At 74.2% G+C, this 115343-nt stretch carries 95 protein-coding genes, 11 pseudogenes and 1 riboswitch (2 of these 107 cut by a window edge); of the genes and pseudogenes, 55 read left to right on the top strand and 51 right to left on the bottom strand.

All coding sequences use genetic code 11. The annotated features are described in order from the left end of the window. On the bottom strand, positions 1-645 hold the 5' portion of the coding sequence (locus MRQ36_RS34030) for a zinc-binding dehydrogenase (protein WP_242798334.1). Its footprint begins 279 nt before the window's first position; the window shows 645 of its 924 coding nt (coding positions 1-645); the start codon lies at positions 643-645; its stop codon lies beyond the left edge, outside the window. Positions 646-894: 249 nt separating this feature from the next. Between MRQ36_RS34030 and MRQ36_RS22330 the strand changes: the two genes are divergently transcribed. The 7 genes from MRQ36_RS22330 to MRQ36_RS22360 all read left to right on the top strand — a co-directional run bounded on the left by MRQ36_RS22330 (position 895) and on the right by MRQ36_RS22360 (position 8828). After that, positions 895-1896, top strand: coding sequence for a dihydroxyacetone kinase subunit DhaK (locus tag MRQ36_RS22330; RefSeq protein WP_242798336.1), 1002 nt, complete (start codon positions 895-897; stop codon positions 1894-1896). Between the two features lie 10 nt (positions 1897-1906). Beyond that, positions 1907-2521, top strand: coding sequence for a dihydroxyacetone kinase subunit DhaL (gene dhaL, locus MRQ36_RS22335; RefSeq protein ID WP_242798338.1), 615 nt, complete (start codon positions 1907-1909; stop codon positions 2519-2521). Between the two features lie 143 nt (positions 2522-2664). Beyond that, the gene (gene mtnA / locus MRQ36_RS22340; RefSeq protein WP_242798340.1) at positions 2665-3675 is read left to right on the top strand and encodes an S-methyl-5-thioribose-1-phosphate isomerase; all 1011 of its coding nucleotides are present in this window, start codon (positions 2665-2667) and stop codon (positions 3673-3675) included. Between the two features lie 32 nt (positions 3676-3707). Continuing rightward, complete coding sequence (locus MRQ36_RS22345) at positions 3708-5666, top strand: bifunctional aldolase/short-chain dehydrogenase (RefSeq protein ID WP_242798342.1); 1959 nt, start codon at positions 3708-3710, stop codon at positions 5664-5666. A 204-nt stretch (positions 5667-5870) separates the two neighbouring features. Further along, positions 5871-7343, top strand: coding sequence for a glycoside hydrolase family 10 protein (locus MRQ36_RS22350; RefSeq protein ID WP_374250578.1), 1473 nt, complete (start codon positions 5871-5873; stop codon positions 7341-7343). Beyond that, the gene (locus MRQ36_RS22355; protein ID WP_242798344.1) at positions 7340-7882 is read left to right on the top strand and encodes an adenylate kinase; all 543 of its coding nucleotides are present in this window, start codon (positions 7340-7342) and stop codon (positions 7880-7882) included. Before MRQ36_RS22350 ends, MRQ36_RS22355 begins: the two co-directional genes overlap by 4 nt. Before the next feature lie 265 nt (positions 7883-8147). Then, positions 8148-8828: a hypothetical protein gene (locus MRQ36_RS22360; RefSeq protein WP_242798346.1), complete on the top strand. Its 681-nt coding sequence runs from the start codon at positions 8148-8150 to the stop codon at positions 8826-8828. A gap of 85 nt (positions 8829-8913) precedes the next feature. On the opposite strand, the gene MRQ36_RS22365 is transcribed toward MRQ36_RS22360, so the two are convergent. The 4 genes from MRQ36_RS22365 to MRQ36_RS22380 form a co-directional block, all read right to left on the bottom strand. Then, positions 8914-10356, bottom strand: a complete 1443-nt coding sequence (locus MRQ36_RS22365; RefSeq protein WP_242798348.1) for a hypothetical protein — start codon at positions 10354-10356, stop codon at positions 8914-8916. A gap of 158 nt (positions 10357-10514) precedes the next feature. Beyond that, positions 10515-11480 (bottom strand): anti-sigma factor RsbA family regulatory protein, encoded by a 966-nt coding sequence (locus tag MRQ36_RS22370; RefSeq protein WP_242798351.1) that lies wholly within the window; start codon positions 11478-11480, stop codon positions 10515-10517. Next, positions 11477-12304, bottom strand: coding sequence for an MEDS domain-containing protein (locus MRQ36_RS22375; RefSeq protein WP_242798353.1), 828 nt, complete (start codon positions 12302-12304; stop codon positions 11477-11479). The genes MRQ36_RS22370 and MRQ36_RS22375 overlap by 4 nt, the downstream gene beginning before the upstream one ends. Before the next feature lie 123 nt (positions 12305-12427). Then, positions 12428-13531 carry a hypothetical protein gene (locus tag MRQ36_RS22380; protein WP_242798355.1) on the bottom strand — a complete coding sequence of 368 codons (1104 nt, stop codon included), beginning with the start codon at positions 13529-13531 and terminating at the stop codon, positions 12428-12430. A 230-nt stretch (positions 13532-13761) separates the two neighbouring features. Here MRQ36_RS22380 and MRQ36_RS22385 point away from each other — a divergent pair, with 230 nt between their 5' ends. Next, positions 13762-15573, top strand: a complete 1812-nt coding sequence (locus MRQ36_RS22385; protein ID WP_242798357.1) for a SpoIIE family protein phosphatase — start codon at positions 13762-13764, stop codon at positions 15571-15573. An 18-nt stretch (positions 15574-15591) separates the two neighbouring features. Here the strand turns inward: MRQ36_RS22385 and MRQ36_RS22390 are convergent, their stop codons facing one another. Then, positions 15592-16107 (bottom strand): 2'-5' RNA ligase family protein, encoded by a 516-nt coding sequence (locus MRQ36_RS22390; RefSeq protein ID WP_242798359.1) that lies wholly within the window; start codon positions 16105-16107, stop codon positions 15592-15594. Between the two features lie 84 nt (positions 16108-16191). On the opposite strand from MRQ36_RS22390, the gene MRQ36_RS22395 reads away from it, so the two are divergent. Next, positions 16192-16701, top strand: a complete 510-nt coding sequence (locus MRQ36_RS22395; protein WP_242798361.1) for a DinB family protein — start codon at positions 16192-16194, stop codon at positions 16699-16701. Between the two features lie 22 nt (positions 16702-16723). Here the strand turns inward: MRQ36_RS22395 and MRQ36_RS22400 are convergent, their stop codons facing one another. Beyond that, a complete protein-coding gene (locus tag MRQ36_RS22400) occupies positions 16724-16897 on the bottom strand; it encodes a hypothetical protein (protein ID WP_242798362.1) in 174 nt (57 codons plus the stop codon). 283 nt (positions 16898-17180) lie between these two features. Between MRQ36_RS22400 and MRQ36_RS34035 the strand changes: the two are divergent. From MRQ36_RS34035 to MRQ36_RS22415, 4 genes and pseudogenes are all read left to right on the top strand, one after another. Further along, positions 17181-17546 (top strand): annotated as a pseudogene (locus tag MRQ36_RS34035) (DUF6671 family protein); the annotation flags it as partial. A gap of 95 nt (positions 17547-17641) precedes the next feature. Next, a complete protein-coding gene (locus MRQ36_RS34040) occupies positions 17642-17800 on the top strand; it encodes a hypothetical protein (protein WP_308194897.1) in 159 nt (52 codons plus the stop codon). Between the two features lie 90 nt (positions 17801-17890). Further along, complete coding sequence (locus MRQ36_RS22410; RefSeq protein WP_242798366.1) at positions 17891-18268, top strand: SCP2 sterol-binding domain-containing protein; 378 nt, start codon at positions 17891-17893, stop codon at positions 18266-18268. Beyond that, positions 18265-20310: a glycogen debranching N-terminal domain-containing protein gene (locus tag MRQ36_RS22415; protein WP_242798368.1), complete on the top strand. Its 2046-nt coding sequence runs from the start codon at positions 18265-18267 to the stop codon at positions 20308-20310. Before MRQ36_RS22410 ends, MRQ36_RS22415 begins: the two co-directional genes overlap by 4 nt. A 20-nt stretch (positions 20311-20330) precedes the next feature. Here the strand turns inward: MRQ36_RS22415 and MRQ36_RS22420 are convergent, their stop codons facing one another. Continuing rightward, positions 20331-20873, bottom strand: a complete 543-nt coding sequence (locus MRQ36_RS22420; RefSeq protein ID WP_242798370.1) for a carbonic anhydrase — start codon at positions 20871-20873, stop codon at positions 20331-20333. 463 nt (positions 20874-21336) lie between these two features. On the opposite strand from MRQ36_RS22420, the pseudogene MRQ36_RS22425 reads away from it, so the two are divergent. From MRQ36_RS22425 to MRQ36_RS22435, 4 genes and pseudogenes are all read left to right on the top strand, one after another. Continuing rightward, positions 21337-21948, top strand: a pseudogene (locus MRQ36_RS22425) (proton-conducting transporter membrane subunit); the annotation flags it as partial. A gap of 598 nt (positions 21949-22546) precedes the next feature. Then, a pseudogene (locus MRQ36_RS33420) lies at positions 22547-23389 on the top strand (putative inorganic carbon transporter subunit DabA); the annotation flags it as partial. Between the two features lie 280 nt (positions 23390-23669). After that, a complete protein-coding gene (locus MRQ36_RS33425; RefSeq protein ID WP_278188623.1) occupies positions 23670-25211 on the top strand; it encodes a putative inorganic carbon transporter subunit DabA in 1542 nt (513 codons plus the stop codon). A gap of 59 nt (positions 25212-25270) precedes the next feature. Then, positions 25271-25600 (top strand): P-II family nitrogen regulator, encoded by a 330-nt coding sequence (locus MRQ36_RS22435; RefSeq protein ID WP_242798372.1) that lies wholly within the window; start codon positions 25271-25273, stop codon positions 25598-25600. Here MRQ36_RS22435 and MRQ36_RS22440 read toward each other — a convergent pair. Both MRQ36_RS22440 and MRQ36_RS22445 read right to left on the bottom strand, forming a co-directional pair. Beyond that, on the bottom strand, positions 25569-26399 hold the full coding sequence (locus MRQ36_RS22440; protein ID WP_242798374.1) for a Pr6Pr family membrane protein: 831 nt from the start codon (positions 26397-26399) through the stop codon (positions 25569-25571). The two genes, MRQ36_RS22435 and MRQ36_RS22440, sit on opposite strands and share 32 nt — an antisense overlap. A 47-nt stretch (positions 26400-26446) precedes the next feature. Beyond that, positions 26447-26908 (bottom strand): DUF427 domain-containing protein, encoded by a 462-nt coding sequence (locus tag MRQ36_RS22445; protein ID WP_242798376.1) that lies wholly within the window; start codon positions 26906-26908, stop codon positions 26447-26449. Positions 26909-27014: 106 nt separating this feature from the next. Here MRQ36_RS22445 and MRQ36_RS22450 point away from each other — a divergent pair, with 106 nt between their 5' ends. From MRQ36_RS22450 to MRQ36_RS22460, 3 genes are read left to right on the top strand one after another with little or no spacing between them, the layout of a single operon-like run. Beyond that, entirely contained in the window at positions 27015-27698 is a 684-nt protein-coding gene (locus MRQ36_RS22450) for a hypothetical protein (protein ID WP_242798378.1), read from the top strand. Continuing rightward, positions 27632-28213 carry a TetR/AcrR family transcriptional regulator gene (locus tag MRQ36_RS22455; RefSeq protein WP_242798380.1) on the top strand — a complete coding sequence of 194 codons (582 nt, stop codon included), beginning with the start codon at positions 27632-27634 and terminating at the stop codon, positions 28211-28213. The genes MRQ36_RS22450 and MRQ36_RS22455 overlap by 67 nt, the downstream gene beginning before the upstream one ends. Beyond that, a complete protein-coding gene (locus MRQ36_RS22460; RefSeq protein WP_242798383.1) occupies positions 28210-28911 on the top strand; it encodes a molybdopterin-dependent oxidoreductase in 702 nt (233 codons plus the stop codon). The genes MRQ36_RS22455 and MRQ36_RS22460 overlap by 4 nt, the downstream gene beginning before the upstream one ends. A 24-nt stretch (positions 28912-28935) precedes the next feature. Here the strand turns inward: MRQ36_RS22460 and MRQ36_RS22465 are convergent, their stop codons facing one another. After that, a complete protein-coding gene (locus tag MRQ36_RS22465) occupies positions 28936-29766 on the bottom strand; it encodes a hypothetical protein (protein ID WP_242798385.1) in 831 nt (276 codons plus the stop codon). Between the two features lie 114 nt (positions 29767-29880). Continuing rightward, positions 29881-30387, bottom strand: coding sequence for a DinB family protein (locus tag MRQ36_RS22470; protein WP_242798387.1), 507 nt, complete (start codon positions 30385-30387; stop codon positions 29881-29883). A 126-nt stretch (positions 30388-30513) separates the two neighbouring features. Between MRQ36_RS22470 and MRQ36_RS22475 the strand changes: the two genes are divergently transcribed. Together MRQ36_RS22475 and MRQ36_RS22480 are read left to right on the top strand one after the other, a co-directional pair. Then, positions 30514-31416 carry a DUF72 domain-containing protein gene (locus tag MRQ36_RS22475; RefSeq protein WP_242798389.1) on the top strand — a complete coding sequence of 301 codons (903 nt, stop codon included), beginning with the start codon at positions 30514-30516 and terminating at the stop codon, positions 31414-31416. A gap of 44 nt (positions 31417-31460) precedes the next feature. Continuing rightward, positions 31461-31667, top strand: a complete 207-nt coding sequence (locus tag MRQ36_RS22480) for a GTPase activator (RefSeq protein WP_242798391.1) — start codon at positions 31461-31463, stop codon at positions 31665-31667. A 59-nt stretch (positions 31668-31726) separates the two neighbouring features. Here the strand turns inward: MRQ36_RS22480 and MRQ36_RS22485 are convergent, their stop codons facing one another. Then, on the bottom strand, positions 31727-33343 hold the full coding sequence (locus tag MRQ36_RS22485) for an alpha/beta fold hydrolase (RefSeq protein WP_242798393.1): 1617 nt from the start codon (positions 33341-33343) through the stop codon (positions 31727-31729). A gap of 211 nt (positions 33344-33554) precedes the next feature. Between MRQ36_RS22485 and MRQ36_RS22490 the strand changes: the two genes are divergently transcribed. Next, positions 33555-34157 carry an N-acetyltransferase gene (locus MRQ36_RS22490; RefSeq protein ID WP_242798395.1) on the top strand — a complete coding sequence of 201 codons (603 nt, stop codon included), beginning with the start codon at positions 33555-33557 and terminating at the stop codon, positions 34155-34157. Between the two features lie 40 nt (positions 34158-34197). On the opposite strand, the gene MRQ36_RS22495 is transcribed toward MRQ36_RS22490, so the two are convergent. Beyond that, positions 34198-34851: a GPP34 family phosphoprotein gene (locus tag MRQ36_RS22495; protein WP_242798397.1), complete on the bottom strand. Its 654-nt coding sequence runs from the start codon at positions 34849-34851 to the stop codon at positions 34198-34200. 200 nt (positions 34852-35051) lie between these two features. On the opposite strand from MRQ36_RS22495, the gene MRQ36_RS22500 reads away from it, so the two are divergent. Continuing rightward, entirely contained in the window at positions 35052-36569 is a 1518-nt protein-coding gene (locus MRQ36_RS22500; protein WP_242798399.1) for an APC family permease, read from the top strand. Between the two features lie 60 nt (positions 36570-36629). On the opposite strand, the gene MRQ36_RS22505 is transcribed toward MRQ36_RS22500, so the two are convergent. The 13 genes and pseudogenes from MRQ36_RS22505 to MRQ36_RS22565 form a co-directional block, all read right to left on the bottom strand. Then, a complete protein-coding gene (locus tag MRQ36_RS22505) occupies positions 36630-37424 on the bottom strand; it encodes an SGNH/GDSL hydrolase family protein (RefSeq protein ID WP_242798401.1) in 795 nt (264 codons plus the stop codon). 220 nt (positions 37425-37644) lie between these two features. Then, entirely contained in the window at positions 37645-38040 is a 396-nt protein-coding gene (locus MRQ36_RS22510) for a hypothetical protein (RefSeq protein WP_242798403.1), read from the bottom strand. Between the two features lie 174 nt (positions 38041-38214). Continuing rightward, complete coding sequence (locus MRQ36_RS22515; RefSeq protein ID WP_242798405.1) at positions 38215-38844, bottom strand: hypothetical protein; 630 nt, start codon at positions 38842-38844, stop codon at positions 38215-38217. A 320-nt stretch (positions 38845-39164) separates the two neighbouring features. Further along, a pseudogene (locus MRQ36_RS22520) lies at positions 39165-40027 on the bottom strand (alpha/beta fold hydrolase). Positions 40028-40111: 84 nt separating this feature from the next. Beyond that, positions 40112-41078: pseudogene (locus MRQ36_RS22525) on the bottom strand (glycosyltransferase family 9 protein). Further along, positions 41075-41762: pseudogene (locus tag MRQ36_RS22530) on the bottom strand (SDR family oxidoreductase). Before MRQ36_RS22530 ends, MRQ36_RS22525 begins: the two co-directional pseudogenes overlap by 4 nt. 65 nt (positions 41763-41827) lie before the next feature. Further along, a pseudogene (gene rfaE2 / locus MRQ36_RS34530) lies at positions 41828-43216 on the bottom strand (D-glycero-beta-D-manno-heptose 1-phosphate adenylyltransferase). Between the two features lie 179 nt (positions 43217-43395). Continuing rightward, on the bottom strand, positions 43396-44133 hold the full coding sequence (locus MRQ36_RS22540) for an SIS domain-containing protein (RefSeq protein WP_308194898.1): 738 nt from the start codon (positions 44131-44133) through the stop codon (positions 43396-43398). After that, positions 44133-45350, bottom strand: a complete 1218-nt coding sequence (locus MRQ36_RS22545; RefSeq protein ID WP_242798409.1) for a glycosyltransferase — start codon at positions 45348-45350, stop codon at positions 44133-44135. The genes MRQ36_RS22540 and MRQ36_RS22545 overlap by 1 nt, the downstream gene beginning before the upstream one ends. After that, positions 45335-46321: a glycosyltransferase gene (locus MRQ36_RS22550; RefSeq protein ID WP_242798411.1), complete on the bottom strand. Its 987-nt coding sequence runs from the start codon at positions 46319-46321 to the stop codon at positions 45335-45337. The genes MRQ36_RS22545 and MRQ36_RS22550 overlap by 16 nt, the downstream gene beginning before the upstream one ends. Positions 46322-46365: 44 nt before the next feature. Then, a pseudogene (locus tag MRQ36_RS22555) lies at positions 46366-47971 on the bottom strand (HAD-IIIA family hydrolase). 100 nt (positions 47972-48071) lie between these two features. Continuing rightward, complete coding sequence (locus MRQ36_RS22560; protein WP_242798413.1) at positions 48072-49004, bottom strand: glycosyltransferase family 2 protein; 933 nt, start codon at positions 49002-49004, stop codon at positions 48072-48074. Then, positions 49001-50653: a carbamoyltransferase C-terminal domain-containing protein gene (locus MRQ36_RS22565; RefSeq protein WP_242798415.1), complete on the bottom strand. Its 1653-nt coding sequence runs from the start codon at positions 50651-50653 to the stop codon at positions 49001-49003. The genes MRQ36_RS22560 and MRQ36_RS22565 overlap by 4 nt, the downstream gene beginning before the upstream one ends. 233 nt (positions 50654-50886) lie before the next feature. On the opposite strand from MRQ36_RS22565, the gene MRQ36_RS22570 reads away from it, so the two are divergent. Continuing rightward, on the top strand, positions 50887-51216 hold the full coding sequence (locus tag MRQ36_RS22570; protein ID WP_242798417.1) for a cupin domain-containing protein: 330 nt from the start codon (positions 50887-50889) through the stop codon (positions 51214-51216). A gap of 68 nt (positions 51217-51284) precedes the next feature. Here MRQ36_RS22570 and MRQ36_RS22575 read toward each other — a convergent pair whose 3' ends face one another. Beyond that, a complete protein-coding gene (locus tag MRQ36_RS22575; RefSeq protein ID WP_242798419.1) occupies positions 51285-52505 on the bottom strand; it encodes a globin domain-containing protein in 1221 nt (406 codons plus the stop codon). A 160-nt stretch (positions 52506-52665) separates the two neighbouring features. On the opposite strand from MRQ36_RS22575, the gene MRQ36_RS22580 reads away from it, so the two are divergent. Further along, the gene (locus MRQ36_RS22580) at positions 52666-53103 is read left to right on the top strand and encodes an Rrf2 family transcriptional regulator (RefSeq protein ID WP_242798421.1); all 438 of its coding nucleotides are present in this window, start codon (positions 52666-52668) and stop codon (positions 53101-53103) included. 45 nt (positions 53104-53148) lie between these two features. Here the strand turns inward: MRQ36_RS22580 and MRQ36_RS22585 are convergent, their stop codons facing one another. After that, positions 53149-54405 (bottom strand): hypothetical protein, encoded by a 1257-nt coding sequence (locus MRQ36_RS22585; RefSeq protein WP_242798423.1) that lies wholly within the window; start codon positions 54403-54405, stop codon positions 53149-53151. 101 nt (positions 54406-54506) lie between these two features. On the opposite strand from MRQ36_RS22585, the gene MRQ36_RS22590 reads away from it, so the two are divergent. The 3 genes from MRQ36_RS22590 (at position 54507) to MRQ36_RS22600 (ending at position 60061) form a co-directional block, all read left to right on the top strand. After that, on the top strand, positions 54507-55226 hold the full coding sequence (locus MRQ36_RS22590) for a uridine kinase (protein ID WP_242798425.1): 720 nt from the start codon (positions 54507-54509) through the stop codon (positions 55224-55226). A gap of 196 nt (positions 55227-55422) precedes the next feature. Then, a complete protein-coding gene (locus tag MRQ36_RS22595) occupies positions 55423-57540 on the top strand; it encodes a type IIA DNA topoisomerase subunit B (RefSeq protein ID WP_242798427.1) in 2118 nt (705 codons plus the stop codon). A gap of 31 nt (positions 57541-57571) precedes the next feature. Beyond that, entirely contained in the window at positions 57572-60061 is a 2490-nt protein-coding gene (locus tag MRQ36_RS22600; protein ID WP_242798429.1) for a DNA topoisomerase (ATP-hydrolyzing) subunit A, read from the top strand. Positions 60062-60110: 49 nt separating this feature from the next. Here the strand turns inward: MRQ36_RS22600 and MRQ36_RS22605 are convergent, their stop codons facing one another. Together MRQ36_RS22605 and MRQ36_RS22610 are read right to left on the bottom strand one after the other, a co-directional pair. Further along, positions 60111-61457, bottom strand: a complete 1347-nt coding sequence (locus MRQ36_RS22605) for a uracil-xanthine permease family protein (protein WP_242798431.1) — start codon at positions 61455-61457, stop codon at positions 60111-60113. Positions 61458-61561: 104 nt separating this feature from the next. After that, a complete protein-coding gene (locus MRQ36_RS22610) occupies positions 61562-62197 on the bottom strand; it encodes an alpha-ketoglutarate-dependent dioxygenase AlkB (protein ID WP_242798433.1) in 636 nt (211 codons plus the stop codon). A gap of 98 nt (positions 62198-62295) precedes the next feature. On the opposite strand from MRQ36_RS22610, the gene MRQ36_RS22615 reads away from it, so the two are divergent. Continuing rightward, complete coding sequence (locus MRQ36_RS22615; RefSeq protein WP_242798435.1) at positions 62296-63543, top strand: acyltransferase; 1248 nt, start codon at positions 62296-62298, stop codon at positions 63541-63543. 174 nt (positions 63544-63717) lie between these two features. Then, complete coding sequence (locus tag MRQ36_RS22620) at positions 63718-63891, top strand: hypothetical protein (RefSeq protein WP_242798437.1); 174 nt, start codon at positions 63718-63720, stop codon at positions 63889-63891. A gap of 519 nt (positions 63892-64410) precedes the next feature. Here MRQ36_RS22620 and MRQ36_RS22625 read toward each other — a convergent pair. After that, positions 64411-64614 (bottom strand): hypothetical protein, encoded by a 204-nt coding sequence (locus MRQ36_RS22625; RefSeq protein WP_242798439.1) that lies wholly within the window; start codon positions 64612-64614, stop codon positions 64411-64413. A gap of 31 nt (positions 64615-64645) precedes the next feature. Between MRQ36_RS22625 and MRQ36_RS22630 the strand changes: the two genes are divergently transcribed. The 3 genes from MRQ36_RS22630 (at position 64646) to MRQ36_RS22640 (ending at position 67621) form a co-directional block, all read left to right on the top strand. Further along, a complete protein-coding gene (locus MRQ36_RS22630) occupies positions 64646-65218 on the top strand; it encodes a hypothetical protein (RefSeq protein WP_242798441.1) in 573 nt (190 codons plus the stop codon). Between the two features lie 291 nt (positions 65219-65509). Continuing rightward, positions 65510-65652, top strand: a riboswitch (cyclic di-AMP (ydaO/yuaA leader). Between the two features lie 231 nt (positions 65653-65883). After that, entirely contained in the window at positions 65884-66738 is an 855-nt protein-coding gene (locus MRQ36_RS22635) for a C39 family peptidase (RefSeq protein ID WP_242798443.1), read from the top strand. A 199-nt stretch (positions 66739-66937) separates the two neighbouring features. Continuing rightward, complete coding sequence (locus MRQ36_RS22640) at positions 66938-67621, top strand: alpha/beta fold hydrolase (protein ID WP_242798445.1); 684 nt, start codon at positions 66938-66940, stop codon at positions 67619-67621. 3 nt (positions 67622-67624) lie between these two features. Here MRQ36_RS22640 and MRQ36_RS22645 read toward each other — a convergent pair whose 3' ends face one another. The 4 genes from MRQ36_RS22645 to MRQ36_RS22660 form a co-directional block, all read right to left on the bottom strand. Next, complete coding sequence (locus tag MRQ36_RS22645) at positions 67625-69331, bottom strand: CDP-glycerol glycerophosphotransferase family protein (protein ID WP_242798447.1); 1707 nt, start codon at positions 69329-69331, stop codon at positions 67625-67627. Between the two features lie 30 nt (positions 69332-69361). Then, complete coding sequence (locus tag MRQ36_RS22650; RefSeq protein WP_242798449.1) at positions 69362-70894, bottom strand: bifunctional cytidylyltransferase/SDR family oxidoreductase; 1533 nt, start codon at positions 70892-70894, stop codon at positions 69362-69364. 140 nt (positions 70895-71034) lie between these two features. Next, positions 71035-71835, bottom strand: coding sequence for an ABC transporter ATP-binding protein (locus MRQ36_RS22655; protein WP_242798451.1), 801 nt, complete (start codon positions 71833-71835; stop codon positions 71035-71037). Beyond that, on the bottom strand, positions 71828-72730 hold the full coding sequence (locus MRQ36_RS22660; protein WP_242798453.1) for an ABC transporter permease: 903 nt from the start codon (positions 72728-72730) through the stop codon (positions 71828-71830). Before MRQ36_RS22660 ends, MRQ36_RS22655 begins: the two co-directional genes overlap by 8 nt. A gap of 167 nt (positions 72731-72897) precedes the next feature. Between MRQ36_RS22660 and MRQ36_RS22665 the strand changes: the two genes are divergently transcribed. The 5 genes from MRQ36_RS22665 to MRQ36_RS22685 all read left to right on the top strand — a co-directional run bounded on the left by MRQ36_RS22665 (position 72898) and on the right by MRQ36_RS22685 (position 79211). Beyond that, the gene (locus MRQ36_RS22665; protein WP_242798455.1) at positions 72898-73530 is read left to right on the top strand and encodes a TetR/AcrR family transcriptional regulator; all 633 of its coding nucleotides are present in this window, start codon (positions 72898-72900) and stop codon (positions 73528-73530) included. Positions 73531-73693: 163 nt separating this feature from the next. Further along, the gene (locus tag MRQ36_RS22670; RefSeq protein WP_242798457.1) at positions 73694-74803 is read left to right on the top strand and encodes a DegT/DnrJ/EryC1/StrS aminotransferase family protein; all 1110 of its coding nucleotides are present in this window, start codon (positions 73694-73696) and stop codon (positions 74801-74803) included. Continuing rightward, positions 74800-75825, top strand: a complete 1026-nt coding sequence (locus MRQ36_RS22675; RefSeq protein WP_242798459.1) for a Gfo/Idh/MocA family protein — start codon at positions 74800-74802, stop codon at positions 75823-75825. Before MRQ36_RS22670 ends, MRQ36_RS22675 begins: the two co-directional genes overlap by 4 nt. 32 nt (positions 75826-75857) lie before the next feature. Further along, positions 75858-77519: a glycosyl transferase family 1 gene (locus MRQ36_RS22680; protein ID WP_242798461.1), complete on the top strand. Its 1662-nt coding sequence runs from the start codon at positions 75858-75860 to the stop codon at positions 77517-77519. Between the two features lie 57 nt (positions 77520-77576). Next, positions 77577-79211 carry a glycosyltransferase family 4 protein gene (locus tag MRQ36_RS22685; protein ID WP_242798463.1) on the top strand — a complete coding sequence of 545 codons (1635 nt, stop codon included), beginning with the start codon at positions 77577-77579 and terminating at the stop codon, positions 79209-79211. Between the two features lie 67 nt (positions 79212-79278). Here MRQ36_RS22685 and MRQ36_RS22690 read toward each other — a convergent pair whose 3' ends face one another. The 4 genes from MRQ36_RS22690 to MRQ36_RS22705 all read right to left on the bottom strand — a co-directional run bounded on the left by MRQ36_RS22690 (position 79279) and on the right by MRQ36_RS22705 (position 85409). Beyond that, entirely contained in the window at positions 79279-81402 is a 2124-nt protein-coding gene (locus tag MRQ36_RS22690; RefSeq protein WP_242798466.1) for a glycosyltransferase, read from the bottom strand. Next, positions 81399-82811, bottom strand: coding sequence for a glycosyl transferase (locus MRQ36_RS22695; protein WP_242798468.1), 1413 nt, complete (start codon positions 82809-82811; stop codon positions 81399-81401). The genes MRQ36_RS22690 and MRQ36_RS22695 overlap by 4 nt, the downstream gene beginning before the upstream one ends. A 34-nt stretch (positions 82812-82845) precedes the next feature. Continuing rightward, entirely contained in the window at positions 82846-83931 is a 1086-nt protein-coding gene (gene wecB / locus MRQ36_RS22700; protein WP_242798470.1) for a non-hydrolyzing UDP-N-acetylglucosamine 2-epimerase, read from the bottom strand. Positions 83932-84236: 305 nt separating this feature from the next. Continuing rightward, the gene (locus MRQ36_RS22705) at positions 84237-85409 is read right to left on the bottom strand and encodes a hypothetical protein (RefSeq protein ID WP_242798472.1); all 1173 of its coding nucleotides are present in this window, start codon (positions 85407-85409) and stop codon (positions 84237-84239) included. Positions 85410-85712: 303 nt separating this feature from the next. On the opposite strand from MRQ36_RS22705, the gene MRQ36_RS22710 reads away from it, so the two are divergent. The 4 genes from MRQ36_RS22710 to MRQ36_RS22725 all read left to right on the top strand — a co-directional run bounded on the left by MRQ36_RS22710 (position 85713) and on the right by MRQ36_RS22725 (position 92057). Further along, positions 85713-87281 (top strand): glycosyltransferase family 4 protein, encoded by a 1569-nt coding sequence (locus tag MRQ36_RS22710; RefSeq protein WP_242798474.1) that lies wholly within the window; start codon positions 85713-85715, stop codon positions 87279-87281. Further along, on the top strand, positions 87278-88843 hold the full coding sequence (locus tag MRQ36_RS22715; RefSeq protein WP_242798476.1) for a glycosyltransferase: 1566 nt from the start codon (positions 87278-87280) through the stop codon (positions 88841-88843). Before MRQ36_RS22710 ends, MRQ36_RS22715 begins: the two co-directional genes overlap by 4 nt. 4 nt (positions 88844-88847) lie before the next feature. Beyond that, positions 88848-90131 (top strand): nucleotide sugar dehydrogenase, encoded by a 1284-nt coding sequence (locus MRQ36_RS22720; protein WP_242798478.1) that lies wholly within the window; start codon positions 88848-88850, stop codon positions 90129-90131. Positions 90132-90308: 177 nt separating this feature from the next. Beyond that, the gene (locus tag MRQ36_RS22725) at positions 90309-92057 is read left to right on the top strand and encodes a CDP-glycerol glycerophosphotransferase family protein (RefSeq protein WP_242798480.1); all 1749 of its coding nucleotides are present in this window, start codon (positions 90309-90311) and stop codon (positions 92055-92057) included. Positions 92058-92112: 55 nt separating this feature from the next. Here the strand turns inward: MRQ36_RS22725 and MRQ36_RS22730 are convergent, their stop codons facing one another. Further along, positions 92113-92655: an acyltransferase gene (locus MRQ36_RS22730; RefSeq protein WP_242798482.1), complete on the bottom strand. Its 543-nt coding sequence runs from the start codon at positions 92653-92655 to the stop codon at positions 92113-92115. A gap of 159 nt (positions 92656-92814) precedes the next feature. Continuing rightward, the gene (locus tag MRQ36_RS22735; protein WP_242798484.1) at positions 92815-93153 is read right to left on the bottom strand and encodes a DUF952 domain-containing protein; all 339 of its coding nucleotides are present in this window, start codon (positions 93151-93153) and stop codon (positions 92815-92817) included. A gap of 80 nt (positions 93154-93233) precedes the next feature. Here MRQ36_RS22735 and MRQ36_RS22740 point away from each other — a divergent pair, with 80 nt between their 5' ends. The 3 genes from MRQ36_RS22740 to MRQ36_RS22750 all read left to right on the top strand — a co-directional run bounded on the left by MRQ36_RS22740 (position 93234) and on the right by MRQ36_RS22750 (position 95749). Then, positions 93234-93542, top strand: coding sequence for a hypothetical protein (locus MRQ36_RS22740; protein ID WP_242798486.1), 309 nt, complete (start codon positions 93234-93236; stop codon positions 93540-93542). 98 nt (positions 93543-93640) lie between these two features. After that, positions 93641-94297, top strand: coding sequence for a response regulator transcription factor (locus MRQ36_RS22745; protein WP_242798488.1), 657 nt, complete (start codon positions 93641-93643; stop codon positions 94295-94297). 9 nt (positions 94298-94306) lie between these two features. Next, positions 94307-95749: a HAMP domain-containing sensor histidine kinase gene (locus MRQ36_RS22750; protein WP_242798489.1), complete on the top strand. Its 1443-nt coding sequence runs from the start codon at positions 94307-94309 to the stop codon at positions 95747-95749. Between the two features lie 3 nt (positions 95750-95752). Here MRQ36_RS22750 and MRQ36_RS22755 read toward each other — a convergent pair whose 3' ends face one another. From MRQ36_RS22755 to MRQ36_RS22770, 4 genes and pseudogenes are all read right to left on the bottom strand, one after another. Further along, complete coding sequence (locus tag MRQ36_RS22755; protein ID WP_374251174.1) at positions 95753-96724, bottom strand: TAXI family TRAP transporter solute-binding subunit; 972 nt, start codon at positions 96722-96724, stop codon at positions 95753-95755. Positions 96725-96874: 150 nt separating this feature from the next. Next, positions 96875-97527, bottom strand: a pseudogene (locus tag MRQ36_RS22760) (hypothetical protein); the annotation flags it as partial. A 95-nt stretch (positions 97528-97622) separates the two neighbouring features. Further along, positions 97623-98422, bottom strand: a pseudogene (gene yaaA, locus MRQ36_RS22765) (peroxide stress protein YaaA). 22 nt (positions 98423-98444) lie between these two features. Beyond that, positions 98445-100090, bottom strand: a pseudogene (locus MRQ36_RS22770) (ArnT family glycosyltransferase). 180 nt (positions 100091-100270) lie between these two features. Here MRQ36_RS22770 and MRQ36_RS22775 point away from each other — a divergent pair. Beyond that, positions 100271-101311 carry an App1 family protein gene (locus MRQ36_RS22775; RefSeq protein WP_242798496.1) on the top strand — a complete coding sequence of 347 codons (1041 nt, stop codon included), beginning with the start codon at positions 100271-100273 and terminating at the stop codon, positions 101309-101311. Positions 101312-101491: 180 nt separating this feature from the next. Here the strand turns inward: MRQ36_RS22775 and glgB are convergent, their stop codons facing one another. From glgB to MRQ36_RS22790, 3 genes are all read right to left on the bottom strand, one after another. Next, positions 101492-103594, bottom strand: coding sequence for a 1,4-alpha-glucan branching protein GlgB (gene glgB / locus MRQ36_RS22780; RefSeq protein ID WP_242798498.1), 2103 nt, complete (start codon positions 103592-103594; stop codon positions 101492-101494). Beyond that, positions 103582-105672, bottom strand: a complete 2091-nt coding sequence (locus MRQ36_RS22785; RefSeq protein ID WP_242798500.1) for an alpha-1,4-glucan--maltose-1-phosphate maltosyltransferase — start codon at positions 105670-105672, stop codon at positions 103582-103584. The genes glgB and MRQ36_RS22785 overlap by 13 nt, the downstream gene beginning before the upstream one ends. Before the next feature lie 219 nt (positions 105673-105891). After that, entirely contained in the window at positions 105892-106863 is a 972-nt protein-coding gene (locus tag MRQ36_RS22790) for a helix-turn-helix transcriptional regulator (protein ID WP_242798502.1), read from the bottom strand. A gap of 291 nt (positions 106864-107154) precedes the next feature. Between MRQ36_RS22790 and MRQ36_RS22795 the strand changes: the two genes are divergently transcribed. From MRQ36_RS22795 to MRQ36_RS22810, 4 genes are all read left to right on the top strand, one after another. Continuing rightward, on the top strand, positions 107155-107298 hold the full coding sequence (locus MRQ36_RS22795) for a hypothetical protein (RefSeq protein ID WP_242798504.1): 144 nt from the start codon (positions 107155-107157) through the stop codon (positions 107296-107298). Further along, entirely contained in the window at positions 107298-107558 is a 261-nt protein-coding gene (locus tag MRQ36_RS22800) for a hypothetical protein (RefSeq protein WP_242801307.1), read from the top strand. Before MRQ36_RS22795 ends, MRQ36_RS22800 begins: the two co-directional genes overlap by 1 nt. A gap of 51 nt (positions 107559-107609) precedes the next feature. Then, entirely contained in the window at positions 107610-109037 is a 1428-nt protein-coding gene (locus MRQ36_RS22805) for a CHAP domain-containing protein (RefSeq protein WP_242798506.1), read from the top strand. A gap of 191 nt (positions 109038-109228) precedes the next feature. After that, the gene (locus MRQ36_RS22810; RefSeq protein ID WP_242798508.1) at positions 109229-109666 is read left to right on the top strand and encodes a hypothetical protein; all 438 of its coding nucleotides are present in this window, start codon (positions 109229-109231) and stop codon (positions 109664-109666) included. 117 nt (positions 109667-109783) lie between these two features. Here MRQ36_RS22810 and MRQ36_RS22815 read toward each other — a convergent pair whose 3' ends face one another. Next, positions 109784-110011, bottom strand: a complete 228-nt coding sequence (locus MRQ36_RS22815) for a winged helix-turn-helix domain-containing protein (protein WP_242798510.1) — start codon at positions 110009-110011, stop codon at positions 109784-109786. 171 nt (positions 110012-110182) lie between these two features. On the opposite strand from MRQ36_RS22815, the gene MRQ36_RS22820 reads away from it, so the two are divergent. Then, positions 110183-110401, top strand: a complete 219-nt coding sequence (locus MRQ36_RS22820; protein ID WP_242798534.1) for a hypothetical protein — start codon at positions 110183-110185, stop codon at positions 110399-110401. Then, entirely contained in the window at positions 110398-111534 is a 1137-nt protein-coding gene (locus MRQ36_RS22825; protein ID WP_242798536.1) for a helix-turn-helix domain-containing protein, read from the top strand. Before MRQ36_RS22820 ends, MRQ36_RS22825 begins: the two co-directional genes overlap by 4 nt. A gap of 116 nt (positions 111535-111650) precedes the next feature. On the opposite strand, the gene glgA is transcribed toward MRQ36_RS22825, so the two are convergent. Continuing rightward, entirely contained in the window at positions 111651-112853 is a 1203-nt protein-coding gene (gene glgA, locus MRQ36_RS22830; protein WP_242798538.1) for a glycogen synthase, read from the bottom strand. Between the two features lie 71 nt (positions 112854-112924). Between glgA and glgC the strand changes: the two genes are divergently transcribed. After that, positions 112925-114157, top strand: a complete 1233-nt coding sequence (gene glgC, locus MRQ36_RS22835; protein WP_242798540.1) for a glucose-1-phosphate adenylyltransferase — start codon at positions 112925-112927, stop codon at positions 114155-114157. A 43-nt stretch (positions 114158-114200) separates the two neighbouring features. Next, on the top strand, positions 114201-115343 hold the 5' portion of the coding sequence (pgm, locus tag MRQ36_RS22840) for a phosphoglucomutase (alpha-D-glucose-1,6-bisphosphate-dependent) (RefSeq protein WP_242798543.1). The gene runs 501 nt beyond the window's last position; only the first 1143 of its 1644 coding nucleotides appear in the window; the start codon lies at positions 114201-114203; the stop codon falls past the right edge of the window.

Genomic DNA, 115343 nt, shown 5'->3' on the forward strand with positions numbered 1-115343 from the left:
CGCGAGCGCCGCCACCCCGCGCCGCACCAGCTCGCCGCCGACCCCGTCGAGCAGCACGTCAACCGGCTCGCCCCAGGACGGCTCGGCGTACGTCACCACCTCGTCGGCACCGCACCGACGGACGAAGTCGGACTTGTCCGCCGCGCCGACGGCCGCGACCACCCGGGCCGCGCCGAGCGCCCGCGCCAGCTGCACGGCCAGGTGACCGGTGCCGCTGGCCGCTGCGGTCACGAGCACCGACTCACCCGGTGCGAAATGGCCCGCCCGCAGGGTGCTCAGGGCGATCAGACCGCCCCGGACCAGCGCCAGTGCCGTCGCCGCGTCCACCTCGGCAGGGACGCGGCCGACCAGCCGGGGATCGGCGACCACCAGATCGGCGAAGGCGTCGGCGAACACGACGCCACCGACCCGGTCGCCGACCTCGAACCCGGACACGTCGGCACCCCGCCCCACGACCGTGCCGACGACCTCGCCGCCCGGCCGGACCGGCTCGCCGCGTGCGCCGGCCGCCGCCAGCAGCCGGACCAGGGCGACACCGACGCCGGCGGCCTCGACGCGGAGCAGCAGCTGCCCCGGTCCCGGCAGCGGGGGCGGCTCCTCGACGACCTCGGCCGGGCGGCCGGCCGCGAAACAGATCCTGCGCACCACGGAGTCCTTCCGCCGAACATCCCGTCCTCGGCCGGCCCTGCGGCCCGCCACCCGTGAACGCCGTCGACGCTCCACGCAATGGGAGTCTCCGGGCCCGGCGCGGAGTGCGGCAAACGGTTTCTGACCGGTGCGCCTTTAGCACGCCCCCGCAAGCGGCGGGCCGGTCGCGGTGGACAGGCGACCGGGATGCGCCTAGCGTCCGACATCGTCGATCACCCCGGCGAGGCTGACGAGGACGGGACGCGCATGAGCCGACGACAGTTCGTCAACGACCCCGAGCACGTCGTACCGGAGGCGTTGGAGGGTTACGTCCTGGCCCACCCGGGACTGCTGCACCTGCACCCCGACCCGGCGTACGTCACCCGGGCCAAGCCGGCCGGCGACAAGGTGGCGCTGGTGTCCGGCGGCGGCTCCGGGCACGAACCGCTGCACGTCGGGTTCGTCGGCACGGGCATGCTCGACGCCGCCGTCCCCGGTGCGGTCTTCGCCAGCCCCACCGCCCTGCAGGTGGCCGCCGCCACGACCGCGGTGGACACCGGTCGCGGGGTGCTGCACATCGTCAAGAACTACACCGGTGACGTGCTGAACTTCCGGATCGCCGCCGAGATCGCCGCCGACGACGGGATCGAGGTCGAGCAGGTGCTGGTCGACGACGACCTGGCCTCCGAGCGGGCGGACGGCGAGGGCCCCGGCCGGCGCGGCACCGCCGCCGTCGTGGTGGTCGAGAAGCTCTGCGGTGCCCTCGCCGAGCGGGGCGCGACCCTCGCCGACGTCGCGACGTTCGGCCGGACGCTGGTCGGGCAGGCGCGCAGCATGGGTGTCGCGCTGGCCGCCGGCGCGCACCCCGGTGACAGCGAGCCGGCCTGGCTGCTGGCCGCCGACGAGGTCGAGCTGGGCGTCGGCATCCACGGCGAACGCGGGGTCGGCCGCCGCCCCTTCGCCGGCGCCGACGAACTCGCCGCCGACCTGCTCGACCGGCTGGTCGGGGCACTCGGCCTGGCCCGCGGGGACGACGTCCTGGTGGTGGTGAACGGGCTCGGGGCGACCCACGGACTGGAACTCGCGCTCGTGCACCGCGCCGTGCACCACCAGCTCGCCGGCCGGGGCGTCCGGGTGGCCCGCAGCCTGGTCGGGCCGTACGTCACGTCGCTCGACATGGCGGGCCTGTCGATCACCCTCGTCCGCGCGGACGACGAGCGCGTCGCCCTCTGGGACGCGCCGGTCCGCACCCCGGCCCTGACCTGGTGAGAGGACCATCATGACCAGCGACACCATGGACGCCGCCGACGCCCGCGCCTGGATGCAGCGGTTCTTCGCGGCGTTCGACCGGGAACAGCAGGCGCTCACCGACCTCGACCGGCGCTCCGGCGACGGCGACTTCGGCGCGAACCTGCGCTCCGCGCTCGGCCGGGCCCGTACGGCGCTGGAGGACGCGCAGACCGCCACGCCCGGCGACGTGCTGGACGTCGTCTCCACCGCGTTCCTGCACACCGGCGGCACGTCGGGACCCCTGTTCGGCATGTGGTTCCGGCAGCTGGCGAAGGCCACCCGTACGGACGCCGTCGGGGTGGCCGAGCTGGCCCGGGGCTTCGCCGACGGGACCGCCACCGTGCGCCGGCTCGGCGGCGCGAAGCCCGGGGACAAGACGATGGTGGACGCGATGGTGCCGGCCACCGAGGCGCTGTCGGCCGCCACCGGTGGACTCGCGGACGCCCTGGCCGCCGCGGCCGTCGCGGCCCGCGCGGGAGCCGGGTCGACGGCCGACATGCTGGCCAACCGGGGCCGGGCGAGCTATGTCGGTGAGGTCGCCCGCGGGGTCCTCGACCCGGGTGCCGTCGCGGTCGCCCTGCTCGTGGAGAGCCTCCGCGGCTAGCCCGGTACTGGGCAATGTTCTAGTCATCGCTCCGGCCCGACCGGCCCGGCGCGGCCGAGGTTGACAGCCATCGACCCGTGATGGACCCTCCAGCTGCGCCGGCCGGCACCGTGGCCGGCGGACCCGGGCAGTGAGGGATGTGGATGCGCACCATCGACTGGCGGGACGGTCGGATCATCGCGATCGACCAGACCCGGCTACCGCACGAGGTCGAGTTCCTGGAGATCGACACCGTCGAGGACCTGATCGCCGCGATCCGGTCGCTGGCGATCCGGGGCGCGCCCGCGATCGGCGTCGCCGGTGGCCTCGGGGTGGCCCTCGCCGCCCGGCTGCACGCCGATCCCCGCGAGCTGAGCGCGGCCGTCGACGCGATCCGGGCCGCCCGCCCCACCGCCGTCAACCTCGCCTGGGGCGTCGACCGGGTCCGCGCCCGGCTCGACGCCGACGGCCCGGACGCGGCCCGTACCGAGGCGCTGGCGATGCTGGCGGAGGACGCCCGCTGCTGCCGGGAACTCAGCGAGCGGGGCGCCCGCTGGCTGGTCGAGACGGTGGGACCCGAGGTGGCGGTGCAGACCCACTGCAACGCCGGCGCCCTGGCCACCGTCGAGTGGGGCACCGCGCTCGGCGTGGTCCGGTCCCTCCAGGAGCACGGCGCGCTCACCCACGTGTACGCCTCGGAGACCCGCCCGCTGCTGCAGGGCGCCCGGCTGACCGTGTGGGAGCTGGCCCAGATCGGCGTGCCGCACACCCTGGTCGTGGACTCGGCCGCCGCGTCCGTCCTCGCCCAGGGCCTGGTCGACGCGGTCGTGGTGGGCGCGGACCGGATCACCGCCAACGGCGATGTGATCAACAAGGTGGGCACGTACCCGCTGGCGCTGGCGGCGGCCCGGGCCGGGGTGCCGATGGTGGTCGCCGCCCCGGAGTCCACCGTCGACCTGGCCACCCCGTCCGGCCGGGACGTGCACATCGAGGTACGCGACCCCGAGGAGATCACCGCGCTGGGGGCGGTGGCGCTGGCCCCGAAGGGCACCGGCACCCTGAACTACGCGTTCGACGTGACCCCGGCGGACCTGGTCACCGCCATCGTCACCGAACGTCGGGTCATCCTGCCGGCCGCCGGTGGCCGCCCCGACGACCCCACCGACCGGGCCTGACCCGGCCCGACCCTCCCGCGAGGAGCACCCCGATGCGCAACCGCTGGTCCACCGCCGACGCCCCGGACGGCTCCGCCCCGCTGGCCCGACTCGTGTACGCGTCCCGGCTGCTCGGCGCCGACACCGACCTGGTGCTGCACGGCGGGGGGAACACCTCGGTCAAGACGACCGTCACCGATCTCACCGGGGAACCGGTGCCGGTGCTGCACGTCAAGGGCAGCGGCTCCGACCTGGCGACGATGGACGCGTCCGGCTTCACCGCGCTGCGGCTGGACCGGCTGCGGGCGCTGCTGCGGCTGGAGCGGCTCGGCGACAGCGACATGATGAACGAGTTGCGCTGCGCCCGCCTCGACGCGACCGCACCCGACCCGAGCGTGGAGACGCTGCTGCACGCGCTGCTGCCGCACCCGGCGGTGCTGCACAGCCACGCCGACGCGCTGCTCGCCCTCACCAACCAGCCGGACGGCGCCCGGCTCGCCGAGGAGCTGTACGGCGACAGCGTGGTCGTGGTGCCGTACATCATGCCGGGTTTCGACCTGGCCCGGCGCTGCGCGGACCTGTACCCGGCGCGTGCCCACGCCGGGACGGTCGGCATGGTCCTGCTCAACCACGGGCTGTTCACCTTCGGCGCGGACGCCGAGGAGGCCTACCACCGGCACATCGAACTGGTCAGCCGGGCCGAGGAGCGGATGGGGCTGCCCCGGCCCCGGGTCGCGCCCGCCGCGCCCCGGCCGGTGGACCGGACGCGGCTGGCCCGGCTGCGCGGCGAGGTCTCCGCCACGGCGGGTGCCCCGATGCTGCTGCGTCGGCACGAGGACCCGGCGGTGCGGGCGTTCCTGGACCGACCCGACCTCGCGGCGGTCGCCACCCGGGGCCCGGTCACCCCCGACCACGTGCTGCGCACCAAGCGGATCCCGCTGGTCGGCACCGACGTGGCCGGCTACGCCGACGCCTACCGCCGGCACGTCGACCGGCACCGGTCCCGGGCCCGCACCACGCTGACCATGCTCGACCCCGCGCCCCGGGTGATCCTCGACCCGGAGCTGGGGATGCTCACCGCAGGCCGGTCGGCGGCCGAGACCGGGATGGCCCGGGACATCTACCGGCACACCGTCGACGTGATCGAGGCGGCCGAGGCGGTCGGCGGCTACCAGGCGCTGCCCGAGCAGGACATCTTCGACCTGGAGTACTGGGAGCTGGAGCAGGCGAAGCTGCGCCGGGGCGGCCCGGTCAAGGAATTCGCCGGCGAGGTGGCCGTGGTGACCGGGGCCGCCTCGGGCATCGGGCGGGCCTGCGCCGAGGCGCTCCTGGCCCGCGGGGCCTGCGTGGTGGCCCTGGACCGGGACCCGTCGGTCGCCGCGTCCGACGGGCCGGCCCGGCTCGGCCTGACCGTCGACGTCACCGACGGCAAGGCCGTCGACGCCGCCCTGGACGCCGCCGTGGACCGGTTCGGCGGGGTCGACATGGTGGTGGCGGCGGCCGGGATCTTCCCGGCCAGCCGGGCGATCGCCGAGCTGGACCCGGACGAGTGGCGGCGCAGCATGGCGGTGAACGCGGAATCCGTGGCGTACCTCTTCGCCCGGACCCACCCGCTGCTGGCGCTCGCGCCCCGGGGCGGCCGGGTCGTCGTGGTCGCCTCGCGCAACGCCCTGGCCCCCGGGCCCGGCGCGGTCGCCTACTCCGCCTCGAAGGCGGCGGTGACCCAGGTGGCGCGGGTGGCGGCGCTGGAATGGGCGGGCGACGGCATCCGGGTGAACGTGCTGCACCCCGACGCGGTCTTCGACACCGGGCTGTGGAGCGCCGAGGTGCTCGAGGCCCGGGCCCGGCACTACGGGCTGACCGTGGCGGAGTACAAGCGGCGGAACCTGCTCGGTGCCGAGATCACCAGCGCCCGGGTCGGCGAGCTGGCCGCCACCCTCTGCGGGGAGACCTTCGCCGCCACCACCGGCGCGCAGCTCACCGTGGACGGCGGGAACGAGCGGGTGATCTGAGACCTGGTGTGCGTACGGCGGGCGGCACTGGGCAGACTGGGGTGATGCCCCCCGCCGCGCACGCCGCCCGTCGCCGTCGTACCCGTGTCGTCGTCGCAGCGGTCGCGGCCCTCGCCGTGGTGGTCGCGGGCGCGCCTGGGCGCTGCGCGACCGGGGGGACGGCGAGCGCCGCCCACCGGCGCGCACCGCCGTCGACGCGGCCGGGTGCGGGGACGCACGGCCACGGCGGTACGCGAGCTGCGCGGCATGTGGATCACCACGGTGAACAACATCGACTGGCCGAGCCGGCGCGGGTTGCCGGCCGAGGCGGCGCGGGCCGAGTTCCGCGGCTGGCTGGACCTGGCCGTGCGGCGCCACCACAACGCCGTCTTCGTGCACGTGCGGCCCAGTGGGGACGCGCTCTGGCCGTCGGCGTACGCGCCGTGGTCGGAGTGGCTGACCGGCCGGCGCGACGGCCGCGACCCGGGCTGGGACCCGATGGCGTTCATGGTCGCCGAGGCGCACGCCCGCAACCTGGAGTTCCACGCCTGGTTCAACCCGTACCGGGGCGGGCAGCCGGCCACCGTGGGTGGGCCCGGCCCCCGGCTCGACCAGCTCGCGCCGAACCACCCGCTGCGGCAGCACCCCGACTGGGTGGTCACCTATCCCAGCGCCGACAAGCCCGGCAGCCGGCTCTACTTCAACCCCGGCATCCCCGCGGCGCGCACCTTCGTCGAGGACTCGATGCTGGAGGCCGTCACCCGGTACGACGTCGACGGGGTGCACTTCGACGACTTCTTCTACCCGTACCCGGAGGCCGGGCAGGACTTCCCGGACGGCGCGGCGTTCGCCCGGTACGGCCGGCGGTTCGCCGACCGGCACGCCTGGCGACGGGAGAACGTGAACACCCTGGTCCGCGAGATGAGCGAGCGGATCAAGGCGGTCAAGCCGTGGGTGAAGTTCGGCATCAGCCCGTTCGGCATCTGGCGCAACCAGCGCACCGACCGGACCGGTTCGCCGACCGCCGGGCTGCAGAGCTACGACGACATCCATGCCGACACCCGGCTCTGGGTACGCCGGCAGTGGCTCGACTACGTCGTGCCGCAGCTCTACTGGCACATCGGCTTCGGCAAGGCCGACTACGCCAAGCTGCTGCCCTGGTGGGCGGCCACGGTGAAGGGCACCCGGGTGCAGCTCTACATCGGCCAGGCCGACTACCGGGTGGGGGAGCGGGGTGCTTGGCGTGACCCGGCCGAACTGGACCGGCAGCTCACCCTCAACCGCCGGTACGGCGTATCCGGCAGCGTCCACTTCAGCGCCACCCAGGTACGCGCCGACAAGCTCGGTGCGGTCACCCGGTACAGCGGGCACCACTACGCCGGCCCGGCGCTGGTGCCCACGATGGCGCAGCTGCCCGCGGCACCGCCGGCCGCGCCCGCCGTCACCGCCGTACGCGGGGAGCAGGCCGGCACGGTGGCGTTGACCTGGCGCGGGGATGGCGCCACCAGCTTCGCCGTCTACCGGGTGGACGGCGACACGCTCGCCCTCGTCGGCACCGCGCGGGGCACCGGCTGGGTCGACCCCGCCGCCCCGGCCGACCGCCCGCTGACCTACTGCGTGTCCGGCCTGGACCGCAGCGGCAACGAGGGCCGGCTCAGCGCACCCGCGTCCGTCGCCGCACCGCCGCTGTCGCGGTGAGCGGCCCCACGCGCATCCTCGTCTACGGGGTGTACGGCGCCGGCAAGTCGACCCTCGCGGCGCGGCTGGCCGAGCGCCTCGGACTGCCGTGGTATCCGGTCGACGACCTGCTCTGGGAGCCCGGCTGGGTCGAGGTGCCGGTGGACCGGCAGCGCAGCCGGATCGAGGAGATCTGCCGGCGCGACCGCTGGATCATCGACGGGGCGTACCACGGGTGGCGGGACGTGCCGCTGGCCCGCGCCGACCTGGTGGTCGGCCTCGACTTCTCGCGGTGGCGCTCCTTCGGGCGGCTGCTGCGCCGCACCGTCGGACGGCTGGTGACGGGGGAGGAGATCTGCAACGGCAACCGTGAGTCGCTGCGCAGCGTGCTGTCCCGGGACTCGATCCTGCTCTGGCACGTCACCGCGTTCGGCCGGGCCCGGCGACGGATGCGCGCCTGGCAGTGCGACCCGTCCGGGCCGCCGGTGCTGCTGTTCCGGTCCCCGGCGGCCCTGGACCGCTGGCTGGCCGACCTGCCCGGCGGTGCGGATCAGGGCTGACCGGCCCGGCGGCGGACCGTCTCGAGCAGCCGCCGCACGGCGATCCGGTGCCCGCCGGTGCCGATCACGGCCGCCCGGTAGAGCCCGCCGGTCAGGCCGGGGAAGGCGGCAGCCGGGGAAGGTGGAACCCTCGGCCAGCGGCCGGGGCCCGGACGCCGAGGGCACTGCGGAGCCGACCAGGCGGTTGCAGCCGGGCATCCCGGGCTCCAGTATCGCTCCCGACGCGGGGCAGCGCGGTACGGCTGGGCTGGTCCATGATGGCCGGATGACCCGCGCGTACGACCCCGAACGGCGGACGCTGCGCTCGGCCGCGCTCGGCGGCCTGGGCTTCAGCGTGCTCTTCCTCGCCCACCACCTGTTGCAGGGCACCGGGCCGCCAAGCTCGTCGGCGGCCGACGTCGCCGCGTACGACGTCGCCCATTCCGGTGCCCTGCTGGGCAGCGAGGTGGCGCTGGCGTTCGGCCTGCTCGCGTTCATCGGCTTCCTCGCCCCGCTGACGGTGGCGGTCCGGCGGGCCGGGGAGGAGACGCTGGCGGTCGCGCTGCTCGTCGCCGGGGTCCTCTTCCTCGCCCTGGGTTTCGTCTCCACCGCCGCCGAGACCGCGCTGGTCCGAGTGGCCGACAGCGGCCAGCCGGGCGCGGTCGACGCGTTGCAGCAGCTCCAGGGGCGTACGCCGGTCGTCTGGGCCGTCGCGGCCCTGGCGGCCGCGCTCTCGCTCGCGGTCCGGCGCACCGGCCTGCTGTGGCGCGGGCTCGGCACCGCCGGTCTGGTCCTCGCGGTGGTCTTCCTGCTGGCGGGGGTCTCCAGCCTCCTCGGCCGGGAGGTCGAGGGCGGCTATTCCCTCGTCGGCGTGGGCCTGTTCATCGTCTGGATGCTGCTGGTCAGCGCCGGCCTGTGGCGGCGCTCCCCGGCCGCACCGGTCCGGCCCGGCGGCGCTCCCGACTGAGCGCTCAGCGCGACAGTCCGGTGACGACCGCGGCGGGCAGTCCGTCGTGCGGGACCGGGGCGCTCGCCGGGCCGTGCGTCGTCGGTCAGGCGGAGGCGGGGACCTCCACCGTGGACGACTCCACGCCCTCCGGCGCGGTCCGGCGGACGAACGGCCGGTCCAGCGCGGGCCGCTCGTAGCGCTCCACGGCGGGCGGTGCGCTCGCGGGGGCGAGCGCGGCGGCGACCGGCTCGGTGCCCGCCGGCTCGTCCCCGGTCCGCTCGGCGGCCGGCCGGTCCGGCCCGGTCGGGCCGGCGGGCACCCGGTCCCCGGCCGGCCGGCTGCCGACCTGCGGGTACTCGGCGGTCTCCCCGCCACCGGCGGCTGCGGCCATGACGGCCGCGGCGGCCAGGTCGGCCACCCGCTTCGCCTCCCGCTGCACCCGCGCCCGGACCTCCTTGGCGTGCTGCTCGGCGGAGTCACCGGCGCGGCGGGCCTCCTCCAACCGGTTCGTCTCGGCGGCCAGGTCCCGGCGCACCCGCAGCAGCCGCTGCTCCAGCTCGGTGCCCTCCTGCTCGACGGCGGCGGCGTCCTGCTGGAGCCGGGCGAGCTGCTGACCGGCGGTCTCCAGTTGGGTGCGCAGCTCGGTCAGGGCCTCCTGGCGCTGCCGGATCTCCTGCTGCACCGAGGCGAGCTGTTCGGTGTGGGCGGCGGTCTGCTCGTCGGCCCGCTCGCGCACCTCGGTGGCGTATTGCTGGGCCTCGGCCACCAGCGCGGCGATGTCGCGTTCCGCGCCCGCCGCCCGCTCGGCCAGCTCCTGCTCGGCGGCGGACCGCCGTTCCTCCAGCTCGTGCGCCATCGCCGCCTGCCACTGGGCCAGCTCCTGCTGGGCCTTCGCGCGGGTGGCCTGGACCTCCTGCTGGATCTGCGTACGCGCGGCCTTCACCAGCGCCTCCGACGCGGACCGGGCCTGCTCGACCTGCTGGGTGCTCTGCTCGGCGACCCGCTTCGCCTCCTGCTGGGCGCGCTCGTGCGCGGCCTGGCCGTCGGCCCGCAGCTTCTCCGCCAGCTCCCGGATGCCGGTCAGCTCGGCCTGCGCGGCGGCGCGCTGCTCCTCGTGCGTCCGGTCGTGCTCGGTACGCCGGGCGGTCAGCTCCTCGTCCAGCTCCCGCAGCGTCCGGGTGACCTGCTCCTGCGCCGCGACGAGCGTCTTCTCCGCCTGCTCCTGGAGCTCGTCGGCCCGCTGGGTGGCCGCCTCGGTGATCGCCGCCGCCTGCTTCTCGGCCAGGGCGAGGATCTGGTCGACCATCGGACCCAGGTCCCGGAAGGACGCCCGGTCCACCTGTGCCGGACGGTCCCGCAGCTCGGTCACCTCGGCCTGCAGTCCCTGCAGCTGCGCGGTCAGCTCCCGTACCTGCCCGTACGTCCGGTCCCGGTCGAGCGTCACCCGCGCCAGCTCGGCGTCCAGGTGCTCGACGTGGCGGTCCACCTGCCGCTTGTCGTAGCCACGCAGGGCGAACTCGAATCGCGGGTCCTCGCCAGTGGACATGCGCCATCCTCCGTCGGTTCGCCAGCGCCAGGCCGGCGGATGACCGCCCCGCAGGGCATGATGAGGCGCAACGGTACCGCCATCGATGCACGGCTCCGCCGACCACCCCGGCCCTCGACCGTAGGGTGGCCGACGTGCCCGGTCCAGGGGCCGACCGGTCAGACCGGGAAGTACGGGTTGCCGGCGGTGAGCCGCAGGGTGAAGCCGTCCGGGTCACGCTGCAGGGCGACGTGGTTGCAGGACTGGTAGCTGATCCACAACCCCAACCCGCCGGCCGTCTCGGTGGCCGAGGGGAGCAGCCCGGCGAACGGGTCGGTGGGCCCGGGGCCGGCGTCGCGGACGCTCACCACGATCCGGTCCTCGGCGGCCCACAGCGTCATCCGCACCTGCGGCTTGCCGTGCCGCAGCGCGTTCGTCACCGTCTCGCTGACCGCGACGACCAGATCGTCGATGTCCTCGGCCGGCAACTGTCCCCGGTCGGCCGCGTGGACGGCGGCCCGGGCCTGTGCCGGGGTGGGATCGGTCAGCTCCACCATCGGCGCGGTGCGCTGCACCGGGTCCGGCAGCATCGGCCGGGGCTCGGTCAGGTAGCGGCGCGGGTCGGTGTAGACCCCGGTCGGCACGTGGGTGCCGTCCGGGCAGGCCACCCGGGGGTGGGTGCGGGCCACGTCGTCGAGCACCCGGGCCGGGGCGATCCGGGTGTCGTACGCGCACATGCTCCAGAGCGGGAAGTCGTCGTAGGCGTGGTTGATGGCCGCCTCGTAGCGGGCCCACCAGTCCCAGGTGGAGCCGAGGTCGGCGGCCGGCAGCTCACCGACTATCCGGATCTGCTGCGCCCCCTCCGCGACGTACGACGAGAGCAGTTGCCGGTAGGAGCGGATCGCGCCGGTCGGTCGGGCGTACACGTCGCCGCCGGGCAGGAACGTCACCGGCGAGCCGGCGGGCAGGGCCCGGCGGACCAGGTCGCTGTTGCGCTCGCCGAAGCCCACCAGCGCTGGTTCGCCGGCCGCGACGCCGTCGAGCAGGAACGGCACCACGACCGCGAGCAGGTGCTCGTCGGAGTCGAAGAAGATCGCCTCGTGGAAGTAGCCGACGTGTCCGGCGGCTGCGCCTGTCCGCGTCACGCGGCCTCCACCCGCACCTCGGTCAGGCCGAGCAGCTCGACCAGGCGGGCGGCGGCCGACCGGGACGTGCGCAGCACGGCGGTGGCGCCCTGCCGGCGGGCGTGGTCGCGCAGGTGGATCAGGCTGCGGTGGTCGATGTAGTGCAGGTGGCGGGCGTCGACCGTCAGCCGGCCGTCGACCGGGTCGGGGTGGGCCAGGTCGAGCACCTCGGCGAAGAGCGCGTGGTTGGACGGGTCCAGCTCGCCGGCGAGGGCGAAGCCGCCGTCGTCCGGGCCGCCGGCGTGCAGCTGGAACAGCCCGTCGGTGTTCTCCTCGGCGTGCAGGCAGGCCAGTTCGGCGACGGCCTGCTCGCCCAGTTCGCGCCGGTCGTAGGCGCAGATCGCCGACATCGGGCGGCGGTGCATGTAGCGGTCGATCAGGTGCTCGTAACGGAGGAAGGCCCGGCGCTGCGGCAGGGTCCGGACCAGTGAGGTCGCCTCGGCCACCACCCGAAGCCCGGTGTGGCCGGCGGCCAGCGCCTCGTCGGTGGCGGCGGAGTAGGCGCGGACCTGGGCCTCCGGGTCGACCACGTGGCCGTCCGGGTAGGCGGTCCGGATCGGGACGATGCTGACCGAGCCGTCGCGCAGCGCCCCGGTGAGGTCGGGCAACCGCTCCAGCCGTCGGGTCAGGGTCTCCGCGGTGCCGTCCGCGACCAGCCAGACGCGTTCCCCGGCAGCGAGCCCGGCAGCGAGGAACGCGACCGCTCGCCGGTCGAGTTCGGTCGGGTCGTCGTACGTCCAGCAGATGTGCCCGGACCCGCCTGACAGCGTGACGTCGCTGGTCACGCGGGACACCTCATGGCGTCAGTCTATGCCGGTGCGAGGAATCGGCCACCCCGCGCTCCGGCGGGTACCCGTTGCCGGCGGACCGGGCTCCGGCCCGCCGGCAACGGGCCGGAGCCCGGCGGATCAGCCGAGCTGGAGGTTGCGCCAGGCGGTCGACTCCAACGGCGGGTCGCCCAGCTCGAACTCGGCCCAGTTGTTCCAGTAGGCGACCGCGTCCACGTCCGCCTGCTGGCGCAGCCAGGTGACGTGGTCCTTCAACGTCTGCGCCCGGCCCGCCCCGGTGGTGTCCGCGGTGGTCCGCGTCAGGCCGTACTCGGGGACCAGCAGCCGGACCCCCGGGTACGCGGAACGGATCTTGCCGAACGCCGCCCCGAACATCCGCGCCGCCGGCCAGTACGTCGCGGTGTCCCGGGAGTAGCAGTCGACCCCGTAGTGGGTCATCCCCGGATATCCCCAGTCGGTGGGGTTGCCGCCGCCCTCGTCCAGCCAGTAGCGGGTGACGATCGGCCCGTGCCCGAGGACGTACCGCTTCCTCGGGTGGGCGGCGACGATCTGCGACACCCGCGTCGCCGTGGCCCGGTAGGTCGCCGGCGGGACGTCCCCCATCGGCTCGTGGTACCAGGTCAGGTAGACCGGCCGGCTCAGCCCGTCCAGCCATGAGGTGAGCTGCTCGACGTCGTCCTTCCAGGACACGTGCATCACCGCCGAGGGGGCGTCGACGAACTTCCCGGCGTTCACCGGCGGCAACTCCGGCAGGACGTCCGCGTCGCCGCCGTCCGTACCGAAGTCGCGCATGTAGCGCAGGTCGGGGTATTCGGTCACGATCTGCCGGGTCCGGGCGCCCTTCTCGGCGCTCATCCCCACCAGCAGCGGCACGGTCACCGTCGTGGTGGCCGTGGTGGTGTGACCGGCCGCGTCCCGCACCACGGCGGTCAGCGGCACCGTGCCCCGGCCGGCGAGCACGGTGACCGTGAAGCGGGCCGGGTCGGTGCCGGCCGGGGTGATGGTGACGCCGGCCGCGGCGGTGGTGAGCTGCCAGGTCAGCGGCACCGCCAGGTCCACCCGGACCGCGGTGTCCCAGGCGGCTCCGGTGGGGTCGCTCACCCGTCCCGGGAAGGTGAGCAGGCGCGAGTCGGGATGATAGGCGTCGATGACGACGGTGGTGGACCCGCCGGGCAGCAGCACGGACGGTGTCGCGCTGACCGAACGGATGACGGGAGCGGCCATGGTATGCCTCCGATAGGTGGTCCAGGGCCGCCGGACCGGTCCTCGTGGGCCAGCTCCGAGTGCCCTGAGCTGCATGTCCATCAGCCTTCTCGCGCACCGTCACGCTGCCATCACCGGCGCGGACGGCGCGAAAGCGGGCCCACCACCGGACGTGGTGGCGGTCACCGCGGCGGCGTGTGCTGTGCTGTCGGGTGACCATGGACGGGTACGGCGGCGGAGGGGGTGACCGGGTGCACGGACGTCACGTGGAGCGGTCGGCGCCGCCGCCCGTGTCGGCCCCGGCCCGGGAACTCACCGCCCGGCTGACCGGGTCGCTCACCGACCGCTGGTTCACGGCGCTCTACGAGACACCGCTGCTCTTCTCCGGGATCCTCGACGGGACGGGCCGGCTCCTCGACGCCAACCGCGCCTCGGTGGAGGGGTGCGGGCTGGACCGGGCCGGGACGCTCGGTCGGAAGTTCTGGGAGTGCGGCTGGTGGGCGCCCGACCCGGAGCTCGCCGAGCGGCTGCGGGGCTGGTGCGAAAAGGCGGTGCGGACCGGTGAGCCGTTCCGCACGGTGAGCCACTTCTTCCTCGGCGACCGCAGCCGGCGGATGGTGGACCTGGTGCTCAGCCCGGTCCGGGACGACGGCGACCAGCCGTACCTGGTGGCGACCGGGCTGGACGTGACCGACGCGCTGACCGCCCAGCGGGCGCGCGAGGAGCAGGCCGAGGTCGAGGCCGACGCGCTGCGCCGGGTCGCGGCGGCCCGCCACCGGGAGGTCGGCGTCGTGCAGCGCGCCGAGCAGCGCGCCGACGAGCGGCTGCACCGGATGGTGCTGGTGGCGCTGGACCTGCTCAGCGCGGAGACCCTGGAGGACCTGGTCGCCATCATGGTGGACCGGGCCGTGCCGGTGCTCGGCGCCGACGGGGGCGCGGTGGTGGTCCGGGAGGGGAGCGACCGGCTGCGGGTCGTGGTCGGGGAGCGGCTCGGCCCCGAGGTCGAGGCCGCCTACCGCGACCTGCCGTACGACAGTCCGCTGCCGGGCTGCTGGGTGGCCCGGACCGGGGAGGTCGTGCTGCTGCCGCGCCGGGCGACCGGCGTCGCGTTCGCCGCCGAGATGATCGACGTGTACGAGAGCACCGGGCGGGACGCCTGGGCCTTTCTGCCGCTGCGGGTCGGCACCCGGCTGCTCGGCTCGCTCGCCGTGTCCTGGGTCGAGGAGCGCCGGTTCCGCCCCGACGAGATCACCATGCTGGAGGCGTTCGCCGCGCAGTGCGCGCAGGCACTCGACCGGATCCAGCACCTCACCGCCCAGCGGGCCAGCGCGCTCGCCGCGCAGCGGCTCTCCGAGGCGTTGCAGCGCAGCCTGCTCACCTCACCGCCCACCGCCGGCGCCCTGGACATCGCGGTCCGCTACCAGCCGGCGGCGGACGGCGCGCACGTCGGCGGCGACTGGTACGACGCGTTCGGCACCGCCGACGGAGGGACCGTGGTCGTCGTCGGCGACGTCACCGGGCACGACCGGGACGCGGTGGCGGCGATGGGGCAGCTGCGCAACGTGCTGCGTGGCCTGGCGTACGACAGCGCGGACGGGCCGGCGGCGCTGCTCGGCCGGCTGGACCGTGCGCTGCGCGGGCTGGAGGTCCGGGCCCTGGCCACGGCGGTGCTGGCCCGGATCGAGCCGACCCCGCGGGGCTGGTGGTTGCGCTGGTCCAACGCCGGGCATCCGCCGGCCCTGCTGCGCGGCCCGCGGGGCGGGGTGCGGCAGCTCGCCGACCACGACCTGATGCTCGGCGTGCACCCGGGCGGCCCGCGCCGCGAGCAGGGCCTGGAGCTGCTCCCCGGCAGCACCCTGGTGCTCTACACCGACGGTCTGGTGGAGCGCCGGGACGACGTGCTCGACCAGGGCATCGCCGACCTCACCCTGCGGCTGGAACAGATCGGCGACCAGGAGCCGCAGCAGGTCTGTGACCTGCTGCTGGAGGTGGCGCCGCCCGGTCACGAGGACGACATCGCCCTGCTGGTGATGCGTTGCTGCGGCCCGCCGGACGGTCCCTGAACCCGCCGGGGCGCCGGCTCAGGGCAGCGGGTGGCAGATGTCCCGGGCGTGGTCGGTGATGGCCGCGCCGACCACCGTCGCGGTCAACGGCAGCACCTCCAGGCAGCGGCGTACGGCCGCCGCCATCAGCGCGTTCGGCACCCGCATCGACAGCGTGCAGTGCGGCACCCAGCGACCCGGCTGATAGTGCTCGACCAGGGTGATGCCGGCCCGGGCCAGCCGCTGGTGCACCTGCGCGTGGTGGGCCAGCAGCTCGGCGGTGGGGGTGGGGCCGAGCCAGAGCACCCGGCCGACGAACTGCCCGGCGTGCTGGAACTCCAGTCGCAGCGGGGCGGCCACCACCGTGCCGGCGAGGGCCTCGGCCACCCGCTCCGGGTCGAAGCGGTCGGCGACGGCGAGCGAGACGTGCGGGCGGTGCCGCTGGGCCAGCAGCGAGCGCATGCTCTGCACGCCCTCGGACTCCAGGGCGTCCCAGAGCACCCTGATCCGCCGGCTCGCCCGGGTGTCGAGATACAGCTCCAGCGCCGCCACCACATGATCACGTTAGCGGTCCAGGTTTGCCGGGCGGCGGGTGCGGTACAGCCCACCCGGCGGCGACGGTGGAGGAGGGCGGTTCGGATGGACGCGAAGGACCTGTTGACCGAGGCGTACGACCGGTTGCCCGGGTTGGTGGAGGCGGCGGTGCGGGGGCTGACCCCGCAGCAGCTGCGGCAGGTCCCGGCGCCGGGGGCGAACCCGGTGGGCTGGCTGGTCTGGCACCTGACCCGGATCCAGGACCACCACGTCGCCGACCTGCTCGGCGCGGAGCAGGTCTGGGTCTCCGGCGACCGGGCGGGCCGGTTCGGGCTGGCCCCGGACCCGGACGACACCGGGTTCGGGCACGGCCCCGAGCAGATCGTCGCGGTACGGCCGGAGAGCGCCCAGGCGCTGGTCGACTACCACCGCGCGGTGGCCGAGCGGACCGGGGCGTACCTGCGCGGGCTGCGCCCGGTCGACCTGGACCGGGTGGTGGACGAGAACTGGGACCCCCCGGTGACCCTCGGCGTACGGCTGGTCAGCGTGCTGGAGGACGACCTCCAGCACGCCGGGCAGGCCGCCTACGTGCGCGGACTCGTCGAACGGGGCTGACCCGTCGGACCGCCCCGACCCGTCACGCGGACCAGGGCGGCGTGGGCGAGCAGGGCGAACAGCGGCACCACCAGATAGGCCGTGTGGCCCAGGTCGACAGCGCGTGTCCGGTCAACCCCTGCTCCCAGGACTGCCGCTGCATCGCCAGCAGCGCGCGCAGCACCCGCCCGGTGGTGTCGCCCTCCTCGCCGAACATCCCCCCCCGCTCTACCTCGTTCCGGCCGGCTCCACCCAGACACACGAACTACTATTCGTACGTGTACCGGGACGTGGTCGGGGCGCTGGCGACCCGGCACGGCAAGCGGGCCGCCCTCGCGGCCCCGTTGCGCCGTGCGGTCGGCCTGCGGCTGCGGGTGCCCGACGTCGACACCGACGCGCTCGGCACCTTCACCGGGGAGGTGCCCCGGACCGCGCCCGCCGACCAGCTCGTGGTCGCCAAGGCCCGGCTCGGCGCCGCCGCGGCCGGCTGCCCGGTCGGGGTGGCCAGCGAGGGCAGCTTCGGCCCGCACCCGGCCGCCCCGTGGTGCCCCCTCGACGTCGAACACGTCGCCCTGGTCGACGACCGGATCGGGCTGGTGCTGGTGGAGCGGGCGGCCAGCACCGACACCAACCACGCCGAGCTGCTCACCGACGGCGACGACCGGGCCGGGCTGCTCGCCTTCGCCCGGCGCGTCGGGCTGCCCGGGCACGCGCTCACCGTGCTGCCGGCGGTGCCGCCGGCCGGGGCGTACCCGATGGTGAAGGGGATCGTCCGGCTGCCGGTGCTGCTCGCGGCGGTGGCCGACGCGGCGGCGGCGAGCCGCGACGGCCGGGCCCGGGTGGCGGCCGACCTGCGCGCCCACCACAACCCGCGCCGGATGCGGGTGATCGCCGAGGCCGGCCGGCGGCTGGCCCGCCGGCTCGCCACCCCTGCCCGGCCTGTGCCGGCCCCGGCTTCGGGGTGGTCGACACCCGTCCCGGCCTGCCCTGCCGGGCCTGTGGCACGGCCACCGGGCGGGCCGGCGAGCTGGTCCACGGCTGCCCGCGCTGCGACCACCGCGTGGTGGCACCCGCGACTGGCGTCGCCGAGCCGGCCGAGTGCCCCCGCTGCAACCCCTGAGCGGGCCTTCTCACCCGGACCGGGTGAGTTGGGACCACCCCGTGGGCGGGAATCCGGGCCGGGCGGCAGCCACGCGCGGAGGGACGAGGGATGGCCACATCAGCGGGGCACTACCTGGAGCGATCGGTGTCCGGTCGGCACCCGGACCTGCCGGAGACCACCTGCGGCACGGTGCGGTTGGACATCATCGAGGACGGGCAGACCGAGCACTGGTATCTCACCCTCGACCGGCAGCACGTCGAGGTGGACCGGTCCGCCGAGCACGCCGATCTGGTGGTCCGCGCCGACCGGGCGGTCTTCGACCGGCTGGCCACCGGGGAGGACCACATCGGCTCGGCGCTGCTGCGCAACGACGTGACCGTGCAGGGCGACATCCGGCTGCTGATGAGCCTGCGCCGGATCTTCCCCGGCCGGGCCGGGGCACGGCACCCCCGGGACCTCGCCGGCCGCCCGGACGGGCGATCATGAGGCAGGAACGGGTCCACCTCATGGCGGGCAACGCGTTCGTGATGAGCGACGCGACCGGCGACATGCGTCCGGACCCGGCCCTGCCGGTGGGGCTCTTCTCCTTCGACACCCGGTTCCTGGCGCACTGGGTGCTGACCGTCGACGGGCAGCCGCTCAGCGCGCTGTCCCGGGACGACATGACCTATTTCGAGACCCTCTTCTTCCTGGTGCCGGGCACCGCCAGCCACTACATCGACGCCGACGTGTCGGTGCTGCGACACCGGTCGATCGACGACAGCTTCAACGAGCGGATCACCGTGCTCAACCATTCGGCGGAGGCCGCCGAGTTCACCGTCCGGATGGAGATCGGCAGCGACTTCGCGGACACCTCCGAGATCAAGAACCCACGGCCGCGCCGGATCGCCGCGCTGGTCGAGGGGGACCGGCTGCGGCTCTGTTACGAGCGGGGGCGGTTCACCCGGGAGACGACGGTGTTCAGCACCGCCCCGGCGCAGGTCGACCAGGGCGGCATGACGTTCCGGATCACCGTGCCGCCGCGCGGCAGCTGGACGACCGACCTGCACGTGGCGATGAACATCCGTGGCGAGGGCGGGCGGGACCTGCGGGCCAGCCTGGAGACGCACCAGCAGCAGGTCCGCGACGACATGCGCGAGGACCTGCGGCAGTGGCTGGAGCGGGCGCCGACGCTGGTCACCGAGCGGGACTCGCTGGCCGAGGCGTACCGCACCGCGCTGACCGACCTGGCCGCGCTGCGGTACGCGCCGCTGGCGTACACCGACCGGGTGCCGGTGGCCGGCATGCCGTGGGCGATGACCCTCTACGGCCGGGACAGCCTGGTCACCAGCCTGGAGACGCTGGCGTTCACCCCCGAACTCGCCGCGCCCACCCTGCGGCTGCTCGCCAACGGCCAGGGCGGCCGGCTGGACGACGACCACGACGAGGAGCCCGGCAAGATCCTCGCCGAGACGCGGTACGGCGAGGCGGCGGCCTTCGGCGAGGAGCCCACCTCGCTGTACTACGGTGCGGCCGACACCACGCCGCTCTTCGTCGTCCTGCTCGACGAGTACGAGCGGTGGTCCGGCGACACGGCCCTGGTGCGGGAGCTGCGGCACCCGGCCCGGATGGCGCTGGACTGGCTCGACGAGTACGGCGACATCCTCGGCGACGGTTACCTGCGCTACCGGCGCCGCTGTTCGCGCGGGCTGCTCAACCAGGGCTGGAAGAACTCGCCGGACGCGGTCGTGGACCAGTACGGCCGGCAGCCCGGCTTCCCCCGGGCCACCTGTGAGTTGCAGGGCTACGCCTACGACGCGAAGGTCCGGGGCGCCCGGCTGGCCCGCGAGGTCTGGGACGACCCGACGTACGCCGACCGCCTGGAACGGGAGGCGGCGGCGTTGAAGGAGCGGTTCAACCGGGACTTCTGGCTGCCGCACCGCGGCTACTACGCGTTCGCGTTGGAGCCGGACGGTCGACCGGTCGACGCGCTCACCTCCAACATCGGCCACCTGCTGTGGAGCGGGATCGTCCCACCGGAGCGGTCGGCGGAGGTCGCCGGGCACCTGCTGGGGCCGCGGATGTTCTCCGGCTGGGGGGTCCGCACCTTCGCCGACGGGCAGTTGCCGTACAACCCGGTCAGCGCGCACCTGGGCGGCGTCTGGCCGTCGGACAACGCGCTGATCGCGGCGGGGCTGCGCCACTACGGGCACGACGACGAGGCGACCCGGATCGTGGCCGGCATCTTCGCCGCGGCCGAGACGCTGGGCGGCTCGGTGCCCGAGGTGATCGCCGGATATCCGCAGCAGCTCACCCGGTACCCGGTGCAGTTGCCGGCGGCGGGGCGCCCGCAGTCCTGGGCCGCGGGCGCCCTGCTGATGCTGCTCGGCACCACCTTCGGGTTGCGTCCGGTGGGGGAGAACCTGCTGGTGCGCCCCGCCCTGCCGGACGGCTACGGGCGGATCGAGCTGCTCGACATCCCGGGCCGGTGGGGACGTACCGACAGCTATGCCCGCGAGCGCCGGGTCAGCGGCGCGCGGATGCGCTGAGCGGCCCGGTCCGGGCCGGGTCAGCGGGGTGCCCCGGCCGGCCGGGCGGCGGGCGGGCGGGCCCGGGAGGGCAGCCGCGTCGCCGGGGCGGGGACCACCCGGGGGACCGGCCGGACCTGGCCCGGCCCGGGCCGCCAGGACATGCCGACCACCGCGCACCGGTTTTCGTGGACGGCCCGTGCCAGCAGCGCGGAGCGGTCCAGCAGCAGGGCGGCGGTCCGCCGTACCTGACTGTCCCCCGTGCCGCTCGCCGGTCCGCACCCGTCGTGCCCGAGCACCACCACCAGGGGTACGCCGAGCTGGTCGACGGCGTACTCCAGGCTGCCCAGCACGCTGGGGCCGACGGCCAGCCCGGCGGTCCGGACCACGTAGAGCTCCACCCCGGGGAAGAGCGTCTCGGCGGCCGGCTGCGGGTCGGCGCAGCCGAACACGGCGACGGTGGGGGCCGGTGTCCCGGCGGGCGAGGCGGGCGCCGTGCCGGTGAGGTAGCGGCGGTGCCCGGCCCGGAGCGCGGCCAGGGCCGCGAGCGGTGAGTGGAGCGGTGCGTCGGTGGGCTTCGGCATGTCGTCTCCTCGACTGTTGTGCGAGCCACAATACACGAAATGAAAAACGTGTTCTATGGTTCGTGTGACTGAGGAGGTGGTCATGGTCCTGTCCGTTCCGCTCGTCCCGCTGGTCCTCGCCCTGCCGGCGGTGGCCGCGCTCGTCCCCCTGACCGGCATCGACCAGCGGCGCTCCGGCCGCATCGTGGTACGACTGCTCGCAGCCACCGCTGCCGCGGCCCTGGCGCTCTTCGTCCTGGTCGCCGCGGACGGTGCCGTCGCACAGACGTACGCCCGGCTGGCCCCGGGCGGAGTGCCGGTCACCCTCGGCGCCGACGTGGACCGGTTCGGGGCGCTGTTCGTGCTGCTGGTCTGCGGCATCGCGGCGGTCGTCGCCGGCTACGCCCACCGTTACCTCGACGGCGAGCCGGCCGCCGCCGCCTTCCAGGCCCGGGTCGCCGCCGCCACCGCCGCCACCCTGGTCATGGCCACCGCACCCGGGCTGGTGCAGCTCTGGATCGGGTGGACCCTGGCCGGCTGGTGCCTGGTCGGCCTGCTCGGTCACCACCGCGACCAGCCCCGGGTGCGGGCCGCCGTCCGCCGCGTACGCCGGCTCTTCGGCCTCGCCGACCTCGCCCTCCTCGCGGCGGTGGCGCTGCTGGCGGTCGCGCTGCGCGACACCGACCTGGCCGCCGTCCGGGCCGGCGCGGCCGATCTGCCGACCCCCCTGCTCGCCACCGTCGGGCTGCTCCTCTTGGTCGCCTGCGTGGTCCGCTCCGCGCAACTGCCCGCCCACCGCTGGCTGCCCACCACCCTGTACGCCCCCACCCCGGTCAGCGCCTTCCTGCACGCCGGCATGGTCAACGTGGCCGGGTTCCTGCTGATCCGGTTCGCCCCGGTGGTGGTCGCGGTGCCCGCGGTGACCGCCGCCGTCCTGCTGGTCGGTCTCGGCACCGCCGCCGCCGGCACCCTGTTCACCGCGGTCCGCACCGACGTCAAGGGCGGCCTGGCCCGCTCCACCATGGCCCAGATGGGCTTCATGCTGGCCCAGATCGGGCTCGGCGCCTTCGGTCTCGCCGCCGTGCACCTGGTCGGACACGGCGTCTACAAGGCGTACGCCTTCCTCTCCGCCGGGGGCGCGGTGCAGGCCCGGGTGGCGGCCGGCCAGGCCCCGCCGCCGGTCGGACCCCGGCCGGTCCACCGACTGCTCCCCGCGGTGGCCGTCCTGGCCGCGACCGTGCTCGTGGTCGAGTTCGCGGTCGGCGGCGGACTGCTGACGGCGGCGCTCGCCGCGCTCGCCGGGGTGGCCGCGCTCGGCGCTGCGCTGCGCGACCGGGCGCTGCCCCGCCGCGCCGCGCTGGCGCTGACCGGCACGGTCGCCGGGCTGGTCGGCGGCTACCTGCTGCTCGGCCGGCTGGCCGACCGGTGGCTCGGGCTGGACGTCGCGGTGCACCCGGCGGGCGTCGCGGTCGCCGCCGCCCTGCTGGCGGGCGTGGCGGTGCTGGTCCGGCTGGCGCCCCGGCACCGGCTCGACCGGCTCTGGTGGTGGGCCTGGCGGGACGGCGTCGCCCGGCCACTGCCCGGCCACCGGCGTCCCGTCCCCGCACCCCGGGTGCCCGCCGTCGACCGGGCCGACGGGGTCCGCCGCCGCCGCGGTCGCCGCCGCCGCCGACCTGGTCGGGCCGGCCTGGCCGGTGGACACGTTCGTCGCGGTCAACCCCCTGGCCGGCCTGGAGCGGGAACCCTTCCCGGCCGCCACGGCCCGGCTGCGCGCCCTGTCCGGGGCCATCACCCACCTGCCGGCGGGCCACTACCGCGACCGGTACGCGGCCGGCGAGATCACCGACGCCGACCTGACCGCCGCGCTGGCCGACGCCGCGCTGCCCGGCGGACCGGCGGTCGGGCTGGGACAGCGCCGACTGGAGGTGACCGAGCTGCACCGGCTCGTGCTCCGGCACGGCCCGCACGACGGGCCCGTCCCCGGCCCGGCCCTGCTGGCCGCCGCCACCCGCGCGCTGACCACCACCGCTCCTGTGCCGGGGGCGGCGACCCCCGGGTCCCCGGCGGACCCGGCGACGGACGGCTCGGCGGCCGGGACGGCCCCGACGATCGCCGTGACCGGCCCGGACGCGGCCGACGGTCGCACGCTCGCCGAGCTGCTGGACGACGCGCTCGGCACCCGGGTCGCCCGGACCGTCGACGACCTGCTCGCCGACTGGCTCGCCGCGCACTGCGGCCGTCCGCAGGCCCGCTGGCCCGTCCCCGGTGACCCGGCGGCCGGCTGCTGGACACGGTGGCGGGACGTGGCCGGCGCCGACCAGAGCCTCACCCGGCACGGCGTGGTGGGCTTCGCCGGCCTGGTCGGCGCGCTGCCGTCCGCGCCGGAACGCGCGGTCGCCACCCTGCTGCGCGCCCTCGACGTGCCGGAATCCGGGTGGGCGGCCTACCTGGGCCGGTCGTTCACCCGGCTGCCCGGCTGGGCCGGGTACGCCCGCTGGCGCGCCACCCACCCCGGCGACCGGCCCCCGCTGAGCCCGGTGGAGCTGCTGGCCGTCCGGCTCGCGTACGAGCTGGCGCTCGGCGGGGCCGCCGCCGCCCGGGGGCTGGACGTGCCGGGCACGGTGCCCGCCGTCCGGGCGGCGACCGCCGCACGGGTCGACCCGCGCCGGTCCGTCCGGTCGACCCGCGCCGCTGGCCCGGCTGGCCCAGCTGCTCGATCTCGACGCGGACCGGCTCGACGCGCTGCCGCCGGAGTCGGTCACCGCGCTGCGGACCGTCCTCGACACGCTGTCACCGCACCGCCAGTCCGAGATCTGGCTGGCCGCCGCGGAGCACGCCTACCGCCGCCGGCTGCGCGACCTGATCGACCGGCCCTCGACCCCGGTCACGGCCGCGCCGCTGGCCCAGGCGGTCTTCTGCATCGACGTGCGCTCCGAAGGGCTGCGCCGGCACCTGGAGGCCGTCGCGCCGGTGCAAACCCTCGGCTTCGCCGGCTTCTTCGGGCTGCCGGTCCGCACCGAGACCGAGGGCGCGGACCAGGGCCGGGACCGCTGCCCGGTGCTGATGCGCCCGGTCGCCACCGTCACCGAGCCGGCCGGCGGTGACCGGACCGCCCGGCGTCGCGTCCGGGAGGGCTGGCGTCGGGCGTACGCCGGGGCGAAGGGCGACCCGGTGGGCGCGTTCGCCTTCGTCGAGGTCGCCGGGGTGCTGGCGGCAGCCGGGCTGCTGCTGCGCTCCGCCGCGCCGAGGTGGCTGGCCGGCCGCCCGGACGCCCCGGCGGTCGGCGGCCCCGACCTGGCGCGGGCGCTGGACCTCGACGAGCGGGTCTACTACGCCGAGGCGACCCTGCGCACCATGGGCCTCACCGCCGGCTTCGCCCCGCTGGTGCTGCTCTGCGGGCACGGCGCGACCAGCGCCAACAACCCGTACGCCGCCGCGCTCGACTGCGGGGCGTGCGGCGGCAACCGGGGCGGGGTGAGTGCCCGGCTGGCCGCCGCCCTGCTGAACGACCCGGCGGTCCGGGCGGCGCTGGCCGGGCGGGGCATCGACGTGCCGGCCACCACCCGCTTCGTCGCCGCCGAGCACGACACGGTCACCGACGAGGTACGGATCCTCGACCCGGCGCCGGCCGGGCACGCCGACCGGCTCGACCGGCTCGTCGGGTACCTGGCCGAGGCGGGGCGGCGGTTGCGCGCCGAGCGGGCCGGTCGGCTGCCGGACCGGCCCGACGCCGGCCGGCTCCCCGGGCGGTCGGTGGACTGGGCGCAGGTCCGTCCGGAGTGGGCGCTGGCGGGCAACGCCGCGTTCGTCGCCGCGCCCCGGGACCTCACCGCCGGCCGGGACCTGGGCTGCCGGACCTTCCTGCACTCGTACGACTGGTCGACCGACCCGGACGGCGTCGCGCTCGAGACGATCATGACCGGGCCGTTGGTGGTGGCCGAGTGGATCAACCTCCAGTACTACTTCTCCAGCGTGGACCCGGAGCGGTTCGGTGCCGGCACCAAGACCGTGCACACCGTGCTCGGCGACGGCATCGGGGTCCTCTCCGGCGCCGGCGGCGACCTGCGGACCGGCCTGCCCCGGCAGTCCGTCAGCGACGGGCGGCAGCTGGTGCACGAGCCACTGCGCCTGCTCGCCCTGGTCCGGGCGCCCCGCCCGCTCGTCGACGCCGTCCTGGCGCGCAACCCGGCCCTGCGGGACCTGGTCGGTGGCGGCTGGCTCCACCTGGTCGTCGTCGAGCCGACCGACGGCGGCTGGTGGCAGCCCACCGAGGGCGGGTGGCGGGAACTCCCGCCGGCCCCGGCCGCGACCGGCCCCGCCGTGGACGCGCCCCGCCCGACCCTCGTCCCGTCGAGCTGAACCCGCCCGTCGTCGAACCGAACCGAACCGTCCTGTCGAACCGAAGCTGGGAGCGTGTCATGAACGAACTGGGTCTGACCCGGATGACCAAGGTGGAGATCGTGGTCCGTGGCGACGACGTCGAGGCGGTGCGGGACCTGCTGCACGCCGCCGGGGTCAGCGGCTGGACCAGCCTCTCCGGGGTGTCCGGCTTCGGCCACCACGGCAACCACGAGGGGCGGCTGCTGTTCAACGAGCGGGCCGGGCTGGTGCTGCTCATCACCGTCCTGCCGCCGGACCGGGCGGCGCCGGTGGTGACCGGGCTGCGCACCCTGCTCGACCAGCGGCCCGGGGTGATGTTCGTCGGCGAGACCTGGGTCAGCCGGCCGGACTACTTCCGGGCCGACTGAGCGGGGCCGACCGGGCCGGGCGCGCGATCCGGCCCGGTCGCGTCGGAGGGCCCGCCCGGCGGGCCACCCCGCCGGGCGCGGCCGGCTGGCCGGTCCGGGTCCCGCCGTCCGGGGCGGCCCGCCCGCCGGTCCGGGTCCCGCCGTTCGGGGCGGCCCGCCCGGCGGTCCGCCGGAGGCCGCGGGACAGGCCCCGGTCGACGCCGACGAAGAGGAGACCGAGCAGCCAGAAGGCGAACGCGAAGAAAAGCGCGCTGACCCCGACGCCGTCGTAGCCGAGCTGTCCGGCGTCGATGAACGGGTACGGGTAGCGGTGCACGATCAGCCCGCGGACCAGCGCGAACCCCAGGTACGCCAGCGGGAACGCCAGCCACCAGGCCGCGTACCGGTGGTGCAGCCGGCCGCGCTGGTCGAACAGCACCCAGTCGGCGACCGCCAGCAGCGGCACGATCGTGTGCAGGAACTGGTTGCCCAGGGCCTCGCCGAAGGCGCGGTCCGGCTGGACCATCGCGAACGGGCTGGCCGGGTTGGCCAGCACCAGGTGGTAGACCACGCCGGTGATGGTGATGTAGAGGGTCACCGCGCCCTTGAGCGCCGACCGCGGCTCGGGGCGGTCCTGCCAGGCCCGCCAGCCCGCGTAGCCGGCGAAGACGCCCACCGCGACGTTGCTCTGGATGGTGAAGTAGGGCAGCAGGCCGGTCACCGTGGCCGGGCCGAGGGCGGTGAGCACGATGCCGGCCAGCACACTGAACACGATCGCCAGGCGGAAGGCGATCGCCACACGTCGACGCCGCGGGGTCATCGGGGCAAGCTACCAGCCCGACCGGGGCCGGTCACCGGCCGGCGACCTCACCAGCCCAGGGTGCCGGGTGCGCCCTTGAACGGGCCGGTGACGTCGCTGGTGATCCACCCACCGTAGAAGTCCCCGGGTTGCACCTCGACGCGCTCCCCGTCGACCCGGCACTCGTCCACCCGGCCGGGATAGAAGGCGACCGCCCCGGCCAGGTCGGCGTACGCCGGGGTGGGGTCCTCGTACGACCAGGCGGCCTCGCGGACCCGGACCTCGCCCACCACCAGGTCCCAGTAGCTGGCCTCGCCCTTCCACTCGCACCAGGTGCGCCGCGGATCCGGCTCCAGCCGCGCCCCGGTCACCTCCGACCGGGGGACGTAGTAGACCGGCGGGTGGGAGGTCTCCAGCACCCGCCAGCAGCGGTCGCTGTCGACCACCGTCACCCCGGCGTGTCGCACGGTGATCCGGCGGCCGGTGCGCTCGAGGCGGGGCGGACGCGGATAGTCCCAGACCGATTCCATGCCACCACGCTACCCAGCTCCGGACCCTTGCTGCGAAGGCCTGGCAACCGTACGGTGCCGTATGTTAACGTCCATCCATACGTAACCGTATGGAAGGCGGTCCGCTATGGACCCGCTACACACCGGCACCCCGCCCCTCGACCGGCGGCTGAGCCGCGCCGTCGGATGCAGCTCCTGGTGCCTTGTCACGGTCGGAGCGGCCCACCTCGGCGTCACTCTGCTCGCCCGGCTCACCCCGCCGTCACCCGCCGAACGCGCCGCCCTGGACGCGATGCGGGCCACCCCGGTCCGGCTGCTCGGCACTGGGCACGACCTCGCCGCCCTGCACCAGGGCTTCAGCCTCACCATGGCGCTGCTCGCGGTCGGCTACGGGCTGCTCACCCTCGCCGTCCGCGGGGCGGCGCCGCAGGCGTACCGGGATCCGCGGGTGACCCGGCTCAATGCGGCGGTGACCGGGGCGGCGTCCCTGATCGCGGTCCGGGCCTTCCCGCTGCCGCCCGTGCTGCTGCTGGGCGCCGCCTTCGCCGCCCAGGTCCGCGCGCTGGTCCTGGTCGAAGGCGGCCGGATGACGACGGTACGCGGGCCGCGCGGCGGCTCCGGCCGGCCAGGAGACCCGCGGCGTGGGGCGGGCACGGGGCTCCACCCGCGTCGCCGTCCGCCCCGGGGCGACCCCGGCGGCCGGGCCTGCCTCGTCGCGACGGGCTCGGACGGTACCGTACGGCGATGGGCCAGGAGGCGCGGCGCGGCCGACTCGGCGCCGAGGACTGGGCGCGGGCGGCCCTCGACGTGATCGGTGAGCAGGGCGTCGCGGCGGTGGCCGTCGAGCCCATCGCGGTCCGCCTCGGTGCCACCAAGGGCAGCTTCTACTGGCACTTCCCCAACCGGGACGCACTCGTCACCGCGGCGCTCGCCCGCTGGGAACAGGAGCACACCCAGGCGGTGATCGACGGGCTGGACGAGGCCGCGACGCCCACCGAACGGGTGCGTTCGATCCTGGCCAGCACCGTCAGCGCCGACCCGCTGCGCGCCCGGGTGGAGGTCAACCTGCTGGCCGCGGCCGACCACCCGCTGGTCGCGCCCACGATGGACCGTGTGGTCCGGCGCCGGCTGGCGACCCTGCGGGCGCTCTTCGCCGGTGCCGGCTTCGCGGCCGACGAGGCGGACCGGCGGGCCGTGCTCGCCTACACCACCTATGTCGGGCACCTGCAACTGATGGTGCGGATGCCGGGACTGATGCCGCAGAGCCGTGCCGCCCGGTCGGCCTACCTGGAGACGGCCCTCGGTGTGATCACCGAGGGGACGTGACCGTGCCGTCCGGCCACGTCGGCGCCGCGGCGCTGCCGCCGGGCCAGCGTCCGGCCCCGCTGGCCCGCTTCGGGCTGCCCCGGTTCGCCGGGGTGGTCCCGGTGCCGCCGCCGCATCCGGTGCTCACCGTCGGCGGCGTCGTACGCCACCCCACCCAGCTGGCCGTCGCCGAGCTGACCGGCCTGCCGTCCCGGCGTGAGGTCCACGCCGCCCTGCACTGCGTGACCACCTGGTCCGCGACGGGGCTGCGCTGGGGCGGCGTCCCGTTCGCCGCCGTGCACGAACTGGTCACCGGGCTCGTCCGGCCGCATCCGCGCGCCACCTGGGTGACCGTCACCGGCCTCGACGGCTACCGCGCCTGCCTGCGGCTCGATGACGCCCTCGCCGACGACGTCCTGCTCGCCGACAGCCTCGACGGCGAGCCGCTGACCGGGCCGCACGGGGCGCCGCTGCGGCTCGTCGTACCCCGGTCGTACGGGTACAAGAGCGTCCGGCACGTCTGCGCCCTCGACTACCGGCTGGCCTACGACGCGGGCTCGGCGGGCTGGCTCGCCCACCCGCGCGGGCGGGTCGACCGGGAGGAACGCAGCCGGCTGCTGCCCGGCCCGGTGTGGCGGGCGGTCTGGCGTAACACCCAGCCCTCGGTGCGCCGCGCCTACCGGTCCGGACCGGCTCCCCAGCGGTCCGATCCGGAGTGACCCGCCCTGCGCCGGAGCCGTCGGTCAGTGGGTGTCGGGATGGACGGTCGCCTGCACCTGGCCCGCCGGCCCGATCGGGCGGTGGGCGGTGGTGGCCGGCGTGCCGGGGATGACCGCCGTGGCCGGGTTCGACGGCGTGGCCGGAACGGCCGGGATGGTCGGGATCCGCTCCGGCCGGCTGGGCACCCGGCTGTTCGGCGCCCCGCCCGACCGGCCCGGCGGGGTCGCCTCCGCGGGAGCGCCCGACTGGGCCCGGTCGTCGAGCAGCCGGTCACAGTAGCCGTCCACCCCGTCCCGGTCCCCGGCGGCGGTGACCAGCTCCGCGAAGCGCGGGGCCGCCAGCACGCGAGGGCGTTCCCCGCCCGGCTGCGTCCGGTATTCGGTGCAGAGCTGACGGAGGACCGGCGCGGCACCGGGCAGGCCGGGCGTGCCGCTCGGCGGCGCGGCGGACAGGTCGGGCCCGCCGGTCGGCGACGGTCGGGCGTCGGTGGAGGCGCTGGGCGGCGGAGCCGGCACCGTCCGGCCGCCGAGCGGGCCGGGCAGCGTGCCGGTGACGGCGGCGAGTGCCACCCCGCCGGTGCCGGCGACCAGGAGACCGGCGAGGGCGACCTTCGCGCTGAGCACGCCGGCCAGCAACCGCCGTCGGGGTGGCGCCGCCGGCACGGTGGGCGAGCCGCTGCGCGCCATCCGGAACGCGTGCAGCGCGGCCCTCTCACCGACCAGCTCGGTCGGGCGGGGAGCGGCGCGGACGGCGGTGAGGAGCCGGACGAGCGCTTCCGGACCGTGCTGCGGGTCGGCGTCGCGACCGACGAGCAGCCGCTCGACGGTCTCGGAGTCCATGCGATGTGCGTTCATCTCGTGTCCCTCAGCGCCGTCACCCGCCGCGACGTCACATCGGAACCCGCGCGTCAGCGGCGATCGGGCCGGTGAGATCGACCACCACCGCTGCCGACCGGGCGGGGCCGCAGGTCAGCCCATCGTCTTCGCCCCGTCGATCGACTCGCGGAGAATGTCGGCGTGCCCCGCGTGCTGTGCGGTCTCGGCGATGAGGTGCAGCAGCACCCGGCGCACCGACCAGCTCGCCCCGGGCTCGAACCACGGCGCCTCCGGCAGCGGGTGCGCGACGTCGAGGTCGAGGGTCCCGACCAGCTCGTCGGTCTCGGCGGCCACCCGGTCGAACTCGTCGAGGAGGCCGGCGAGGGTCTCGCCGTCGGCCATCCGGAACTGCCCGACCCAGTCGACCGGCTCGCTCCGCATCGCCTCCGCTCCGCCGACCATGAAGCGCGTCCAGCTGCGCTCGACCGTCGCCACGTGCTTGATCAGGCCGCCGAGGCAGAGCTCGCTGACCGTGCTGCGGCGCGCGGCCTGCTCGTCGTCGAGCCCCGCCACCGTGTGTCTCAGGAAGCCCCGGTGCCGTTGCAGGGTGCTGAGCAGGTCGGCCAGTTCGCTGCTGCGGTGCTGGTCGCTGGAGGTCATGCGGTCCGCCCTTCGGGTCACGACAGGAGGCTCAGGATAGGAACGGCCACCGACAGTTCCCGGTCTTCCACACCGGACCGCCGCCCCCGGTTGCCGATCCGGACGAACGGGGGTGAACTGAACTACATGGGTGTCATCAAGGTGGGCACGTCCTCGTGGGCGGATCAGCTGCTGGTCCGCTCCGGCTGGTACCCGCGCGCGGCCAACACCCCGGCCGGTCGGCTCGGCTACTACGCCGAGCGGTTCGGACTGGTCGAGGTGGACACGTCGTACTACGCCGTCCCGCTGCCGGAGACGGCCGACGGGTGGGTGGCGGCCAGCCCACCGGGCTTCACCTTCGACGTCAAGGCGTTCAGCCTCTTCACCGGCCACCACACCCCGGTCAGCATGCTGCCCCGGGACCTGCGACCGGCCGGCGGGCCGACCCGGATCCGCTGGCGCGACCTGCCCGCCGGGGCGTACGACGAGCTGTGGGGCCGGTTCCACGCGGTGCTGGCGCCGATCGCGGCGGCCGACCGGCTCGGCGCGGTGCTGTTGCAGTTCCCGCCGTGGTTCGCCCGCAGCGCCGCGGCCAAGCGGCGGATCACCGAACTGGCGGCGCGGTGCCGGCCGTGGCGGGTCAGCGTGGAGCTGCGGCACGCCTCCTGGTTCACCGAGGACGCGGTGGTGGACACGGTCACCTTCCTCGGCGAGCACGACCTGACGTACGTCTGCGTGGACATGCCGCAGGGCCACGCCTCCTCGGTGCCGCCGATCCTCACCGCCACCGCCGACCTCGCCGTGGTCCGGTTCCACGGCCACAGCACCGCCTGGGAGAGCGGCGACAAGCAGGAGAAGTTCCGGTACGCGTACGGCGAGCAGGAACTGGGCCGCTGGGCGGAGCTGCTGACCGAGCTGGCCGACCAGTGCGCCGAACTGCACGTGTTGATGAACAACTGCTGCGGCGACCAGGCGCAGCGGGACGCCGCGCGGCTCGCCGGGCTGCTCGGCGTCGAGGCCCCCGGCCCCCGGCCCGCGCCCGTCGGCTGAGCCGCACCCGGGCAGGTTTTCCCCGGTCGACGCCGGGTACGGCGGTGCCCAGGAGATCGGACGAGGGGGAGCGGATGAGCGAGCGGGAGAAGCGGGACGACGCGACGGCCGACCACCGGGACCCGGCGGAGACCCGGGACGCCGAGGAGGCGCACGGCGGCAGCATGGCCCCCGGCCTGGTGGACGACACCGGTCACCCGGTGGAGCCGTCCGCGCTGGGCGCACCGGGGGAGGACGGCACCGGCTCCTGAACCGGACGCGGGGACGCCCGGGTCGGTGGTGCACCGACCCGGGCGTCCCGTCCCACCGGTCAGCGGAGGCCGATGAGCCGCTGCAGCTCCCGCCGGTCGGTGTCGACCGGGTTCCGGGACGGGCCTGCGGTCCGGGCCGAGGCCGCCGGGTCCGGCTGCGGCACCGGATCACACTGCACGTCCGAACGCCGGCCACCGACCCGCTCCGGCAGCGCGCCGGTCGCCAGGTACGCCGCGATGGTGTCGTCCACGCACGCCACGCCGCTCAGCGAGCCGGAGTGCGTGGTGCCACCCACGCCCTCGACCAGCACCGCCTTCGGGAACCGGCTGCGCACCTCCAACGCGCCCGGGTACGGCGTCGCCGCGTCCAGGGTCTCGTTGATCAGCAGGATGCCGCCGATCTTGCGACCGTCGACCTGCACCGGCTTGCCGACCTGGCCGTCCCACCAGATGCACGGCGCGTTGAACCAGGCGTTGCCCCAGGTCTCGAAGGGCGCCTTGGCGAAGGTCCGCCAGTTGTCGGCCCGCCACCGGTTCCAGTTCGTCGGCCACTGCACGTCGGTGCACTGCACCCCGAGGTAGACGGCGAAGCCGTTGTCCGTGCCCGGGCCCTGCGGGTTGGAGCTGTCGTAGAGCTCCTGCAGGGTCTGCCAGTCGCCGTCGTGCACCCAGCCGGCGAACGCCCGGGCCACGTCCTCCCAGCCGAACACGTAGTAGCCGGCCTGGAGGAAGATGTCGGACCACTCGTCCGGCCCGATCACCCCGCCGGCCGGCTTCTTCAGCAGCCGGAGCTGCTGGGCGTAGAAGAGCCGTTCGACCGCCCGACCGGTGCGGCCCAGGTGGTAGACGTCGTCGTGCTTCGCCACCCAGTCGAAGTAGCGCTTGATGTTCCGGTCGAAGGCGACGTCCTGGTCCAGGTTGGCCTGGTACCACACCTTGCGCGGGTCGATGTTGCCGTCCAGCACCATCCGCCGGACCCGCTGCGGGAAGAGCGTCGCGTAGACCTGGCCCAGGTACGTGCCGTACGAGAAGCCGTAATAGTTGATCTGGTCCCGGCCCAGCACCTTGCGGATGCTGTCCATGTCCCGGGCCGAGTCGGTGGTCTTCAGGTGGTCCAGCAGGTCGCCGCCGGCCGCCGCGCACGCCTTCGCGTAGCCCTTCGAGCGGGCCAGCCAGGTCTTCTCCAGGTTCGGCGTGGCCGGCACGTAGAACGGCCGGTTGTGGCCGAAGTAGTCGCCGTCGCAGGCCAGCGCCGGCTGGGAGGAGCCGACACCGCGCGGGTCGAAACCGATCCAGTCGTACGCGTCGCCGGCGCCGTTCGGCACGTACTCGCCGAGCACCGACAGGGTGAGGCCGGAGCCGCCCGGCCCACCCGGGTTGACCAGCATGATGCCCTGGTACTGCGCGTCCGGGGTCTTGTGCCGGATCCGGGACACGGCCAGCTTGATCGTCGTACCGTGCGGGTGGGCGTAGTCGAGCGGCACCTCGACGAACCCGCACTCGGCGCCGCGGCGCTGCAGGCCGGGGCTCTCGCACCCGCCCCACGCGACGGGCGGCGGGGTGTAGGACACCTGGGCGGCCGCGGGTCGGGCCCCGGGCGCCGCCTGTGCGGGACCGGCAACCGCGCCACCGAGGATCAGCCCGGCGGCGGCGGTGGTCGCCACGAGTCTTCTCATACCGTCCCTTTCGATCTGTCGCACCGGGACGTTGCGGGTCCCGGTGTCCGTGCCGAGTCTGCTACCGCAGGTGTCACCGAGGGAAGGGCTGCTGTCACATCGATCGCGGCCGGGGCACCGGGACCGGCGGTCCGCCCGATCGCTGGTAGCCTGCCGGGCGTTCCGTGTCCACTGTGCTGGTCGGTGCGACCAGGGTTCGGGAGAAGAGCCAGTGTCTGATTGGCAGGGAGAGGTCCGGCGGGCGTCGCACGACGACGCGCAGCTGGTCACCATGATCCTGGCGGAAGCGTTCATGCGGGACCCGGTCAGCGGGTGGATCTTCCCCGACGAGGCGCACCGGGCGCAGGCCCACCCCGCCTTCTTCGGCGAGTTCGTGGCGCTGGCCCTGGAAGCCGGCGAGGTGCACCTGGCCGGCGACGGCGCCGGCGCCACCCTGTGGCTGCCGGCCGACGGCAGCGAGCCGGGCGGGGACGAGCCGGACCTGCTGGCGACGCTGGAGCCGACCATCGGCGCGGACGCGGCCAAGCGGTTCGCCGTGCTGGACGAGCTGATGACCGCGAACCACCCGGAGCAGCCGCACTGGTACCTGCCGTTCATCGCGGTGCACCCGGACCACCACGGCCGGGGCGTCGGTTCGGCGCTGCTGCGCCACCAGCTCACCCGGCTCGACGAGCGCGGTTCGGCCGCCTACCTGGAGGCCAGCTCGCCGCGGAACGCGGCCCTCTACGAGCGGCACGGCTTCGGCCGCCGGGAGGTCACCCTCGACCTGCCCGACGGCCCGAGCCTCTATCCGATGTGGCGCGACCCGGCCTGACCCGTACCGCCCGCCCCACCGTCGGTGGGGCGGGCGACGGTCAGCGGCGTACCGCGACGGTGGCGGCGTCGAGGGCGGCGACGACCGCCCCGTGCAGCCCGTCCAGCGGTGGCGGCAGGAACCTGCGGCAGTCGCGCATCCGCGCGCTCACCTGCTCGTCGAAGACGTTCGACCCGAGGCCGACCGCGCCGGTCAGGGCCGCCAGCAGCAGGGTCTCCGCGTCCAGCTCGGTGCGCTGCTGGCGCATCAGCAGGGCGGTGAGGCGGACCCGGGGCGAGGCCGCCTGGTTGGGATCGACCGCGGGCCACCGGACCGAGCGGCGCAGGGCGCGGCCCTGCTCCCGGCGGACCACCCCGGCGGTCGCCAGCCGGGTGCCGACCCGCTCCTGGATGTTCAGGTGGTCGCGCAGATAGCGGATCCAGAGCCGGGTGGGGTGCACCCCCTCGCGGCCGATGATCTCGGTCACCAGGAGGTCGGTGAGCGGCTCCTGCCAGAGCCGCCGGTCGACCGCGATCACCCCACCGTTGTCGATGGTGACCCGACGCTCGAAGATCAGCTCGGCGAGTGCCGCGCCGGCCAGGGCGCAGTTGAGCCGGTCGAGGGCCCCGTGTGGCTTCCCGGAGAACTCGTCGTGGCCGATCAGGAACAACGCATCGGCGAGCCGGTAGACGGAATGTGCACTGTGGTAGGTCATCGGTATCCCTCAGCGGGCGGCCGTGAGCATCGACACGGCACGGTACGGCATCAACACTGACAGTTCAATTCGGACAGAGAGCCGAACGTTGTAAATAGTTATTCGAAGTGGACTTGTGACGATCCGTGATCACCAATACTCTGCCCCAGGATCTCTGCAAGTCCCATCCCCCGAAACTCCCACGCCCCCTGGAGAGCCACTTGTCCGCCGATCCGTTCTTCGCCGACAGCGGCCTGCGCCGCGGTCGGCTCGGCACCGCCCATCTGGTGTTCTTCACCGTCGCCGCCTCCGCCCCGCTGACCGTGCTCGGTGGTGGCGTCACGACGACCTACGCCGTCACCGGCAACGTCGGCACGGCGCTCAGCTTCGTGCTGCTCGCCGTCGTGCTGGCCGTCTTCGCCGTCGGCTACGCGGCGATGAGCCGGTACGTGGCCAACGCCGGCGCCTTCTACGCGTACATCGCCAACGGTCTCGGTCGCGCGGGGGGCGTGGCCGGCTCCGGCATCGCGCTGGCCGCCTACAACGCCATCCAGATCGGCCTCTACGGCCTGCTCGGCTTCGTCCTCAAGGACTTCATGGCCAGCAAGTTCGACCTCGACCTGTCCTGGTGGGTCTGGGCCGTGATGGCCTGGATCGTCGTCGGCCTCCTCGGCGTCCTGCGGATCGACCTGAACGCCACCGTGCTGGCCGTCCTGCTCGGCCTGGAGTGCATCGTCGTGCTCATCTTCGACGTGATCTCCTTCGGTCACCCGGCCGGCGGCACGGTCACCTTCGACGGCATCCTGCCCGGCAACCTCTTCACCGCCGGCTTCGGCGCGGTCTTCGCGCTCGGCATCGCGGCCTTCACCGGCTTCGAGAGTGGCGCCATCTACAGCGAGGAGGTCAAGGACCCGCGGCGCACCGTGGCCCGGGCCACCTACATCGCGGTCGCCTTCACCGGTCTCTTCTACGCCTTCTCGGCCTGGTCGCTGACCGTCCTCACCGGTCCGGAGAACGCCGCCAAGGCGTCCGCCGAGGCGGGCCCCGGTGTGATCTTCGGCGCACTCGGCCAGTACGCCGGCAGCGCCGTCGCGGACATCGCGAACGTCCTCTTCGTCACCTCGGTGCTGGCCGCCCTGCTGTCGTTCCACAACGGCGTGGCCCGTTACCTGTTCGCGCTGGGCCGGGAGAACGTGCTGCCGCGCTTCCTGGGCGCCACCTCGAACCGGTCCGGTGCCCCGGTCGCCGGCTCGATCGTGCAGAGCGTGCTGGCGATCGCCGTCTTCATGACGTTCGCTGTCGCCGGCCGGGACCCGCTGCTCGACCTGTTCACCTGGCTCTCCGGCTCGGCGGCGGTCGGCGTGGTGCTGCTGATGACGCTGACCTCGGCCTCGGTGGTCGGTTTCTTCCGGGGCCGCTCCGGACCGGAGTCGCTGTGGCAGCGGCTCATCGCCCCGGTTCTCGGCACCCTGCTGCTGGGCACCGTCCTCGTCGTGATGCTGGTCAACTTCGACGCGCTGCTGGCGCCGGACACCGCCGCGTACCTGAAGTGGCTGCTGCCGGCCATCCCGATGGCCGCCGCGCTGATCGGCCTGCTCTGGGGCGTCGTGCTGAAGTCCATCCGGCCCGAGGCGTACGCCCGGATCGGCCGGGTCGCGGAGGAGGGCCTGCACGAGCCGGGCCTGCACCCCGTGCCCGAGCCGGAGCGGCCGCTCTGGGCTCCGGCCAGCCACCGCTGACGCCGACCGACGAACGGCCCGACCGCATCAGCGGTCGGGCCGTTCGGTGTTCCTGGCGGGTCAGCCGGTTGCCGCGGCGAGCGCCGGCAGGTAGCCGCCGGAGTACCCGGCGGCCTTCGGGTGGTACGACTCGACGACCGGGAAGGTGGTCCCGTTGATCCACGGGGTGGACGCACAGACCCCGTGCCCGGCGAACCGGCCGCGTACGTCGACGTAGCTGAACCCGGCCGCGCCGGCCCGGGCGGAGATCACCCCGGACATGGTGTCCGAGCCGCCGTTGAGCAGGCTCCGCTTGTACTCGCTGATGCTGCCGAAGCCGCAGGAGCCCAGCTCGAACAGGCGTGGGTAGCCCAGCACCACCACCCGGGCACCGGGTGCCCGGCTGCGGATCGCCCGGTACGTCTCGTCCAGCCGTCCCGGCAGGGTGTTGCTGATGTACGCCTTGGCCGTGTTCACCGCGCTCAGGCAGCTGCTGTCGCTGCCCAGCCGGCAGGTGGTCACCACGTTGGCGAAGCCGGCGTCGTTGCCGCCGATGGAGATGGTGACCAGGTCGGTGCCGGAGTTCAACGCGCCGAGCTGGTTGTTCAGCACCTCCCGGGTGGTGGCCCCGGAGCAGGCGACGAACTGGAAGCTGGCCACGGTGTGGCTGTTCACCCAGAGCCGCGGGTACGACTGCGGGCTGCGCAGGCAGGAGCCGCTGGTGCCGTCGTAGTTGTTGGTGCCGACGCCGGAGGAGTAGGAGTCGCCGAGGGCGGCGTAGTCGGTGCCGGCGGCGGAGGCGGGGGCGGCGAGGCCGAGGGCGAGCAGGAGCCCGGCGGTGAGGCTGCCGAGGGCGGGGAGCAGGCGACGGGGCATTCATGACCTCCGGTGTGGGGGAGGTCACTTCGTAACACGTCGTCTACTCGCTGGTAACATCCTCGGCGCCGGATTCGGCACCGGGTGGAAATGTGCTCCGCGCAGGCTTGCCGAGGCGGATTTTATGGACGATCATCTATGCCTTTGCGCGCGGAAGGCCCGCGCACGCGACGGCGGCCCGGTGATCCGGGCCGCCGTCAGCGGTTCAGGTTGTGGGTCGTCAGCCGCGCCGGCTGACCCCTTCCGGGTGCATGCCGGTCGCCTCCTCCAGCGCGTTGTCCGGCAGGTCGCCCCCGGCGCTGTCGTCCGGGAAGGACCGCCGGGCCGGCGCCGGGTCGGGCGGTGCGCCCGGCCCCGCCTCGGTGGTCCGGGTCGGCTCCACCGGGCCGAACCCGTGCCGCCCGGCCGCCGGCCCCGGAGTGGCGGGCGCGCCGGCCCGCCGGTCCACCCGCCGGCCGTCCGACACGGCGGTCTCCTCGCTGCCGGAGTCCATCGGCGAGTCCTCGCCGACGCCCCACGGCGGACCGGCGTCGAACCCGTCGGTGGTGCCCCACGGGGCGACCGACTCCGGCCCCCGCCCGTCGGCGTCCCCGCCCGACTTCTTCTTCCTGCTCATCGCCACCTCGCTGGTCGCTCCTGGGGTGCCCACGCCGATCGGTCGTGACCGCCGCCGGCATGCCGGCGTGCGCCGGGTGGTCCCCGGCGGGCCGGAGCCGGCGGGCGGCGACGCGCCGCGCCGCCGGAGCCCCACCTCGTCGTGGGGCCCCGGCCGCGGGGCGCGTCGGCGTGGTCAGCTGCCGGACATCGCCATGTGCCGCTTGGCGGCACCCATCGCGGCCACCTTGCCGATCGTCTTCGGCGCGGCCATCAGCCCACCGGCCCGGCCGAGCATCCCGCGGAACACCTGGGACGGCTTCTGCTGTTCGCTCATGTACGCCGTCACCACCACCAGCGCGCCCGTCATCGCCGGGATCGCCCACTGGAGCAGCTTCATCTGCCGCTGGCTGGCCGCCACGTTCGCCGGCGTCTGGTAGTGCGGCTCGGTGATGCCCTCGACGGGCGGGTTGCCCGCCTTCTCCAACCGCATGCCGAGCAACCGGCTGTAACCGGTCACCGCGAGCGCGCCCACGGTCAGCGCGGTCTTCACCACGCTCATCTTGGCCACGCCCGCCTGGGCAGCGACCCGGGGACTCTCGGTCACCAGTTCGCCCACCGCGCCGGCCAGGTGGGCGCCGATGGCCGCGGCGTTCACCGGGGTCCAGCGGGCCCAGCCCGCCGAGGCCACCGGGAGCCGCTGCGTCGAGTCGTCGATCCGTGCCGCCGCGCCGTTGACGCCGAGCGCTCCCATCAGCGAGCCACCGAACCAGGCCGCCAGGCCCAGGTCGTGCATCGAGCGCAGTGCGGTGTGCCGTTCGGACATCTGTGATCCCCCTCCACCGTGTTCGGGCGGTGCCGCTTACCCGCCATCCGCGCTGCTACGCCCCCGGTTTCTGCCGGCGTGGGATTCGCCGCCGGGGGGATGGGGAAGGATCGCACGGGTGACCGGTCTGCGGGTGTCGACCCTGGCCTCGGCGATGGTGGCCCACGCGGCCGGCTGGCCGGCCTGCCGGTGGAGGAGTTCTGCGACGCGCTGCTGGCCGAGCTGGTCGACGTGCCGAGCGACGACATCGCCCTGCTCGTGCTCCGGGTCGCCGGCGGTCCGGCGCGTCGGCCGCCGCCCCGGTTTGCGCGCGGCGCCGGTCAGCGGCGGGGCAGGCCGGCGGCGAAGTCGGCCACGCGGTCGGCCAGCGGCGTCGCCGCGCGGACCCAGGTGAAGTGGTCCAGCAGGGCGCCGGCCTCGGCCACCGTGTAGCGGTGCCGGGTCACCGGGGCGGCGGTCAGCTTGCCGCAGAGGTGGTCCAGGGTGGGGTGCGGCGTGTACTGGTCGTCGTCGACGCTGACCGCCAGCACCGGGGTCCGGACGGTGCGCAGGGCCGCCTCGGCGTCCACCCCGTCGAGCCGGGGGAACCGGCCGGTCCGCGCGGTGTACGCCCAGTCCCGGATCACCCCGCGCGCCTGCCGCCCGCCGAATCCCCAGCCGGGCCAGACGCCGAGCAGCCGCGCGGTGGCGGCGATCCCCTGGGTGTACGGCAGCACGCCCCACCCGCGCAGACCCGGATAGCCGCGCCACCACGGCACCCCGACCGCGACCAGCGCGAGCCCGTCCACGGCGTCCGCGTCGTACAGGGCCTGGTGCAGCACCGCCACCTGCCCGCCGAGGGAGTGCCCGAGCAGCAGCCGGGTCCGGCCGTCCAGGCGGGGCTTGAGGGCGGCCAGCACCGCGTCGACGTCCCGGGCCAGCTCGGCGTAGCCGTACCGGCAGGAGCGGCTGGGGGCCGGGGTGCTCTCGCCGGTGCCGCGCAGGTCGGCCACGACGACGCCGAGCCCGGCGGCGCGCAGCGCGGCCGCGAACGGCCGGTAGTAGCGGCCCGCACGCCCATCGCCGGCCAGATCACCACGACCGGCGCGTCCGGCACGCCCTCCGGGTCGGGGTACGTCTGCACCCCGATGCGGGCGCCGTCGACGTCGATGAACTCCTGCGTGTACTCCGGCTCCCCGCTCACCGCTCCACCCTACGCCGTAACCTACCGACGGGTAACCGGGGTGGAGCGGGTGGCCGACCGAGGGCTCCTGCTCCACCGGAGGTCTTAACAGGGGGCCCCTGCTCGACCAGAGGCGTTAACAGGGGGCCCGTCCTTCGGTCTGAGGCTGCGCTGCACGGCCGCGAGCACCGCCGGCACCTCCAGCTCCGCGAGCGCCGGATGGACGCCGGAGTCGTCCATGGCCGGCCGTGGCCCCACCCAGAGCGCCTGGTGCCACGGCCGGTCCGGCGGCGGCCCCCACTGCGCCGGCGGCACCGGCCCGAACAGCAGCACCGACGGGGTGCCGTAGCCGGTGGCCAGGTGCCCGATCCCGGTGTCACCGCTGACCACCAACCGGGCGTGCGCCACCAGCGCGGCCAGCTCGCCGACGTCGGTCGCCCCGGCCAGCACCGCGTCGGCGGGCAACCCGGCCCGCCGGGCCACCGCCACGGCGAGGTCCCGCTCGCCCGGACTGCCGGTGACCACCACCCGGTGACCCCGGTCGGTCAGCGCGCGGGCCACCGCCGCGAACCGGTCCGGCGGCCAGCGCCGCTGGGCGGCCTTCGCCCCCGCGTGCACGATGCTCACCCCGGTCGGCAGCCGCCCCGGCGCCGGCCGGCGCAGCGCCAGGTCGGTGCGGTCGGCGGGGATGCCGTACCAGGCCAGCAGCCGGCACCAGCGGTCCACCTCGTGCTCGTCGGCGCCAGCGCGGGCCGTCCCGGTGCCCGGCGTCGGCGTCGGCGAAGGCGAGCAGCCGGCGCGGCCGGGCCTCGGCCAGCATCCGGTGCGACTGCGGGCCCCGGCCGTGCAGGTTGACCGCCAGGTCCGGCGGCGGGCCGGACCACGACAGGTGGCCCAGCCCGTCCGCCTCGACCAGCCGGTCCACCGCGCCGGTCAGCGCGACCAGCGGCGCCAACCAGCGCGGCGCGACCAGCGCCAGCTCCTCACCGGGGTACGCGGCACGCACCGCGCGCAGCGCCGGCACCCCGGTCGCGAGGTCACCGACGCCGAGCGCCCGCAGCACCAGGATCACGGGTACGACGACTCCTGCTCGGCGCAGACCACCAGTTCGCGTACCGCGCAGCCGGGCGGCTGGGAGAGCGCGAACAGGACCGCCTCGGCGGTGTCGGCCGGGTCGTTGAGGACGGCGTCCGGGCCGGGCCTGTACTGCTCGTCCCGGTCGTCGAAGAACGCCGTCCGCATCCCACCCGGGATCAGCAGCGTCACACCCACCTTCCCGGCCAGCTCGGCGGCGAGCGCCCGGGTGAAGCCGACCACCCCGAACTTCGCCGCGCAGTACGCGGTCGCGTCGCTGACCGCCTTCACGCCCAGCGTCGACGCCACGGTCACCACCGTGCCGTGCGCCTGCTCCAGCTCGGGCAGCGCGGCCCGGACCACCGCGGCGGTGCCGAGCAGGTTGATCGCCACGATCCGGTCCCAGGTCTCGCCCGGCACGTCGGCGAGTCGGCCGGGCACGTCCATCCCGGCGGCGGTCACCACCGCGTCCAGGCCGCCGGACCGCTCGGCCAGGTGCCGGGTGGCGGCCTCGGCGGCCCGCGGTGTCGGCCAGGTCGCACTGGATCCACGGCACCCCGTCGGCGGGGCGCTGCCGGTCCAGCACCAGCGGTCGGCCGCCGGCCCGGCCACCGCGGCGACGACCACCGCGCCCGAGCCCGCTGGACCCGCCGGTGACCAGGACGGTCGCCGCACCGTTCAGTTCGCTGCTCATGCCGCCGCCCACCGACGGCCGGCGACCGTTCCCGGACCTGACGATCCGCTCGCTCATCGTGCCCCCTCCTCCGGTCGACGGGGCGACCGTCGTCCCGATGCCGGTTGCGCCACGGTCGTCGCCGGCCAGTCGCCGGAGCCCCGGCCCGCGCGCGCCGCGGCGATCATGTCGGTGGTGGACCGCCCGTCGAGGTAGGGCACCACCACGGTGTCGCCGCCCCAGCGCTGCACCAGGTCGGCCTCGGGCAGTTCCGCCTCGACGTAGTCGCCGCCCTTGACCCAGACGTCGGGACGCAGCCGGCCCAGCACCTGGTGCGGGGTCGACTCGTCGAAGACGACGACGCCGTCCACGCAGTCCAGCGCGGCCAGCAGCCCGGCCCGGTCGCGCTCCGGGTTGACCGGGCGCTCCGGTCCCTTCAGCCCTCGGACGCTGCGGTCGGAGTTGAGGCAGACCACCAGGCAGTCGCCGAGCCGGCGGGCCGCCTGGAGGGTGGCGACGTGCCCGGCGTGCAGGATGTCGAAGCAGCCGCCGGTGGCGACCACGGTGCCGCCGTCGGCGCGTACCCTCGCCACCAGTTCCTCGGTGGTGCGGGCCGCGGCCAGGACGGGCCGCTGCCCCTGCCCACGGTGCAGCCCGGCGGCCCCGCCCGCCGCCACGTACGCGGACGCGGCGGCGACGGCCGCGCCGACCGCCTCGGCCACCGCGCCCCGTCACCGAGGGCCAGCGCGGCGGTGGCGGCGAACCGGTCGCCCGCCCCGCAGGTGTCCTCGACCCGGTCGGCGGCGGGCGGCGGGACGACCAACAGCGGTGCTGCCGGAGTGGCAGAGCACCGCGCCGTCCCCGCCCATGGTTACCGCGACCGCGCCGACCCGCCAGCGTCGGCGCAGCGCGTGCCCGGCCCGGGTGGCGGTGGAGAGCGCGGAACGGCCCGGCGTCGCCGGTGAGCTGCCGCAGCTCGGCGAGGTTGGGGGTGGTCAGCCGGGCGCCGGCCACGGCGACGGGACCGCGCGGGTGCGGGTCCCACACCACCGGGGCGGGTGGCGGCCAGCGCCGCGCGCAACGTCGGCTGCCGGACCAGTCCGCGGCCGTAGTCGCTGACCAGCATGGCGGAGGCGTGGAGAGCAGCTCCAGCGTCGCGTCGGACGGCTCGGCCGGCGACTGCGGGTCGCCGCCCCGGTCGAGCCGCGCAGGGTCTGCCCGCCGGAGCGGAGCCGGATCTTCTCGGCGGTCGCGCCGGGCAGCATCGGGTACACCTCGACCCCGGCGTCGGCGAGATCTTCTCCAGCCGCGCGCCGCCGGCCGTCGGCGAGCGCGGTGACCAGGGCGACCTCGCCCGGGCCGCCGCGAGCAGGGCGGCCAGGCCGGGTGAGCAGGGCGGTCGGTCGCGGACCGTTCGTCCAGCCGGCGGGGGCGTCCGGCGACGCGGTCACCGCGCCGGCCACGTCTCGAGCAGCGCGTCACCGACGGTCGGCGGCGAACACCGCGGCCGGTGCCGGGGCACCGCCGGGCGGACCGACCCGTTGCGGGTCTCGTCGAGCACCGTCGGCCGGTGTCCGTCGAGCCGCCCAGCCCGTCGGCCCCCGGTGCGGGTCCGCCCCGACGCCCGGTCGTGCCGTGGCCGTCAGCCCGTGGCCGTTGGTGCCGTGGCCGTTGGGCCGAGCCCGTTCGTGCCGTGGCCGTTGAGGCCGTCGGGCAGGCCGACGCCGGCCAGGGACCGGGCCGGCGCTCCGCGCCGGTGTCGCCCCACGGCGCGAAGGCCGCCGACCGCGGACGTCGGGAGCTGCCGGACCAGCGGCAGGGCCTGGTCGACGTACTCGCAGAGCAGGTGGCTGGAGACCAGGTGCAGCTCCTGCACGACCTGGCTGTCCGGCGACGGCACGGCCAGCACCTCGTGGCACAGCTGGGCGAGGGGGTTGGGGCTGGGCCCGGTGAAGGCCCAGCAGCGGAGTCCGGTGTCGTGTCCGGCCTGGGCGGCGGTGAGGAGGTTGGTGCTGGTGCCGCTGGTGGACAGGAGCAGGAGGATGTCGTGGGGTCGGCCGTGGGCGCGGACCTGGCGGGCGAAGACCTCGTCGTAGCCGTAGTCGTTGCCGATGGCGGTCATGGCGCTGGTTTCGGCGTGCAGGGCGATGGCGGAGAGTGGTTCGCGGTCGTCGCGGAGTTTGCCGACGAGTTCGGCGGTGAGGTGTTGGGCCTCGGCGGCGCTGCCGCCGTTGCCGGCCACCAGCAGCCGGCCGCCCCGGGCCAGGGTCCAGGCCAGTTCGGTGCCCCAGTCGGCCAGCCGCTCGGCCTCCCGCCGGTACGGCAGCAGCGCCGCCGCCAGCCCGGACAGGTGCGCGTCGAGGGTGTCCAGATGGGTCATCAGGCCACCGCCGGGGCCGGTCGGGCGACGGTGCTCACCGAGGCGTAGACCGCGCTGAGCTGCTCGGCGCAGCGCTTCCACGAGTAGCGGCTGCGGATCCGGTCCAGCGCCGCCGTGGCGTACGCGAACCGGCGCACCTTGTCGGCGAGCAGCCGGCGGATCGCGGTGCCCAGTGCGCGGGGGTCGCGCGGCGGCACCAGGTCGCCGGTGAGCCCGTCGACCACGGTGTCGGCGATGCCACCGACGTTCGTGCCGATCACCGGCACGCCGCAGGCCATGCTCTCCAGCGGGGTGAGCCCGAACGGCTCGTACCAGGGGGCGGCGACCAGCACGTCGGCCGAGCGGTACCAGGCGGCCATCTCCTCGCGGGGCACCGCGCCGACCAGCTTCACCCGGTCGGCGACGCCGCAGGACTCGGCGATGGCGCGCAGCCGGCGGGCGAACGAGTCGGCGGGGAGCAGCTCCGCCGGCGGGCCGCCGACCACCACGCACTCGGCCTCGGGGACGGCCGGCAGCGCCCGGACGACCTCCAGGAAGCCCTTGCGTTCCACCATCCGGCCGACGGTGAGGATCCGCGGCCGGGCCGGGTCGCGCGGGGCGACCGGACCGTCGGGGCGGAACACCTCCTGGTTGACGCCGGAGGGGACCAGCGCCATCCGGGACCGGGGCACACCCAGCCGGACCAGCTCACCCACCTCGTCCTCGCACTGCACGATGACCCGGTCGACGGCCCGGCCGAGCGCCCGCTCGTAGCCGACCCGTCCTGGTGGGCTGGTGTCCCGGGAGCCCTGGTGGCGGCGCTTCACCGCGCCCAGCGCGTGGTACGTCAGCACGGTCGGCACCCCGGCCCGCCGCCCGGCGTGCACGGTGGCCAGGCCGCTCATCCAGAAGTGCGCGTGCGCCACGTCGGGGGTCCAGTCCCCGTGCCGCCACCGGTCGGCCAGCCAGCTGCCGAACTCGCCCATGTAGGGCAGCAGTTCGTCCTTGGGCACCCGCCGGGCGGGGCCGGCCGGCACGTGCCACACCTGGTAGCCGGCCGGCGTGGACACCGACTCGGCGAGCCCTGCCGCGTCGCGGCGGGTGTAGACGCGAACGTCGTGCCCCTCGCCGACCAGCGCGGAGGCGAGTTCCGCCACGTGGGTGTTCTGACCGCCGGCGTCCTCCTCGCCGAGGACGGCGAGCGGGCTGGCGTGCTCCGAAATCATCGCGATGCGCATGTCTCCTCCTCCATGAGTCGGTCCCAGTCAGCGAGGAACCGGTCGAGCCCGAAACGTTCCTTGGTCACCTCACGCGCCCGCGCCCCCAGCCGGTACGCCGCGTCGCGGTCCCCGGCGAGCCAGCGGGCCGCCTCCATCAGCGTGTCGACCCGGGTGGAGAGCACCCCCGCGTCGGGCGGTACGGCGTCCACCGCCTCGGTGGTGGCCAGCGCCACGACCGGCATCCCGATGGTCATCGCCTCGATCAGGCTCAGCCCGAGCGAGGTCCACCGGCACAGGTGCAGGTACGCCCGCCGCCGCGCCACCTCCGCGTGCATCCGGTCCTGCGGCAGGTCGTCGAAGCCGGTGACCGGGTGGGGGAGTGCCAGGCCGCGCGCGGTCAACGCGTCCGGCAGCCCGGCCACCCCCATGCCGAAGACGTCCAGCGGGGCGACGGCGGCGAACCGGGGCATCAGGTCGGTGCCGGTGACCCGCCAGCGGCGTACCGGCTCGTTGGTGACCACGGCGAGGTGGTCCACGTCGCCGGTCCACTCCACCCGGGGCGGGACGATGCCGTGCTCGACGACGGCGGTGCGGGTGCCGCCGTTGTCCCAGAACAGCTCGTTGAAGTGCGTGACGTGGGTGAGCAGCAGGTCGTCCCGGTCGGCCATCGGGTGGCGGGTGTTGGGCACGTCGCCCTTGGGGGTGTTGTGCTCGACGTAGATCGCCGGGAGGTCACGGCCGGGCCGGCGACCCAGCCACTGCTGGGCCAGCTCCAGCTCCTCGGGGCGTTGCAGGATCACCACGTCCACCTCGGCCCGGCCGAGCTGCTCCGGCGTCACCTCGACGGCGCTGTCGGGCCACGGATAGGTCCGCGCCCGGCCGAGGCCGTACGGGCCCCGGTCCGGGGTGACCGGGACCAGGTAGCGGTGTCGCCCGTGCACGAAGGACGTGGTCCAGGAGCCGTGCACGTGCCAGAGCAGAACGTTCATGCCTCTCCTCGCGACTGGGACGGGGTGGACAGGGTCGGGGGTGGTCAGGTGGGCGGGGGTGCGAGGAGTCGGACGGCGGCGACGACCTCGGCCGGGTCGATCCCGGTCAGGCAGGGGTGCCCGGTGACCGGGCAGATCGCCGCCCGGGTGTCCCGGCAGGCGGCGTCGGCGTCGCCGAGCCGGACGTTCGGCACCCGGTAGGGACCCCACTGTCCGTAGGGGACGGTCGGGGCGAAGAGGCTGACGACGGGCGTACCGACGGCGGCGGCGAGGTGCGCGGGGCCGGTGTTGCCGACCACCAGCGCGCCGGCACCGGCGATCACCGGCGGCCAGCCAGCACCGAGCCCCGTGCGCCCGCCCAGGTCGGTGCCGCCGGCTGCGGCGACCCGGGCGGTGAGGTCCCGCTCGCCCGCGCCGCCGGTGACCAGCACCCGGTAGCCGGCGGCCACCAGCGCGCACGATCCGGGTGGCCAGTTCGGGGCGGGCAGGCCCGGGTCGGCACCGACGCGCCGGGATGCAGCACCACGTAGTCGCCCTCGACCGGGTCCGCCGGGTCGGTGAGGTCCGCGCGCAGTCGCAGGTCCGGTTCGTCGTGGTCCGGCAGGGCGAAGCCGGCGGCGGCGGCCAGGGACAGGGCCCGTTCGGGTTCGGGTACGCCGACCGGCACGCGGTGGCGGACGTCGAGCAGCGAGCCGGGGTAGTCGTCGCTGATGGCGCTGATCCTTGGCACGCCGGCCAGCCGAAGGAGCAGGGCCAGGGGCAGCGGGGACTGGTGGAAGCTGGTGAAGATGACGGCCTCGTCGGCGGCGATGTCGGTGAGCCGGTCGGTGAGCTGGCGGATGTCGTCGGGGTCGACGGATGCGGGGTCGCCGTCGATCCAGGGCAGCGGCCACTCGATGAGTTCGTCGACGCCGGGGAGGAGTTCGGCGGCGGCGCGACCGCGCGGGCCGCAGAGCAGCACGACCCGGTCGGCGCCGGCGGCGACCGCGCGGATGCCGGGGCCGGTGACCAGGACGTCCCCGGCGGAGTCGCTGCGGACCACCAGCACGGTGCCGCGCCCGTGCGGTACGGCGGACGACCGGCGACCAGCGCCATCCGGTCGAGGATCTCGTCCGCCGCCGCCGGCAGGTCGGCCACCACCGGCGCGCGGCGGCCTCCTCGGCCGGACGGGTCGACCGGGGTCGGCACCATGACGGCGGCGGTCGCGCCGGCGGCCGCGACCATGTCCCGGCCGATGTCGCCGACCAGCACGCAGCGCCGGGGCGTGGTGCCGAGCGCGGTGGCGGCGGCGTGCACCAGACCGGGCGCGGGCTTGCGGCAGGCGCAGCCGTCGGTGTCGTCGTGCGGGCAGACGTGCCAGCTGTCGAAGGGGCCGAGCAGTTCGGAGATCCGGTCGTGCACGGCCCGCATCTGTGCGGCGGTGAACAGGCCCCGGGCCAGCCCGGACTGGTTGGTCACCACGGCCAGCCGCAGCCCGGCCGCCCGCAGCCGGTCGAGGGCCTCCCGGACGCCGGGCAGCGGCCGGACCTTCTCCGGGTCGCCGTTGTAGGGCACGTCCTCGACCAGCGTGCCGTCCCGGTCGAGCAGCACCGCGTCGAAGAGCACCGGCCGCTCCCGGTCGGGCCGGTCGCCGTGGGCGGTGGACGTCATCGTGCCGCCTCCGGGCCGAGCACGCCGGCGGGCACCGACCGGCTGCGCCACCAGCCGCGTACCCAGTGGGTGACGGCGAGCGGGGGGATGAGCGCGCTGGTCACCAGCATGGTGGCGACCTCGTCGGCGGTTCCCGGGCCGGGCGCGATCCGGGCCCGGCGAACTCGGCGGTGCCGGCCGCCCAGCCGAGCGCGGCGAGGCCGGCGGTGACACCGAGCACCGGGCGGGCGGGAGGCGGCGGGATGCCTGCCCACGCCACGGCGGCGGCCAGCGCCACCGCACCGGCGGCGGTGACCGCCACGTGCCGGGGTCGCCGACCCGGGGTGGTCGGCAGGTCGGCGCCAGGTCGGGCCGTACGTCGGCGCAGCAGTGCGTCGTCGGCGTTGCCGCGCTGGGTGCGCAGCCTGACCCAGCGGCTCTCGGGGCGTACCGGATGGGTGACCCGGCGCTCGCCGCGGACCAGCCGCCAGCCGGCGCGCCGCACCCGGTGCGCCAGTTCGGCGTCCTCCCGGTAGGCCCGGGGGAAGCGCTCGTCGAAGCCCCCGACGGCGGCCAGCGCGGCCCGCCGGTAGGCCATGTCCGCGGTGATCCAGTTCCCGTCGGCGAGGCCGGCGGTGACCCGCTCCCAGTCGGTGGGGTGGCGGTCCGCCGGCAGCGGCACCTCGACCCAGCCCTGCACGCCGCCGACCGCGTCGGCCGCCGCGAGGTCGTCGCGCAGCCGCCGGCACCAGTCCGGCGCGGGCCGCACGTCGTCGTCCAGGAAGACCACCCACGACCCGCGGGCCGCCCGCCAGCCCAGGTTGCGGGCCGCCGCCGGGCCCGCGCCCCGCCCGGTCAGCACCTTCGTGTACGCCGCCAGTGCTCCCGGCACCGCCAGCTCGCCGGTGCCGTCGTGCCGGCCGTCGTTGTCGTCGCGGCGGTCGTCGACCAGCAGCAGCTCCACCTCGGGCAGCTCGTCGAGCTGGCCGGCGAGCACGTCGAGCAGTGCCGTCAGGCTCGGCCGGCCGAGCGTCGGCACCACCACGCTGATCACCGGTCACCGCCGAGCGTCCGACGGTGCACCGCGAACGGGCCGAGGGCGAGCAGGTCCACCGGGGCCGAGCCGAACAGCTCCATCGCCTCGCGCGGGGTGTCCACCATCGGCCGGCCGGCGGTGTTCAGCGAGGTGTTCACCACCACCGGCAGCCCGGTCAGCCGCTCGAACTCGGCCAGCAGCTCGGCCACCACCGGCTCGGTGTCGGCGTGCACGGTCTGCACCCGGGCGGTGCCGTCGACGTGGGTGACGGCCGGGATGCGGTCCCGCCACTCCGGCTTAACCCGGTGCACGAAGAGCATGTACGGGCTGGGGTAGACGCCGTCGAAGAGCTCCGCGAAGCGTTCCGCGCGGACCATCGGGGCGATCGGCCGGAACTGCTCCCGGCCCTTGACGTCGTTCATCCGGCGGGTGGTGTCCGGGTCGCCGGGGTGGGCGAGCAGCGACCGGTGGCCCAGCGCGCGGGGGCCGTACTCGCTGCGGCCCTGGTACCAGGCGACGATGCCGTTGTCGGCGAGCACCCGGGCCGCCTCGGCCGCGATCGACGCCGGCCGGGTGTACGTCAGCGCGGCCCGGCGCAGCTCCGCCTCCAGCTCCTCGTCGGACCAGCCGCGCCCCAGGTCGGCCCCGGCCATCGCGGTGGACCGGTCGCCGAGCGTGCCGGCCACGTGCAGGGCCGCGCCGAGCGCCGTCCCCGAGTCGCCCGCCGCCGGCTGCACCCACACGTCCCGGTACGGCCCCTCGGCGGCGAGGCGCGCGTTCGCCACGCAGTTCAGCGCCACCCCGCCGGCCATGGCCAGGGTGGACGCGCCGCCGGAGGCGTCGTACAGCCAGCGGGACAGGTCGAGGACGACCTCCTCCAGCCGGGCCTGCACGCTGGACGCCAGGTCGGCGTGCTCGGCGGTCAGCTCGCCACCGGCGGCGACCGCCTTGGCCATGCTGCCCCAGTCGATCCGGTCCACGTGGAAGCCACCCTCGGGCGTGACCCGGACCAGCTCGCGCAGCAGACCCAGGTGCTTCGGCTCGCCGTACGAGGCCAGCGCCATCACCTTGTACTCGTCGCTGGAGTGCAGGAAGCCCAGGTGCCGGGTCAGGTCCTCGTAGAGCAGGCCGAGCGAGTGCGGCAGCTCCTGCGAGTGGAGCGACGAGAGTTCCCCGCCCCGGTAGACGCCCGCGAGGTGGCTGGCCACCTCGCCGCGACCGTCCAGCACCAGCACCGCGGTGTCGTCGCCGGCCGGCGGGGCGGCCAGCCCGGCGGAGGCGGCGTGCGCCACGTGGTGCGGCACGAACCGCACCTTCTCCGGGTCGAGGCCGGGCAGCGCGGCGGCGAGGAACTGCGGGGCCCGGGTGGCGTAGTCGACGCGCAGCCAGTCCCACGGGTCGGCGAGGCCGAGGCTGCCGGCGTCCCGGCAGAGCCCGGGGTCGAACGAGTACGCGACCGCGTCGAGGCTGTCGACGTCGATCCCGGCGCTGGTCAGGCACCACGCGGCGGACAGCTCCGGCAGTTCCCACGCGGAGAACGGCACGGGACGCTTGCCGTGCTTGCGGCGGCTGAACCGTTCCTCTTCGGCGGCGGCCACCACCGTGCCGTCGACCACCAGGGCAGCGGCGGGATCGTGGAAGACCGCGTTGATTCCAAGGACGCGCATGGGAGGTCCGTACCCTGGTGTCCGCTGCCTAACCTGTAGATCATCGACTTCTCCGGGCAGGTCGTCGGCCCGATGGGAGATCGTCACGGGCCGTGCCGTCCGGCGCTGTCCAGGGACCAGCGCCCCTGGTCGCCACCCGTTGCGGGGAGCAGGCTGAGCAAAGAGGTGACGGTGGCTCCCGTTTTGCGGCGGGCGGCCACCGGCATGACGAACGTGAACCCCGGGAGGTACCCGTGTCCCCGTCCTCGCTCTCCGAACTGATCGAGGAGCAACTCACCCTGGCCCACGCCACCGACAGCGGACGCAGTGCCCGTACGGTCTACGGTGGAGCCGGCCGCCCGCTGCGGCAGACCCTGCTCGTGCTGGTCGCGGGCCGTGCGCTCGAGGAGCACGCCAGCCCCGGCGCGGCGACCCTGCAGGTGCTGCGCGGCCGGGTCCGCCTGGTCGCCGACGACCGGTCCTGGACGGGGGTGACCGGCGACCTGCTGCCGATCCCGGACGCCCGGCACGCCCTGCACGCCGACGAGGACTCCGCGGTGCTGCTCACGGTCGCCCTCGGCTGACCTCGACCCGACAAGGGCCCCTGTCCCGGTGGGAACCCACCGGGACAGGGGCCTCGCGCAGCTGTGGCTCAGACCCGCTGGTCGTGGAGCATGCCCGGCCCGAACACCTCGTACGCGATCCGCTCGCTCGGCACGCCGCGGCGCAGCAGGCCGCCCCGGACCGTGGTCATGAACGGCACCGGGCCGCAGAGGTGCACGTGTGCCTCCGGGGTGAGCGGGATGAGTTCCGGGTCGACCAGGCCGGCGGCGACCTCCGCCTTCAGGCCGCTGAGCTGGCCGTCGGTGACGTCCTCGTACCAGAGGCGCAGCTGCAGGTTGGGCAGCTGTTCCTGGAGCCGGGGCAGCTCGTTGCGCAGCGCGTGCGCGGTTCCCGCCCGGTCGGCGTGCACCAGCACCACCGGACGATCGGGTTCGGTGACCGCCAGGTGCTCCAGCGCCGCCATCGCCGGGGTGAGTCCGATGCCGGCGCTGACCAGCAGCAGCGGGCCCTCGCCGGCCACCGCGCTGACCTCGCCGCAGGCCGGGCTGAGCCGCAGGACGTCACCGGCTGCGACCCGCTCGTGCAGGAAGGTGGAGACGACGCCGTCGGGTGCGCCGGCGACGCCGCGTACCCGCTTCACGGTGATCCGCCAGTGGTCGGCGTCCGGGCAACCGGAGAGGCTGTACTGCCGGATCTGCTGGCCCCCGTCGCTGTCGAGGTCCACCGCGACGGAGACGTACTGCCCGGGGGTGAAGGTGGGCACCGGGCCGCCGTCGGCCGGGACCAGCGTGAACGAGACGACCTCCGGGGTCTCCTCGACCCGGCTAGCGACCCGCCACTCCCGCCAGATCGACTGGCCCTCGGCGATGCCGGCCTCGGTGTAGAGGCGGGCCTCGCGGGCGATGAGCTCGCAGGCGAACAGCCAGTAGACCTCGTCCCAGGCGGCGGCCACCTCGGGGGTGACGGCGTCCCCCAGCACCTCGCCGATCGCGGCCATCAGGTGCCGCCCGACGATCGTGTACTGGGGAGCCCGGATGCCGAGCGAGACGTGCTTCTGGGCGATCCGTTCCAGGATCGGCGTCCAGGAGGCGTCGTTGCCGCCGAGGAGGTGCTCGGCGTACGCCACCACGGAGGCGGCGAGCGCCGCCTTCTGCGCCCCGTTGGCCTGGTTGCCCCGGTTGAAGACGTTGAGCAGTTCGGGGTGCGCCGCGAACATGCGCGGGTAGAAGCAACCGGTGATCGCCTCTCCGTGGGCCTGCACGACGGGCAGGGTCGCCTTCACCACGGCTGCGGATGATTCAGAGAGCACGACTACTCCTTGGGGTTCGGTGGGACGAACCCCACTTAACAGGAGTCTTAAAGTCCACTTCTAGGTCGAAGGTCCCGGGTCCGGGGGTCGTCCGGATCACACCGACCGTGGGCCTCCTGGCCGGTATCGCGGGGCGTTCGCGCTGGTTAGGGTCACTCTTGTGAAGCTCAACCGGTCCACCGACATGGCGTTGCGGATCGCCATGCTCACCGCCGCGTCCCCGGCGCGCACCACGGTGGATGAACTCGCCACGCGGCTCGCGCTGCCCCGCAGCCACGTGGCCAAGGTGGTCCAGCGGTTGCAGCATCTCGGCGTGCTGGTCACCATCCGGGGCCGCTCCGGCGGGGTGGCCTTCGCCGAGCACGCCGCCGAGCTGACCGTCGGGCAGGTCGTCCGGGCCTTCGAGGGGGACGACGAGGTGGTCGCCTGCGAGCAGCCGGTCTGCCCGCTGATCGCCGGCTGCCGGCTGCGCGGCAGGCTGCGCCGGGCCCAGGCCGCCTTCCTGGCCGTCCTCGACGACACCCGCCTCGGCGACCTGGTGGACGACCCGACCGGCCCGCTCCTGCTCGGCCTGGGCGCCCCGGCCGCGCACGAGTGAGGCCGGTGGGGCGGTCCCGCCGGGACCGCCCCACCGTGGCGAGGGTCAGCCGACGGTCACCGAGCCGTCGGGGGCCCGGACGCAGGAGACCGCCCGGGCGGCCGTCGCGGCGGCGCCGGCGAGGCAGCGGCCGAGCACCCGGTGGCCCGCCGCGCTCGGGTGCCAGGATTCCTGGCAGGTCTGGAAGTACGTCCCGCAGGCGTTCGCGATCCGCTGGATGTCGAGCTTGTCATAGCCGGAGAGGCTGGTCACGAAGACGCCGGTCGGACCGTCCTGGAGCCGGATCGGGGTGGCCAGCGCGTTGGCCGGGCTGCCCGCCGACTCGCAGAGCCGGGCCCCGTCGAAGGCCCGCTGCACGTTCAGATAGACCAGGTCGGCGCTCGGGAACTCGGCGGCGAGGTTGGCCCGGACCGAGCTGACCAGCGTGCCGAGGCCCTGCGAGAAGCGCTGGCCGGGGGCGAGGCTGGCCCGGTGGATCGGGCAGCCGGCCGCGTACCGCTCGGCGCCGAGGGCGCGGAACTTGTCCCGGGTGTCGTCCCGGCTGTCCTCGTCCCAGTAGACCGAGGCGAGCTCCGGCGGCAGCGGGTTGGTGTAGTCCTGGAACACGATCCGGTGCTGACCGTCGGCGTCGATCTGGTCCAGGGTGGTGAGGATCTGGCGTACGGCCGCCGTGGTCTCCGCGGTCGCGGCGCTGAACTGGGCGGACGTGGCCAGGTCGGCGTCCGTGCAGGGCTTCTGCTCCACCGGCCCGCCGAGGTACGCCCAGAACTCCCACCAACCGGTCCAGGCGTCGGCGATGAACCGGTTGGCGCACTTCTCGGCCACGCTGCCGAAGGTGAACGAGCTGTTGTTCGAGCCGAGACCGATCAGCACCAGGTCGATGTCGTGCGACTGGCCGACCGCGCGGAGCTGGTCGAGCTGGGCGGCGACCTGCCGACCCTTGGCCCGGGTGGCGGAGGCGTTGGCGATGTCGTAGGGCTGCCCGCCGGAGCAGGCCAGGTTGAACCGGTCGGCGATGCCGGGCAGGTCCGCCTGGAACAGCGAGGCGTTCGGGGAGCGGTGGCAGAAGTAGGCGTTGCTGTTCGGCGCGGACCAGCCGGGGAAGCCCTGGGCCACCCCGCTGACGTCCACCACCGGGGCGTACGCGCCGGCGCCCTCGCCGCTGATGAAGCTGTCGCCCAGCGCGACGGCGGCGGTGGGCAGGGCGGCGGCGGCCGGCCCCGGCGGCGCGACGGCGGTCGACAGCGCGGCCGACGCGACGGCGAGCGCGGCGGCCAGGGCGGTACGACGGAGCACGGACATACGCGGCCTCCATCCAGGAATGGAAATATGAAAGATCCTCTGGATGGCGATCAGATCACGGGGGTGTGACGCACGTCAACGCCCCGACATAGGGTCGGTCGATGGAAGCCCCCGTGCACCGCTCGGTCTCCACCTGGCAGCAGCCCCTGCCGCCGGCCGGCTCCCCGGCCCGGCGGGCGCTGATCGACCTGCTCGCCGCCCGCGTCCTGGCGCTGAGCCCCGGGCGGCTGCGGGTGGGTATCGACGGGTTCGCCGCCGCCGGCAAGACCTCCCTCGGGCACGAACTCGCGGCCCGGATCGCCGCCGCCGGGCGCCCGGTCCTGCGGGCCAGCCTGGACGACTTCAAGCGCCCCTGGCGGGACCGCCATCTGTACGACCGGCTCTCCGGCCCCGGGTACTACCGCAACGCCGCCGACCTCCCGGCGATCCGCGACCTGCTGCTCGGCCCGGCCGGCCCCACCGGCAGCGGACGCTGCGTGCTGTGCCTGCGCGACCCGCTGACCCAGCGCGAGCACACCGACGTGGTCACGTCCGCCGCCCCGGACGCCGTACTGGTCGTCGACGGGGTCTTCGCGTTCCGTCCCGAGCTGGACGACCTCTGGGACCAGCGGATCTGGCTCGAAGTGCCCGCCGAGCTGGCGGTCCGCCGAGGGGTGGACCGGGACGCCGACCGGGAGGGCGCCGAGGAGGCCGAGCGGCTGCACCGGGACCGCTACCTCGCCGCACAGCAGGTCTACCTGGCCGAGGCGGACCCGGTCGGCCGGGCCGACCTGGTCATCGACAACGCGGACTTCGCCCGACCCCGGCTGCTGCGCGGCTGACCAACCCCCGGGACGCCCCTCCCGGCCGGGACGGGGAAGACGCCACCGGTGCGCGTCGTTGACGTGTCCGGGCCACCCGGAGCACGGTGGGGGAGAGCCCGGCGGAAAGGGCACGAAACGGCGTACCGCGCCGGGTGCCACGGCGTTGTCACAGCGCCCGGCTAGGCTTCGCTGCGGCGCGCCGCGCGTGGCGATCATGTGGGTTGATCAAGACGGTGAGCGGCACCACACCGCCGAGACCTGGGAGTACGACCAGTTGACCGCACAGCCTGAGACCCTGTACGGGGCCGACGACCTGACGCACCTGGAGGGCCTGGACGCCGTCCGGAAGCGCCCCGGCATGTACATCGGCTCGACCGACAGCCGTGGCGTGGGTCACCTCGTCAACGAGATCCTCGACAACTCCACCGACGAGGGCGTCGCCGGCCACGCGACGAAGGTCGAGGTGATCCTGCACGCCGACGGCTCGGTCCAGGTCGACGACGACGGCCGGGGCATCCCCACCGACGTGCACGCCAAGTCCGGCATCTCCGGGGTCGAGCTGGTGCTGACCCGGCTGCACGCGGGCGGCAAGTTCGGCGGCTCGGGCTACAAGACCTCCGGCGGCCTGCACGGCGTGGGCGCCTCGGCGGTCAACGCGCTGTCCCGGCGGTTCGACGTCACCGTCCGGCGGGCCGGCAAGGTCCACACGATGTCGTTCCGGCACGGCGTACCCGGGATCTTCGACGGGCCCGGCCCGGACGCGGCCTTCACGCCCGGTCCCGGCCTCCAGGTGGCCGGCGCGATGAAGCGCGGCCAGCGCACCGGCACCTCGATCCGGTGGTGGCACGACGCCCGTTACTTCGAGACCGGTGCCCGGCTGGACACCGAGGCGGTCCGGCTCAAGCTGCGCAACACCGCCTTCCTCGTCCCCGGCGTGGCCTACCGGCTGCGCGACGAGACGGGGGAGGAGGTCGTCGAGGAGTCCTTCCACTTCCCCAACGGCCTTACCGACATGGTGGAGTTCCTCGCCCCGGCCGGCGACCGGCCGGTCTCCGGCATGCTGCTGGTCGACGGCGAGGGCACCTACCGGGAGAACGCCGCCGACGCCAACGGCGTGATGCAGTCCAACGTGCAGCGTCGGGCCGAGGTCGAGGTGGCCTTCCGCTGGGGCACCGGTTACGAACGCACCGTCGAGTGCTTCACCAACACCATCCGCAACGCGCACGGCGGCACCCACCGCAAGGGCTTCGAGCGGGCCCTGGTCCGCACCCTCGCCGACGCGGCCCGCAACACCCGTGGCCTGCTCAAGCCCAAGGAGGACGCGCCCACCCTGGACGACGTCCTGGAGGGCATGACCGCCGTGGTGCACGTCCGCATCCCGGAGCCGCAGTTCACCTCGCAGACCAAGGACGAGCTCTCCACCGCCGGCATCACCAAGGTGATCCAGGGGCTGGTCGAGCAGCACCTGAAGACCTGGCTGGAGGACCGGCGCACCAAGGCCGAGGCGCGCACCGTGCTGCAGAAGATCGTCGACGCGGCCCGGGTCCGGCTCACCCAGAAGCAGCAGAAGGACGCCGCCCGGCGCAAGACCGCCCTGGAGGGCGCGTCGATGCCGGCCAAGCTGGTCGACTGCCGCGCCACCGGCATCGACCGCAGTGAGCTGTTCATCGTGGAGGGGGACAGCGCCCTCGGGACGGGGCGCCTCGCCCGCTCCTCGGAATACCAGGCGCTGCTGCCGATCCGCGGCAAGATCCTCAACGTGCAGAAGGCGAACCTCCAGCAGGTGCTGGACAACGCCGAGTGCGCCGCGATCGTACAGGTGCTCGGGGCGGGCTCGGGGCGCACCTTCGACCCCTCCGCCCTGCGTTACGGCCGGGTGCTCATCATGGCCGACGCGGACGTGGACGGCGCGCACATCCGGACCCTGCTGATCACGCTCTTCGCCCGCTACATGCGACCGCTGATCGAGGCCGGCCGGCTCTACGCCGCGATGCCGCCCCTGCACAAGATCACCACCAAGGGGCGCAACCCGCAGACGATCTACACCTACACCCAGGCGGAGATGGAGGCGACGGTCCGCAAGCTGGAGAAGGCCGGCAAGCAGATCGTCACCCCGATCCCGCGGTTCAAGGGCCTCGGCGAGATGGACGCCGACGAGCTCTGGGAGACCACCATGAACCCGGCCACCCGGGCGGTCCGCCGGATCACCCTCGACGACGTCGAGGCCGCCGAGCGGATCCTCGAACTGCTGATGGGGGAGAAGGTCGAACCCCGCCGCAACTGGCTGATCGACTCGGCCGACCGGGTCGACCGCGACGCCATCGACGCCTGACCACCGGGTCCTTCGAAGGGAAAGCTGAACCATGGCACGCCGCAAGGACGACCGCGCCAAGGCGGACCTCTCCGCCTTCGACCAGGCCGGCGCCCGGGTCTTCGACAACCCGCTGGTCACCGAGGTCTCCGACTCCTACCTGGAGTACGCGTTCTCGGTCATCCACTCCCGCGCCCTGCCCGACGCGCGGGACGGCCTCAAGCCGGTGCACCGGCGCATCCTCTGGTCCATGTACGAGTCGGGGCACCGCCCGGACCGGGCGCACGTCAAGTCGGCCCGGGTCGTCGGTGACGTGATGGGTCGCTACCACCCGCACGGCGACACGGCGATCTACGACGCGATGGTCCGGCTCGCCCAGGACTTCTCGCTCAACGCGCCACTCATCGACGGGCACGGAAACTTCGGTAGCCCGGACGATGGACCGGCAGCGGCGAGATACACCGAGGCCCGGATGTCCCGCGAGGCGATGCTGCTCGTCGGTGAGCTGGGCGAGGAGACGGTCGACGTCGAGCCCAACTACGACGGCTCGCTGACCCAACCCACCGTGCTGCCGGCCGCCTTCCCCAACCTGCTGGTCAACGGCGCGTCCGGGATCGCGGTCGGGATGGCGACCAACATGATCCCGCACAACCTCGGCGAGGTGGTCCAGGCCGCCCGCTGGCTGATCAACCACCCGGACGCCGACCTGGACAAGCTGATGGAGTTCGTCCCCGGCCCCGACCTGCCCACCGGTGGGCTGCTGCTCGGCCTGGACGAGGTGCGCCGGGCGTACGAGACCGGGCGCGGGGTGGTCCGGATGCGCGGCCGGGTCGAGATCGGCCCGCTGGAGGGCAGCCGGGGCCGGCAGGCGATCACCGTCACCGAGCTGCCCTACGGGGTCGGCGCCGAGAAGGTCATCGCGGCGATCACCAACGAGGTCAACAAGACCAAGCGGCTGGTCGGCATCGCCGACGTCAAGGACCTCACCGACCGGGAGAACGGCACCCGGCTGGTCGTCGAGTGCAAGGTCGGGGTCAACCCGCAGGCGCTGCTGGCCGACCTCTACCGGCTGACCCCGCTGGAGCAGTCCTTCGGCGTCAACAACCTGGTCCTGGTCGACGGCCAGCCGCAGACCCTGGGGCTCAAGGCGCTGCTGGAGGTCTTTCTCGCCCACCGGTACGACGTGGTCACCCGGCGCACCTCCTACCGCCGTCGCAAGCGTCAGGAACGGCTGCACCTGGTCGACGGCCTGCTGATCGCGCTGCTCGACATCGACAAGGTGGTCCGGCTGATCCGGGCCAGCGAGGACGCGCAGGACGCCAAGGACGGCCTGATGCAGAAGTTCAAGCTCTCCGACATCCAGGCCACCTACATCCTGGACACCCCGCTGCGCCGGCTGACGAAGTACGACCGGATCGAGCTGGAGGCCGAGCAGGAGAAGCTGCGCGGCGAGATCGCCGAGCTCTCCACCATCCTCGACGACCCGAAGGTGCTGCGGAAGCTGGTCTCCGACGAGCTGGCCGCCGTGGTCAAGCAGTTCGCCGCCCCGCGCCGCACCACGCTGGTCGACGGCGACCTCAAGGAGGTGCTGGCCGCGTCCGTACCGGCCGGGCCGCTGGAGGTCGCCGACGACCCGTGCCAGGTGCTGCTGTCGGCGACCGGGCTGGTGGCCCGGACCGCGGCCGAGTCGGAGGAGGCCGCCGAGGGGCGGCGGCGCAGCGGCCGCGTCAAGCACGACGCGGTACGCGCGCTCGTCCACTCCACGGCCCGCGGCCGGGTGCTCCTGGTGACCAGCGCCGGCCGGGCGTTCAAGATCGACGTGCTGCCGCTGCCGGTGCTGCCCGAGCAGTCCGGCACGGTCTCGGTGCGCGGTGGCATGTCCGCCGCCGAGCTGGTGCCGCTGGAGCCGGGCGAGACGGTGGTCGGGCTCGCGCCGCTCGGGCCGTCCGCCGAGGGGTCGCCGGGCCTGGCGCTCGGCACCCGGCAGGGCGTGGTGAAGGTCTGCGCCCCGGACTGGCCGGTCCGCTCGGACGAGTTCGAGGTGATCTCCCTGCGGGAGGGGGACGAGGTGGTCGGGGCGACCTGGCTCACCGACGGTACGGAGACGCTCGCCTTCATCTCCTCGGAGGCGTCGCTGCTGCGCTTCGCCGCGTCCCTGGTCCGCCCGCAGGGGGCCAAGGGTGGCGGGATGGCCGGCATCAACCTGACGGCCGGGGCCCGGGTGGTGTTCTTCGGCGCGATCCGCACCGACGATCCCGGGCACGGTGAGCCGATGGTGGTCACCTCGACCGGGGCGACGGTGAAGGTGACGCCGTTCGGGTCGTACCCGGCGAAGGGGCGGGCGACCGGCGGGGTTCGCGCCCAGCGGTTCCTCAAGGGCGAGACGGACCTGGCGGTCGGCTGGATCGGTCCTCGCCCGGTGGGTGCCACGGCCACCGGCGACCCGGTGGAGCTGCCGCCGGCGGACCCGCGCCGCGACGGCTCCGGTTTCGCCGTCATGCTCGGCCCCACCGTCGTCGGCCACCACATCCAACGCGACTGACCACCCCGCCCGAAGGGCCGACGGCACCCGCCGTCGGCCCTTCGGCCGGTCAGAGTTCGGGTTCCGGTCCCCGGCGGGTGTCGGGGGTGGTGCCGCGGAGGTGGGCCACCAGGCGCATGCCGTGGTGGATGACCAGGGCGGCGGCGGTGCCGAGGGCGATGCCGTTGAAGGAGAGGTCGCCGACGGTCAGGGTGTAGTTGGCCGCCCCGACGATCACCGCGACGGCGGCGGTCATCAGGTTGACCGGGTCGTGGAAGTCGACCCGGTTCTCGATCCAGATCCGCGCGCCGAGGACGGCGATCAGGCCGTACAGCGCGGTGGTCGCGCCGCCGAGCACCCCGGCCGGCACGGTGAGGATCAGCGCGCCGAACTTCGGGCTCAGCCCGAGCAGCACGGCCGCCACCCCGGCCACCCAGTACGCGGCCGTCGAATACACCCGGGTCGCCGCCATCACGCCGATGTTCTCCGCGTACGTGGTGGTGCCGGAGCCGCCGCCGGAGCCGGCGAGCACGGTGGCCAGGCCGTCGCCGAGGAACGCCCGGCCCAGCTGCCGGTCGAGGTTGCGGCCGGTCATCGCGGCCACCGCCTTGACGTGCCCGGCGTTCTCCGCGACCAGCACCAGGATCACCGGGATGACCAGCACCACCGCGCGGAGGCTGAAGCTGGGTGCGTGGAACTGGGGCAGCCCGACCCAGGCGGCCTCCTTCAGCCCGGTGACCGCCTTCGGGTCGAGGCCGCCGACGAGCGCGGCGAGCAGCCAGCCGACCACCACGCCGAGCAGGATGGAGAGCCGGGCCAGGAATCCCCGGAAGAAGACCGTGGCCAGCAGGATCGCCGCCAGGGTGGCCACCGCGATCAGCGGCTGGGCCTTCACCCCGGTGCCGCTGCCGCCGCCGTCCCAGGCGACCGGGGCCAGGTTGAGCCCGATCAGGGCGACGATCGCGCCGGTCACCACCGGCGGCATCAGCGCGTCGATCCACCGCGCCCCGGCGAGCTGCACGACCACGCCGACCAGGGCCAGCGCCGCGCCGGCCACCACGATGCCGCCGAGCGCCGGGCCGATGTCGCCGCCGGCCTTCGCGGCCAGCACCGGCGCGATGAAGGCGAACGACGAGCCGAGGTACGACGGCAGCCGGTTGCCGGTGATCAGCAGGAAGAGCAGGGTGCCCAGACCGGAGAAGAAGAGCGTGGTGGCCGGCGGGAAGCCGGTGATCAGCGGCACGGTGAAGGTGGCGCCGAACATCGCCACCACGTGCTGCACGCCGACGCCGACCGTACGCGGCCAGGAGAGGCGTTCGGCGGGGTGCACCACGTCGCCGGGCCGGATCGCCCGGCCGTCGCCGTGCACCGCCCACGGCGACCAGCGGGAACGCGGCTCGGTGGGGGTCTGGGTCATGGGGTGCCCTTCGCGTCGTCAGGTGACGGGGGCGTGGTCGACCCTGAGAGTTGTTTCTAGCACGCCGCCGGCTGTCTTCCCCGGTCGGCCGGCCGGCGGTGGGGTCAGGCGACGCCGGCGGGGCGGAACTGGACGCTGACCCGTGGGCCGACCGGGCGGGCGGTCTTGGGGATGGTGTGTTCCCAGGTGCGCTGGCAGGAGCCGCCCATCACCACCAGGTCACCGTGGCCGAGCGGGAACCGCAGGCTGGCCCCGCCGCCGCGCGGGCGCAGCAGCAACGGGCGCGGCGAACCGAACGAGACGATGGCGACCATGGTGTCGGTGTGCGCGGAGCGGCCCAGGGTGTCACCGTGCCAGGCGACGCTGTCCCGGCCGGTGCGGTAGAGGCACATCCCGGCGGTGACGAAGGGCTCACCGAGTTCCGGCGCGTAGTGCTCGGTCAGCGCCGCCCGGGCTTGGGTGAGCACCGGGTGGGGCAGGGGCCGGCCGGCGCCGTACCAGCAGAGCAGTCGGGGGACGTCGACCTCGGCGTCCCACATGGTGCGGCGTTCGGCCCGCCAGGGCACCTCGTGCAGCAGGGTGTCGAGCACCGCGTCGGAGCCGCGCACCCAGCCGGGCAGGTGGTCCACCCAGGCGCCCCGGCTCAGCTCGTACCGGCGCAACCGGCCGGCGAGCGGGCCCAGGGTCGGGCCCTGCTCGGTGAGGTCCAGCATCGAGGGCTGGTAGGCGACGTCGGACACGCGGCCGATGCTACCCGATTCTTCGAACAGGCGTACGACAGCCTGTCCGGGCCGGGCGGTGCGGCCGGCGGGAGATACCTGCCGGTATGGTGCCCGGCATGACCAGCGCCCCGACCACCGCTGCGGCCGTCGTGGCGCCGGCCGCCCCACCACCGGCCCGACTGCCCTCCCTGACCGGGCTGCGCTGGATCGCCGCGCTGCTGGTCTTCGGCTTCCATGCCGCCACCATGCGGATCATCGCGGAGCCCGACTACAAGGCGGTGGTGGACCGGGTGTTCGCCCTCGGCCTGTCCGGGGTCGAGTTCTTCTTCATCCTCAGTGGATTCGTGCTGGTCTGGTCGTTCCGCCCCGGCGAGCGGCGGCGCACCTTCCTGCGCCGGCGGCTGGCCAAGATCTATCCGAACCACCTGCTGATGTGGGCCGTGGTGCTGCTCGTCGGGCTCTGGTTCGCCGATCCGGTCAACCTCTGGGCGGCGGCCGGTAACCTGCTCCTGCTCCAGGCCTGGAACCCCACGCCCGGCTACTTCTACAGCGTCAACACGGTGAGCTGGTCGCTCTCCTGCGAGCTGTTCTTCTATCTCTGTCTGCCCTTCGCGCTGCCGGTGCTGCGCCGGCTGCGACCCGCCGCGCTGTGGGCGGTGGTGGTGGCCGCGCCGCTGCTGATCGTGGCGCTCTGGCCCGGGCAGCGGCTGGTGCCGGAGGAGAGCCGCTGGTGGTTCACCCAGGTCTTCCCGGTGGTGCGGTCGCTGGAGTTCTGGATGGGCGTGGCCGCCGCCGAGCTGATGCGGCGCGGCCGGTGGCGGGGACCGAACCTGACCCTGGCCAGCCTGATCTTCGTGACCACCTGGTTCGTGGCCGCCCAGTGGGTCCGCGCGGAGCTGTGGGCGGCGCTGCTGGCGGTGGCGTACCTCCTGGTCATCACGGCCGCGGCCGACGCGGACGTGCGGGGCCGGCGCACGCCGTGGCGGTCCCGGCCGATGGTCTGGCTCGGCGAGGTCTCCTTCGCCTTCTATCTCGTGCACGTCTTCGTGATGATGACGGCGCTGCGACTGACCGGGCACTGGGGCACCGGCCTGCCCGGCTGGTGGGGGCCGCTGGCGGTGCTCGGCTTCCTGGTGGTGAACCTGCTGCTCGCCGGTGCCCTGCACCGCTGGGTCGAGACCCCGATGATGCGCCGGCTCGGCCCGTCCCGCCGGCCCCGGCCGTCAGTCCCGGTCCAGCGGGCGCCGTCCGGCCCGGCCGTCCGCGCCCACCCGGCAGATCGAGTACGCCGGCCGGCGCGACCCGGCCTGACCGGAGCGCCCGGCCCGGCCGCAGCCCTGCCCGGCGGGCTGCCGGACCTCTGATCGACGTCGGCTCGGCGTGCCGGCGGCGGCCGGCCGTGCGCCGGCCGTCCACTACGAACCTGATGACGAAGATGAATCGGCGCGGACCGTCCACCCTGATCAGTGCCGCGATCGGGCCGGCGCGACACGCCCGGCGGCGGTGCGGGGCGGCGGCATCGGCGGTAGCGTGAAGGCGTGCTTCCGGTCGCGCTCACCTGTCCCGTGTGGTGGGTGGCGCGGTGGATCACCCGCATGCTCACCAGCCTGGCCGTGGCGGTCGCCTGCACCCTCGGCGCGACGGCGCTGCCCGCCCAGGCCGCGCCGCCCTGGACGGCCCCGGCCGGCGAGGCCGCCCTCGTCCGCCGCTGATGACTGGTCCGCCGCGGCACTACCGACCCGCTGGCTGCGGCCCACGCCGACCACCGTCACCGGTCACGCCGCCACCCACCCTGCGGGCTCCGGTCACGGCATCTTCCACACCGCCGGCCGGGTCGCGCCGCCACCCGCGCCGCCGGTTCCGGTCACGCCGTCGCGGCCACGGCCGACGCCGGTCGGGCGGTCGATGCCAGGGGCGGCTCCGGACAGGTGGTCACCGCCCCGGCCCGCGTCGGCCACTCGGCCACCGGCACGGCCGACTCCCGCCCGCCGCCGTCGGCGACCTGCCGGCCCGGGTGGCGGCTCGCGGGGCGCGCGCGCACCGGCCGTACCGGGCACCCCGCAGCACCTCGCGGGCGGGTCGGCACCGTCGGCCCTCGGCTCCCGCGCCCCGCCGGCCCGCTGACGTCGTGCGGGCGGTCGCCCGCGAGCACGCACCACCCGACCTCACCCCCGTATGCACCCGGCGGCACCCGTACCGGTCGTGCCCGTCTCCGGGTCCTGCGGACCTCTTCACCACATCCGCTCCGTGAGGTGCCGACCATGCAGACCGTTCTGTACCAGTTCCTGATCGAGGTCCCGGAGGCCGCCGCCATCTGGTCGGCCCTGCTCCTGCTCGCCCTGCTCCTGCTCGCGGTGCTGGTCGCCCGCCCCGAGCGGGACACCCCGACCGACGACGAGCCGGCCGTCGACCCGGCGGTGGCACAGGCGGCCCAACTGGCCGACCTGCGCCGCTACTGCCGACGAGGTGGCCGTCGCCGCCGCCGGGGCGGCGGAGAACGCCCGCCGGCACCGCGAGCGCTGGCTGGTCGCCCAGGCGGAGGTGGACCGGGCCTGGCGGACGTACGACGAGGCGGAGGTGGCCGCCCGACGCTCGCCGGTGCCGTACTGCCCGCGCCGCGCACCGCGCACCCCGGCCGAGTACGCGTCCCGGGAGCGCTGGCTGCACCACGCCGCGATGACGGCGCACTGGCGGGGCGACCTGACCGCCCGGCAACTCGCCGACGTGCTCGCCCACCGCAACGGGTGGGACCCGCGCCGGCACCCCGCCGAGCAGGAGATCGTGCTGGCCCGGGCGGTACGCGACGGCCGGTCGGCCGGGTACCGGGCCGCCGCCGAGCGGGAGCAGCGGGCGTGGCGGGACGCCGAACTGGCCGCCGAGTCGGCCCGTGCCCTGGCTGTGGAGGCGTACGCGGCGGCGGAGCGGCTGCGCCCCGGCATCGTCCCGGTACGCCGGTCCGAGGCGGTGACCCAGACCTTCGCCCCGGTCGGCGCGCCCGTCCCGCGGACCGCCCGGTGGCGGCCGGCGCGGGTTGGCTGAATTGTGACGTGAAACTGCCGGACCGGATCGCCCCGGAATCGAAAAACGGTCATCCGGGGCGTGGCGGTCCATGCCGTCCCAGGTTGCCGGGTCACCCGCTCCCCGTATGTCCGGTAATCGACCGCCGTTCCTTTCTCGGCTGCTCGTCCCATTGAGTGACGTCAGTGACCTGTCTGTTCCGGTCGGATCCGCAATGTTCGACGTTTACGCAGGTGGGAGCGCTTGGCAGGGCGCGTACCCGCCGGTAGTGTCGGCGCGTCCGGTGCGGTTTCCGATCGCAAGAGGCGACGCCGCGCCGACCCGCTCAATCGTGATCTTCTGCGAACCGGGGACCCATGCACATCCGGGGTGAATCCGCGGGCCACGGCCCGCGGTAGGGCGATCTTCCCGCCCGAATCCGTCAGCTAACCCGGTAGGCGGTGTCGGAAGGAGTTCCGTCTTCGTGCAGCACTCTGCCACCCCTCGACCACACCCCCTCCACGGCGCCGCGGTGCCGTCGCTCGCCCTGTCCGCGAGCTGATACCGGCATCCGCCCGCGCGCCCGACTGACCGGGCGCACCCCTTCCCCGCGGCCCACCCCGCCCACGGATCCGCTCCGTCGCGCGTGAGCATCTCCGCGCGCCGGGCCGGCGTGTGCCGCCCCCACCCCGTGGAGGAAGCCCCCTGTGAAGCACACCCTGAAGCGGCAGCTGCGGCGCCTCGCCACCGAACGTCGCTACCAGATCGTCGCCGGTTCGGCCGCCGCCCTGGTGCTGGCCTCCGGCACCGGCGCCCTGCTGGCGCACGGTGACGACGCCCCCGTCCGCCGGCAGAACACCGCCGCCGTGGCCGACCTGGCCCCGCAGCTCGGTGACGTCGCGGCCGGCACCCAGGCCCGGATCGCCGCCGTCCCGTCCGTCTCGCCCAGCGCTCCGGCGTCGCCCAGCGCCTCGCCCTCGGCGAAGCCGACCAGCGCCAGGCCGACCACGGCCAAGCCGGACCCGGACACCACCCGCAAGGCGGCACCGAAGCCGCCGTCGAAGAAGGTCCTCGACTACACCTACGAGGCACAGACCACGTACTACAACTGCGGCCCGGCTGCGGTGCGCAACGCGCTGAGCGCCGCCGGCATCGAGCGGACCCAGGACGAGCTGGCCGTCGCGCTGGGCACCACCGAGATGGGCACCAACTCGGCCGAGGACACCACCCGGGTGCTCAACCAGCAGGTCAAGGGCAACCCGTACCGGACCCGGATGATCGAGGGCAGCCCGAGCGCGGCGCAGACCGACCGGCTGCGGGCCGACGTGGTCGCGGCGGTCAGCAAGGGCCGGGCCGTGGTGGCCAACGTCGCCGGCGACGCCACCGACACCGACGGCGGCTGGCACTCCTTCCCGGGCGGCCACTACATCGCCGTGGTGGGCTACTCCGACGACGGCCGGACCGTGCGGATCGCCGACTCGGCGGACCCGTCGCTGCCGGCGTACTGGATCAGCACCGTCGAGCTGGCCAACTGGATGGCCACCCGCGGCTACTCCGCCTGATCAACCCCGTTCACCCGTCGGGCGTCGGCTCCTGGAGCCGGCGCCCGACGTCGTCGTCCCCCGGGCCCTCCCCTCGCCGGGTGTCGGATGTCCGCTCTCGCGCGTGGTGTCCGGCCGGTGGCACACTGCGGCGCATGACCGACGACACGGGTGCCCGGCACCTGCTGCTGCTGCACGGGATGGGTGCCACCGGCGAGGTGTGGCTGCCCTGGGCCCCGCTGCTGGAACAGCGCTGGGCGGGCCGGTGGCTCGCCCCCGACCTGGCCGGCCACGGCTGGTCGCCGCCGCTGCCCGCGTACACCTTCGCCGGCCTGGCCGGCGGGTGGCGGCCGACCTGCGGCCGGTCGCCGAGCGGCTGGTCCCCGCGACCGGCTGGTGGTGCTCGGGCACTCGCTCGGCGGGGTGGTGGGGCGCGCTGGCCGCGCGGAGCGTCGGCCTGCCGGTCGACGCGGTCGTCGGGCTCGGCATCAAGACGGTCTGGTCGCCCGCCGAGCTGGCGAAGGCCGCGGAGCTGGCGGCGCGGCCGGTGACCTGGTTCGCCACCCGGGACGAGGCGGCCCGCCGTTACCTGCGGGTGGCCGGCCTGACCGGGCTCTTCGCGCCGGAACACCCGGCGGTCGACGCCGGGCTGCGGCGCGAGGACGGCCGGTGGCGGCTGGCGATGGACCCGGCGGTCTTCGCCGTCGGTGAGCCGCACCTGCCGGCGCTGCTCGCCGCGACCGACGCGCCGGTGCTGCTGGCCCGCGGCGAGCACGACCCGATGGTCACCGACGCCCAGCTCAAGGAGTACGGCGTACCGGTGGCCACCCTGCCCGGCCTCGGCCACAACGCCCACGTCGAGGACCCGGCGGCCGTCCTCGACCTGCTCGACGCCTACCGCTGAGGGTCAGGCGGTGGGGGAGAGGTCCCGCTCGGCGCTGCCCGGGGCGCGCGGGGTCGGCGGGTTCCACTCCGGTTCCAGCTCCCGCCGGGCGGCGTCGAGGAAACCGTCGGCGTACGCCTCGGCCGGGAAGTCGCCCAGGTAACGCCGACGGGTCTCCCACCGCGCCGACGCCAGCGGATCGGTGTCCAGCAGCCGGGTCAGCACGTCGTCGACGTTCGACATGTCCCGCCGCAGCACGTAGCCGGTGCCGGCGAGCGGGAACCGGGCCACGAAGTCGTCCCCGTCCACGCCGGTGTCGGTCACCGCGTACGGCTTGCCGGAGTAGAGGTAGTCGGAGATGACGCCCGACACGTCGGAGATCAGCGCGTCGGAGCGGTTCACGCAGTCGGTGAGGGACAACTCCCGGGCCGCCGCCGCGCCCCACAGGTGCGCCCGGCCGGTCTTCGCCCGGTCCGCGGCGAGCAGCTCGGTGAGGCGGGCCAGCTGCCGCGCCGACGCCGGGTTCTGCGAGGTGTACGGGTGGGCCCGCAGGATCACCGTGGCGCCGCGCGCCAGCAGCCGGCGGACCACCGTCTCGGCGACCGGCAGCGAGCAGTAGTTCGCGTCGGCGTTGTGCCCGGTCCAGGTGGGGGTGTAGAGCACGGTCGGGTGGGCGAGCCCGGGGGTGGGCTGCCGGCGTACCTCGATCGACTCCACCTGGGGGCGGCCGACCACGACGAACTTCTCGGCGGGGATCTCCACGCCCGCGCGGGCGTACCGCTCGACGGCGGCCGGCCCGGCCACGAAGATCCGGTCGAAGATCGCCGAGACCGGGTTGGCGCTGGGCGCCTTGTCGCTGTCGCCGTGGTGCAGCTGCACGTGGGTGAGCTGGGAGAAGCGGATGCAGTGGCTGTTCTTCGCGCCGTGGTTGACGTAGAACGCCACCCGCAGGCTCGGCACCAGCGCCTCGTCGAGGGTCTTGATGGTGGGGCAGAAGAGCACCGGGGCGCGGGTGGCGGCGGCGACGGTCGGCAGGAACTCCGGCTCGCGCAGCACCACCAGGAACGGCCGGCCGAGCCGTTCCAGGTAGGGCAGCCACATGGTGACCTGGTATTCCGACCCGGGCGGGGCGGAGAAGTAGAGCACGAACTCGGGCTGGTGGCGGCGCAGCGCGCGACCCACCGGCCCGCCACCGGCCGGCGGCCGGAACCGCCGCCGGGCCAGGTCCAGGCCGACCGCCGCGCAGCCGGCCCCGACCAGCAGCGCGGCGACCAGCGCGACCCAGGCGGGCAGCACCAGGGCGGCGGCGACCGCGACGAGACCGAGCAGCACCAGCAGCGCGTCGCCGAGCCGCTCGGCGACCAGCGGGGTCCAGGTGCGGACCGGCAGGTTGGCGGCCCGCAGCTCCAGCGCGCCCGCCTGGCGCAGCGGCCCGACCAGCAGCACCAGGCCGAGCAGGACCAGCGCGGTGGCGGCCAGCGCCGGGTCGAAGCCGTCGTCGAGCCGGCGGGCGTAGCCGACCAGGATGCCCGCCGCGACCAGGACCGACTCGGCCACGCCGTCGGCGCCCGGCCGGATCCGGCGTTCCACGGCGGCGGCGGCGAGGGCGGCCACCGCGATCGCCAGCCCCCACCCGGTCGCCCCGGTGAGGGCCAGCACGAGGAACGCCAGCACCGCCAGCCCGGTGGTCAGCACCCGGGCGAGCAGCTTCCGGACCAGGTCACCACGCATGTCGGTCGTCCGTTCCGGTGCTCGGGTGGGTCAGGCGTCCACGTCGGCGGGCAGCTCCGACGCGGGCGCGCCGGGCTGGGCCGGAACCGCCGCGACCGGCGCGGCGGGCACCGCGGCGACCTGCTCACCGCCGGGGTCCCGGCGTACGTCGATGACCTGGCCGGTCAGGTCGGAGATGAGCACGTCCAGCGACGCCTGGGCGACCGCCTCGGAGGAGAGCAGCGTGCCCTCCGGCTCCTCGCCGAACGCCTTCGTCCGCATCGGGGTGGCGGTGCGCTCCGGGTTGACGCAGTTGACCCGTACGCCGAACTCCGCCCACTCGTCGGCGAGCGCCTGGGTCAGGTTGACCAGCGCGGCCTTGGTGGCGGAATAGAGCGCGTAGCGGGCCCGGCCCCGGGTGTAGGAGCTGGAGGTGTAGAGCAGCAGCTGCCCCTTGGTCTGCTGGAGGTAGGGCAGCGACTGCCGGGCGATCGTCACCGGGCCGACGAAGTTGACGTGCAGGAGCCGGTCCATGGTCTCCTCGTCCATCTCCGCGAGGGCCCCCTTCTCCAGGATGCCGGCGGTGACCACGACATGGTCGATCCGGCCGGTGGCCTCGAAGGCGGTCTTCAGCGCGGCCGACACGTCCTCGGCCCGCTCGACGTGGGTGCCGGTGCTGGAGCGGCTGAACGGGAAGACCTGCGCGCCGTGCCGGCGGGCCAGTTCGGTGAGGTCGTGGCCGATGCCGTAGCTGCCGCCGAAGACCACGATGGTCCGGCCGGTGAGCTCCTCGGCGTAGCCGTGGTTGGTCAGCCGGGGGGCCTGCGCCGCGGCGAGCTGGAAGAGCTTGTCCGCCAGGTGCACGTCGACCGGGTGGGTGACCTTGATGTTCTCGTCGGAGCCGTCGATCACCTTGATCGGCGTGCCGGGCAGGTAGCGCAGCACCACGCCGCAGTCGTCGGTGGCGGCGAAGTCCGGGTCGCCCGCGGCCCGCCGGTACGCCTCCCGGATGGTGCCGGAGCGGAACGCCTGCGGGGTCTGGCCCCGGCGCAGCGTCGAGCGGACCGGGATGTCGGTGATGCACTCGTCGGCGTCGACCTGGATGATCGTGTCGGCGGACGGGATCGCCACGTCGACCGCCGAGTAGGTCCAGAGCGCGTTCACGCACTCCCGGACGATCCGGGCGCTGACCAGGGGCCGGACCGCGTCGTGGAAGAGGATGTTGACGTCGCCCTCGCCGACCGCGTCCAGCGCGATCCGGGTGGTGGCGTTGCGGGTGTCCCCGCCCTCGATCACCCGGGTCACCTTGCGGAAGCCGGCGTTCGCCACGATCCGCTGCGCGTCGGCGACGTGCCCGGTGGCCATCAGCACGATGATCTCGTCGATCTCCGGCGCGGCCTCGAACACGGCCAGGGTGTGCTCGATGATCGGCTTACCGGCGATCTTCAGCAGCTGCTTGGGGATGCCCAGCCCTAGCCGGGTCCCGGTGCCCCCCGCGAGGATCACGGCCACCGTACGCGAGGGGCGCCAGGGTGCCGGGCTCGCCGGCGCGGCGTCCGGTGCGGTGGTGCGGTCCTGCGTCATTGCCGTTCCTCACTTCTGCGGGGGGTGGTGGGGTTTACGCCTGGATGACCGGCTGGTGAACTTTCGCCGGCAACCTGAAAACCTTAACGCGTACGGCGGAGCGCACCGACCGGGCGACCCGGCCGGTGCGCTCCGCCGTGCTACTTCTGGTTCTCGTACGCGTCGCAGACCTCTTCGGTGGGGCCGTCCATCTTCAGCACGCCGCTCTCCAGCCAGATGGTGCGCTCGCAGGTGTCCCGGATCGAGCCGATCGAGTGGCTGACCAGGAAGACGGTGCCGGCGCTGTCGCGCAGCTCCCGGACCCGCTGCTCGCTGCGGACCCGGAACTTGCGGTCGCCGGTGGCGAGGGCCTCGTCGATCAGCAGGACGTCGTGCTTCTTCGCCGAGGAGATGGCGAAGCGCAGCCGGGCGCCCATGCCGGAGGAGTAGGTGCGCATCGGCAGCGAGGCGAAGTCGCCGCGCTCGTTGATCCCGGAGAACTCGATGATCTCCGGGGCGATCCGCTTGACCTCCTCGGGCGGCATGCCCATGGCCAGGCAGCCGAGCACCACGTTACGCTCGCCGGAGAGGTCGTTGAGCAGGGCCGCGTTCACGCCGAGCAGCGACGGCTGGCCCATCGTGTAGACCGCGCCGCGGGCCGGGGGGAGCAGGCCGGCGATGGCCCGCAGCAGGGTCGACTTGCCGGAGCCGTTGCTGCCGATCAGCCCGATGGCCTCACCCTGGTACGCGGTGAAGCTCACGCCCTTGACCGCGTGCACCTCGCGGATGTTCGGCGCGCTGGTGCGGGAGACGATGCGCTTGAGGGCGGAGACCGGGGTCGTGCCGCCGGTGGCGCCCTTGTGGATCTTGTAGATCACGTGCACGTCGTCCACCACGACGGTGGGGATCCGGGCCTGGTCCGTCCCGACGGCGTCGCTCGTCAACTGGGTCTGGTCAGCCACGGCCGTACTCCTTCTCTCCGCGCCAGAAGTAGACGAAACCACCGACGCCCATCACCAGCGCCCAGGCCACCGCCATCACCCACAACCGGGTCGGTGTCGAGACCAGATTGGTCTGGTTGGACTCCAGCAGCGCGTAGCGGGCCAGCTCGATGAAGATCAGCGGCGGGTTCGCCTCCAGCAGGGTGGCGGCCCAGTGCGGCAGGTGCTCCCGGAACAGCGCCACCGGGTAGAGCACGCCGGAGGCGTACAGCCAGGTCCGCATCACGAACGGCATGACCTGCTTGAGGTCGGTGATCTTGGAGCCGAGCCGGGCCATCACCATGGTCAACCCGATGTTGAAGATCGTCTGGAGCAGCAGCATGGGCGCGATCAACAGCCAGCGGAAGGTCAGCGGCTCGCCGGTCAGCAGCACGATGACCGCGAGCACCACCATCGACATGAGCAGCTGCTGGAGCTGCACCAGGGTGACGGTGATCGGCAGCGCCGCCCGGGGGAACTGGAGGGCCCGGATCAGGCCCAGGTTGCCGGTGATCGCGCTGGTGCCGTTCTGCACCGCGGTCTGGGTGAACATGAAGATGAACACACCGGTGCAGAGGTACGCGATGAAGTTCGACGTGTTGCGGTGGGACGAGACGATCACACCGAAGACCAGGTAGTAGACCGCCGCGTTGGTCAGCGGGGTCAGCACCTGCCAGAGCTGCCCGAGCTGTGTCTGGCTGAGCGACGAGGCGACCTTCGCCCGCGAGTACGCGGTCATGAAGTGTCGGTACGCCCACAGCTTGCGGGTGTATTCGGCCAGGGGTGGGCGTTCCCCGGCGACCCGCAGCCCGTACCGCTGCGCGAGCTGGGCCTGGGTCAGCCCGGAGTCGGGGTCGGCCACCGCGGTGTTGGCCATGGTCAGGTGCTCCGATCTTTCGTGCCGATGGGGAGCAGTGGAAGGAAGGGTGTCGCAGCGATGAAATCTAGCCTGCCGGGGTCCTGCCGCCGCCTCGCCGCTGCGTGGAAGGTAGTCCAAAACACGTCGGGACGCAACCGTACCGTCGTTGCGCTACATTGTTCCACGTGACGACCGAGAAGAGGCGTGCCCCGGCCGGTGCGGCGGTGCTGCGTGGTGAGATCACCACGGCCATCCGTACTGCCGTCATGCAGGAGTTGGCGGAGGTCGGCTACGGCCGGCTCTCGATCGAGGCGGTGGCCCGCCGGGCCGGGGTGAGCAAGACGGCGATCTATCGCCGCTGGCGTTCCAAGCTCGACCTGGTGCTGGACATGGTCTCCGCCGTGGCGGGCCGCAACCTGCCCCTGCTGGACACCGGCAGCCTCCTGGGCGACCTGGAGATCCTGCTGCACGTCATGTCCCGCGCGCTGCGCCACCGGCTGGCCTCGCAGATCATCCCGGACCTGCTGGCCGAGGCCGCCCGCAACCCGCAGATCGGCGAGAAGCTCCAGGCGGCGCTGAACGACTACCAGCAGGCGGTCGGCCGGATCCTGATCGGCCGGGCGGTCGAGCGCGGCGAACTCGCCCCGGACACCGACCCCCGGCTGGCGGTCGACCTGATCGTCGGCCCGATCTACTGGCGGCTGGCGATCGCCCGGGCGCCGATGAGCATGGACGAGGTGCCCCGGCTGGCCGCCGCGATCGTCGCGGGGCTCCGGGTAGCATGCTTGGGGCCCGTTCGCGACGAGGTGGAAGTCTGACCCCCGGCGCCGCGTCCGTGACCAGCCGCACCGGAGGCGCGTTGACCCACTCGGCTGGCCGGTCGAACCACGCGATCACTGACGAATCAGCGAAGCCAGTTACCATCCCCCCTCGGAAGCCGGAAACCCCCCAATGAGCACTTTGTCGACAGGAGGAAGCCCCATGGCTGGGCCGCACTCAGAGTTCATCCCCCCAGCGCGACCGATCATCGGTGAGGCCGAGATCGAAGCGGCTGTCCGGGTGCTGCGGAGCGGCCGGGTCGTACAGGGCCCGGAGGTCGCGGCGTTCGAGGAGGAGTTCGGCGAGCTGGTCGACGGCCGGCACTGCGTCGCCGTCAACTCCGGCACCTCGGCCCTCCAGCTCACCCTGATGGCGCTCGGCCTCGGCCCGGGTGACGAGGTCATCGTGCCCTCGTTCTCCTTCGCCGCCAGCGGCAACGCCGTCCGGCTGGTCGGTGCCGAGCCGGTCTTCGTGGACATCGAGCCGGGCACCTTCTGCGTCGACCCGGAGGCGGTCGCCGCCGCGATCACGCCGAAGACCGCCGCCATCATGCCGGTGCACCTCTACGGCCACCCGGCCGCGATGGACCGGATCATGGCCATCGCGCAGCAGCACGGCCTGGCCGTCGTCGAGGACGCCGCGCAGGCGCACGGCGCCGCGCTGCACGGCACCCCGGTCGGCGCCTTCGGCACCGCCGGCTGCTTCAGCTTCTATCCGACGAAGAACATGCACTCCCTCGAGGGCGGCATGATCACCACCGGGGACGCCGGGCTCGCCCGCACCCTGCGGCTGCTGCGCAACCAGGGCATGGAGCAGCGGTACGCGAACGAGATCGTCGGCGCGAACATGCGGATGACCGACGTGGCCGCCGCCATCGGCCGGGTCCAGCTGCGCCAGCTCGGCGAGTGGACCGAGCAGCGCCGGGCCAACGCCAAGTTCCTCGACTCCGCCATCACCGGCATGGTCACCCCGCCGGTGGCCGACGGCGCCCGGCACGTCTACCACCAGTACACGGTGCGGGTGACGGCCGACCGCGATGCCGCCCAGGCCCGCCTCACCGAGCTGGGCATCGGCAACGCCGTCTACTACCCGACCCCGATCCACCGGCTCAAGCCCTACCTGGACGCGAACGGCCAGCCCGGCCCCTGGCACCTGCCGGAGACCGAGAAGGCCGCCGCCGAGGTGGTCTCGCTGCCGGTGCACCCGTCGCTCAGCCAGTCCGACCTGGAGCGGATCGCCGACGGCGCCAACCTCGCGGGCGGTGCCCGATGAGCGGGGGACGCAAGCTGCGCGCCGGCCTGATCGGCCTCGGCGCGATGGGGCGCAACCACGCCCGGATCCTGTCCAACCTCGACGGCGTCGAGCTGGTCGGCATCGTCGACCCGGCCGGCGACACCACCGGCACCCTGCGCGCCCCGGTCGTGCCCGAACTGGGTGACCTGCTCGCCCTGGGCGTCGACTACGCGGTGGTCGCCTGCCCGACCGCGCTGCACGAGCAGATCGGCCTGGAGCTCGCCGCCAACGGGGTCAGCGCGCTGATCGAGAAGCCCCTCGCGCAGTCCGTCGAGGCGGCCACCCGGCTGGTCGACGCGTTCGAGGCCGCCGGCCTGGTCGCCGGCGTCGGCCACATCGAGCGCTACAACCCGGCGCTGCAGAGCCTGCGTACCCGGCTGGAGGCCGGCGAGCTGGGCGAGGTCTTCCAGGTCGTCACCCGCCGCCAGGGCCCGTTCCCGCACCGCATCGCCGACGTCGGCGTGGTGATGGACCTGGCCACCCACGACATCGACCTGACCGCCTGGGTCACCGGCCAGGAATACACCTCGGTCTCCGCCCGGACGGTCTCCCGCTCCGGCCGGCTGCACGAGGACATGGTCGCCGTGGTCGGCCAGCTCGCCGACGGCACGATGGTCAACCACCTGGTCAACTGGCTGAGCCCGCTCAAGGAGCGGTCCACCGTGGTCACCGGCGACAAGGGCTGCTTCGTGGCCGACACCCTCACCGCCGACCTGACCTTCTATGCCAACGCCGCCATCGACACCGAGTGGGAGGCGCTGCGCGCGTTCCGCGGCGTCGCCGAGGGCGACATGGTCCGCTTCGCGATCCCCAAGCGGGAGCCGCTGCTCGTCGAGCACGAGCGGTTCCGCGACGCGGTCGAGGGCAAGCAGAGCGACATCGTCACGCTGCGGCAGGGTCTGCGTACCGTGCAGGTGGCCGCCGGGCTGCTGGAGTCCGCCTCGGACGGCAAGGTCGTGGCGATCGCCTCCGGCAGTGACGTGGAGCCGGCACTGCGATGAGCCCGGCGCCGGTGCGGCGGACGGGGTCCGCGGTGGGACGGCGGCTCTCCCGGCGGCGGCGCCTCGCGCTCCGCCGGGGGGCCGCCGGCCGCGGCGGACCCTGGGCCGCCGCCTCGGTACGCGAGCGCTGCGCACTGCCCGCCACCACGCCGCTCCTGGTGCACGCGGCCGGCGTCGCCGACGACCGGGCGCTCGACGGGATCCTCCGCGCGCTGTCCCGGCTGCCCACCTTCCACCTGGCCCTGGTGCGGTCCGACGGGGAGCGGGTCGCGGCCGGTGAGCTGGTCCGCGCGGCCGGTACGGCCGCCGACCGGGTGCACGTGGTGCCGCGTCCCCGTCGGGTGACGCCCGCGTTCCTCGCCTCCGCCGACGTGGCCCTGCTCGGCGTCGTCGACGGCGGGGACGAGGGACCTCTGGTGCCCGCCGTCCTCGACACCTACCTGGCCGCCGGCCTGCCGGTGGTGGCGGGCGACACCCGGGCGGTGCGGGAACAGCTCGCCGGGCCGGGCCCGGTGGAGCTCTTCGCCCCCGGCTCGCTGCCCTCGTTCGTCCACGCCGTGGAGCGGGTGTGGGACCTGACCCGTGAACCGGCCCCCGCCGATCCGGCGCCGGTCGCGCCCGTCGAGGCCGGCACCCCGGGGCGCTGGCGTCCGCTCGGTACGGGGCCGGTCCGGCTCGGCCTCGGCACCGCCAACTACGCCGGTCAACTCTCCGCGCTGGCCGCCGCGATCAGCGCGGCCCGCCCGGACGTCGGCATCGACCTGGTGGTCGCCAAGCCCCCGGCGGCGTACCGGCACCCGGCGGACCGCTATCTCCACTTCCCGGCCGAGCACCGGCTCGACGTGCAGCTGGGCCAGGCCCGTCGGGTGCTCGGCGGCTACACCCACCTGATCGTCGACGCCTTCCGGCCGGTGCTCGGCCGGCTCAACGGCGACGACATCTCGGCGGACCTGCCGGCCCTGCGCCGGGCCGGGATCACGGTCGCGCTGCTGGCCCACGGCAGCGAGATCCGGCACCCGGCGGCCCACCTGGACCGCCACCCCGAGTCCGCGTTCCGGGACGCCCCGCCGGAGCTGCGGGACCGGCTCACCGTGGTGGCCGAGCGGAACCGGCGCACCGCCGAGGAGAGCGGGCTGCCGCTCTTCGTGACCACCCCGGACCTGCTGGCCGACGTGCCCTTCGCCACCTGGGCCCCGCTGGTGATCGACGTCGACGCCTGGTCGTGCGACCGCCCGGTGTTCCAGCGGTCGCGGCCGGTGGTGCTGCACGCGCCGTCGAGCCGGTGGACCAAGGGCACCGACCGGCTCCTGCCCCGGTTGCAGGAGCTGCACGACCGGCGGATCGTGGAGCTGCGGCTGGTCGAGGGGCTGCCCTGGCACGAGATGCGCCAGCAGGTGCAGGACGCCGACATCGTCGTCGACCAGCTGGTGATGGGCAGCTACGGCACCTTCTCCTGCGAGGGCATGGCCGCCGGCAAGGTGGTGGTGGCCTACCTCGACGAGAGCGCCCACCGGGCCGTCGACGTCCGGCCACCGATCGTGAACGCGACCCCGAGCACCCTGACCACGACCCTCGAGATGCTGCTCGACGACCGTCCCGCGGCGGCCGCCCGCGCCGCCGAGGGGCCCCGCTACGTCCATGACCACCACGACGGCCGGCGTACCGCGTCGGTGTTCGACGCGTTCCTCCGGTGACCGCGCCGGTGCTCCGGCCCACCCCTGCAACACCCGTCAACGAGGAGAAGGCACCAGATGCAACCTGTCCCGCGTACCGACGCCCGACCGACCAGGGGGCGGGTGGTGATGCTGGTCGACAACGGGGTCCATGGTGACTCCCGCGTCCAGAAGGCTGCCCGGTCGGCCGCCGAGGCCGGGTGGGAGGTGATCCTCGTCGGCATCCTCAAGGGCCCCAACACCGAGGAGAGCTGGCGGATCGGCGACGCGGAGGTTCGCCTGATCAGGGTTCCCCGGCGGCTCCCGCACCCGGTCACCTACCGTCGCGCGCTGCTGCGCCGGCCGCTGGCGTACCGGCCGGGGCCCCAGGCGAAGCGGAAGCTGAACAAGCTCCGGGCCCGCCGGGACGACCTGAACTTCCGGCTGTCGGAGCTCAAGGTCGCCCGCGCCGAGGGTGGTCCGCGCTGGTCGGAGCTGGCCGGCAAGGCCTGGTTGGCCGCGCCCTACTTCGTCAACAAGGCGATGTTCCAGTGGGTCAAGTTCCGCGGCGCGGAGCTGAAGCGCCTCCAGGCGCACCAGCAGGACCCGAACTCCCGGCTCGACCGGGCGGCCCTGCGGTTCTGGCAGACCCTCAAGGGTGACCGGGCCTGGCGCCGCCTCGACCCGGAGCTGTGGAACTTCGAGCTGGCCTTCGCGCCGGTCGTGGACGAGCTGCAGCCGGACCTCATCCACGCGCACGACTTCCGGATGCTCGGCGTGGGCGCGCGGGCCGCACTGCGGGCGCGGGCCGGTGGGCGGTCCGTCAAGCTCGTCTGGGACGCCCACGAGTTCGTGCCCGGCATCATCGGCCGGCCCACGGACCTGCGCTGGCTGCCCGCCCAGGTCGCGTACGTGCGGGAGCACGCCCCGTACGCCGACGCCGTCATCACCGTCTCCGCCACCCTGGCCGACCTGCTCCGCGAGACGCACGACCTGCCCACGCAGCCGGCGGTGGTGCTGAACGCCCCGCCCGCGGCGCTCACCCCGGAACAGCGCGCCCTGCCGGTGCCGGACATCCGGGCGCTCTGCGGGATCGGCGCGGCCACCCCGCTGCTGGTCTACTGCGGCGGCATCAACCCGTCGCGCGGGGTGGACATCATGATCCGGGGCCTGACCGAGCTGCCCGACGCGCACGTCGCGCTGGTCTCGGTGCACCCCAACGGCAAGGTGCCCATCATGGAGGAGCTGGAGGAGCTCGCCGCCGAGCTGGGCGTGGCGGACCGGGTGCACCTGCTGCCGTACGTGCCGCACTGGCAGGTCTCCGCCTTCGTCGCCCCCGCCGACCTGGGTGTCATCCCGATCCACCACAAGCCCAACCACGAGCTGGCGCTGATCACCAAGTTCTTCGAGTACGCGCACGGCCGGCTGCCCATGGTGGTGAGCGACGTCCGGACCATGGCCGAGGCGACCCGGGCCACCGGCCAGGGTGAGGTGTTCCGGGCCGAGGACCTGGCCGACTACCTGCGGGCCGTCCGGGCGGTGCTGGCCGACCCGCAGCGCTACCGGGCGGCGTACGACCGGCCGGAGTTGCTGGACCGGTGGACCTGGGAGGCGCAGGCCCGGGTGATGGACGAGGTCTACACCGACCTGCTGCCGGACCACCCGAAGGCGGTGCCGGCGCCGGCCGAACCCCCGGCCGTGCCGGTCCAGCGGGCGGCGGTGCCGGTGCGCTGACCGGCAGATCCGACGCGAAGGGGCCCGGCCGTGTCGGCCGGGCCCCTTCGTCGTGACCGGGGTCGGTTCAGTCGCCCAGCAGCAGCCGGTCGTAGTCGACCTGGCTGACACTCCAGTCCCAGGTCTTCAGCGTGTGCTCCGAGGCGGCCCGGCCGGTCTCCCGCCACTGCTCCTCGGTGGCCGTGGCGGCGAGGATCCGCTCCGCCGCCTCGTCCGGGGTGTCGACCACCCAGTCGGCCGGGAAGAGCGTCCGGGCGCCGTGCGGCTTGCCGGCGAAGAACGGCCAGTCCCGCACCACCGGCACCGCCCCGCTGGCGGCGCCCTCGACCAGGCCGCAGTGGAAGCTCTCCCGCACCGAGCTGCTCAGGATGACGCCGACCTCCTGGAGCGCGGCCGGGACGTCGTCGGTCTGTCCGTACCGCCGCACCGCGCCGAGCGGCTCCAACTCGGCCAGGTCCCGGCTGAACAGCTTGCCGTAGTCCTTGGCCGGCTTGCTGGTCCGGTTGTTGAAGTCGCTGCCGATCAGGGTGAGCCGGTAACGCTCGTCCCGCTCGCGCAGCTTGCGGAGCACCTCGACCGCCCAGCGCGGGTCCTTGGCCACCGAGCTGAACCCGACCAGGCCCAGGGTGAACCGGGCGTCCGCCGCCTTCACCCTCGGGTAACGCTGCAACTGCATCGCGTTGTCCACCACCCACAGGCGCGGACCGTCGGTCCCGGTGAGCTGCGGCAGGACCGCGGTGGACAGGTCCCGCAGGTGCTCGGAGACGAAGACGACGTCGTCGACCCGGGAGAAGTCCACCAGGTGCGGCCAGAAGTTGAACGCCTCGAAGCTGTGCAGCCGGACGATGATCCGGGCGGTGCCGGGATCGTGCAGGGTGAACAGCGCCGCCGTGGCCTGGCACCAGTCGACGAAGACGGTGTCCGCCCAGTCCAGGTGGGGCCGCAGCCAATCCTCGATCTTCGCCCCGTACGACGACTCCCCGGCGAGCAGGTGCTCCATCACGGTGCTGCCGCTCAACGCCAGCGGCCGGGTCACCGGGTCCTCGTAGAGGTCCAGGAAGCGGACCTCCACGTTCGGCATCGCGCGGTAGCGCTCCAGGATCTCCTGCAGGAAGTTGTCGTTGATCAGCGTGGTGACCAGCAGCCGCAGCGGCCGGTCGGTCGGCGCGGGCGCGGCCGGGGCGAGGCGACCCCGCGCCCGGGACAGCTTCCGCGCCGCCTCGCTGGCCCGGAACGGGGCCAGGAAGCCGCCCGGGTCCGCGCTCATCGGCGAGGAGAGCCGGTCGAAGTGCAGCACCCGGTTGGACGCCAGGCTGAACGCCCGGGAGACCGCCGCGGCGGCCTTCTTGGTGTCCTTGGGCAGCAGGCCGTCGGCCACCGCGAGCTGCGCCTCGATCGCCTCGTGCAGGCCGGTCGGCACGTGCCCGAGGGCGAGTTCGGCCTGCGCCGCCTTGGTGAGCACGTCGGCCCGGGTCCCCGGGCTGCTGATCCGGTGCACGGCCGCGGACGCGGCACGGGCCCCGACGGCCGGTCGGCCGGCCCGGACCGCGCTGTCGTGCAGCCGGACGGCGAGCTTGCTGCGCAACCGGTCCGGGACGCGGGGCGCCGCCACGGCGCGGGTCCAGAACCAGGCCCCCGCCGGGTTGCTCATGATGGTCTGGCCGGTGGCCTTGCGCAGCGTGGTCCGGACGGTCTGCGTCGCCGCCCGGCGGGCCCCCCGGGAACCGATGCCGGCCGCGGCCACCACCTGCCGCTCCAGCCGCTTGCCGATGGACTCCGACCGGGCCGCGTCGAGGGCCCGCTGTGCCGGGACCAGTCCGTAGTGGGCGCCGGCCCGGGTGTTGCGCTGCGCCATCTCCCAGACGGTGTGCACGGCCCGGGCGTCGAGCGCGACCAGCAGGTCGGCCGAGCGGTACCGCTGCCGCAGCCAGGCGTTGCGCCGCGCGTGCAGCCAGATCTTCCGGTTGGCCGCCGCCCGGCCCAGGGCCTTGCGGAACCGGGCGTCGCGCTGCTCACCGGGTACGGCGAAGCTGCGCACCTCCGCCAGCGCCGGGTCGATCACCAGGTCGTCGCTGTTGAAGAAGCAGGCCACGGTGACGGTCGCGCCCCGGCTGCGGAAGCGCTCCAGCGCCTCGATCAGGACGGCCGGCTGCTTCGGCGCGGTGGCGGCCACGATGAGCACGGTGGTCACAGTTGGACATCTCCAGACGATGCGGTCGCGGCCGGGGCGGGAGTGCCGGCCGTGGTCGGCCGGACGAGCTCGGTGAGGTGTCGGACGGCGGGTTCGAGCACCGCCGGCCGGGCGAACCGGCGGGCCAGCTCGCGGGCGGCGGCCCGGTCCGCGTCGGTCGCCTTGCACGCCATCCGGGCCGCCTCCGAGAAGGAGTGGGCGAGCCGGTGCGGGTCCAGCCCGACCGCCCCGGTCCAGAGCGGGTGCCCGGCCAGCACGTTGGACGCGTCGTGGTCGACGTCGTGGGCGGAGAGCACCGGCAGCCCGGTGGCCATGAACTCGTACACCTTGCCGGAGGTCACGAAGCGACCGCCGACCAGCATCAGCACCAGGGCGTCCCAGGAGCCGTAGGTCTCCGCCAGCGCGGCCTTCGGCACCGGGCCGCCGAAGCTCACGCCGTCGACGGCGGCCTCCTTCAGCAGGTCCATGTGCCGGTTGGCCTCCCGGGCCGCACCGGCGCCGATGTGGCCGCGCACCTCGAACCGGGAACGGGCCAGGACCGGGTCGTCCCGGCGGGCGATCCGCCACCCGTCGAGCACGGACTCCAGGAAGGCCGGGGTGAAGTTCACCGAGCCGAGGTAGCCGAAGGTCAGCCCGGCGGCCGGGTCCGGCGACCGGCCCGCGACGTCCGGCAGGCTGTCCTCGTCGTAGCCGTTGCGCACCACGTGCACCCGGTCCGCCAGCTGCGGATAGCGCTCCCGGTAGAAGCCGGCGATCGGGTCGTTCACGCACCAGACGGCGAGGGCGTTCTCGAGGACCTTGGACTCCCAGCGACCGGAGACCGAGTCGCGGCTGAACGCCTCGCCGCCACCGATCACGTCCAGTGACCAGCCGTCCCGGAAGTCGACCGCGTAGGGGACCTTGTGCTCCTCCCACAGCTTCCAGGTGGCCGCGATGTTCACGTACGGGGCGCAGGAGGCGAGCAGCAGGTCGGCGGGGTGCTCGCGGTGCACCCGCAGCACCGCCTGCTCCAGGTCGTACCGCCAACCGCCGAAGACCGGCTCGGGGAAGAGTTTCTGCTCGCGCTTGCGCAGCCGGGCGATCCAGCCGGCCGGGTCGAGCGAGCGCTCCTCCGAGAAGGCCCGGATGTCGGTCTCCAGGTCCTGCCGGATCAGCGGCAGTTCGACCACCTTCACCCGGGGGTCGACCTTCTCGGAGAGGGTGTGGTCCAGGCCGTACTCCCGCTCCCAGGCCTCCTGGCAGATGGTGATCACGGTGATGTCCCAGCCCAGGGCGACGAACTGGTTGGCCGTCTCGCGCAGCCGGTACGCGCTGCTCTTGGCGGCGGGCGGGAACCCGATCGCCAGGTAGATCACGTGCGGGCGGCGGCCGCCGCCGGAGCGGGGGAGGGGGACAACGGGAGAGTTCATCGCGGGCAGCCGATCGTGAGGAGGGGGCGCGTCGTCATGCCAGGTGCCGTCGCAGGGTCTCGGCGACCCGGTGGGCCGCCCGACCGTCGCCGTACGGGGTGCCGCGGGAGGCCAGCGGGGCGGGCCGGGTGGCGGTCTCCACCCATCGCGCGCCGAGCTCGCGCGGGTCCGGCACCAGCACGTTCCAGCCGTCGGCGAGGGTCTCCACCCATTCGGTCTCGGTACGCAGCGTGGTGCACGGCCGGTCCAGCAGGTAGGCCTCCTTCTGCAGGCCGCCCGAGTCGGTCACCACCCCGACGGAGCCGAGCACCGCGGCCACCATGGCGGCGTACGGCAGCGGCCGGCCGGCGTGCAGGGCGCCCCGGGTCAGCTTGAGGCCGTGCTCCTCGGCCCGGGCCAGCAGCCGCGGGTGGGCCAGCAGTGCGACCGGCACCGGCAGGTCGGCGAGCGCGTCGAGCAGCGCCGCGAGCCGCTGCGGGTCGTCGGTGTTCTCGGCGCGGTGCAGGGTGGCCAGCAGGTACGGCGCGGTCGGGTCGATCCCGTCCGGCAGGGCCGGCCGGAGCAGCTCGCCCCGCGTCACGTCGTCGCGGACCCGCAGGCAGACGTCCACCATCACGTCGCCCACCAGCACCGACCGGTTCGCCAGGCCCTCCGCGGCGAGGTGCCGCATCGCCTCCTCGGTGGGGGCCAGCAGCAGGTCGGCGGCGTGGTCGGTGAGCACCCGGTTGTGCTCCTCGGGCATCCGCCGGTTGAACGAGCGCAGCCCGGCCTCCAGGTGGGCCACCGGCAGGTGCTGCTTCACCGCCGACAGGGTGCCGGCCAGGGTCGAGTTGGTGTCGCCGTAGACCAGCACCCAGTCGGGGCGTTCGGCGGCGAGCACCGGGTCCAGCGCGGCCAGCGTCCGGCCGGTCTGCTCGCCGTGGCTGCCGGAACCGATGCCGAGGTGGACGTTCGGGTCGGGAATGCCCAGACCGGAGAAGAAGACGTCGGAGAGGTCGGCGTTGTAGTGCTGCCCGGTGTGCACGATCACGTGCTCGCAACCGTCCTCGGCGAACGCGGCGGCGATGGGCGCCAGCTTCACCAACTGCGGTCGGGCGCCGACGATGCTGACGACCTTCACTACCTGGCTCCTCGGGATCTGCGACGGGGGACTGGGGACGGGCGGCCACGCCCGTCGACGCCGGGGGGGCGTCCTGACCGCGCGGACCCTGAGGCCGGGCGACGGCCCTACGAATAGTAGTGCCCCCGGCGGCGGGCAAGGACGGACGCGGCCCGGCCGCGCCCCGGCCGGCCCCGACGGTACCGGACACTTCCGGTCATCCGGCCCGGACCGTGACGGGGGACGTGGGACGGGACACAGCGCACCACCCTAACCGAACGTTGCCTGGTGGTACGGGCTCCCGCACGGGTGTCGGGCCGCGTCGGTCAGGGGGAGGACTTCCAGAGCAGCAGCAGGTACCCGCCGAAGTAGGCCGAGAAGGCGGTCACCGTCACCAGCACGGTGACCGCCCGGGACCAGCCGGCCCGGGCCAGGCCCACCGCCGCCGGGAGCAGCAGCGGGAACGCCGGCAGCAGGAAGCGCGCCTTGGAGTGGTAGTAACCGGCCGCGCCGAGGGTGGTGACCAGCAGCAGGCCGCTGTAGAGCAGCAGCTGCCAGGGCTGCCGGTCGAGCAGGCTCAGCACGAAGAACATGATCGCCAGCAGCGCCACCACGGTGACCACGATCATCGGTAGCGCGGACGCCTGCGACAGGACCTGCTGGCCCTTCCGTACCGTGTAGGCGCCGAAGTCGAAGGTGGTGCCCCAGCCGGCGGACTGGATGTGGAACCAGCCGTCCGGCCGCCCGGTCCGCACCCCCACCCAGGCCAGGTACGCGAGCCAACCGGCGGGGGCGAGCAGCAGGGCGGCCCACGGTCGCCAGCCGTCCCGGCGCCGGACGATCGCCAGCAGCGCGGCCAGCCCGACCACCGGGATCAGCGACGAGGCGGTCGGCCGGGTCAGTCCGGCGAACAGGCAGAGCACCCCGGCGGTGACCCAGTGGCGGCGCAGCAGCGCGTACAGCGTCCAGGCGGCCAGCGCGGTGAAGAGGGTCTCGCTGTAGCCCATCGACTCCACGATGCCGTGCGGCACCGCGGCCCAGAGCGCGGCGAGCAGCACGCCGGTACGCCGGTCGTGCAGGTGCGCGCCGATCGCGAACAACCCCCAGGCGGCGGCCAGGGCAGCCAGCCACGCGACGAGCAGCGCCGCCTCGCGCGGACCGAGCGGGGAGAGCCGGTCCAAGCCCCCGGTGAGGCCGGGATAGAGCGGGAAGAACGCCATGTTGCTCTGCGTCTTCTCGTACCCGTCGTAGCCGTGCCGGGCGATCCCGAGGTACCAGTTGCCGTCGAACCGGGTCAGTTCCTTGCCGAGCGGGGCGCCCACGCTGCGGGCCCAGAGGGCGACGGTCAGCAGCACCACCAGGCGGATCACCAGGTAGGCGGCGAGCGCCGGCAGCGCGTACCGCGCGGCGTCCCGCAGCCGGCCGAGGGCGGGCCGGCCCGGGGCGGGGCCTGCGGGCCCCGCGGTCGCCGTGGCCGGGCTTGGTTCCTCGGTGGTCATCACGTCCATGCTTTCCGATCTGGTCCACGCCGAGCTGAGGGTGATCCGCGAGGCACACCCGGGCCGCCGGGTGACCGGACGCCGGCGGGGTCCCGCGAACTCCTGGCGGCACCGGTCGCCGAACAGCATGGAGGGTAGCAATCCCGACTCCGGGGCGCGGAACACCGGCGGCGCTTGCCTTTTCGGCGCAGGGCGTTGTCGTAGACTCGCTCGGGTCCGCGGGCGCGGTGCTGGCTGAGACGGAGACGGGCAGGAATGGGATCTGACGGCACGACCGCAACGGCGACCCGGGGACGGGTCGTCATGCTGGTGGACAACGGGGTCATCGGTGACTCCAGGGTGCAGAAGGCCGCCCGGTCCGCGGCCGAGGCCGGCTGGGACGTGGTCCTGCTCGGGCGGGCGCCGGTCGGGCAGCCGCAGAGCTGGCGGCTCGGTGCCGCCGAGGTCCGCCTGATCCCGATGGCCGAGCCGCTGGCGAAGCGCCGGCACGAGTTCCGGCGGGCCTGGCTGCGCCGACCGCTGGCCTACCCGCCCACCGGCATCGCGGCGCAGCGTACCCAGGCGGTGAAGGCGTGGCGGGCCGACCTGCGGGTCCGGCGGGACGCCCTGACCACGGCCGCCCGCGAGGCCGGCGCGGGCCGCCCGGGTGGCCTGCCCTGGGGTGCCCTGCGGGCCGAGGAGAAGCTGGCCGGCCTGACCCGCCGGTGGGTGGGCTTCCGCAACCGGCAGCTCACCGCCGCCCGGAAGGGCCGCAAGCTGGACGGCCCGTGGGACCGGGCGTACACGATGTTCTGGCAGAAGCTGCGGGGCGACGGCGCCTGGCGGCGGCTGGAGCCGGGACTCTGGGACTACGAGCTGGCCTACGGCCCGGTCGTCGACGAGTTGGCGCCGGACCTGATCCACGCCAACGACTTCCGGATGATCGGGGTCGGCGCCCGCGCCAAGATCCGGGCCGCCGCGAAGGGCCGCCGGATCGCCCTGGTGTGGGACGCCCACGAATACCTGCCGGGCGTGCAGCCGTGGCGCGACAACGCCCGCTGGCTGCCCGGGAACGTGGCCCACGAGCGGGAGTACGTGCCCTACGCGGACGCCACCATGACCGTCTCGGGTGGGCTGGCCGACCTGCTCCAGCGCGAGCACCGGCTGGCGGAACGCCCCGCGGTGGTGCTCAACGCCCCCACGGTGGGTGAGCTGCCGGCCGACCCGGCGGAGCCGGTGCCGGACATCCGCGCGCTGTGCGGGCTGCGACCGGAGACCCCGCTGCTGGTCTACAGCGGGGTGGCCGCGGCCAAGCGGGGGCTCGGCGTGCTGGTCGAGGCGCTGCCCCGGCTGCCGGAGGCGCACGTCGCGCTGGTGGTCAACAAGCCCACCTCGGCGTACGTGAAGAGCCTGGTCGCCCGGGCCGGGGAGCTGGGCGTCGCGGAGCGGCTGCACCTGCTGCCGTACGTGCCGCACCACCAGGTGGTGCGGTTCCTCTCCGGCGCGCAGGTCGGCGTCATCCCGATCCAGCACTGGCCCAACCACGAGATCGCGCTGATCACCAAGTTCTTCGAGTATTCACACGCCCGCCTGCCGCTGGTCGTCTCCGACGTGCGGACGATGGCCGACACTGTCCGGGAGACCGGGCAGGGCGAGGTGTTCACCGCCGAGGATGTGGCGGACTTCGTCCGGGCGGTCAGCGCGGTGCTCGCCGACCCGGCGCGCTACCGCGCCGCGTACGACCGGCCGGGGCTGCTGGCCGGCTGGACCTGGGAGGCGCAGGCGCAGGTGCTGGACGAGGTCTACGCCCGGCTGCTGCCGGACGCCCCGCCCCGGCCCGCCGTCGAGCCCGCGCCCGGCGCCGCCCCGACCTCGGTGGCGGTGGGGGCGTGAGCCAGCCGGACGTGACGGTGGTCGTCGCCGTCTACAACACCATGCCCTACCTGACCCGGTGCCTGGACTCGCTGGTCGGGCAGACCATCGGCCGGGACCGGCTGGAGGTCGTCGCGGTCGACGACGGCTCCACCGACGGCAGCGGCGCCGAGCTGGACCGGTACGCCGAGCGGTACCCGGAGACGGTCAGGGTGCTGCACCAGGCCAACTCGGGTGGGCCGGCCGCCCCCAGCAACCTCGCCCTGGACCACGCCCGCGGCCGGTACGTCTTCTTCATCGGCTCCGACGACCACCTCGGCCCGGAGGCGCTGGAGCGCCTGGTGGACGCCGCCGACCGGTGGGAGTCCGACGTGGTGCTGGGCCGGATGATCGGCACCAACAAGCGCTACGTGCACCAGGCCGTCTATGCCAGCACGTCTGAGCGGGTCGACCTGTTCGACAGCGACCTGCCCTGGTCGCTGTCGAACACCAAGCTGTTCCGCCGGGACCTGATCGAGCGGTACGGCCTGCGGTTCCGCACCGACATGGCGATGGGCAGCGACCAGCCGTTCACCCTGGAGGCCTGTTACCGGGCGCGGAAGGTCTCCGTCCTCGCCGACTACGAGTTCTACTACGCGGTCAAGCGGGACAACGCGCAGAACATCACCTACGCGAGCCGATTCGAGGAGCGGCTGCGCTGCGCGGAGGAGCTGGTCGGCTTCGTCGTCGGGCTGATCGAGCCGGGCCCGCGCCGGGACGCGGTCCTGCTGCGCCACTTCAGCTGGGAGGTGGCGAAGCTCCTGCGGCCCGAGTTCCTCACCCTCGCCCCGGACGTCCAGCAGCACGTCCACGACCGGGTCCGCAAGCTGACCGAGGCGTACCTCACCGACGGCATCATCGCCCGGATGGCGGCCGACCTGCGGCTGCGGCTGGTCGTCGCCCGCGACGCGGACTTGGACCGGCTGCGTGAGCTGATCGCCCAGCAGGACGCGGCGCTGCCGGAGGTCACCGTCTCCGGTGACCGCTGGTACGCCCACTACGTCGGCTTCCGCGACCCCGCCCTGGGCTATCCGGACGAGTGGTACGACGTGACCGAGAAGGCCGCGAAGGTCCTGGTCAAGCTGACCGCGACGCGGCTGGGCTGGGGGCGGGACAGCACCGGCGCCCTTGCGCTGACGGTCACCGCGCAGAGCCCCCGGCCGGAGCTGGCCGAGCTGACCGCCGCGGCGGTCCGGGTCAGCGTCGGTGAGTTGACGGGTGTGACGTCGGTCGCGCCGGGCGGGCCCGGTACCGTCGTACGGACGGACTTCACGGTGGACCGGCTCCTCGCGGTCGTCGCGGCGAACGGGGAGCGTCGGGTGGTACGGGTCGAGGTGACCGCGCTGGGCGCGACCGCCTCGGCCCCGCTCCGCACGGGCCGCCGCGTCGCCGCACCGCGCCGGCTGGCCCGGCACGGTGTCCGGTTCCACCTCGTGACGCCCACGACCAACCACAAGGGCCAGGTGATCGTCGCGATCACGCCGGTGACCCCGCGTCGGCTCCTCGCCCGCCTGCGCCGAATCTGGCCCTCCGGAGGAAAGTAGTTTCATGAACATCTGCGTCGTCGCGCTCGGCAAGATCGGTCTCCCGCTCGCCGTGCAGTTCGCCTCGAAGGGGCACCGGGTGATCGGTGCCGACGTCTCCGAGCGGGTCGTCGAGCTGGTCAACGACGGTGCCGTCCCGTTCCCGGGCGAGGCCGACCTGGACGTCAAGCTGAAGGAGGCGGTGGCCGCCGGGCTGCTCTCGGCCACCACCGACACGGCGGCGGCGGTCGCCGAGTCCGAGGCCGTCGTCGTGGTCGTCCCGCTCTTTGTGGACGCCGAGGGGGTGCCGGACTTCGGCTGGATGGACGACGCCACCCGGTCCATCGCCGCCGGCCTCAAGCCGGGCACCCTGGTCAGCTACGAGACCACCCTGCCGGTCGGCACCACCCGCAGCCGCTGGGCGCCGATGCTGGAGCAGGGCTCCGGCCTGGCCGCCGGTAAGGACTTCCACCTGGTCTTCAGCCCCGAGCGGGTGCTCACCGGCCGGGTCTTCGCCGACCTGCGCCGCTACCCGAAGCTGGTCGGCGGCATCGACGAGGCGTCGGCCGAGCACGGCGTGCGTTTCTACGAGGCGGTGCTGGACTTCGACGAGCGCCCCGACCTGAACCGCCCGAACGGGGTCTGGGACCTGGGTTCGGCCGAGGCGTCGGAGCTGGCGAAGCTCGCCGAGACCACCTACCGGGACGTCAACATCGGGCTGGCGAACCAGTTCGCCCGGTTCGCCGACACCGTGGGCGTCGACGTCACCAAGGTGATCGAGGCGTGCAACACCCAGCCGTACAGCCACATCCACTCGCCGGGCATCGCGGTCGGCGGGCACTGCATCCCGATCTACCCGCGGATGTACCTGTGGAACGACCCGGCCGCCACGGTCGTCCGGTCGGCCCGCGAGGCCAACGCCGCCATGCCGGACTACGCCGTCGACCTGCTCGCCGCCGCGTACGGCGACCTGACCGACGTGGGCGTGCTGGTGCTCGGTGCCGCCTACCGGGGCGGGGTGAAGGAGACCGCCTTCTCGGGCGTCTTCCCGACCGTCGCGGCGCTGCGCGCCCGGGGCGCCAAGCCGTACGTCTCGGACCCGATGTACACCAACGAGGAGCTGGTCGCGCACGGCCTGCCCGGCTACGACGGCGAGCCGATCGGCGCCGCGGTGATCCAGGCCGACCACGCCGAGTACCGTACCCTCGCCCCGGCCGACCTGCCGGGCGTGACGGTGCTGGTCGACGGCCGCCGGGTCACCGACCCGGCCCGCTGGACCGGCGTCCGCCGGGTCGTCATCGGCGGCTGAGCACCGCCCCGTCAGTGGGCCCCGACCGGTCACGGTCGGGGCCCACTGCCTGTGCCCTACCCCGGTGAGCAGCGTCGTTTCCCGGTCACCGGCCCGACGCGCCGGCAATACTCGGGTCAGGCGCCCCGTCCGGGGTCGCAGCTCGCCGGCGTGGTGGGCGGGACAGGGGGCGTTCCGGTGTTCGGCAGGGTCCGCAGCCGGCCGGGTGTCGCCACGGCCGGCGTGGTGCTGCTCGGCTACGGGCTCATGGTCCTGACCGGGGCCCTCGGTCGGGCGGTCCCGTTCGCGGTCGCCGCCGCCGTGGTCGTCGCCGGTGAGCTGGCGCTGGCCACCCGCTTCGCGGCCACCGGCACGTTGCTGCGCAAGGCCGGCCTCGGGCTGGTCTGGCGGCGGTCGGTCCGCGACCTCGCCGTCGTCCTGCTGGTCGTCAGCGCGGTCCGTCCCCCGGTGGCCGGGACCGTCGCGGTCCTGCTGCTGCCGGCCGCGTTGTGGGCCGTGGCGGTTGGCACCACCGCGCTGGGCCGGCTCACCGACCGGCGGGCCGCCACCCCGGCGTACACCCGCAACATCGACCTCGGCGCGCTGCGCCGGGTGCCCGCGCCGCCGGCCTGGGCCCGGCGTCTCGCCGGCCTGCGGCTGCCGCTGCTCAACGTGCTGCTGGTGCCGGCGGCGGTGCTGGCCGCGCTGGTCGACCGGGTCGCCCCGGTGGTGGTGACCGGGCTGGTCACGCTCGCCGCCGGGCTGGTCGTCGCGGCGGCGCTGGCGGTGGGCTGGTGGCGCGGGCGGGGCCGGAGCCCGGGCGTGCCGGCCGCCGTGCACGACTGGCTGGCCCGGGAGCGCCCCGAGGTGGCGCTCTACTTCGCCGGCCCGGCGAAGGACGTCTACCAGGCCGACATGTGGCTCGGCCCGGTCGCGGCGGCCGGCCGCCGCGCGGTGGTGCTGCTCCGGGACGCCGACGCGTTCCGCGAGCTGGCCGAGACCCGGCTGCCGGTGATCTGCGTACCGGCCGGCGTCGACGTCATGAACCTCGACCTGAGCCGGCTGCGGGTGGCGCTCTACGTGGCGAACGTCGGCGCGAACATCCACCTGCTGCGCCAGCCGGGCGTGCGGCACGTCTTCGTCGGGCACGGTGACAGCGACAAGCAGGCCAGCGTCAACCCCTACAGCAAGGTGTACGACGAGGTGTGGGTGGCCGGACCGGCCGGTCGGGAACGGTACGCCCGCGCTCGCGTGGGCGTCCTCGACCGGGACATCGTGGAGATCGGCCGGCCGCAGCTCGCCGGGGTGCACGCGTTCGGCGCGGAGCACGGCGCGCGCCCGTTCACCGTGCTCTACGCCCCCACCTGGGAGGGGTGGCTCGCCGACGACCCGTACCACACCTCGCTGGTGCTGATGGGGGAGCGGATCGTCGCCGGCCTGCTGGACGCCGGCGGGGTACGGGTGGTCTACAAGCCGCACCCGCTGACCGGCACCCGGTCGGGGCGGGCCCGCGCGGTGCACGAGCGGATCGTCGCCCGGCTCCGTGCCGCGGGCGGGGAGACCGACGCGCACGCGCTGGACGGCACCGCGCACCTGGTGGTGACCGGCCGTACGCCCGCCCTGTTCGACTGCTTCAACGTCACGGACCTGCTGGTCAGCGACGTGTCCAGCGTCGTGTCGGACTTCCTGCAGAGCCAACGCCCGTACGTGGTGGCGAACCCGGCGGACCTGCCGGCGGACGAGTTCCGCCGACGGTTCCCGACCGCGCGGGCGGCGTACCTGCTCTCCGCCGACTGCGCGGAGCTGCCAAAGATCCTCACCGTCACCCGGGCCGGCGACGACCCGCTGACCGGGGCCCGGCGGGAGCTGCGGGAATACCTGCTCGGCCCGGCCGGGACGAACCCGATGGACCGGTTCCGCGCCGAGCTCGACCGGCTCTGCCGCTGAGCGGGGTACCTGCCGACGGGGGCGACGACCGCCGGCCGTCGCCCCCGTCGCCGGCTCAGCCCCGGTGCGGCGGGTTGTCGACGTCGCGGGAGACGACCTCGCCCTTCTCGTCGACCCAGCCCTTCGGCCGGGCCGGGTTCCCGGCCACCAGCTGGTACGGCTGCACGTCCTTCGTCACCACCGAACCGGCGGCGATCATCGCGTACTCGCCGACGGTGATGCCGCAGACCAGGGTGGCGTTCGCGCCGATCGAGGCGCCCCGGCGGACCAGGGTCGGGGTGATCGTCCAGTCCGGGTTCTGGGCGCGCGGACGGAAGTCGTTGGTGAAGACCGCGCAGGGACCGACGAAGACCTCGTCCTCGATGGTCACGCCCTGGTAGACGGAGACGTTGTTCTGGATCTTGACGAGGTCGCCGACGCTGACGCCCGCGTCGACGTACACGTTGCGCCCGATGACGCAGCCGGCGCCGATCCGGGCCGAGGACCGGACGTGGGCCAGGTGCCAGACCTTGGTGCCGTCGCCGACCTGGGCGCCGGACTCCACGTCGGCCGTCGGGTGCACGAAGACCGAGGGGGACCGGTCGTTGCTGTCAGTCATCGTTCAACTCGCCTCGTCACGGGCGCGCCGTCGCGCCGTCGGTGCCGTGCGGCGGGCCGTGCCGGGTGCCGGCCGGCCCCCGCGGGCCTGGACCGCCCGCCGCCGGGCTCGGCCGGGCCGGGACCGTCGCGCGCGGGCTCGGCGTAGCATAGCGACCCCTCAGGCCAGCAGCGCCGCCACCGCGTCGGCGGCCGGGGTGTCCGCCGGCAGCGCCTCCGCCGCCACCACCGCGGCCACCGGCAGTACGCCGTACAGGTGCGGGAAGAGCGCGCCGTCCCGGGACGGCTCCCAGCGCAGCGCGTCGCCGAGCCGGTCCGGGTCGACGGTGAGCAGGGTCAGCCCGGTGACGCCGGCGAAGTGCCGGCGGGCCGTCTCGACCACCTGGTCGGCGCCGGAGAAATGCAGAAAGCCGTCCTGGCGGTCCAGCGCGGTGCCGGTGAACCCGCCGGCCGCCCGGGCCTGCTCCCACTCGCCGGTGGCGAGAATCTTGTAGATCACAGGCGCAGCGTAGGCGGAACCGGCCCCGTCCCGCTGCGGAGCCGGCATGCTCGGGTGGGAACCGCCGCGGAGGGGGAGCCATGGACAGCAGCGACGACTGGACGGACGGCCAGCGGGCCGTCTACGACGAGTGCCACCGGGCCGGCAGCGAGTGGGCGGCCGACCCGGACACCCCCACCGAGGACGTCCAGCACGTGATCAACCTCGGCCAGGCCGACGACGACACCCTCGGCGACGCGGAGACCGACTACCCGCCCCTGGTCGACGCCGTCGCCCAGGCCACCGGGGAGCCGGTGACCAGCGTGCCGGCCAGCCACGACGACCCCGGCTTCCGCGGTTTCGTGGACGGGGTACGGGACGCCACCGCCGACGAGGTCTTCGGGCTCTGACCGGCCGGCCGGGTCGCGGGCGTGGCCCGGCTCTCCCCTTCCGTCCCCGCTTCTGCCACCATTCGTGGGCAGCGTCGAGTGGGGAGAAGGGAGCGCGGGTGCGGATCCTCCTGGTCGAGGACGACCGTCGGGTGGCCGCCGCCCTGTCGTCCGCGCTGACCCGTCGCGGATACGAGGTGGAGCACGCCGCGACCGTCGCCGCCGCCCTGTCGGCCGCCCCCTGCGACCTGGTGCTGCTCGACCTGACCCTGCCCGACGGCGACGGCACGGACCTGTGCCGTGAGCTGCGCCGGCGCAGCAGCCAGCTGGGCATCATCGCGGTGACCGCCCGGGGCGAGGAACGCGACCGGGTGCTCGGCCTGCGGCTGGGCGCCGACGACTACGTGGTGAAGCCCTTCTCCATGGTGGAACTCCAGGCCCGGATCGAGGCGGTGCTGCGGCGGGCGTCGCACACCCTGCCGGAGCGGAACCTGATCGAGGCGGGGGAGGTCCGGATCGACGTGGGGGGCCGCACGGTGAGCGTCTCCGGCCGGGCGGTCGCGCTGACCCGCAAGGAGTTCGACATCCTGGTGTCGCTGGCCCGGCAGCCCGGGGTGGCCGTGCCCCGCGACCGGATCCTGCTCGACGTCTGGGGCACCACCTGGGCGGACCGGCACACCGTCGAGGTGCACGTGGGTTCGCTGCGCGGCAAGCTCGGCGACGCCACCCTGGTGGAGACCGTCCGTGGCGTCGGGTACCGGCTCCGCGGCGAGTGAGGAGACCGGGTGCGTCGTCGGCTGGTGATCAGCTATCTGCTGCTGATGGTGTTGGTGCTGCTGGCGTTGGAGACGCCGCTGGCCGCCACCCTGACCTCCCGGGAGACCGACCGGGTCCGCGCCGACCGGCTCGCCGACGCGACCCGTTTCGCGTCGCTCGCCGGTCCCGCGCTGCGCGGCGGGGTGCCCGGTCCGCTCGCCGGTGAGCTGGGCGCCTACGACGACCTGTACGGCATCGGCGCCGCCGTGGTCGACCGGGACCGGCGTACCGTGGTCGCCTCCACCGGCTGGCGCCCCGGGCCGGGCACCGCGTCGGCGCTGGACATGGCCCTGGCCGGGCAGCAGTTCAGCCGGCCCGACTCGGTCTGGCCGTGGGTGGACGGCCCGCTCGTGGTGGCCGTGCCGATCAACGACGGTGGCGAGGTGCTCGGCGCCGTGGTCACCACCACCCCCGCCGACAAGGTCCGGCGTACCGTCACCGCCTGGTGGCTGCTGCTCGCCGTGATCGGACTGATCGCCGTGTCGGCCTGCCTCGCCACCGCGTTCGGCCTGGCCGGCTGGGTGCTGCGGCCGGTCACCGAGCTGGACGCGGTGACCCACGAGATCGCCGAGGGCGACCGGGGCGCCCGGGTACGACCCCGGCTGGGCCCGCCGGAACTTCGCCGGTTGGCCGCCAGCTTCAACAACATGGCCGACGTGGTCTCCGACGTGATGGACCGGCAACGCGCCTTCGTCGCGCACGCCAGTCACCAGCTGCGCAACCCGCTCACCGCGCTGCGGCTGCGGGTGGAGGAGCTGGGCCCCAGCCTCAGCGACGCGGACGGGCGGGCCGAGCACCAGTTGGCGCTGGAGGAGACCGACCGGCTGGCCAAGGTGCTCGACGCGCTGCTCACCCTGGCCCGGGCCGAACGGGAGGAGAACCAGCGGGTCACCGTGGACGCGGTCGCGGTGGCCGCCTCCCGGGTGGCCGCCTGGGAACCGCTGGCCCGCCGCAGCTCGATCGCCCTGCGGTTGGTCGCCGACGACGCGCCCGCGTACGCCCGGACCGTACCCACCGCCATCGACCAGGCCCTCGACGCGCTGATCGACAACGCGGTGAAGTTCAGCGGGGACACCGGCGAGGTGACGGTGACCGTACGGCCCGCCGACGGGGGCATCGCCCTCGCGGTCCGGGACACCGGCCCGGGCATGACCGCCAGCCAGCTCGGCCAGGCCACCGAGCGGTTCTGGCGGGCGCCGGAGGTGCAGAACGTCGACGGTGCCGGACTCGGACTGACCATCGTCGCGGTGCTGGTGGACGCCTCGGACGGCCGGTTGACCATGCGCGCGGGTGAGCCCTGCGGCCTGGTCGCCGAACTCTGGTTCCCCGCGCCCGACCCGGTCGACCCGTCGGACGACCCGGTGCTGCCCGGCCCGCGCCTGGCTGCCGACGCCCCGGCGTCCGTCGACTGACCGTCAGGGCTTCGTCGCGCGGTACCAGTCGGCCGCCCCCGGATGCAGCGGCAGCGGGGTGGTCACGATCGCCGAGCGGGGGCTCATCCGCCCGGCCGCCGGATGCGCGGCGGCCAGTTCCGTCCGGCGGTCCATCAGCAGCCGGGTCACGTCGCGGACCAGCGACGCGGGCAGGTCGGCGCGGACGATCAGGTAGTTCGGGTTCGCCACGGTGCTCACCGGTTCCAGGCCGTACACCGACCGGGGCACGTCCCGGGTCACGTAGACCTCGCCGTAGCGGCGGCGCAGCGGCTCGGTCCACTCGCCCAGGTCGACGATCCGGACGGGGGTGGCGGCCACCAACTGGTCGACGCCGCGCACCGGCAGTCCGCCGGAGAAGAAGAACGCGTCGATCCGGCCGGCGCGCAGCGCCGCCACCGAGTCGTCCAACCCGAGGTGTTCCTGGGCCACCTGGCCGTCCTCCAGCCGGGCCACGGTCAGCAGCCGGGTGGCGGTGACCTCGGTGCCCGAGCCGACGGCGCCCACCGAGACCCGCCGGCCGCGCAGGTCGGCCAGGGTGCGGATCGGCCCACCGCCGACGGTGACCAGGTGCAGCAGGTCGTCGTAGACCCGGGCCACGGCCAGCACGCTGGGGTGCTCGGGCGGCGTGGCCGGCAGCACGTCGGCCTGGGTGAACCCCAGCTCGGCCTGGCCGGAGCCGACCAGCCGGACGTTCTGCGCCGACGCGGCGGTGACCACCACGCTGGCCCGTACCCCGGGCAGTTCCCGGTTGAGGATCGCGGCCAGCGACTGGCCGAAGGCGTGGTAGACGGCGGTCGGGCTGCCGGTGGCGATCCGGATCTGCACCGGCGCGGCCCGCTCGTCCCGGCACCCGGCGAGCCCGGACAGGGCGGCCACCAGCACCAACAGCAGCGCCACTGGGCCGGCGGCCCGGCGCCGGCCGCGGGGAGACCAGCCACGACTCACGGGCTGCACTGTGCGCCGTGCGGGGCCGCGCGCAAGCCACCGGACGGCGGACCCGGACGCAGCCGGTCGGCCCCCGGTAGCGGTCGGTGACCGGCCGGTCCGCCGGCACAGGCGCGGCCCGGATCGCGGAAGAGAACCGCCGGCCGGCTCAGCAGGCCGGTGCGGGGGCGAGGCGGCGCTGTCCAGGATCCGGTCCCGGTGCGGGCCGTTCGCGACCCCACCACGCGCGGCCGGCGCGACCGCAGCACGGCGGGCACGTCGAGCAGCGCTGCGCTGCGGACCAGCACCGCGGCCAGCTCCCGGTCGGCGAGCCGGATGCCGAGGATGTGCCGGCGGACGTGCCGGCCGCCGGCCAGCAGCGCGGACCGCCAGGCTGCGGCGGCCAGTCGGGGACGCCATACCCGACGGGCGGTGGACGCGCCGGCCACCGAACCGCTCAGCAGCTCGCGGCGGCCCTGCCGCCACCCCGTCTCCAGCAGGGTCGCGTACGTCGCCCGGTGCTCCCGGGGCACGTACAGCCGGTGCAGCTCGAAGCGGCGGCGCAGGCCGCCGGTGGTCGTCTCGTGCGTCACCGGCACGTCCAGCCGGTCGAGCAGCTGGCGCATCCGCTGCGCCGCGTCCTCCCGGTTGAACTCGGCGACGCCACCCCGGTAGGTGCCGCCGGCCGGCCAGCGGGGGTCGGTGGGCGGCGGCGGGGTGCAGCGCACCAGGCAGGCCACCTCGAACGCGTCGGCCAGGGTCAGCCAGTCCAGCGGGGGCGGGACGGACGACGGGCGGGGCCGGTCGAGCAGGGGGGTGGTGTCGAGGGCCATCGGACCGCTCCTCCTCGGCTACGGGGTACCCCTACCGTGGCCCGGACGCCGGTGCGAGGAAACGGCTGCGCACCAGCCTTGAGCAAAATTTGCGCCTACAGCTCGGTCACCACGACGTCGAGCTGGCGGGGTCGACCGGCGGCCGTGGGCTGCTCCTGCACCGCGTACTTCAGCTCGCGCAGCGCACCGACCAGCGCGTCCGCGCTGCGCGGCCGGACACCGGCGGTGAGCAGGTCGCGCACCAGCCGGCCCTTGGTCGCCTTGTTGAAGTGGCTGACCACCGACCGGGTGGGCACCCCGTCGACGTCCCGCTCGTGCAGCACCCGGACGGTCACCGTGCGGTCGGCCAGCTCCCCGCGCGGCGTCCACGTCGCCGCGTACGCGCCGGAGCGCAGGTCCAGCACCGGGCCGTTGCCGGCCGCCGCCACCAGCGCCGGGGCCAGCGCCCGCCGCCAGTACGCCGCCGACAGCGGCCCCACCCCGGGCAGCCGCGCCCCGATCGGGCAGCGGTAGGGCGGGATCCGGTCGGTGAGGCGTACCGCGCCCCAGAGACCGGAGGAGATCAGCACCGAGCGGCGGGCCAGCCGCTCCGCCGCGGGCGGCAGCGAGGCCAGGTCGAGCGCCTCGTAGAGCACCCCGGTGTAGATCCGCCCGGCCGGTGCGGTGGCCGCCTCCTCAGCCGCGCGTTGCGGCGCAGCTCGTCGCGCTGGCCCTCGCTCAACCCGAGCGCCGCCAGCGCGGCGGCGGGGTCCGGGCCGGCGCCGAGCGCCACCAGCGCGGTCAGCACCTCGTCCCGGGCCGGGTTCAGCTCCGGCAGGGACAGCCGGGACGCATCGAGGCGACGGCCGGTGCCGGCGTCGGCCTTCCCCTCGGAGGGCGGCAGCAGGATGAGCACCCGCAGAGCGTACGACCCGGGCTCAGCGCCACGGCCGCACGGCCGTCTCCGGGTGGTACACCCGATAGCCGGCGACCTCGGCCACCACGGCGGCGTCGGCCCGGTCGCCGAGCAGCCGGCGCAGCCCTCGCTCCGCCGACGAGCCGGCCGCCAGCACGTAACCCGGCCGCGGCGCCCGCGCCACCCGTCGCCAGTACGCCGGGTAGCGGTTCTGCCCCGGGAGCAGGTTGCCGTCGAGCACCCCGCAGACCACCGCCTCCCCGGTGTCGAAGACCAGCCGGTGACAGGTCCAGTAGTCGGTGTAGACCTCCCGCAGGCCGGCCCGGCGCACTGCGGCGGCCAACTCCCGGGCCCGGCCCTCCTCGGCGCGCAGCGACCCGACGGAGGCCACGAAGGCTCCGGTGGCGACCAGCGCGGTGGCGGTCAGCGCGGCCAGCACCGCCGCCGCCAGCACTCCGCCCAGCCGCCCCGCCCCGGAGACCGGCCCGCGCCCCGCCCGCGGGCCGGGTCCCGTCCCGCGCCGGGTCCGGCGCGGCGGGCCGCCGACCACAGCGGCCAGAGCACCGCCGGCAGGGAGATCTGCAGCACCGACAGGTAGCGGGCGTTGCCCAGCGGGTCGGTCGCGGCGAGCGGACTGCGGACGTACGCCAGCAGGGTCAGCCCGGCGCCGGCGACCAGCGCGAGCTGCGCGACGGCCCGGACCCGGCCGGCGCTGTCGGCGGCCCGCCGGTAGGCGAGCAGCCCGAGCCCGGCGGCCGCCGCCAGCAGCACCGGGTAGAGCAGCCCGAGCCACTCCTGCCACCGGGCGCAGCCGCCCATCGGGCAGAGACCGGTCGCCAGCGGCACCCCCTCCAGCAGCCCGCCGTGCAGCCGGTCCGACCAGGGGGGCGTCGCACCCGCCCGGGTGCTGATCTCCCGGAACACCGACAGCGAGTCCTGCCCCGCCGGGGCCACCACGTTGTCCTTGATCATCGGGGCGACGCCGATCAGGAACCCGGCCACCAGCAGCACCCCCGGCCAGCCCACCAACTCCCGGGGCGCCGCCCACACCAGCACCACCCCGGCCACCGCCAGATAGGGCACGATCAGCCAGTCCGACCAGAGCGCCACCCCGGCGAGCAGCCCGAACAGGCCGCTGGCCAACCAGCGGTGCCCGATCCGCCGCTCCGCCAGCCCGACCGCGATCAGCAGCATCGCCACCACCGCCGGCTTCACCTCCGGCCGACCGCCCACCACGGTGAGCTGGTCCCGGACCACCCGCTCCGACCCCAGCGCCAGCAGCCCGACCACGAAGGCGGCGAACCAGGGGGAGAAGAGCCGGCGGGTCAGCCGGTAGGTCAACCAGACGAAGAGGGCGTACAGCGCCAGCAGCGGCAGCCGCAGCACCGGCCAGCTCGGCCCGGCCAACCCCACCAGCGGGGCCGCGAGATAGGACTCCAGCATGCCCATGTAGCGCTGGCCGTACAGGAAGACCGGCCGCTCCCCGTTCCCGGCGATGTGCAGCGCGGCCAGCCCGAAGGTCGCCTCGTCGCTGTTCGAGGTGGGCAGCGTGAACAGCGTCAGGACCAGCCGGTAACCCACCCCGGCGAAGCCGAGCAGCAGCGCCACCAGCGCCGGCCGGTCGAGCGTGGGCCGCCACCGCCCCGGTTGCCGCACTGGTGTCGACACGACCAACGCCCCCGTCGTCGCCTGCGACCGCAGTTTTTCACGCCGCGTCCGGGCGCGATCAGCTTTTCGCCACGTGACCGGCGGGCGGTCGCGTCCGGCTCCTCCCGCGGCCGGCGGCGGCCCGGGTCGGCCCGGTCCACTCGCGTGGCCGGTGTCGGCCGCGTGTGGCAGGGTTGCAGCGTGCCACCCACACCCGCCGGAGAACTCGCCGTACCGCAGCTGCACCGGGCCGCGCGCATCGAGGACGCCGTCCACGCCCTGGTGGAGCGGCGGCTGCGGCGCACCGGCTGGCAACCCAACATCGTCGCGTACGCCGGCTACGGCGGCCCCGGCTGGGCGCGGGTGCTCTGCCGGGTGCTGCTGGGCCGCCCGGACACCCGACGCCAGGGCCGGCTGGACAAGGTGCGGGGCTGGCGCAGCTTCGCCACCCTGCCCGCCAAGCACGTCACCGTCACCATCGAGGCCGGCGGGGTACGCCACGAGGCCACCGCCGACCGCAGCGGCTTCGTCGACGCCGTCATCGAGGCCGACTTCGCCCCCGGCTGGGGCTCCGTACGCCTCAGCGTCCCCGACGCCGAACCGGTCGAGGCCCTGGTCCGCATCCTCGACCCGAACGTCCGCTTCGGCATCCTCTCCGACATCGACGACACGGTCATGGTGACCGCGCTGCCCCGGCCGATGCTCGCCGCGTGGAACACCTTCGTCCTCGACGAGCACGCCCGCAACGCCGTCCCCGGCATGGCCGTGCTCTACGAGCGCCTGGTCACCGCGCACCCCGGCGCGCCCGTCTTCTACCTCTCCACCGGGGCGTGGAACGTCGCCCCGACGCTGACCCGCTTCCTGTCCCGGCACCTCTACCCGGCCGGGCCGCTGCTGCTCACCGACTGGGGGCCGACGGCCGACCGCTGGTTCCGCAGCGGCCGGGAGCACAAGCGGGCCACCCTGGCCCGGCTGGCCCGCGAGTTCCCCGACGTACGCTGGCTGCTGATCGGCGACGACGGGCAGCACGACCCGGAGATCTACCGCGAGTTCACCGCCGCCCACCCGGACAACGTGGCCGGCGTGGCGATCCGCCGGCTCTCCCCGACCCAGTCGGTGCTCGCCGGTAGCCTCCCCGCCCCCGCCGAGCGCCCCTCCTCCGGCCCGGTCGGCCAGAAGTGGCTCTCCGCCCCCGACGGTGCCGGCCTGTGGAAACTCATGCGCGACGCCGGCCTCGTCTGACCCACCCCGCGCACCCCTGCCCACGCCCGTGCGCCCGGCGCCCTTGCCTATCCGGGTGCGTCCCGCCCCAAGATCCGCACACTTTCCGGGAAATAGTCCCCTCCGGGCGATCGGAAGCCACTCTTTCCCGGAAAGTGTGCGGATCTTCGACGCGGCGGGGCGGGGAGGGGAGGGGAGGGGTCAGGCGGGGCGGAGCCAGAGGACGCCGAGGGGTGGGACCCGCAGCGACGCCGACGCGACCATGCCGTGCCACGGGATGTCCTGGGCGTGCACCGCACCCAGGTTGCCCACCCCGGAGCCGCCGTAGTGCTGCGCGTCGGTGTTGATCACCTCGGTCCAGGTGCCGCCGGCCGGCAGGCCCACCCGGTAGTCCGCCAGCGGCTGGGCGGAGAAGTTCGCCACGCAGACCAGCGTCGCGCCGTCCGGGGCGATCCGGACGAACGACACCGCGTTGTTGGCGACGTCGTCCCCGGCGATCCAGCGGAACCCGGCCGGCTCGGTGTCCTGCGCCCAGAGCGCGGGGGTGTCCCGGTAGACGGCGTTCAGGTCACCGACGAGGCGCTGCACGCCGGCCCGCGCCGGATCGTGGGTCAGGTACCAGTCGAGGCCGCGCTCCTCGCTCCACTCCCGGTCGTCGGCCAGCTCGCAGCCCATGAAGAGCAGCTGCTTGCCCGGGTGCGCCCACATGTACGCCAGCAGTGCCCGGACGTTGGCCAGCCGCTGCCAGGTGTCGCCGGGCATCTTCCCGACCAGGGACCCCTTGCCGTGCACCACCTCGTCGTGGCTGATCGGCAGCACGTAGTTCTCGCTCCAGGCGTACGCCAGGGAGAAGGTGAGCTGATGGTGGTGGTGCTGCCGGTAGATCGGGTCCTTCGAGGTGTAGAGCAGGGTGTCGTGCATCCAGCCCATGTTCCACTTGAACCCGAAGCCCAGCCCGCCGTCGGCGGTGGGACGGGTGACGCCGGGCCAGGCGGTGGACTCCTCGGCGATCATCACCACCCCGGCGTGGTGCTTGTAGACGGTGGCGTTGACCTCCTGGAGGAACGCGATCGCCTCCAGGTTCTCCCGGCCGCCGTGCACGTTCGGCACCCACTGCCCCTCCTGGCGGGAATAGTCCAGGTAGAGCATCGAGGCGACCGCGTCGACCCGCAGCCCGTCGACGTGGAACTCGTCCAGCCAGTAGAGGGCGTTGGCGACCAGGAAGTTGCGCACCTCGTGCCGGCCGAAGTCGAAGACGTACGTGCCCCAGTCGGGGTGCTCGCCGCGGCGCGGGTCGGGGTGCTCGTAGAGCGGGGTGCCGTCGAAGCGGGCCAGGGCCCACTCGTCCTTGGGGAAGTGCGCGGGCACCCAGTCGAGGATGACGCCAATCCCGGCCCGGTGCAGGGTGTCCACCAGGTGCCGGAACTCGTCCGGGTCGCCGAACCGGGACGTGGGGGAGTAGTAGCCGGTGACCTGGTAGCCCCAGGAACCGCCGAACGGGTGCTCCATCACCGGCAGGAACTCCACGTGCGTGAAGCCCAGCTCGGTCACGTATGCGGTGAGCTGCTCGGCCAGCTCCCGGTAGCTCAGGCCGGGCCGCCACGAGCCGAGGTGCACCTCGTACACGCTCATCGGCTCCTGGTGCGGCTGCCGTCGGGCCCGCCGCTCCAGCCAGGCTGCGTCCTGCCACTCGTACGTCGAGTGGTGCACCACCGACGCGGTGGCCGGCGGCACCTCCGCGTACGCCGCCATGGGGTCGGCCTTGTCCCGCCACCGCCCGTCGGCGCCGAGGATGCGGTACTTGTAGCGGGCCCCGGCGTGCGCGTCCGGGACGAAGAGCTCCCACACGCCGCTGGAGCCGAGGCAGCGCATCGGCCAGCCGTCGTCCGGGCCCCAGCCGGTGAAGTCGCCGACCACCCGCACGCCGCGCGCGTTGGGCGCCCAGACGGTGAACGCGACGCCCTCGTCGAAGACCCGCGCGCCGAGCGCCTCCCAGAGCCGCTCGTGCCGCCCCTCGCCGATCAGGTGCAGGTCCAGGTCGCCGAGGGTGGGCGGATAGCGGTACGGCTCGTCGCGCGTGGTCCCGTCCACCTCGACCCGGTAGTCGAGCACCTCGCCCGGCACGGTCGCCTCGAAGACGCCCACGTCGTGCACCCGCTTCATCGGGTGCCGCTCGCCGTCGACCACGACGGCCACGTCACCGGCGCCCCGGCGCATCGTGCGGATGGTGGTGCGCCCGTCGGCCGGGTGCGCGCCGAGCACGGCGTGCGGGTCGTGCGTCTCGCCGGCGATCAGCTGGTCCATCGTGCGTCGTCCTTCGCGGCCGGTGCGGTCGGGGCGGTGCCGCCGGAGAGGTCGGCGGGTACGTCTGCGACGGTCAGGTCGGGCGCCGCCGCCGGCTGCGGCGCGGGCGGGGTGCCCGGCCGCCGCACGGTGAACACGTGCGCGGGCTGCAGATAGGGGTCGAGCCGGACCGCGTTGCGCTGGCCCCAGTCGTAACTGGTGCCGGTCAACTCGTCGTGCACGGTGAAGCGGTCGTGCCAGTCGAGGCCGAGCGCCGGCATGTCCAGGGTGGTGTTGCCCCACTGGACGGTCTGCGGGTCGAAGGAGCAGATCACCAGGACCGTGTTGCCGGTCTCCGGGTCGTGCTTGGACCAGCAGAGCAGCGCCGGGTTGTCGATGTCGTGGAAGACCAGGTTGCGCAGCCGGTGCAGGGCCGGGTTGTCCCGCCGGACCCGATTCAGGGTGGCGATGAACGGGGCCAGGGAGCGGCCGTGGGCCTGCGCGCCGGTCCAGTCCCGGGGGCGCAGCTCGTACTTCTCGTTGTCGAGGTATTCCTCCGCGCCGGGGCGGGCCACGTGCTCGAAGAGCTCGTAGCCGGCGTACATGCCCCAGGAGGGGGAGAGCAGCGCGGCCAGCACCGCCCGGATCTTGAACATCGGCGGCCCGCCGTGCTGCAACGAAGAGTGCAGGATGTCCGGCGTGTTGGGCCAGAAGTTGGGCCGCATCCAGTCGACCGAGGCGACCAGTTCCTCGCAGTACTCCCGCATCTCGGCCGCCGTCGTGCGCCAGGTGAAATAGGTGTACGACTGAGTGAAGCCGATCTTGCCCAGCCCGTGCATGATCGCCGGCCGGGTGAACGCCTCGGCGAGGAAGAGCACGTCCGGGTCGACCTTCTTCACCTCGGCGATCAGCCAGTGCCAGAAGTCGAAGGGCTTGGTGTGCGGGTTGTCCACCCGGAAGATCCGGATGCCCTCGCCGACCCAGTGCAGCACCACCCGCAGCACCTCGGCCCGGATGCCCTCCGGGTCGTTGTCGAAGTTCAGCGGATAGATGTCCTGGTATTTCTTCGGCGGGTTCTCCGCGTACGCGATGCTGCCGTCGGCCCGGGTGGTGAACCACTCCGGGTGCGCGGTGACCCACGGGTGGTCCGGCGCGCACTGCAACGCCAGGTCCAGCGCCACCTCCAGGCCCTGCGCCTCGGCGGCGGCGACGAAGGCCCGGAAGTCCTCCGGCGTACCCAGGTCGGGGTGGATGGTGTCGTGGCCGCCCTCGGCGGCGCCGATCGCCCACGGCGAGCCCACGTCGTCGGGCCCGGCGGTGAGCGAGTTGTTGCGGCCCTTGCGGTTGACCCGGCCGATCGGGTGGATCGGCGGCAGGTAGAGCACGTCGAAGCCCATCGCCGCGACGCCCGGGAGGCGGTCGACCGCGGTGCGGAAGGTGCCGGAGCGGGCGGGGGCGTCGGCGGTGGCCGGCACCGCGCCCTCGGAGCGGGGGAAGAACTCGTACCAGGCGGAGAAGAGCGCCCGGGGCCGGTCCACCCAGAGCCGGTGCTCGTCGCCGGTGGTGACCAGCTCGCGCACCGGGTGGTCCCAGAGCAGCGTGGCCAGGTCCAGGGCCGGGGCGACCCGGCGCGGCAGCGGCAGCTCGGTGTTGCGCAGCGCCTTCGCCGCCGCCCGCACCCGGATCCGGTCGTCGGCCGGGACCAGGTCGAGCGCCGCGTCCAGCACCCGGGCGCCCTCGGCCAGGTCGTTGGCCAGATCGGCCGGGCCCTGACCGGCGGCGATCTTCTTGGTCACCGCGTTCTGCCAGGTCAGGTACGGGTCCTGGAACGCCTCGACGGTGAACACCCAGTCGCCGACGGCGTCCGGCGTGACGGTGGCGTGCCAGCGGTCCTGGCCGGGCTCGCCGGGGCGCATCCGGGTGAACGGGCGGGCCGCGCCGTCGGGGCCGAGCCAGACCACGTTGCAGCCGAGCGCGTCGTGCCCCTCCCGGTAGGCCCGCGCCGACACCGGCACGACCTCCCCGACCACCGCCTTGGCGGGGTAGCGACCGCAGGCGACCACGGGGGAGACGTCTTCGATCGGGAACCGTCCAGTCACCCGCTCAACCTACTGCGCGAGATCCCCTCGCGCTCGGCCGAGTCGCCGACGAACACCCGCGCAAGCAGCGGGTGACCAAAGATCGCACCCGGCACCCCGCCCACCCCGCCCCTGCTCAGGAGATCTTGGAAGATCCGGGCCCGCCGAGGGGCCCTCCGCTGCCAAGATCTCTCCAACGGCCGTTCCCGGTCAGCCTCGGTCGTGCTCCTCCCCGCGCACTCACACCCACCCCTGGCGGCTCGCCTGCACCCCCGCCTGAAACCGGCTCGCCGCGTTCAACCGCTCGGTCAGCGAGGTCATCATCCGCTGGACGCTGCGCAGCGAGACCGCCAGTTTGCGCGCCGCCGACTCGTCGGTGTGACCCTCGGCGAGCAGTCGGATCAGGGCCCTTTCCTGCGAGGAGAGACCGTACTCGTCGGGCGCGCCCTTCTCGCCGAAGGGCGTCGCGCCCTGCCAGACCTGCTCGAACAGGCCGACCAGCCCGGCGATCACGCCGGGGCTGCGCAGTTCCAACGCGCCGCGCTGGGAATCCAGCGGATCGATGGGGACCAGCGCCGTCTCGCGGTCGACGATCACCAGGCGCATCGGCAGCGTCGGTGTGGTGCGGGACTGACCACCCAGTCCCGCCATCCAGTTGGCGTGCGCCATGGTGGCCGGATCGTTGCGGAAGCTCTCCTGATAGACGTTGCGGATCCGCACGCCGCGTTGCAGCGCGATCTGGTTGAGCTCGCTCTCGGCCCGCATGGTGTCAGGGTTCTGAGCGCGTCCGGTGGTGAACGACAGGCATTCCGTACGCGCCACGTGAGCGAGTTCGGTCAGGCGCTCCCGTACGGCGTCGACGCCCTGTAACAGCCGGCCCTCCCCGACCTGGTGGTGGTCGTCGTGGGCGTGGGCGATGGCGGCGATCACCGCCCTGGTCGCCTCGACCTGCCGCTGCCGGACGGCGACGTCCGCCTCCACCTTCGCCAGCAGCGCCGTCAGTCCTGCCTGGGGCCGCACCGCCCGGGCCTGGTCGCTGCCCACGTCCATCCGGATCAGTGCCAGATCCGCCAACACGTCGAGCGCGTCGCGGACGTCCTCAGGCGAGACAGCCAGGTGCTCGGCCAGGCCGGCCACGTTCAGCTCTGGGCGCTGCAGCATCGCCCGATAGACGTTCTCGTGCTGCGTCGACAAGCCCAGAATGTCGAACATCGTTCCCTCCCCGGATGAGACCGACGCGGACATTCTGCCTCAGCGGTGACTGATCGTGTGACCCCTGGTGACGCTGGCGTGATCCCGCCCGGCGGGGTCACGCCTATTCCGAACCGGTGACATCGCCGGACGCACCCGCAATGCTCTTCTCAGCGGGGCAAAAGCATCAACGAGCTCCGCCGATCGACTCGAATAATCAATGTAATCCCTCGATTGGAGTAGATCTTCATGTCTGCCTGCGCAAATTCGGCTCGCCGCGTGACCGCCCTTGCCTTTATTTCGCTGACAATCGTGAGCGCGTTGTGGGCCGGCCAGCACAATGTCACGGACACCTCGGGGGGAGCCGGCCGGGACGGTGGGCACGCGTCGCAGGTGCTCGCGGACGGGTTCGGCTGGGCTGCTCCCACGCTGGTGAGCCCGGGGGTGCAGGCGTGATGGTCGCCGCCCATCTGCGCATCGCGCCGCTCGATCCGACGCGGGCGCTCCCGCCCCGGGCCCTGCGAGACCTGATCCACGCGCACGCCACACCCGCCGACCGCCTGGAGCACATTCGCATCCGGGCCGGCCCGCAGGGCTTTGACGTCATGGCATTTATCGACGGCGACGATCCGGTCTCGGCAGCCGAGATTCTCAGCAGAGTGGTGAGCCTGGCGATCAGCCGGGAGCCACTGCTCAGCCTGTGGCGGATTCTCTAGCACGGCAATTCTTCGACGACATTTCCTCGCGCCAATACGAAGGAGACAGCGATGAGCAAGTTCAAGACCCTGCGGCGGCTGGCCGCCGCCGCGGCGATGGCGGGACTCGTCCTCGGCATCACCGCGGCCCCGCCGGCGGCTCACGCGGCGGTCACCGGCGACGGAATCGTGACGATCGCCAAGCGGGAACTCAACGACTCGAGTCGGAACTACGAGATACCGGTCAACTGCAGCTACTACGGGGGTGCCATGTTCGGTTGGCCCTCCTGCGGCGGCAAAGCCGGCTGGGGCGGAGGCGGCTCCAGTTACGCCTGGTGCGCCGCGTTCGCCAAGTACGTGTGGCGGGAAGCCGGCGTCACCACCGACCTGTCCCAGATCGATGGCTATGCCAGGTCGTTCAAGACCTACGGGCAGAACCATGGCACCTGGCACGCGAGGGGGAGCTACGTCCCGAAGCCGGGTGACGCGATCGTCTTCGACTGGGAGCACGACGGCGTGATCGACCACGTCGGAATCGTCCGGTACGCCCTAGGGAGCAACCTCTACACGATCGAGGGCAACACCAGCGACCGGGTCGCCGCGCACACCTACTACAACTACGCCAGCAACGCCGACATCGTGGGCTTCAGCACGGCGGCCGGCGTCACCGGCGGTAGCACCCCGGCCGCGGCTCAGCCGTGGATCGCCGACGTCAGCGGAGACGGCTTCGGTGACCTGGTGACCACGAAGACCGACGGTTCGATGTGGCTGTTCTCCAACAACTTCACCCGTGACGGCGGGGTGCCCTACAACGACGTGCGTCAGATCGGCAGCAGCTGGACCAACTACGTCCGCGTGATCAATGCTGACGTCACGGGCGACGGCTTCGCCGACCTGCTCGGCGTGAAGGCCGATGGCACCATGTGGCTCTTCTCCAACAACTTCAACCGTGACGGCGGCGTCGCCTACACCGATGTGCGGCAGGTCGGCTCGGGCTGGAACAACTACGCCAGCATCGTCGCCTCCGACGCCAATGGCGACGGCTTCACGGACCTGCTCGGCGTGAAGGCCGATGGCACCATGTGGCTCTTCTCCAACAACATCGGCCGTGACGGCGGCGTCCCATACAACGACGTGCGCCAGATTGGCTCGGGCTGGAACAACTACGCCAGCATCGTCGCCTCCGACGCCAATGGCGACGGCTTCACGGACCTGCTCGGCGTGAAGGCCGATGGCACCATGTGGCTCTTCTCCAACAACTTCAACCGTGACGGCGGTATCCCCTACACCGATGTGCGGCAGGTCGGCTCGGGCTGGAACAACTACGCCAAGATCGTCGCCTCCGACGCCAATGGCGACGGCTTCGCCGACCTGCTCGGCGTGAAGGCCGATGGCACCATGTGGCTCTTCTCCAACAACTTCAACCGTGACGGCGGCATCCCCTACACCGACGTGCGGCAGGTCGGCAGCGGCTGGAACAACTTCAACCGAATCGTCTAGTCACCGAACGATCGCGGCGCGCCCGGCCTCTCGGCCGGGCGCGCTTCGGCGCGTCTAGTCATCTACGACCCGCGTCGGACTCGTGCAGATCCTTGGGGCGGCCGGCCCCTGTGACGTCTCGCCCTCTGCGCTGCCGCTGGTGGGCCCGGCCGAGCCGGCTGGGGTTGCCGGCCGCGCATAGCGTCGGCGAGGTGGCTGACGAGAGGGAGATGTCCACCCGCGGCTTCGAGATCGCGATCTTCGGCGTCGTCGTACTCCTGTGCTGCGGTGTGCCGATCAGCGGCGTGTACCTCACCCGGAAGGACGCCAGAGACGAGCCCGGCATGCGCGCCGCCGGTGACGCCTATCTGGCCGCCATCGTCCGCCGCGACTACGGCACCGCGTACGACCTGTTGTGCGAGGCGGACCGCCGCCGGGAGTCCCGGGCGACCTGGCTGGCCCGCGCTTCGGACTCCGGCCCGACTGGATTCCGGATCACCGACGTGACAGTCGAGCGCTCCAGCGATACACCGACCCTCCGCGCCGTGTTCGCCGAGGTGACCTACGCGAGCGGGCCGACCCGCAAGGTGCGCCTGCACGTCGAGCGCCAGGCCGGCGACTGGAAGGTGTGCAGCCCGGCGGTGCGGTGACGACGGTGGCCGGCTGGTTTCCGGGCGGCGTGATCGTCTGCACCCCACCGTGACGACACGCCGGGCCGAAGTGCCGCCACCATCAGACGATCTTGGTCACCCAGGAGGTATCCCCGGTCAGGCGGGCGGTTCCGGCGCCACGAACGAGCCCTTGCCCTGGTGCACCTCGATCCAGCCCCGCTCATCCAGGATCCAGAGGGCTCGTTTGATCGGGTTGTCGGACGAGTTGTACTGCCGAGCGAGTCCAGCGATCGTCGGCAGCTTGTCCCCGGGCTTGAGCGTGCCGCTGCGGATCGACGCGATGACGTCATCGACAACCTGCTCATAGACAGGCTTGCGGGGCATAGGAACCACCTCTCGTCAGCCTGTCCAGAGTCTCACCAACGGCGACACGGTGTGGGTTCTGACTGTGGCTACTCAGGGTCCTAAGTTGGCGGTGTGGCAGGTGCCTCTCGTCAGCAACGGAGTGCCCGCTACACCGGCCCTGACCTGCCCGTGACGCGCAGGGAGGCGGAGATGCAGGAACGTCCGCACGACGGGCCGCTGCCCGCGGCGTACCCGATCGTGGGGGCCCGGCCGCCGCAGCCCGACGGCGACCGGGTGCCCGGCCCGCCCCGACCGGACCGCGCGCCGCCCACCCGGCGGCAGTACGCCTACGGTCTCGTGGTCGCGCTGGTCGTACTCGTGCTGGTGCTGTTCGGGATCTTCGGCGTGAGCGGGACCGGCCGGCGGTGAACGAGCTGCCGGTGGGTCGCCGGGTGGCCCAGTGGCGGGTGCGGCGCAACCTGACCCAGCAGCAGTTCGCCGACCGCCTCGGCAAGTCCAAGAGCTGGGTGGACAAGGTCGAGCGGGGAGCCCGCCGGCTGGACCGGATGTCCAACCTGCGGGAGGTCGCCGAGGCGCTGCGGATCGACCTGGCGGTGCTGCTGGCGCAGCGGCCGGAGCGGCCGGCGCTCGCCGTGGCCGGGGTGGCCCGGGTCCGGGCCGCGCTGGCCCGCTACCACGTCGAGGCGTCGACCGGCCGCCCGATCCCGCGCAGGTGCGCGCCCGCCTCGACCATGCCGAGCAGAGCTATTGGCACGCCCGCTATCCGATGCTGCTCAACCTGCTGCCCGGCCTGCTCGACGCCGCCCGCGAGACCCGTCCCGGCCCGGTCGCCGACGCCCTGCTGGTGCCGGTGTACGGCCTCACCGCCCTGGCGCTGGTCAAGGTCGGGCAGGGGGAGTTGGCCTGGCTGGCCGCCGACCGGGGATGGCGCTCGCCCTGGCCACGGAGGACGCCCGGTCGGCCGCCGCCGCCACCGTGCCGCTGGCGCAGGCGTTGCGGGCCGTGGGCCGGCGGCGGTCCGCGACGGAGGCGGCGCTCCTGGCCGCCCACCGCATCACGCCGCGCGGGTCGGCCGGCGTGTGGTCGCCGCGCGGCCCGCTGCTGCTCCAGGCCGCGCGCTCGCCGCCGCCGGCCGGGGTGACGACGACCGGCGGCTGCTCGACCAGGCCGCGACGTTCGCCGGGACCGTCGGTGGCGGGGGCGTCGAACTGGCCGAGGTGGAAGCGGCCCGCGTGGTCGTCGAGGTCACCGCCGGAGACGTCGGGCCCGCGACGGTACGCCACCAGCGGCTGCTGGCCGGCGACGGCTGGCGCCGGCTGCCGGTCGAACACCGGGCGGCGTACCTGCTCGACGTGGCGCGCGGCTGGGCCGAGGCCGGCGACCTGCCCCAGGCCGGGCGGGCGCTGCTGGACGCCGAGCGCACCGCCCCCAGCGAGGTGCAGGACCGGCCGGTGGCCCGGGAGGTGCTCACCGCCGTGGCGCGTTACGGCACCGCCCCGCTCGGCCTGGACCGGCTCGCCGCCGCCCTGCACATCACCTGACACCCACCAACCGCCCAGCGCCGCTCACCGCCCAACGCGCCCGCCCAGCGCCCCCGCCCGCCGGTTGGTGAGAAGGGAGCCCTTCTCTACCGGAGGCGTTAACAGGGGGCCCCTCCTTACCCCAGCAGCGAGCGGTAGAGGTCGACGGTGCGGGCGGCGATGGCGTCCCAGGAGAAGTGGTCGACGGCGCGGCGGCGCCCGGCCAGCCCGAACTCCCCGGTGCGCTTCGGGTCGGCCAGCAGTTCGTTGATCCGCCCCGCCAGGTCCGCCACGAAGCGCTCCGGGTCCAGCGGCCGGCCACTGCCGTCGGTCGCCTGCTCGATCGGCACCAGCAGGCCGGTCTCGCCGTCGGCCACCACCTCGGGGATGCCGCCGGTGGCGGTCGCCACCACCGCCGTCTCGCAGGCCATCGCCTCCAGGTTGACGATGCCCATCGGCTCGTAGACGGACGGGCAGACGAAGATCGTGGCGTGCGTGAGCACCTGGATCACCTCGTGCTTGGGCAGCATCTCGGCCACCCAGACCACCCCGGAACGGTTGGCCCGCAGCTCGGCGACCAGGCCCTCCACCTCGGCGGCGATGTCCGGTGTGTCGGGGGCGCCGGCCAGCAGCACGAGCTGGGTGTCGGCGGGCAGCTCGCGGGCCGCCCGGAGCAGGTAGGGCAGGCCCTTCTGCCGGGTGATCCGGCCGACGTACACCACGCTGGGGCGGGTCGGGTCGATGCCGAGCCGGTCGACCACGTCGGTGCCGGTGTCCGGGGCGTACTGCGCGGTGTCGATGCCGTTGTGGATCACCCGGACCCGGTCCGGGTCGACCGCCGGGTACGCGGCCAGCACGTCCCGCCGCATCCCCGCGCTGACCGCGATGATCGCGTCGGCGGCCTCGTAGGCGGTCTTCTCGCACCACGAGGAGAGCGCGTAGCCGCCGCCGAGCTGCTCGGCCTTCCACGGCCGCAGCGGCTCCAGGCTGTGCGCGCTCACCACGTGCGGCACCCCGTGCAGCAGCTTCGCGGTGTGCCCGGCGAAGTTGGCGTACCAGGTGTGGCTGTGCACCAGGTCGGTGCCGGCGCAGCCGGCCGCCATCTCCAGGTCGACGCCCATGGTGCGCAGCGCGGCGTTCGCGCCGGCCAGGCCGGCCGGCTCGGCGTACGCGGTGACGCCCGGCTCGCTGCGCGGCGCACCGAAGCAGTGCACCCGTACGTCGGCGAGTCGGCGCAGCTCACGGGCCAGGTACTCGACGTGCACCCCGGCGCCGCCGTACACCTCCGGCGGGTACTCCCGGGTGAGCAGATCGACGCGGAGCGGTGCGGAGTCGTTCATCCACCGCACCCTAGTGCAGAACTGTGCCCGTACGAGTGGTGAAGTGGCGGCGGGATGGATAGCGTCGGGTCATGGCTGCCAAGGTGCTCGCGATCGTCCTGGCCGGCGGGGAGGGCAAGCGCCTGATGCCCCTGACCACCGACCGGGCGAAACCGGCCGTCCCCTTCGGCGGGATGTACCGCATGGTCGACTTCGTCCTCTCCAACCTGGCGAACGCCGGCTTTCTCAAGATCGTCGTGCTGACCCAGTACAAGTCCCACTCGCTGGACCGGCACATCACCAAGACCTGGCGGATGTCGACCATGCTCGGCAACTACGTCACCCCGGTCCCGGCGCAGCAGCGGCGCGGCCCGTGGTGGTTCGCCGGCTCGGCCGACGCGATCTACCAGAGCTTCAACCTGATCAACGACGAGCAGCCGGACTACGTGATCGTCTTCGGCGCGGACCACATCTACCGGATGGACCCCCGGCAGATGGTGGAGGACCACATCGCCTCCGGCGCCGGGGTGACCGTGGCCGGCATCCGCCAGCCGCTGTCGATGGCCGACCAGTTCGGCGTGATCGAGGTCGGCGACGACGGCAAGCGGATCCGGGCGTTCCGCGAGAAGCCCACCGACGCGGTCGGTCTCCCCGACGCCCCGGACCAGATCTACGCCTCGATGGGCAACTACGTCTTCAGCACCGGCGCGCTCTGCGAGGCCGTCGAGCGCGACGCCGAGGACAAGACCAGCAAGCACGACATGGGCGGCAGCATCATCCCCATGCTGGTCGAGCGGGGCGAGGCCAACGTCTACGACTTCAAGGACAACGAGGTGCCCGGCAGCACCGACCGGGACCGCGGCTACTGGCGCGACGTGGGGACGCTGGACTCGTTCTACGACGCCCACATGGACCTGATCAACGTCCACCCGGTGTTCAACCTCTACAACTTCGACTGGCCGATCTACAGCATGCAGCCGCCGTTCCCGCCGGCGAAGTTCGTCCACCAGTGGGGGGAGCGGGTCGGCCGGGCGGTCGGCTCGATGGTCTCGCCCGGCGCGGTGATCTCCGGGTCGCTGGTGGAGAACTCGATCGTGTCGCCGAAGGTGAAGGTGCACTCCTGGGCGCACGTGGACGGCGCGGTGCTGATGGAAGGCGTCGAGATCGGCCGGCACGCGGTGGTCCGCCGGGCCATCCTCGACAAGAACGTCTACGTCCCGGAGGGCGCCGAGATCGGCGTCGACCTGGAGAAGGACCGGCAGCGCTACACCGTCTCCGACAACGGCATCGTCGTCATCGGCAAGGGCCAGCGCGTCGAGCCCTGACCCGCCCGCACCGTACGCCCCGCAACCCGAGGAGGTTCCCGCAGTGGCCCACCCCCGTGCCGGCCAGCCCGCCGAGCCCGCCGACCTGGTCGACGTGCCCCGGCTGGTGACCGCCTACTACGCCGAGCACCCCGATCCCGAGGATCCGGCGCAGCAGGTCTCCTTCGGCACCTCCGGGCACCGGGGGTCGAGCCTGCGCAACGCGTTCAACGAGGACCACATCCTCGCCGTCACCCAGGCGCTCTGCGACTACCGCCGCGAGCAGGGCCTCGACGGGCCGCTCTTCCTGGCCCGGGACAGCCACGCGCTCTCCGCCCCGGCGGAGGCGAGCGCGCTGGAGGTGCTGGCCGCCAACGACGTCACCGTGCTGCGCGACAGCCGGGACGGCTACACCCCGACGCCGGCCGCGTCGCACGCGATCCTCACCCACAACCGGGGCCGGACCGGCGGGCTCGCCGACGGCATCGTGATCACCCCGTCGCACAACCCGCCGGAGGACGGCGGCTTCAAGTACAACCCGACCAACGGCGGGCCCGCCGACACCGACGTCACGAAGTGGATCCAGGACCGGGCCAACGCGATCCTCACCGCCGGTCTCAAGGAGGTCCGGCGCATCCCGTACGCGCGGGCCCGCGCCGCCGACACCACCGGGGAGTACGACTTCCTCGCCCACTACGTCGACGACCTCCCGACCGTGCTCGACATCGACGCGATCCGGGACGCCGGGGTCCGCATCGGCGCCGACCCGCTCGGCGGGGCGAGCGTCGCGTACTGGGGGGAGATCGCCGAGCGGCACCGGCTCGACCTGACCGTGATCAACCCGACGGTCGACCCGACCTGGCGGTTCATGACCCTCGACGGCGACGGGCGGATCCGGATGGACTGCTCCTCGCCGAACGCGATGGCGTCGCTGATCGCGGCCCGCGCCGACTACCAGGTCTCCACCGGCAACGACGCCGACGCCGACCGGCACGGCATCGTCACCCCGGACGGCGGGCTGATGAACCCCAACCACTACCTCGCCGTGGCGATCGGCCACCTGTTCCGGACCCGGTCCGACTGGGGTCCGGCCGCGGCGATCGGCAAGACCCTCGTCTCCTCCTCGATGATCGACCGGGTCGCCGCCGACCTGGGCCGGCCGCTGCTGGAGGTCCCGGTGGGCTTCAAGTGGTTCGTGCCGGGACTG

The sequence above is a fragment of the Micromonospora sp. R77 genome (genome assembly GCF_022747945.1).
Taxonomy (GTDB): domain Bacteria; phylum Actinomycetota; class Actinomycetes; order Mycobacteriales; family Micromonosporaceae; genus Micromonospora.

Excerpts from the sequence above, each read along its gene's own strand:
- MRQ36_RS22330 (WP_242798336.1), top strand. The coding sequence starts at position 895 with ATGAGCCGACGACAGTTCGTCAACGACCCCGAGCACGTCGTACCGGAG.
- dhaL (WP_242798338.1), top strand. The coding sequence starts at position 1,907 with ATGACCAGCGACACCATGGACGCCGCCGACGCCCGCGCCTGGATGCAG.
- mtnA (WP_242798340.1), top strand. The coding sequence starts at position 2,665 with ATGCGCACCATCGACTGGCGGGACGGTCGGATCATCGCGATCGACCAG.
- MRQ36_RS22345 (WP_242798342.1), top strand. The coding sequence starts at position 3,708 with ATGCGCAACCGCTGGTCCACCGCCGACGCCCCGGACGGCTCCGCCCCG.
- MRQ36_RS22360 (WP_242798346.1), top strand. The coding sequence starts at position 8,148 with ATGACCCGCGCGTACGACCCCGAACGGCGGACGCTGCGCTCGGCCGCG.
- MRQ36_RS22365 (WP_242798348.1), bottom strand. The coding sequence starts at position 10,356 with ATGTCCACTGGCGAGGACCCGCGATTCGAGTTCGCCCTGCGTGGCTAC.
- MRQ36_RS22380 (WP_242798355.1), bottom strand. The coding sequence starts at position 13,531 with ATGGCCGCTCCCGTCATCCGTTCGGTCAGCGCGACACCGTCCGTGCTG.
- MRQ36_RS22395 (WP_242798361.1), top strand. The coding sequence starts at position 16,192 with ATGGACGCGAAGGACCTGTTGACCGAGGCGTACGACCGGTTGCCCGGG.
- MRQ36_RS22400 (WP_242798362.1), bottom strand. The coding sequence starts at position 16,897 with ATGTTCGGCGAGGAGGGCGACACCACCGGGCGGGTGCTGCGCGCGCTG.
- MRQ36_RS22410 (WP_242798366.1), top strand. The coding sequence starts at position 17,891 with ATGGCCACATCAGCGGGGCACTACCTGGAGCGATCGGTGTCCGGTCGG.
- MRQ36_RS22415 (WP_242798368.1), top strand. The coding sequence starts at position 18,265 with ATGAGGCAGGAACGGGTCCACCTCATGGCGGGCAACGCGTTCGTGATG.
- MRQ36_RS22420 (WP_242798370.1), bottom strand. The coding sequence starts at position 20,873 with ATGCCGAAGCCCACCGACGCACCGCTCCACTCACCGCTCGCGGCCCTG.
- MRQ36_RS22435 (WP_242798372.1), top strand. The coding sequence starts at position 25,271 with ATGAACGAACTGGGTCTGACCCGGATGACCAAGGTGGAGATCGTGGTC.
- MRQ36_RS22440 (WP_242798374.1), bottom strand. The coding sequence starts at position 26,399 with ATGACCCCGCGGCGTCGACGTGTGGCGATCGCCTTCCGCCTGGCGATC.
- MRQ36_RS22445 (WP_242798376.1), bottom strand. The coding sequence starts at position 26,908 with ATGGAATCGGTCTGGGACTATCCGCGTCCGCCCCGCCTCGAGCGCACC.
- MRQ36_RS22450 (WP_242798378.1), top strand. The coding sequence starts at position 27,015 with ATGGACCCGCTACACACCGGCACCCCGCCCCTCGACCGGCGGCTGAGC.
- MRQ36_RS22455 (WP_242798380.1), top strand. The coding sequence starts at position 27,632 with ATGGGCCAGGAGGCGCGGCGCGGCCGACTCGGCGCCGAGGACTGGGCG.
- MRQ36_RS22465 (WP_242798385.1), bottom strand. The coding sequence starts at position 29,766 with ATGAACGCACATCGCATGGACTCCGAGACCGTCGAGCGGCTGCTCGTC.
- MRQ36_RS22470 (WP_242798387.1), bottom strand. The coding sequence starts at position 30,387 with ATGACCTCCAGCGACCAGCACCGCAGCAGCGAACTGGCCGACCTGCTC.
- MRQ36_RS22475 (WP_242798389.1), top strand. The coding sequence starts at position 30,514 with ATGGGTGTCATCAAGGTGGGCACGTCCTCGTGGGCGGATCAGCTGCTG.
- MRQ36_RS22485 (WP_242798393.1), bottom strand. The coding sequence starts at position 33,343 with ATGAGAAGACTCGTGGCGACCACCGCCGCCGCCGGGCTGATCCTCGGT.
- MRQ36_RS22495 (WP_242798397.1), bottom strand. The coding sequence starts at position 34,851 with ATGACCTACCACAGTGCACATTCCGTCTACCGGCTCGCCGATGCGTTG.
- MRQ36_RS22505 (WP_242798401.1), bottom strand. The coding sequence starts at position 37,424 with ATGCCCCGTCGCCTGCTCCCCGCCCTCGGCAGCCTCACCGCCGGGCTC.
- MRQ36_RS22510 (WP_242798403.1), bottom strand. The coding sequence starts at position 38,040 with ATGAGCAGGAAGAAGAAGTCGGGCGGGGACGCCGACGGGCGGGGGCCG.
- MRQ36_RS22515 (WP_242798405.1), bottom strand. The coding sequence starts at position 38,844 with ATGTCCGAACGGCACACCGCACTGCGCTCGATGCACGACCTGGGCCTG.
- MRQ36_RS22540 (WP_308194898.1), bottom strand. The coding sequence starts at position 44,133 with ATGACCCATCTGGACACCCTCGACGCGCACCTGTCCGGGCTGGCGGCG.
- MRQ36_RS22545 (WP_242798409.1), bottom strand. The coding sequence starts at position 45,350 with ATGCGCATCGCGATGATTTCGGAGCACGCCAGCCCGCTCGCCGTCCTC.
- MRQ36_RS22550 (WP_242798411.1), bottom strand. The coding sequence starts at position 46,321 with ATGAACGTTCTGCTCTGGCACGTGCACGGCTCCTGGACCACGTCCTTC.
- MRQ36_RS22565 (WP_242798415.1), bottom strand. The coding sequence starts at position 50,653 with ATGCGCGTCCTTGGAATCAACGCGGTCTTCCACGATCCCGCCGCTGCC.
- MRQ36_RS22585 (WP_242798423.1), bottom strand. The coding sequence starts at position 54,405 with ATGTCCGTGCTCCGTCGTACCGCCCTGGCCGCCGCGCTCGCCGTCGCG.
- MRQ36_RS22590 (WP_242798425.1), top strand. The coding sequence starts at position 54,507 with ATGGAAGCCCCCGTGCACCGCTCGGTCTCCACCTGGCAGCAGCCCCTG.
- MRQ36_RS22595 (WP_242798427.1), top strand. The coding sequence starts at position 55,423 with ATGTGGGTTGATCAAGACGGTGAGCGGCACCACACCGCCGAGACCTGG.
- MRQ36_RS22600 (WP_242798429.1), top strand. The coding sequence starts at position 57,572 with ATGGCACGCCGCAAGGACGACCGCGCCAAGGCGGACCTCTCCGCCTTC.
- MRQ36_RS22605 (WP_242798431.1), bottom strand. The coding sequence starts at position 61,457 with ATGACCCAGACCCCCACCGAGCCGCGTTCCCGCTGGTCGCCGTGGGCG.
- MRQ36_RS22615 (WP_242798435.1), top strand. The coding sequence starts at position 62,296 with ATGACCAGCGCCCCGACCACCGCTGCGGCCGTCGTGGCGCCGGCCGCC.
- MRQ36_RS22645 (WP_242798447.1), bottom strand. The coding sequence starts at position 69,331 with ATGCGTGGTGACCTGGTCCGGAAGCTGCTCGCCCGGGTGCTGACCACC.
- MRQ36_RS22650 (WP_242798449.1), bottom strand. The coding sequence starts at position 70,894 with ATGACGCAGGACCGCACCACCGCACCGGACGCCGCGCCGGCGAGCCCG.
- MRQ36_RS22660 (WP_242798453.1), bottom strand. The coding sequence starts at position 72,730 with ATGGCCAACACCGCGGTGGCCGACCCCGACTCCGGGCTGACCCAGGCC.
- MRQ36_RS22670 (WP_242798457.1), top strand. The coding sequence starts at position 73,694 with ATGGCTGGGCCGCACTCAGAGTTCATCCCCCCAGCGCGACCGATCATC.
- MRQ36_RS22675 (WP_242798459.1), top strand. The coding sequence starts at position 74,800 with ATGAGCGGGGGACGCAAGCTGCGCGCCGGCCTGATCGGCCTCGGCGCG.
- MRQ36_RS22685 (WP_242798463.1), top strand. The coding sequence starts at position 77,577 with ATGCAACCTGTCCCGCGTACCGACGCCCGACCGACCAGGGGGCGGGTG.
- MRQ36_RS22695 (WP_242798468.1), bottom strand. The coding sequence starts at position 82,811 with ATGAACTCTCCCGTTGTCCCCCTCCCCCGCTCCGGCGGCGGCCGCCGC.
- MRQ36_RS22705 (WP_242798472.1), bottom strand. The coding sequence starts at position 85,409 with ATGACCACCGAGGAACCAAGCCCGGCCACGGCGACCGCGGGGCCCGCA.
- MRQ36_RS22710 (WP_242798474.1), top strand. The coding sequence starts at position 85,713 with ATGCTGGTGGACAACGGGGTCATCGGTGACTCCAGGGTGCAGAAGGCC.
- MRQ36_RS22720 (WP_242798478.1), top strand. The coding sequence starts at position 88,848 with ATGAACATCTGCGTCGTCGCGCTCGGCAAGATCGGTCTCCCGCTCGCC.
- MRQ36_RS22730 (WP_242798482.1), bottom strand. The coding sequence starts at position 92,655 with ATGACTGACAGCAACGACCGGTCCCCCTCGGTCTTCGTGCACCCGACG.
- MRQ36_RS22740 (WP_242798486.1), top strand. The coding sequence starts at position 93,234 with ATGGACAGCAGCGACGACTGGACGGACGGCCAGCGGGCCGTCTACGAC.
- glgB (WP_242798498.1), bottom strand. The coding sequence starts at position 103,594 with ATGGACCAGCTGATCGCCGGCGAGACGCACGACCCGCACGCCGTGCTC.
- MRQ36_RS22790 (WP_242798502.1), bottom strand. The coding sequence starts at position 106,863 with ATGTTCGACATTCTGGGCTTGTCGACGCAGCACGAGAACGTCTATCGG.
- MRQ36_RS22800 (WP_242801307.1), top strand. The coding sequence starts at position 107,298 with ATGGTCGCCGCCCATCTGCGCATCGCGCCGCTCGATCCGACGCGGGCG.
- MRQ36_RS22805 (WP_242798506.1), top strand. The coding sequence starts at position 107,610 with ATGAGCAAGTTCAAGACCCTGCGGCGGCTGGCCGCCGCCGCGGCGATG.
- MRQ36_RS22815 (WP_242798510.1), bottom strand. The coding sequence starts at position 110,011 with ATGCCCCGCAAGCCTGTCTATGAGCAGGTTGTCGATGACGTCATCGCG.
- MRQ36_RS22820 (WP_242798534.1), top strand. The coding sequence starts at position 110,183 with ATGCAGGAACGTCCGCACGACGGGCCGCTGCCCGCGGCGTACCCGATC.
- glgA (WP_242798538.1), bottom strand. The coding sequence starts at position 112,853 with ATGAACGACTCCGCACCGCTCCGCGTCGATCTGCTCACCCGGGAGTAC.
- glgC (WP_242798540.1), top strand. The coding sequence starts at position 112,925 with ATGGCTGCCAAGGTGCTCGCGATCGTCCTGGCCGGCGGGGAGGGCAAG.